This is a genomic window from Xanthomonas sp. D-109, assembly GCF_017746095.1.
In the GTDB taxonomy this organism is placed as follows: domain Bacteria; phylum Pseudomonadota; class Gammaproteobacteria; order Xanthomonadales; family Xanthomonadaceae; genus Xanthomonas_A; species Xanthomonas_A sacchari.
Genome location: NZ_JAGHWV010000001.1, coordinates 682,460 through 797,509, shown reverse-complemented (window position 1 = coordinate 797,509; position 115,050 = coordinate 682,460). Strand labels below are relative to the sequence as shown.

The window sequence follows — 115,050 nt, the reverse complement described above, 5'->3', positions numbered from 1 at the left end:
CTGGTGGCTGGTGAAGTCCGACATCCGCGAACCGCTGCTGTACGCGGCGATCCTGGCGGTGCTGCTGGGCTGGCGCGGCTGGCGGGCGCTCAGCGCGCGCCGAACCACAGCAGGCCGCTGAGCGCGGCGGCCAGCAACAAGGCGCTGAGCAACAGCCACGGCCAGCGCCGCGCGGTGGCCGGGCGTGGCGCCACCGCCGGGGTCAGCGCGAGCGCGGCCAGGGCGGGGTCGTCGCGCAGCGGCTCGGCGCCGACGACCTGCGGGACCTCCAGCACGAAGCGGTGCTGGGCATCGAACACTATCTGGTCGCCGGGCTGCAGCCAGCAGCTGCGCACCGCCACGCCGTTGACCTGGGTCTGCGCATCGCCGAAGCCGCGCAGCAGCACCCGCTCGCCGTGCCGTTCCAGGCGCGCGTGCTGCTCGGCGCAGGCCGGATCGTCGATGCGGATGTCGCACTCGCGCAGGCGGCCGACGCTGCGTACGCGGTCGACGGTGAAGCTGCGGCCATGGTGCGGGCCGCCGACGCCGCGCAGCACCAGGCGCGGATCGTCGTGCTCGGCCTCGCTGACCTCGGGCAGGCGCTGCAGCGGCTCGCACTTGCCCTGCACCACCATTTCGACGCCATCGGCGTAGACCGCGTCGCCGGCGCGCAGCAGCGCCATGCGCCGCACCGGGCGGCCGTTGACGTGGATGCCGCGGCTGCCGTTGGCGACCTGCAGCCACAGACCGCGCCGGTCCAGGCAGAACTGCGCCAGCAGCAATGCGCCCTGGGTGTCGTCGACCACGCTGACCTGGCCGGAGGCCAGCCGCACGATGCGATGCACGCCCGCGCGCAGGGGCCGGTCGGGATGTTGGCGGTTGCTGAAATGGACTAGCAGATCGTGCACGGCGGGCAGCCTAGCAGGTTGCCTGCGCGCGCAGAAGCGCGCGTGCTGGACAATGCACCGCGCATACGCACAATGCCTGATCGTTCACGCGGGCACCCGCCCGCACAGGAGCCAGCATGTCCAGCATCGACATCCGCCACGACCACGACAAGACCCCCGCGCAGGCGCGCAAGGCCATCGAAACCGCCGCCAAGAAACTGGCCGAGCGCTTCGACCTGGAATCGCACTGGGATGGCGATTCCTTGCTGTTCTCGCGCTCGGGCGTGGACGGGCGCATCGAACTGCTGCCCAAGCAGGTGCACGTGACTGCTGAACTGGGCTTCCTGCTGTCGGCGATGAAGGGCACCGTGGAAAGCGAGATTCGGCGGGTGCTGTCGGAAAAGCTGGGCTGATGCGTAATCGAGCCCCTCTCCCACCGGGAGAGGGGTTGGGGTGAGGGTGCGGTACCAAGCGCTGACGCAATCAGCTGCACGAGGCTGCGCTCGTACCCTCATCCGCCCCTTCGGGGCACCTTCTCCCGAAGGGAGAAGGAACAGCCAAAGCCCCTCTCCCACCGGGAGAGGGGTTGGGGTGAGGGTGCGGTACCAAGCGCTGACGCAATTAGCTGCACGAGGCTGCGCCCGTACCCTCATCCGCCCCTTCGGGGCACCTTCTCCCGAGGGGAGAAGGAACAGCGAAGCCCCTCTCCCCTCCGGAGAGGGGTTGGGATGAGGGTGCGGTACCAAGCGCTGACGCAATCAGCTGCACGAGGCTGCGCCCGTACCCTCATCCGCCCCTTCGGGGCACCTTCTCCCGAGGGGAGAAGGAACAGCCAAAGCCCCTCTCCCCTCGGGAGAGGGGTTGGGGTGAGGGTGCGGTACCAAGCGCTGAAGCAATCAACTGCACGAGGCTGCGCTCGTACCCTCATCCGCCCCTTCGGGGCACCTTCTCCCGAAGGGAGAAGGAACGGCTAAAGCCCCTCTCCCATCGGGAGAGGGGTTGGGGTGAGGGTGCGGTACCAAGCGCTGACGCAATCAGTTGTACGAGGCTACGCTCGTACCCTCATCCGCCCCTTCGGGGCACCTTTTCCCGAGGGGAGAAGGAAGAAGCCAAAGCCCCTCTCCCCTCGGGAGAGGGGTTTGGGTGAGGGTCCGGCCGCTCACTCACTCCAACGCAAACGGATCCGGATCGCCCGCGAACAATCGTTTCGACACGGCGCGCTCGGTGGTCTCGATATCGCCGATGAACCCCTCGGCGTCGCCCAACTTGGAAAACGCGTCGAAACCCCGCTCCAGGAATCCCTGCAGTTCCGACAGCCCCGCCGCCTTGGCCGGGCCGCGGGCGAAGCGCAGCAGCATGCGCACGCCCGGCGTATGCACCGCCTTGACCAGGCCCAGGCCGACGCGGGCGATCAGGTCGATCTGGCGCTGGCGCAGCCGGGGGAGCCCGGTCTGCCGATAGGCTTCGGCATACAACGCTTCGTCCAGGCGCTTGCGCCGCGGTGCCAGGGCCTGCAACGCCTCGGCCATGCGCAGATCCAGGGCATGCGTGAGCGCGCCCAGTTCGATGCCGTCGGCCACGGTGTCCAGCAGCGACGCCGGCATCAGCCGCTGCATCATCGGCAACACCTTGACGATATCGGCATCGCGGCGGCTGAAGTCGCGGTCGCCATAGACGTCGGTCAGGAAGAACATCGCCGCTGGACGCCGCTGCGGGTCCTCCAGGAAATGCTCGAAGCTGCGCTCCAGCCGCTCCGATTGCCAGCGCCGCAGTTCCTGCAGCCAGCGCAGTGCGTTGCGCGGTTCGCGCACGGGGTCGTGCAGCGCCTGGTGCCACGCCAGGCGGCGGCCGAGTCGTTCCAGGACGGGAGTGCTGCGCGCCATGGCCGCCGATGATGGTCGCAGCCCGGCACGACCGCAAGCGTCACGGCGCTCGGCTACACTCGCGCCACTGCCTCCTGCGGACCGCGCATGCTTTCCCTCCACAGCGCCTCGCCCCGTCCCCATTCCAACGGCCGCATCGGCCTGGCCATCGCCGGCGGCGGCCCGATCGGCGGCATGTACGGCCTCGGCGCGTTGCGCGCCCTGGACGAGGCGCTGGACGGACTGGACCTGACCCGCCTGGATTGCTACGTCGGGGTCAGCTCAGGCGCCTTCCTCACCGCCGGCCTGGCCAACCGGGTCAGCAGCGCCGAGATCTGCCGGATCTTCGTCACCGGCAACAGCGACGATGCGCACTTCCGCCCGGAAGACTTCCTGCGGCCCAACGTCTACGAATACCTGCGCCGCGCGGCGACCCTGCCGCGGTTGGCCTACGGCTGGTGGCACGACCTGCTCACCGAACCGCGCAAGACCCGCTGGTCCGACCTGATCACCCGCTTCGGCGGGCTGGTGCCGAGCGGCCTGTTCGACAATGCCGGGGTCGAGCGCTTCCTGCAGGACGTGTTCAGCCGTCGCGGCCGCAGCAACGATTTCCGCGAACTGGGCACCAACCTGTTCGTGGTCGCAGTGGACCTGGACAGTGGCCGCACGGTGCGCTTCGGCGAGCCGGGCATGGATCACGTGCCGATCTCGCTGGCGATCCAGGCCAGTGCGGCGCTGCCCGGGCTGTACCCGCCGGTGCAGATCGACGGCCACCATTACGTGGACGGCGCGCTGCGCCGCACCATGCACGCCTCCACCCTGCTGGAGCGCGGTATCGACCTGATGATCGGGATCAACCCGCTTGTGCCTTACGACGCCACCCACGCGCCGCGCCGCAATGGCCACATCGACCGCGCGCGGCTGCTCGCTGGCGGCCTGCCGGCGGTGCTGTCGCAGACCTTCCGCACCCTGCTGCAATCGCGCATGCAGGTGGGGCTGGAAAAGTACGCCCGGCAGTATCCGCAGGTGGATCAACTGGTGTTCGAACCCAATGCCGACAACGGCGAGTTGTTCTTCACCAATCTCTTCAGCTACGCCGCGCGCCACCGCGTGTGCCAGCTCGCCTACCGCAACACCCTGTCGGACCTGCGCCGCAACGCGCAGACGCTGGAGCCGCTGCTCGCCGCGCACGGCATCGCGCTGCGCCACGATATCCTCAACGACCGCAAGCGCACCTTCCTCGATGGCGTGGACGTGCAGCCGCGGCGCATGACCGAGACCACCGCGCGCCTGCGGCGTGCGCTGGACGACGTCGACCAGGTCATCGCCAACCGCCGCGCCAAGCGCCGCACGCGGCGTTCGCCCGAGGCGTAGCGGCAGCGCCGACCGACGTCGCCATCGCTCCCCGCGCACGTCGTGCGCGCGCTGGTGTGATTACTCTAGTCACAGTCCCGAGTCTCGAATCCCGCCACTCACCCGCCGAAGGAACCGCACCGTCATGGCCACTCTGAAGAAATCCGCGCGCAAGAAGCGCAGCACCGCCGCTGCCGACGACACCCTGCAGGCGCAGGCGGAGAAGCTGTCCAAGCGCCTGGGCGAATCGGCGCAGCAGGTCTGGCTGGCCGGGGTCGGCGCGTTCGGCCGTGCGCAGGCCGAGGGCGGAAAGCTGTTCGAGACCCTGGTGAAGGAAGGCCTGAGCCTGGAGCAGAGCACGCGCAAGCTGGCCGGCGGCGGCGTCGACGCGGTGCGCGATGCGGTGGAGAACCGGGTCGGCCAGGCCCGCGAGCGCGCCGCCGACACCTGGGACCGCCTGGAGAAGGTGTTCGAGGATCGCGTGCAGCGCGCCCTGCGCCGCCTGGAAGTGCCCAGCCGCGAGGACCTGGGTGCGCTGGTCGAGCGCGTGGACGCGCTCAACGGCGAACTGCGCCATCTGCGCGGCGGCCGTGCAACGCCGGCCGCGGGCAAGGCGCCGGCGGCGAAGAAGGCCGCCAGGAAGACCACGGCATCGCCCACCGGCGCCGCCAAGCGCGCAGCACCGGCGCGCCGGCCTGCCGGCCCGGTGGTCGCCAAGGTCGCGCCAGCCAAGCGCGCCGCCGCGCCCAAGCGCGCCAGCCGCAAGCGCGGCGAGGCCCCGACCCCGGCCGAGTAACGGAATTGTTGCAAAGCAACACGTTTTTCCAGACAATCGAAACGGACCCGCCAGTCCATCAGAAGACCGTTTGCTCCCCTCCCCTCTCGGCTTCGGACTGGCGGGTCTTTTCTGTCCGCCGTTCCCCGCTGTCGCCTTGCCGGCGCCGTGACACGCTGGCGATACACTGACTTCTTTCGGCGCGTGTGCGGGTGCGAGCATGTTTTCCTGGATAGCGGCAACGGTCTTGGCAGTCGCGGCATGGCTGGCGGCCAGTCTCTACCTGTGGCTGGTGCGGCGCCGCGAGAACGAGACCAGCGCCGGGCTGCATGCGCTGGCCGGCCTGCACTGGCGCGATTTCTCCTACATGGTGCGGCGCGCGATGCGCGAACAGCGCGACCTGCAGGACGCCACCGTCGACGAGCACACGAGCCAGGAACCGCAGAGCGACTTCGTGATGACCCGCGGCGACGCGCGCTGGCTGCTGTCGTGCAAGCACGGCCGCGCCTACCGGATCGGCTCGGCCGCGGTCAACGAACTGGGTGCGGCGGCGCGGCTGATGGGCGCGCAGGGCGGCATCCTGATCACCGAAGGCAAGGTGCAGCGCGACGGCATCGCCGCGGCCGAGAAGCAGGCGGTGGAAATCCTCGACGGCCGGCGCATCTGGCCGATGCTCAAGCCCTACCTGCCCAGCGAACTGGAAGACGGCGTGATCGGCGCCAGCCGCCGCCGCGCGCAACGCCACATCGCCATCGCCGGCCTGGCGTCGCTGGCCTTGGGCGTGGTGGTCGGCGTCGGTGCGCTGGCGTTGCAGCAACCCGCAGCGCCGCCGGCAGCCGTGGCCGCAACGGCGCCAGCGCCTACGCCCGTCGCCGCGGCCACCCCTACGCCGGCCGCAACCACGCCGACGAACGCGGCCGCCACCGCGCCCCCGCCGACGCTCGACGACGCCGGCGATCTGGCCGAGCCCGACCCCGCCACCGAGCAACGCCACCGCCAGGACCTCTCCAAGGCCCTGGCCGGCACCCCGGGCGTGATCCGCGGCATCTGGCAGACGCAGATGACCCTGGTGGTCGACCGCAGCGGCGATGACGCCCAGGTGTGGCCGCGCATCTGCAAGGAAGTGGAGCGCTACCCGTCCCTGCGCACCGTCCGCATCCAGCTCAACCCGCGTCCCGGCCATGAGGAACCGGTGCGGTGGCGGCAATGCAGGACGTTTTGAGCGGGGATTGGGGAATCGGGAATGGGGAATCGGTAGAGCTGGCTATCGGCACGCAGTGAACATGCACGCAGGCGGTCCGTGTCTGATGAGACAGGAGCGGCACTGCGTGCAGACAGCGCTTTTGCGATTCCCGATTCCCGATTCCCGATTCCCAGCGCTTACCAATGCACCCCCCGCATCAGCGCCGCAAACGCGATCTGCTCCTGACTGGGCTTGGTCTCGCGTAGCGCCTTGCGGTCGCCCTTGGCCGCGGCCGAGTCCGGGAACAGTTCGAAGGCGGTGTTCATCACCACTTCGTAGGCCTTCGGGGCCACGGCGTTGACCAGGGCGGCGAAGATGCCCAGGCGCGTGGCCACGCGGCTGGGGCGTTCGATGATGGCCTTGACCATCAGGTCGGCGGCCTCGTCCACGCTCAGCGTCGGCACGCTGTCGTACATCTTGGTCGGGGCGATCATCGGCGTCTTCACCAGCGGCATGTTGACCGTGGTGAAGCTGATGCCCTTGCCCGAGAGTTCGCCCTGCGCGCAGCGGCTCCAGGCGTCCAGCGCCGCCTTGGAGGCGACATAGGCGGAAAAGCGCGGCGAGTTGGCCAGCACGCCGATCGAGCTGACGTTGATGATGTGGCCCTTGCGCCGCGCGGTCATGCCCGGCAGCACGCCCATGATCAGGCGCAGGCTGCCGAAGTAGTTCAGTTGCATGGTCCGCTCGAAATCGTGGAAGCGGTCGTAGCTCAGTTCGATCGAGCGGCGGATCGAGCGGCCGGCGTTGTTGATCAGCACGTCGACATGGCCGTGCGCCTCCAGCACGGTCTTGAGCAGGCGGTCGCAGTCGGCCAGGTCGGACAGGTCGGCGGTGTAGGCGAAGACCTTGCCGCCCTTGGCGTTCATCGCATCGCGCGCGGCATGCAGTTCCTGCTCGCCGCGGGCCACGATGACGGTGATGGCGCCGGCCTCGGCGACGCGCTGCGCGGTGGCCAGGCCGATGCCCGAGGAGCCACCGGTGATCAGCACCACCTTGCCGCGGACCTTGCCCTTGAGCGAGCGGTCGACGAACAGGTCCGGGTCCAGGTGCCGTTCCCAGTGGTCCCACAGGCGCCAGGCGTAGTCCTCCAGCCGCGGCACGGCGATGCCGCTGCCCTTGAGCGCGCGCTCGGTCTCGCGGCTGTCGAAGCGCGTGGGATAGGTGATGAACTTCAGCACCTCGCGCGGGATGCGGAAGTCGCGCAGCAGCATGCCGGTGAAGCGGCGGATCGGCGGCAGGCTGCCGACCGCGGCGCGGATGCTCGAGGGCACGAACGCGAACATGCGCGCGTCCACCCGCAAGGTCATCTCCGGCGCGTGGCCGGCGCGGCAGAACACGTTGAGCACCTCGCCCACGCGCAGCGGCTCCGGATCGGTGAGGTGGAAGGTGTGGCCATCGAGCTTGGGCTTGTGCGCGATGTGGTCCATCGCGTCGGCGACGAAGTCCACCGGCACCAGGTTGATCCGCCCGCCCTCGATGCCCAGCATCGGCGCCCACGGCGGCAGCAGTTGGCGCAGCTTCTTGATCAGCGGGAAGAAGTAGTACGGGCCGTCGATCTTGTCGATGGCGCCGGTGCGCGAATCGCCGACCACCATCGCCGGTCGGTAGATGCGCCACTTGATCCGGGTCTCGGCGCGTACCAGCGCCTCGGCGTCGTGCTTGGTGCGCAGGTAGGGATCGTCCAGCCCCTCGGCTTCCTCGAACATGTCCTCGCGGAAGATGCCCGGGTACAGCCCGGCCACCGCGATCGAACTGGTGTGGTGGAAGATGCCGGCGCCGAGCTGCGCGGCCAGTTCCAGCGCGTTGCGGGTACCGTCGAGGTTGGCGATGCGCTGGTCCTCGGCCTTGGCGGTGAGGTCGTACAGCGCGGCCAGGTGGAAGAAATGCTTGACCTTGCCGTGCAGCGCCTTGCGCTGCGCCGCGGTCAACCCGCAGTACGCCGCGCCGACGTCGCCGTGCAACACCACCAGGCGCTTGGGATCCCAGCCCTGCTCGCGCACCAGCGCATCGAACTTGCGCTGCGACTCCTTGCGCAGCAGCACATGCACGACGCCCTTGCGCCGCATCAGCTTGGCCATCAGGTAACGGCCGATGAAACCGGTGGCGCCTGTCACGAAATACGTCATGCCGAACCATCCCTCGTTCCGCGGCCACGGCCCCTCGCCCGGCCCTGACGCTAACTTGCCAGAGTGCGGCAGGCAGGACAAACGCACGCTGGCGTATGGCGAACGTGCGGCATCGCAGCATCGCGCAGCACAGAGGCGACGGCGGGTGCCGCTAGCACCTGCGTTCGCCTCGGGCCATGTGGTCGTGGAGGAGCGCCGTCAACCGCGACCGCACGGACAAGCGCGTCGCGGCTCAAGCCGCTCCTACAGGATGCTTCCCGACGTCATTGCGCCGCCTTGCAGTCGCCGCGCGCGCCGGACTCAGCGCGCGCCGGGCGAGAAGCGCGCGACCAGGTCGTAGGTGTCGCCGAGGAACACCTGGCGCACGAAGGTCACCGCCTGCTCGCCGCGCCAGGTGCGGCGATCGATCAGTAGACACGCGGTGCCGGCCGGCACCTGCAGCCGCGCCGCCTGCGCGGTACTGGCGCCGACCGCGCTGATGCGGTGTTCGGCGCGGGTCCACGGCACGTGCTGCAGCAGCCAGCTGCCGGGCACGGTGACCGCGAAGTCCATCTGCAAGGCCTCCGGCACCGCCACCGGATTGATCACCCGCTCCTCCAGCGCGAACGGGCGGCCGTCGGCGTAGTGCAGGCATTGCAACGCCAGCAGGCTGCCGTCCGCGGCGACCTCGGCTTCCTGCGGTAACGCCGCGCGCGGCGCACGCTGCTGCCGCTCCAGCAGTTCGAAACGGTAGACATGACCGCGCGCAGCGACCTCGACCGGGATGTCCGGGATCTCCAGCGCGACCTGCTCCATGTGCGGATGCGGCCGCGCCACGAACGAGCCGGCGCGGCGCCGGCGCTCGATCATGCCGGCGTCGGCGAGCAGCGCCAGCACCTTGTTGACGGTCATGCGCGAGCAGCCGTACTGCGCCATCAGTTCGTGCTCGAACGGAATGCGATGGCCGGGCGGCCACTCGCCGCTGCGGATGCGTGCCTCGATGTCGCGGCGAATGCGATGGTTGAGCGGCAGCGTCGGTGCGGCGGGACTCACTGGCGCTCCGCGCTGCGGCGGCGACTGCGCAAGGCGACGCGAGGCGCGCGGCTCATGCGTCCAGCAACCGGGTCAACGCACGCGCATAGCGCGCGGCGACGGCTTCGCGCTGCAGGTGGCGGCCCTCGCGCACCAGTTCGCGGCCGTGGCGCCAGACCGAACGTACCGCGCTGCCGCGTGCGGCGAACAGCCAACTGTCCAGCCAGGCGTCGCCATGGCGTGCCTGCAAGGCTGGATGCGCGGCGTCCAGTTCGACCAGATCGGCCGGGGCGCCCACGCACAGGCCCTGTTCGACACCGAGCGCCTGCGCCGCGCCCTGCGCGGCGGACTCGAACAGGAAACGGCCGCTGGACAGCGCGGTGTCGCCGGTGAGCACGTTGCGTCCGCGCAGGCTCAGGCGCTGGCCGTACTCGAGCAGGCGCAGTTCCTCGGCCGCATCGATCAGCACGTTGGAATCGGAGCCCACGCCGAAACGGCCGCCGGCGCGCACGAACTCAGGCATCGGGAAGAGTCCGTCGCCGAGATTGGCCTCGGTGATCGGGCACAGCCCGACCACCGCGCCGCTGGCGGCGATGCCCTGCACTTCGGCGGCGTCGACATGGGTGGCGTGCACCAGGCACCAGCGCGCATCCACCGGCGCGTGCGCCAGCAGCCATTGCACCGGCCGCTGCCCGCTCCAGGCCAGGCAGGCATCGACCTCGCGGGTCTGCTCGGCGATATGGATGTGCACCGGGCCGTCGCACAGCGGCAGCAGCGCCGCCAGTTCGTCCGGAGTGACCGCGCGCAGGCTGTGCGGGGCCAGGCCCAGCACCGCGTCGTCCAGTCCCTGCAGCGCGCGGCGGCTGCCGTCCAGCAGCGCGGCGAAGCCGTCGATGTCGTGCAGCAGGCGCTGCTGCGCCGGATTCGGCGCAGCGCCGCCGAAGTCGGCATGCGCATAGAACACCGGCAGCAGGGTCAGGCCGATGCCGCTGGTCTGCGCCGCGGCGGCCAGGCGCTGCGCCATCTCGGCGCGGTCGGCATAGGGCCGGCCGTCGGCGGCGTGATGCACGTAATGGAACTCGCCGACCCGGGTGAAGCCGGCCTCAAGCATTTCCACATAGGCCTGCTCGGCGATGGCCTGCAGATCGTCCGGGCCCAGCCGCTGCAGGAAGCGGTACATCAGTTCGCGCCAGCTCCAGAAGCTGTCGCCGCTGCGCCCGCCGATCTCGGTGAGCCCGGCCATGCCGCGCTGGAAGGCGTGGCTGTGCAGGTTGCCCAGCCCGGGCACCACCATGTCCAGGCGGCGATCGCCCAGCGCCGCGGGTGCACCACTCTCGACCGCAACGATGCGGCCGCCGCGCACGCCGATGCGCACGTCGCGCGCCCAGCCCTGCGGCAGCAGCGCGTGCGCGCACCAGAATTCGCCCGATCCCCTGTTGCCGCCGGCCTGCTGCTGCGCCTGGGTCTGCACTGGACACCCTCCATCGACCACAATATTGTATATACAAAATAACCGACGAGCCTGCCCGTGACCATGCCCTGCGACACGCTCTGGCACAACGCGCACCTGATGACGCTCGACGCCGAGGACGGCGGATTGGGGCTGGTCCACGACGGCGTAGTGGCGTGCCGCGACGGCCGCATCGTCTATGCCGGCGCCGCCGCGCAGTTGCCCGGCCCGCTGTCGGCGCAACGCAGCATCGACTGCGGCGGGCGCTGGATCGGCCCCGGCCTGATCGACTGCCACACCCACCTGGTCTATGCCGGCAACCGCGCCGGCGAGTTCGAGCAGCGCCTGCTCGGCGCCAGCTACGCCGACATCGCCCGCGCCGGCGGCGGCATCGTCTCCACGGTGCGCGCCACCCGCGCTGCCGACGAGGACGCCCTGCTCGCCGCCAGCCTGCCGCGGCTGGACGCGCTGCTGGCCGAAGGCGTGACCACGGTGGAGATCAAGTCCGGCTACGGCCTGACGCTTGAGGACGAGCTGCGCCTGCTGCGCGTGGCCCGCCGCCTGGGCGAACTGCGCGCGGTGGCGGTGTCGCCGACCTTCCTCGGCGCGCACGCGGTGCCGCCCGGCGGCGAGGCGCAGGCCTACATCGACGAGGTCTGCGAGCGCATGATCCCGGCGGTCGCCGCGCAGGGCCTGGCCGAGGCAGTGGACGTGTTCTGCGAGCACCTGGCGTTCACCCCGGCGCAGACCGAGCAGGTATTCCAGGCCGCACAACGCCATGGCCTGGCGCTGAAGATCCACGCCGAACAGTTGTCCAACCAGGGCGGCGCGGCGCTGGCCGCGCGCTACGGCGCGCGCTCGGCCGACCATGTCGAATACCTGGATGACGCCGGCGTCGCCGCGATGGCCGCGGCCGGCACCGTCGCGGTGCTGCTGCCGGGCGCGTTCTATTTCACCCGCGACACCCAGCTGCCGCCGATCGCCGCGCTGCGCGCCGCCGGCGTGCCGCGCGCGCTGGCCACCGACTGCAACCCCGGCACCTCGCCGCTGACCAGCCCGCTGCTGGCGATGAACCTGGCGGCGACGCTGTTCCGGCTGACCGTGGCCGAATGCATCGCCGGCTTCACCCGCGAGGCGGCGCGCGCGCTCGGGCGCCACGACCAGGTGGGCCGGCTGCGCGCCGGGCTGGCCTGCGACCTGGCGATCTGGGACATCGCCGAACCGGCCGAATTGGTCTATCGCATGGGCTTCAACCCGCTGCATGCGCGTATCTGGAGAGGACAATGAGCGACGACGAGATCCTGCTGCGCCCCGGCGCGGTGAGCCTGGCGCAGTGGCGCGCCGTGTACCGCGGCGCCGGCGTGCGCCTGGACCCGGCCTGCGCCGAGGCGGTGCTGCGCAGCGCGCAGACCGTGGAGGCGATCGTCGCCACCGGTGCGCCGGTGTACGGCATCAACACCGGCTTCGGCAAGCTGGCCAGCGTGCGCATCGAGCGCGAGGACCTGCAAGCCCTGCAACGCAACATCGTGCTGTCGCACGCGGCCGGGGTCGGCGCGCCGATGCCGGTGCCGGTGGTGCGGCTGATGATGGCGCTGAAGCTGGCGAGCCTGGCCCAGGGCGCCTCCGGTGTGCGCCCGGAAACGCTGTCGATGCTGGAAGCGCTGTTGCAGCACGAGGTGATCCCGGTGGTGCCGTGCCAGGGCTCGGTCGGCGCCTCCGGCGACCTGGCGCCGCTGGCGCACCTGGCCACGGTGATGCTCGGCGTCGGCGAGGCCTTCGTCGGCGACGCGCGACTGCCGGCGGCGCAGGCGCTGGCCCAGGCCGGGCTGCAGCCGCTGACGCTGGGCGCCAAGGAGGGCCTGGCACTGCTCAACGGCACCCAGTACTCCACCGCTTATGCGTTGGCGGGGCTGTTCGAGATCGAGCGCGTGTTCCATGCCGCGCTGGTCGCCGGCGCGCTGTCCACCGAGGCCGCGAAAGGCTCGGACACGCCGTTCGATCCGCGCATCCACGCGCTGCGCGGCCAGCCCGGGCAGATCGCCACCGCCGCGGCGCTGCGTGAATTGATGCGCGACTCGGCGATCCGCGATTCGCACCGCGACAACGACGTGCGCGTGCAGGACCCGTACTGCCTGCGCTGCCAACCGCAGGTGATGGGCGCGGCGCTGGACGTGATGCGCCAGGCCGCCACCACCCTGGCCACCGAGGCCAACGGCGTGTCGGACAATCCGCTGGTGTTCAGCGACACCGGCGAAGCGCTGTCCGGCGGCAACTTCCACGCCGAGCCGGTCGCCTTCGCCGCCGACATGCTGGCGTTGGCGGTGTGCGAGATCGGCTCGATCAGCGAGCGCCGCGTCGCCATGCTGGTGGACCCGGCGCTGTCCGGATTGCCGGCGTTCCTGACGCCCAAGCCGGGCCTCAACTCCGGCTTCATGATCCCGCAGGTCACCGCCGCGGCGCTGGTGTCGGAGAACAAGCAGCGCGCGTATCCGGCCAGCGTCGATTCGATCCCGACCTCGGCCAACCAGGAAGACCATGTGTCGATGGCCGCGCACGGCGCGCGCCGCCTGCTGGCGATGGCCGAGAACGCGGCCAACGTGGTCGGCATCGAACTGCTGGCCGCCGCGCAGGGCTGCGACTTCCACGCGCCGCTGCGCTCCAGCGCCGCGCTGGAAGCGGCACGCGCGCTGCTGCGCGCCCGCGTGCCGGCGCTGCAGGACGATCGCTACTTCCACCCGGACATGCTGGCCGCGACCGCGCTGGTGCGCGATGGTGCGCTGGCTGCGGCGGTGGGAATGCACTTGCCCGAGGCCAGTGTCTGATCTGAAAAACCCTCGTAGGAGCGGCTGAAGCCGCTCCTACAGAACAAGCACGCGCGAGGCCGTATGACATCCCTGCCCGACTGGCTCACTGTGCACCGCGGCGATGCGCCGCTGATCCTCAGCTTCCCGCATACCGGCACCGAACTGCCGGAGGCGCTGGCCGACCGCTTCGTCTCGCCGTGGCTGGCGCAGCGCGATGCCGACTGGTGGGTGCACCTGCTGTACGACTTCGCCGAAACGCTCGGCGCGACCACGGTGCGCACCGCGATCTCGCGCTCGGTGATCGACGTCAACCGCGACCCGGCCGGGGTGTCGCTGTATCCCGGGCAGAACACCACCGGGTTGTGCCCGCTCACCACCTTCGACGCGCAGCCGCTGTACCGGTCCGGCGCCGAGCCCGACGCGGACGAGATCGACGCGCGCCGCACGCGCTGGTTCGCGCCCTACCACGCCGCACTGGACGCGGAGATCGCGCGCCTGCGCGCGCTGCACCCGGCCATCGTGGTGTATGACGCGCATTCGATCCGCTCGCGCATCCCGCACCTGTTCGACGGCGAGTTGCCGCAGTTCAACATCGGCAGCGCCGGTGCCTCCGGCGCGGTGGACAGCAGTTGCGCGGCAGCGCTGACCGATGCGGTCGAACGCGTCTGCGCCGGCAGCGGCTTCAGCCACATGCGCAACGGCCGCTTCAAGGGCGGCTGGAGCACCCGCCACCACGGCGCGCCGGCCGACGGCGTGCACGCGATCCAGATGGAACTGGCCTGCCGCGGCTACATACACGAGCCGGACACGGTCGCCCCCGGTAACTGGCCGTCACCCTGGCAACCCGACCACGCCGCGCCGCTGCGCGCGGTGCTGCAGCAGGTGCTGCAGGCCTGCCTCGATTTCGCCCGCCGCCCCGCCGCATCCGGCCGCGCCGCCGACTGACGCGCGCGCCGCGTTCCGCCTTCCGCGCATCCACCTGAGGATTCCCGCATGACCCGCCTCGACGCCACCCGCCGCATCCACGCCCCCACCGGCAGCACCCTCACCGCCAAGAGCTGGCTGACCGAAGCGCCGCTGCGCATGCTGATGAACAACCTGCACCCGGACGTGGCCGAGCGCCCGCAGGAACTGGTGGTGTACGGCGGCATCGGCCGCGCCGCGCGCGACTGGGAAAGCTTCGACGCCATCGTCGAGACGCTCAAGCGCCTGGACGACGACCAGACCCTGCTGGTGCAGTCGGGCAAGCCGGTCGGCGTGTTCCGCACCCATGCCGACGCGCCGCGGGTGCTGATCGCCAACTCCAACCTGGTACCGCGCTGGGCCAACTGGGACCACTTCAACGAGTTGGACAAGAAGGGCCTGGCCATGTACGGCCAGATGACCGCCGGCAGCTGGATCTACATCGGCGCCCAGGGCATCGTGCAGGGCACTTACGAGACCTTTGTGGAAATGGGCCGGCAGCACTACGGCGGCGATCTGTCCGGCAAGTGGCTGTTCACCGGCGGCCTCGGCGGCATGGGCGGCGCGCAGCCGCTGGCCGCGGTGATGGCCGGCGCCTCGTGCCTGGCGGTGGAGTGCCGCAAGAGCAGCATCGACATGCGCCTGCGCACCGGCTATCTCGATACCTGGACCGATAATCTGGACGAGGCGCTGCGCCTGATCGCCGAATCGTGCACGGCGAAGACGCCGCGCTCGGTCGGCCTGCTCGGCAACGTCGCCGACGTGCTCGCCGAACTGCTGGCGCGCGGGGTCAAGCCGGACCTGCTGACCGACCAGACCTCCGCGCACGACCCGGTCAACGGCTACCTGCCGCAGGGCTGGAGGGTCGAGCAGTGGGACGCCAAGCGCATCTCCGCACCGAAGGAGGTGGAACGGGCCGCGCGCGCCTCGATGGCCAACCACATCCGCGCCATGCTCGGCTTCCACGCGCTGGGCGTGCCGACCGTGGACTACGGCAACAACCTGCGGCAGATGGCGCTGGAGGAAGGCGTGGCCAATGCCTTCGATTTCCCGGGTTTCGTGCCGGCCTACATCCGCCCGCTGTTCTGCCGCGGCGTCGGCCCGTTCCGCTGGGCCGCGCTGAGCGGCGATCCGGAAGACATCGCCAGGACAGATGCCAAGGTCAAGGAACTGATTCCCGACAACCCGCACCTGCACCGCTGGCTGGACATGGCCGCCGAGAAGATCCAGTTCCAGGGCCTGCCGGCGCGGATCTGCTGGGTCGGCCTGGGCGATCGCGACCGGCTGGGGCTGGCGTTCAACGAGATGGTCGCCAACGGCGAACTGAAGGCGCCGGTGGTGATCGGCCGCGACCACCTGGACAGCGGCAGCGTCGCCTCGCCAAACCGCGAGACCGAGGCCATGGCCGACGGCTCGGACGCGGTCTCCGACTGGCCGCTGCTCAATGCCCTGCTCAATACCGCCAGCGGCGCCACCTGGGTCTCGCTGCATCACGGCGGCGGCGTCGGCATGGGCTTCTCGCAGCACGCCGGCATGGTCATCGTCTGCGACGGCACCGAGGCGGCGGCCAAGCGCATCGCCCGGGTGCTGTGGAACGATCCGGCCACCGGGGTGATGCGCCATGCCGACGCCGGCTATCCGATCGCCCTGGCCTGCGCGCGCGACAAGCACCTGGATCTGCCTGGCATCCTGCGCTAACGTCGCCGACGCGACGTCCGTCGCCTGGCGGCGGCGGGCGGCCCGCGAGGCACCAAACCGGAACTGCGTCACCGCTCGCACGATGCACCCTCAAGATCGGCCGACACACGCCGACAAGGGATGCATCGTTTCAAGGAGCCTGCATGGGCATCCTGATCTACCTCACTCCTGCCGTGGCGCTGTGGGCTGCCGTCGCCACCGCATTCGCGCATGGCTTGTTCCAGCGTCTGGGGCATGCCTATCGGCGCGACGCGACTGCGAAGGAGACGATCGCGCGGTATCAGGCCGCGCTGAGCCAACTGAAGGCGCAGGCGGCGGCCAGCGCACAGGAACTGGAGACGCTGCGCCAGGACCACGAACGCCTGCGCGCGACCTACGAGTACGAGTCGGCCCCGGCAGCGGCCGCGGCCGGCACCGCGGCGCCCGCGGCGACGCCGGCGCCGGCGCCGGCGAAACCGGCCGCGCTGCCGACCCCGGCCGCGCCGCCGTCGACCATCGCCCTGGCGCAGATCGACATCGCCGACGAGGTCGGCACCCTGCTTGCGCACGTCGCGCGGGTGGCACGCAGCATCCGCCGCTACAGCGCCTACAGCCGCGGCCACAACGGCCCGGAGCCGGCCAGCGCGCGCTACGACCTGCACTGGCTGTCCGACTGCCTGCACAACCTGGACCAGGTCGGCCACGCCCTGGCCCGCAACAACATGGAAACCCTCACCGCCGCCTGCACCGAACTGCTGACCATGTACGAGCAGTACCTGCGCGACGGTTCCGGCTACAACAGCCGCGACACCTTCCAGCGGCTGAGCACGCAGGTACCGCTGGCCGAAGTTACCGATGCGATCCGTTCCATCGCGGCCAAGGCCTCGCTGGCGCGGCAGGCGCAGGCCGCGCACGAGCAGGCCGCGCATGCGCACGAACGCATCGCCGACAGCCGCCAGGCCGACGCATTGTCGATGCTGTGACGGCGCCATCCGCGCCGGCCGACGGCCGCGCCCCGCGTTGACCCGGCCCCGCGCCCGTGCTGTGATGCCTGCCGGTCAGGGCGGAGCGGGATCATGGCAGACAGCAAGACGGCCTTCGAGAAAGCGGTCCAGGACATCAAGCAACGGGCCGAGCGCCCCGACAACGACACGCTGTTGCGGCTCTATGCGCTGTACAAGCAAGGCTCGGAGGGCGACGTCAGCGGCGCCAAGCCGGGCTTCTTCGACTTCGTCGGTACCGCCAAGTACGAGGCCTGGGCCAAGCTCAAGGGCATGCCGCAGGCGGACGCGCAGAAGAAGTACGTGGACCTGGTGAAGAAGCTGCTGGCCTGATGGCCCGCGACACCCGGCGTCGCATCCTCGAGACCGCCCTGGCGATGTTCAACGCGCAGGGCGAGCCGCACGTCACCACCAACCACATCGCCGACGAGCTGGAGATCAGCCCCGGCAACCTGTACTACCACTTCCGCAACAAGGACGACATCATCGAGCACCTGTTCGCGCGCTACGAGGAGCGCATGGACGCGGCGCTGGCGCTGCCGAGCGCGCGCCTGCCGGGGCTGGAGGACATCTGGCTGCAGTTGCACCTGGTGTTCGAGTGCATCTGGGACTACCGCTTCCTGTACCGCGACCTGGTCGAGATCCTCAGCCGCAGCCGGCGCCTGCGCCTGCGCTTCGCGCGCATCCTGCGCCGCGCCGACGCCAGCGTGCAGGCGGTGTTCGAGGGCCTGGCGCAGACCGGGGCGATGCGCGCCGGCGCCCAGGAAAGAAGCGGCGTGGCCACCAACGTGCTGGTGGTGGCCACGTTCTGGCTCAACTACGCGGCCGCGCGCGGCGAGAAGGACGAGCAAGTGGCGATCCGCCACGGCATCGTGCAGGTGATGCAATTGATCGCGCCGTTCCTGCGCGACGCCGAACGCGCGCACCTGGCCGCGCTGATAGACGCCTACCTGGATTGATGCATCCGGCCCTGCGCAGCGTCAGGCGCTCGCTCCGGTGGCGGTGTCGGCGACCGTGCCGTCGAGCACATAGACCTTGCACACCAGGCCCGGCGGCGTGCGGTAGGTGCGAAAGCCGATTGCCTCGTAGTACGCCTGCCCGAGCGCATTGTCGGCGGCGATGCTGGCGTCGATCCGGGTCAGCCCGGCGCTGCGCGCCACCGCACGGGTGGCCTGGAACAGCGCGCTGCCGACGCCACGGCGCGCCGCGCGCGGGTCGACATGGGTACCGATGATGCCCCAGCCCTCGGCGACGTCGTAGGCATTGCCGGGACGTGCGATGCGCAGGGACTGGAAACCGAGGACGCGCCCGTCGGACGCCTCGGCCAGCACGCACTGCAGGCGATCGGGATGCTGCAGATAGGTCGCGCGCACCGTCGCCGGATCGGTCGGTGCCTTGCGCAGGCCGGCGGCGAAGATCGCGTTCTGCACCGCGGCCATCGCCTCGGCGTCGTCGAGCGTCGCAGGCCGGATCTGCATGGTGTCGGCATCTTGGGGAACGGCACGCGAGTATGCCCGAACGCGGCCCAGCACCGTGGGTGTGGCGGCGCGCCGCGTCAGGCGTGCGCGCGGCGTTTGCCTGGCGCACGCTTGGCCGTGGCCTTCTTGACGTCGCGCTTGCTGGTGGCGGCCCGCTTGCGCGGCTGCGGACGCGCCTGCAAGCCCAGCTTGACCAGCACCGGCTGCAGGCGCACCTCGACCTCGGCGCTCAACGGCTGCACCTGGCCGCGCAGCGCCGCGGCGCCCTCGCGCACACTGCTCTCGGCCTCGTCGGCCAGTTGCGTGGCCAGCGCCTTGAGCGTCGCCGCGCCCTGCGCGGCATCGGCGGCGGCCGCCAGTGCGCGCTTGCGGGTCAGCGCGACCACACCCAGCCCGGCCAGCCACAGGTGCCGCGGGTTCAGCCGATCCGGCCGCAGCGCGGAAGTGGAACGCTTCTTGGTCGCCATCGCACGATCTCCAGAAGGGCCGGCAGTGGCCCCGATGCGCGCCATGCTGGCGCCGGTGGCTTGAGCAAACACACTATCCACGACCACCCTTGCCACGCGCCTGCGCCCGCGCCATGCTCGGCGCGGACGCCGTGGCCCGGCGCCGCACAGGGAGATCCGCATGGCAGCAAAATCGGGCGCGTGGGCGCCGTTTCCATACGACGCCAAGGCCTACGCCTACGCCGGCGATGCGCTGAAGAAGGCCTGGCCCAAGCTGCACGCCGGCGACAGGGAACCCTACCCGGATCCGGCACGCGCGCAGGCGCTGCTGGATGCCGCCGGCAAGGCCGGCAAGGGCCACGACGCGCAGACCCTCTCGGCCGCGTTGATCGAGGCCTGGCGGGCCTTCCACCACGGGCAGTTCCAGCAGGCCTACGAGGCCGGCAAGGCGCTGGGCGTGTTCGGCGCCTCGGTCGCGGTCAAGGCGATCGGCATCCATGCCGGCTATCTGGTCGACGACGAAAAAGAGCAGTTGCAGCGGCTGCAGCAGGCCGCGGCGCTGGCCGAGGCGGCGATCGCGGCGCTGCCGGACGAGGCCAACAGCCACTACCGCCACGCCTTCGCGCTGGGCCGCTACAGCCAGGGATTGAGCATCGTCAAGGCGCTCAAGCAGGGCATCGCCAGCAAGGTGCGCACGTCGCTGGAAGCGGCGCTGGAGCTGGAGCCCAAGCATGCCGAGGCGCACATGGCGCTGGCGCTGTACCACGCCGAGATCATCGGCAAGGTCGGCGCGATGATCGGCGGCCTCACCTACGGGGCCAAGGCCGCGACCGCCGAACAGCACATCCAGCAAGCGCTGAAACTAGTGCCGGATGCCCCGATCGCCCACGTCGAACACGCCAACGTGCTGCTGTTGCTGCATGGGGACAAACGCGAGGACGCTGCCGCTGCGGCCTTCGAGCAAGCCGCCAAGCTCAAGCCGCGCGATGCGATGGAAGCCCTGGACGCGGCGTTCGCGCGCGACCAGTTGGAGTAGGCGCCGGCGCGACCTGGGCGTATCTCGATCCTATTGCGTAGGAGAGGCTTCAGCCGCGACAGACCTTCCCGTGAACGCCTGTCGCGGCTGAAGCCGCTCCTACGACAAATCACACACACGTAACCGGACGCACCGCGACGGGCGTAATCGGCGGCAGGAGGGCAATCACGCCCTTCCCGCCTCCGCCACGCCCCGCCGCCGCGACGCCGCATCGCGACCTCGCAGCGGCAGCCCGCATCAGCCTGCCGGCGGCAGCGCATAGGCGATCACGTAGTCGCCGCGCTTGGTCTCCATGAAGTGATGGCCGGCGGCGACGATGACCAGGTACTCGCGGCCGCCGACCGCGTACACCATCGGCGTGGCCTGGCCGCCGGCCGGCAGCTTGGCCTGCCACAGGGTCTTGCCGCTGGCCAGGTCGATCGCGCGGATCATGTCGTCGGTGGCCGCGGCGATGAAGATCAGGCCGCTGGCGCTGACCACGGCGCCGCCGTTGTTGGGCGTGCCGATCTCGATCGGCAAGCCGGAGTGGATGCCGAACGGGCCGTTGCCGCGCGCACTGCCGAACGGACGGTCCCACAGGGTCTTGCCGCTGGCCAGGTCGATCGCACGGATGCCGCCGTACGGCGGCTGCTTGCACAGCAGCCCGGTGAACGGCAGGCGCCAGCCGGCGTTGACGTTGATCGCGTACGGCGTGCCGGCCTGCGGATCGCCGGCGCCCTCGGCGCCGCCGCTGTCGCCGCGCACCTGGTCGCGCGGCGCCCAGCCCATCTTGTCGGCCTTGGCCCGCGGCACCAGCAGGTTGTAGTTGGGCATGTCGTTGTAGTTGGCGACGATCACACCCCGCCGCGGATCCACCGCCACGCTGCCCCAGTCCGAGCCGCCGTTGTAGCCGGGGTACTCGATCGAATGGCGGTCGGCTTCCGGCGGCGTGTAGATGCCCTTGTAGCTGGCGCTGCGGAACTGGATGCGGCACACCAGTTGGTCGATCGGGGTCATGCCCCACATGTCGCGCTCGGTCAGGTCGCGCTTGCGCAGCGAGTGGTAGAGCGAGAACGGCTGGGTCTTGGCGCGGCGCTGCGGCTCCACGCCGCCGCCCGGCACCGCGCGTTCCTCGACCCCGACCAGCGGCTTGCCGGTGCGCCGGTCGAGCACGTACAGCTCGCCCTGCTTGCTCGGCAGCAGCACCGCCGGCACGGTCGTGCCGTCGTGCGGGAAATCCAGCAACGTCGGTTGCGACCCCAGGTCGTAGTCCCACACGTCGATGTGGGTGGTCTGGAAATTCCACACCGGCTTGCCGGTGGTGACGTCCAGCGCGACCAGCGAGGTCGCATAGCGGTCTTCCTGCGGGGTGCGCGAACTGCTCCAGTAGTCGGCCGAGGAATTGCCCATCGGCAGGTAGACGTAGCCGAGCTGTTCGTCGCCGGCCGCGCTGGTCCACATGTTGGGCGTACCACGGGTCCAGGTCTGCCCCGGCGGCGGCGCGCCGGCCCAGTCCGGATGGGTCATGTCCCAGGCCCAGCGCAGTGCGCCGGTCACCGCATCGAAGCCCTGGATCACGCCCGACGGTTCGTAGCGCTTCTGTCCATCCAGCACCTGGTGGCCGGTGACGACGACCCCGCGCACGATGGTCGGCGGCGAATTGATCGAGACATAGCCGGGCGGCGTGGAGCCCATGCCGACGGTGATATCGACCTGGCCGTGCTGGCCGAAGTCCTCGCAGGGCTTTCCGTCGGCCGCATCGACCGCGATCAGGCGTCCGTCCAAAGTGCCTTCGATGATGCGCTGGCGGCAGGCCGTCGACGCCGTGGCCTGGGCGTCGGGCACCGCGTAATAGCTGACGCCGCGGCAGGCGGCGGTATACGGGATCGCCTTGTCCGCCACCTTGGGATCGTAGCGCCAGCGTTCGCGGCCGCTGCGCGCGTCCAGCGCGATCATCTGGTTGCGTGCGCTGCACAGATACAGGCTGTCGCCGATCTTCAGCGGCGTGGTTTCCGCGCCCCAGCGCTTGTCCGGCAGGTCGCCGGTGCGGAAGGTCCAGGCGGTACGCAACTGCGCCACGTTGTCCGGAGCGATCTGCCGCAACGGCGTGTAGCGGCTGCCGGCGTTGTCGCGGCCGTAGGCGGCCCAGTCGGCATCGGCAGGCGCGTCGGCCGGCTGCGCGCCGGTGCGCGGCGTCGCCAGCGCCGCGGCCATGCCGGCTGCATGCGCCAGCGTGCCGTCGGCCTCGGTCACGCCGTACGGCAGGAACGCCAGCGCGAACGCGCCGACGAACACCAGCGCCAGCACCACCGCGAGCGAGCGCGACAGCGTGCGCGAGAACGGCCGGTCCAGCCGCGGCAGCAGCAACGCCAGCAGCAACGCCAGGAACACCATCAGGCCCATGCGCGGCACCCAGCGCCAATAGTCGGTACCCGATTCCCATGCCGCCCACAGCAGCGACAGCAGGAAGGTCGCGGCGAACCACAGTGCGCCGCTGCGCCGGCCGCGCCACAGCTGCACGCCGGAGATCGCCAGGCCGAGGCCGGCGACCAAGTAGTACCAGGAGCCGCCCAGCGCCAGCAGCCAGGCGCCGCCAATCGTCAGCACTGCGCCGATCAGCGCGCAGACACCGCCGAGCAACCGCAGCGGCCAGCCGCCACGACGCTCGGTTCGTTCGAATTCGTTCATTGCCATTCCTCGCAGGACACGGCCACGCGGAACATCCGCCGTGGCAGCGGCGCGTGCGCGCCGCCTCGCGTTTATCCCAGGCCGCGAGTGAACATCACGCGTTTCCAGGCGACACACAGTGACACGCAATCTTGCGGTCTTCGTGATCCGGCGCCGACCTGGGCATCACACGGCATGTGCAGTGGAGAGCAGCGATTGCCCGAGTACATGGCGGCAGGCGATGTGGCGCGGCGGCGGAATGCGCGACTGTCGTGGCACCGCCGCCGGCGTGCCCGCGCAGCAGGTCGCCCGCATCGTCAATGGTCATTCCGAAAACGACGACGCCGGCGCGAGGCCGGCGTCGTCGTTCGCTCAGGCGTGGATCACGCCTGCGGCGGTGCTGCCTCGCCAGCGCCTTCGGCGGCGCCCTCCTCGCCCGGCAACCCGTCTTCCTCGACCAGCGAGCCGTCCAGGCGTTCCACCGCCTGCAGCTTCTCGCCCTTGGACAGGCGGATCAGGGTCACGCCCTGGGTGTTGCGGCCGACGCGGGAGATCTCCGAGGCGCGGGTGCGCACCAGGGTGCCGCCGTCGGAGATCAGCAGCACTTCGTCGCGGGTGCTCAGCAGCACCGCACCGACCAGCTTGCCGTTGCGCTCGCTGGTCTGGATGCCGATGACGCCCTGGGTGCCGCGGCCCTTGCGCGGATATTCGCCCAGCGGGGTGCGCTTGCCGTAGCCGTTCTCGGTCGCGGTGAGGATGTAGGCATCGGCCTCGTCGCCGTTGCGCGCCTCGGCATCGGCCTCGGTGTCCGCCGCGGTGTCGACGTCGTCGGCGTCCTCGTCCTGGCCCACGGCCGGCTCGGCCACGATCAGGCTGACCACGTACTCGCTCTTGGCCAGGCGGATGCCGCGCACGCCACGGCTGCTGCGCCCGGTCGGCTTGACCCCGCCGCGGCTCTTGCGCCGCGCGCCGCGGGCGTCGTCGCCCTCCTCGCCCGCGGCCTCGTCGTCGGCCACGGCGCCGTCGTCGGCACCGGCCTCGTCGACGGCCACATCATCGGCCTCGTCGTCCTTGGGCCGCTCGGAGAAGCGCACGGTCTTGCCGTTGGAGGCGAACAGCAGCACGTCGCGCTCGCCGTCGGTGAGCGCCACGCCGACCAGCGCGTCGCCCTCGTCGAGGTTGATCGCGATCTTGCCGATCTTGCGCTGGAACGCGAACTCGCTCAGCGGGGTCTTCTTGACCATGCCGTTGCGGGTGGCGAAGAACACGTAGCGGCCTTCGGCGTACTCGCGCACCGGCAGCACCGCCTGCACGCGCTCGCCGTTCTCCAGCGGAATCCAGTTGACGATCGGGCGGCCGCGCGCATTCGGCCCGGCCTCCGGCAACTGGTGCACCGGCAGCCAGAACACCTTGCCGCTGCTGGTGAAGGTCAGCAGCGTGTCGTGGGTGTTGACCAGCCACAGCTGGTCGATGAAATCCTCTTCCTTGGTCGCCGCCGCGCTGCGGCCGCGGCCGCCACGCCTCTGCGCGCGGTAGGCGCTGACCGGCTGGCGCTTGGCGTAGCCGGCATGCGACAGGGTCACCACCACGTCTTCCGGCGCGATCAGGTCGAGGATGTCCAGGTCCTCTTCGCTGTGGCGGATCTCGGTGCGGCGCGCATCGCCGTATTCCTCGCGGATGTTGACCAGCTCCTCGCGGATCACCTGCAGCAGCACGTCCGGGTTTTCCAGGATGCGGATCAGCCCGGCGATCGCCTCCAGCAACTGCTTGTATTCCTCGGTCAGGCGCTCCTGCTCCAGGCCGGTCAGGCGGTGCAGGCGCATTTCCAGGATCTGCGTGGCCTGCACTTCGGTCAGCTGGTAGCCGCCGCCGACCAGGCCGACGCCGCTGGGCAGGTCTTCCGGGCGCGAGGCCTCGGCGCCGGCCGCATTGAGCAGCGCGCCGACCAGGCCCGGTTGCCAGGTCTTGGCCAGCATGCGCTCGCGCGCCTCGTTCGGGTTCGCCGAGGTCTTGATCAGCTCGATCATCTCGTCGATGTTGGCGAGCGCGACGGTCAGGCCTTCGAGAATGTGCGCGCGGGCGCGCGCCTTGCGCAGTTCGAAGATGGTGCGGCGGGTGACCACTTCGCGGCGGTGGCGGACGAACGCCTCCAGCATCTGCTTGAGGTTCATCAACTGCGGGCGGCCGTCGACCAGCGCCACCATGTTGATGCCGAACACCGACTCCATCTGGGTCTGCTGGTACAGGTTGTTCAGCACCACGTCGGCGGCTTCGCCGCGCTTGACCTCGATGTAGATGCGCATGCCGTCCTTGTCGGACTCGTCGCGCAGTTCGCTGATGCCCTCGAGCTTCTTTTCCTTGACCAGCTCGGCGATCTTCTCGATCAGCCGCGCCTTGTTGACCTGGTACGGGATCTCGGTGACCACGATCGCTTCGCGGCCGTTGTCCTGGATCTCGATCTCGGCCTTGGCGCGCATGCGCACGCGGCCGCGGCCGGTGCGGTAGCCGGCGACGATGCCGGTGGTGCCATTGACGATGCCCGCGGTCGGGAAATCCGGGCCCGGGATATGCTCCATCAGGCCGTCGACGTCGATCTGCGGGTTGTCGATCAGCGCCAGGCAGGCGTTGATCGACTCGGTCAGGTTGTGCGGCGGGATGTTGGTGGCCATGCCCACCGCGATGCCGGCCGAGCCGTTGACCAGCAGGCTCGGGAAGCGCGTCGGCATCACCGACGGTTCCTGTTCCTTCTCGTCGTAGTTGGGCTGGAAATCGACGGTTTCCTTGTCGATGTCGGCCATCATTTCGTGCGCGAGCCGCGACATGCGCGCCTCGGTGTAACGCATCGCCGCCGCGGAGTCGCCGTCGACCGAGCCGAAGTTGCCCTGCCCGTCCACCATCATGTAGCGCAGCGAGAACGGCTGCGCCATGCGCACCAGGGTGTCGTACACCGACTGGTCGCCGTGCGGGTGGTACTTACCGATGACGTCGCCGACGATACGCGCCGACTTGTAGTAGGGCTTGTTGCTGTGCGCGCCCAACTCGTTCATCGCGAACAACACGCGGCGATGCACCGGCTTGAGGCCGTCGCGCGCATCCGGGAGGGCACGCCCCACGATCACGCTCATGGCGTAATCGAGGTAGCTCTTGCGCATCTCGTCTTCCAGGTTGACCTGGATGATTTCCTTGGCGGATTCTGCCATTCGGGTTCCGTAAGTCTGGTGGCGGATCGACCACGACGCCGGTCCGCGACAGGCGGGCCCGCCGCGGCCGCACGCCTAGGGCGCACGGCGGTCGATCGAACCGCCGGATTCTATCATGACGGGCGCCCGATTGCCCGGTTTTGCCGGCGCGAACAAGCACTTGCGCGCCTTCGGCAGCGCCCGTCGGGCGCCGCCGCAGTGCCCCGGCTCAGCCGCCGAAGGCGGCGCGCATGCGCGGCAGGTCGGGATGCTCGATCACCCCGCGCTCGGTGACGATGGCGTCGATCAGGTCCGCCGGGGTCACGTCGAACACCGGATTCCAGGCGGCGATGCCGTCAGCCACGGTGCGGGTGCCGCCGACGCCGAACAGCTCGCCCGGATCGCGCTGCTCGATCTCGATCTGCGCGCCGTCGGCGGTGTCCATGTCTACCGTGGACGACGGCGCCACCACCATGAACCTGACGCCGTGGTGGCGTGCGGCGATCGCCAGCTGGTAGGTGCCGATCTTGTTGGCGGTGTCGCCATTGGCGCAGATGCGGTCGGCGCCGACGATCACCCATTGCACCGCGCCGGTCTTCATCAGGTGCGAGGCGGCCGAATCGGCGATCAGGGTGGCGTCGATGCCGTCCTGCTGCAGTTCCCACACGGTCAGCCGCGCGCCCTGCAGCCAGGGCCGGGTCTCGCCGGCGAACACCTTGGCGATGCGCTGCTGGGCGACGCCGGCGCGGATCACGCCCAGCGCGGTGCCGAAGCCGGCGGTGGCCAGCGAGCCGGTGTTGCAATGGGTCAGCACGCCGCTGCCGGGCGCGATCAGGCCGGCGCCGAGCGCGCCCATGTGCCGGTTGGCGGCCAAGTCCTCCTCGGCGATCGCCTGCGCCTCGCGCTCCAGCACCGAGCGCCAGTCGCTGCCGGCCGCGCCAAGGGCGGTGCGCATGCGCGCCAGCGCCCAGGCCAGGTTGACCGCGGTCGGCCGCGCGGCATTGAGCCGTTGCAGGGCCGGCTCCAGCTTCAGCAGCGCCTCGGCGCCGTCTTCGGCCTGCACCTCGCGCGCGGCAAGCACGGTGCCCCAGCCGGCGGCGATGCCGATCGCCGGCGCGCCGCGCACGGCCAGGGCATGGATCGCCGCGGCGACCTGGTCGCTGTCGCTGCAGCGCACGTGTTCCACCGCGAACGGCAGCTTGCGCTGGTCCAGCAGTTCCAGCGCGTCGCCGGTCCACAGGATCGGGCGGATATGGTCGTAGCGGGCGTAATCGATATCGAGGGCGGCGTTCATCGCCCTATTGTAAACGCCGGCGATTGCGGATTGAGGACGCCGCGCGGCGTCGCAGCGCCGCGCCAGCGCTCAGTTGACGCTGAACTCGGCGCGACAGCCCTTGTCGACCCAGATACCGTCACGGTCCCAGCCCCAGCTGTCGTTCTGCACGCAAGGCGCGCCGGACAACTGCCGGCGCAGTTGCACATGGTCCTGGACACTGACCCCGCAGCGGCGCCGCGCCTTGCCCTTGGATTCGCACAGCACCGGCCGCGGCCCGGCGGGAAACCCGGACCCGTCGGCGGCACCGATCTCGAACTCGCCGCGGCAGCCGCGCGCGACCCAGATTTCGTTGCGGCGCACGCCCCAGCTGCGCTCCTCGCGGCACGGCACCGACGACAGCTGCCGCATCAACCGCACCGGCGCCCCGCGCAGCATCACGGGACAGCTTTCCAGGCGCCCATCGGATTCGCAGCGCAGCACGCGGCGCATCGCGCTGCGCGGCGCCTCCACCGGATTGGGACGGAATTCGGCGCGACAGCCCAGGGTGACCCACACGCCGGTGGCGTCAGAACCCCACTCGCTGCCGCGGATGCAGTCGTTGTCGGAGAGTTGCCGCACCAGTTGCACGCCCTGGTCGGTGGACATCGGACAGTGCACCCAGGTCATGTCGCGCGACTCGCAGCGCACTACCGCGGCATCGTACGCATCGGCGTCCTGCGCCGGCGACGGCATCGGCCACACGCTTGCCGCCAACCCCAGCCAACACCAGCCACCGAGCCCGTACGCCCACTTCATGCTTGGCTCTGCCCCTATGCCTAGAACCTGAACAACGAAGACCTGCTGGCGCGCGGCGTGCGCATGCCGAGCCCGATCAAACCATCATCGGTGTGGACAACGCAACAAGACGCCGCGAAAACACGTGACGGCCGGTTCAGGCATGCGCGAAATCGTAGGCGAGCACGTCCCCGATCTGCGCGGTGCCGCGCATCGCCATCAGCAGCCGATCTACACCCACCGCCACGCCGGCGCAATCGGGCAGCGCCGGCAGCGCCTGCAGCAGGCGTTCGTCCAGCGGCGGCAGCACCGCGCCGCGCGCCTGGCGCAGCGCGTGGTCGCGCAGGAAACGCCGGCGCTGCTCGGCGGCATCGTTGAGCTCGTGGTAGCCGTTGGCCAGTTCGTAGCTGCCCAGGTACAGCTCGAAGCGCTCGGCCACCGGCGGGTCGCCGTCGCGCACGCGCGCCAGCGCGCACTGGCTGGCTGGCCAGTCGTGGACCACGGTGAGGCGGTCGACCGGGAACGCCGGCTGCAGGCGGTGGGTCATCAGCAGGTCCAACCAGTCGTCGCGACCAAGACCGTCGGCATCGATGCGGATCTCGCGCAAGGGCTGCTGCAGCGCTTGCAGCGGCGCGGCGAACGGATCCAGGCCCACGCCCTGCAGGAACAGCTCTCGGTAGCTGAGCACCTGCAGCGCGGCGCTGCGCCCGACCAGCGCCAGCGCCGTGCGCACCAGTTCCACGGTTTCCTCGATCAATTGCCGGTGATCCCAGCCGACCCGATACCACTCGAGCATGGTGAACTCGGGATTGTGGCGGCCGCCGGCCTCGCCGTTGCGGAACACCCGCCCCAGTTCGTAGCAATCGCCGATGCCCGCGGCGAGCAGCCGCTTCAGCGGGTACTCGGGCGAGGTGCGCAGCCAGCGCAGCGCCGGACCGGCGTCGACATGGCCGCTGAAGCGGGTCTGGAAGCTGTCGATGTTCGGCTCGGTGTTGCCGGCCGCAGACAGCATCGGCGTTTCCACTTCCAGCACGCCGCGCGCGGCGAAGAAGCCGCGGATGGCGGCATTGAGCCGGGCGCGCAATTGCAGGGCGGACAGCAGGTCCATCACTGCGCGATGTCGAGCCGGCGGCTCAGTTGGTCGCGCGCATCGTCGCGGTAGCCCAGGCCCAGGTACAGGCGCTTGGCGGCGGCGTTGTGGTGGTTGACCTCCATCCGCAGCACATCCACGCCCAGCGCGCGGGCGCGCGCCTCGACCAGTGCCACCGCGCGCCGTCCCCAGCCGCGGCCGCGCGCGGCCGGGCCCAGATACAGCTCGTCGAGCAGCAGATAGCGCCCGCCCAGTTCGACGCTGAAGCACGCGGTGACCAGCGCATAGCCGACCACCGCGTCGTCCGGCGCCAGCCACAGCAGCGCCTCGCCCAGTGCCGGCTGCGCCAGCAGCGCCTGCAGGCCGCGCGTCACCCGCTCGGCGTCGAACGCGATGCCGTCCTCGGCGTAGAACGCCTGCAGCATCGCCAGCAAGGTCGGCTGGTCGGCAACGCCGGCGGTGCGCCAGCGCAGTTCGTCCTGCACCGTGCCTAGCGCACTCATGCGCCCTGTTCCTGCGTTTGCAGGAACGCCAGCAGCTGCGCCTCGTCCCACACCGCCACGCCCAGCTCCTGCGCCTTGTCTAGCTTGGAACCGGCGGCCTCGCCGGCGACCACGAACGCGGTCTTCTTCGACACGCTGCCGGCCACCTTGGCGCCCAGCGCCTCCAGGCGTGCCTTGGCCTCGTCGCGGGTCAGCGCGGTCAGCGTGCCGGTCAGCACCGCGGTCTGCCCGTCCAGCGGGCCGGCGCGGCGCTGGGTCTGCGCCGGCGCGGCGTCGAGCAGTCGTTGCATGGCTGCCTCGGCCTCCAGCAAAGCCTGCTTCTGCGCCGGATCGGCCAGGTACGCGGCCAGGTTGGCGGCGCCGGCCGTGGACAGGCCGGCCCCGGTCCAGCCACTTTCGTTGGCGCGCAGCAACGCGTCCAACGTGCCGTAGGTGGCGGCCAGGCGCTGCGCGCTCTTGCCGCCGAGCTTGTCCACCGGCAGCGTGCCGAGCAGATGCGCCAGATCCAGGCGCTCGCGCAGTTCCGCCGGCGGCGCGCCCTCGTCGGAAAAGCGAATGCCGGCGGCGATCAGCGCATCGACCACCGCGGCGTTGCCGGGCTGCTCGAAGAACGTGGCGATCGCGCGCGCCACCTCGCCGCCGATGTCCGGCAAGGCCTGCAACAGCACCGCGGGGGTGCTGCGCACGAACGTCAGCGACCCCAGCCAGTAGGCAAGCGCCTTGGCCGTGGTCTCGCCCAGGTGCGGAATGCCCAGCGCGAACAGGAAGCGCGGCAGGGTCGTGGCGCGGCTGGCGTCGATGCCGGCGACCAGGTTCTCCGCCCACTTGGTCGCCAGCTTGCCGCCCAGGTCCACTGCCAGGTGCGCGCGCAGGAAGTCGGCGCGCCGCCACTGGGCGGCCTCGTCCTCCAACGCGTCGCGGCCGGCCGCATCCAGCGCCAGCGCGCCCTTGCTGTCCTCCAGCGCCTGCAGCAGGTCGGCGGCAGTGGCCGCGTCCAGCGCGGTCTTCATCCGCACCAGATCCTCCACGCTCAAGGCGTACAGGTCGGCCAGCGACTGCACGAAGCCGAACTCGACCAGGGCATCGGCCTGGCGCTCGCCCAGGCCTTCGATGTCCATGGCGCGGCGCGAGGCGAAGTGCCGCACGGCCTCCTTGCGCTGCGCCGCACAGGCCAGGCCGCCGCTGCAACGCCAGGCCACCGCGTCCTCTTCCTTGACCAGTTCCGAACCACACACCGGGCAGGTCGCCGGCATCGTCCACGGCGCGGTGCCCGGCGGACGCCGTTCCTCGATCACCCGCACCACTTCCGGGATCACGTCGCCGGCACGGCGCACGATCACGGTGTCGCCCTCGCGCACATCCAGCCGCGCGATCTGGTCGGCATTGTGCAAGGTGGCGTTGGTGACGGTGACCCCGGCGACCTGCACCGGCTCCAGCCGCGCCACAGGGGTGACCGCGCCGGTGCGGCCGATCTGCACCTCGATCGCGCGCAGCACGGTGGATTGCTCCTGCGCCGGGAACTTGTGCGCCAGCGCCCAGCGAGGCGCGCGCGAGACGAAGCCCATGGCCTGTTGCTGGTCGTAGTCGTCGAGCTTGTAGACCACGCCGTCGATGTCGTACGGCAAGGTGTCGCGGGCGGCGCCGATGCGGCGGAAATAGGCGATCAGGCCATCGAAGCCGGTGGCGGTATCCGCCTCCGGGGCGACGGGGAAGCCGTAGTCGCGCAGCAGTTGCAGGGTCTGCGAGTGGGTTTCGGGCAGTTCCAGGCCGCGCACCTCGCCCACCGAGTAGGCGAAGAACGCCAGCGGCCGGCGCCGGGTCACCGCCGGATCGAGCTGACGCAGCGAGCCGGCGGCGCCATTGCGCGGGTTGGCCAACAGCTTTTCGTTGCGCTCCAGCGCCTGCGCGTTCCACGCGGCGAAGGCGGCGCGCGGCATGTAGATCTCGCCGCGCACTTCCAGCACCGCCGGCGGCGGCGCGCCGAGGTCGCGCAGCTTCAGCGGCACCGAACGCACCTGGCGCAGGTTGGCGGTGACGTCCTCGCCGGTGCTGCCGTCGCCGCGGGTGGCGCCCTGCACGAACACGCCATCCTCGTAGCGCAGGCTGATCGCCAGGCCATCGAGCTTCGGCTCCACCGAGAACACCGGCGCGGCCAGCTCGAGTTCGCGCTCGATGCGGCGTTCGAAATCGGCGACCTCGGCGAAGCGCGTACGGTCGTCGGCGTCCTCGGGCACACCCGGGGTTTCGAAGGCATTGGCCAGCGAGAGCATCGGGATCGCGTGGCGCACTTCGGGAAAGCCGCCATCCGGGCGCGCACCGACCTTGCGTGTGGGCGAATCCGCGCTGGCCAACTCCGGGTGAGCGGCTTCCAGCGCCTCCAACTCGCGCATCAGCGCGTCGTACTCGGCATCGGGAATCGACGCATCGTCGAGCACGTAGTAGCGGTGGTTGGCGTCGTCGATGCGCTGGCGCAAGTCGGCGACACGCTGCTGGGGATCGGGGGTGACGGTCATGCGCAGCGAAAAGGCGGGTAACGGAGAGGGGGCGATAGTAGCTGGAAGGCGGGGATGGGGGAGTCGGCTTGACGGCCGGACGGCCGGGATTGGGGATTGGGGATTCGCAAGAGCCCGAGCTCGGACTTCTGGTGTCGGCGGCGGTCGGACCCTCATCCGCCCCTGCGGGGCACCTTCCCCCAAGAAGGGGGCCATGGTCCCGAGGGGAGAAGGGAGAAGCCAAAGCCACTCTCCCATCGGGAGAGGGGTTGGGGTGAGGGTCCGGAGCGCGAAGCGCCTCGCCGATCTGACATTGCGAGGCTACGCCCGTACCCTCATCCGCCCCTGCGGGGCACCTTCCCCCAAGAAGGGGGCCATGGTCCCGGCGGGAGAAGGGAAAGCCGAAAGCCCCTCTCCCATCGGGAGAGGGGTTGGGGTGAGGATACGGAGCGCGCAGCGCCTGCACCGATCTGGCAGTGCGTGGCTTCGCCCGTACCCTCATCCGCCCCTGCGGGGCACCTTCTCCCGAGGGGAGAAGGGAAACGCCGAAGCCCCTCTCCCGCCGGGAGAGGGGTTGGGGTGAGGGTACGGGGCGCGCAGCGCCATCGACGTCACCACCCGGCTTTTGCCAATCCCCAATCCCCAATCCCCAATCCCGGCCGCAAGCCCATCCCGAAATCCCAAATCCCGAATCCGGGCCCCTCACTCCCTTGCCGCGCCATTAACACCTCGTTAACGTGACCTCCCCCGCCCGCTCTGGAGAGCCACGTGTCGCTACCGGTCTCGCGCCGTTCCTTCCTGTCCCTGGCCACCTCCGGTCTGGCGCTCGGTGCCGTGGGCCTGGCCCCCGTTGCCGAGGCGGCGCGGCGCAAGGCAGCCGTCGCCGCAACCGCGACACCCGGCGTGGCGCCGGCCGCCGGCACGGTCTACCTCAACTTCAACGAATGCCCGCTGGGTCCGGCGCCCGCCGCGCTGGCAGCCGCACAGGCGATCCTGCCGCGCAGCGGGCGCTATCTGTTCGAGCTGTCGGACGAGCTGATCGCCGCTTTTGTCGGTCAGCAGCGCCTGCCGACCGACCACGTGGCGGTGTATCCCGGCTCCAGCGAGCCGCTCGCGCGCGCCGCGCGTGCCTTCACCTCGCCGCGCGCCGGCGTGGTGGTGGCCGATCCGACCTTCGAGGCGGTCGCCGACGTGGCCGCCGCGCACGGCGCGCCGGTGCGACGGGTGCCGCTGCGCGCCGACGGCGCGCACGACGTCAAGGCCATGGCCAGCGTCGATCCGAATGCCGGCCTGATCTACCTGTGCAATCCGAACAACCCGACCGGTTCGATCACCAAGCGCGCCGACATCGAATGGTTGCTGGCCAACAAGCCTGCCTCCAGCGTGCTGCTGGTCGACGAGGCCTACCTGCACTACAGCGAGGAGCCGTCGGTCATCGACCTGATCGGCCAGCGCCAGGACCTGCTGGTGCTGCGCACCTTCTCCAAGCTGTACGGCATGGCCGGGCTGCGCCTGGGCCTGGCGGTGGCCGCGCCGGGGCTGCAGACCAAGCTGGCCGCGTTCGGCGAGAATCCGGTGTCGGTGCCTGCGCTGGCCGCCGGCATCGCCAGCCTGCAGGACCTGCAACTGGTGCCGACCCGCCGCGCCGAGAACGCGCGCATTCGCGACGCCACCATGGCCTGGTTGCAGAGCAAGGGCTACAAATGCCTGCCGTCGCAGGCCAACTGCTTCATGGTCGACGTCAAGCGCGACGGCGCCGCGTTCGCCGCGGCGATGGCCAAGCAAGGCGTGATCGTCGGCCGCAGCTGGCCGATCTGGCCGAAGCTGGTCCGCGTGACCGTCGGCACCGAAGCGGAGATGCTGCGGTTTCGGGAGGCGTTTGGGAAGGCGCGCAAGTAGCTTGGGGGCCGGGAATCGGGAATGAGGAATCGGGAATCGTAAAAGCGGGTTATCGTGCGGCTGAGGCGTGGCTGGTTTTGCCCTGGCATTCCCGTGCCCGGTTCACGATTCGCCAGGTCTGGCGTAGCGCTCCAGGAGTGGTGAGTCGGTACTGGGTGCTATCAAGAGAAAAGCCAGCGGTCTCAGTGGCCTCGACGGCGGTCGTACCCTCATCCGCCCCTCCGGGGCACCTTCCCCCAAGAAGGGGGCCATGGTCCCGAGGGGAGAAGGGAAAAGCTCGCATCGCGGTCAGCACCAGGAAATCGCTTTTACGATTCCCCATTCCCGTTTCCCTATTCCCGGCACCACGCTACCAGCGCGGCGCCTTCGTCAACGGCGGTGCCTGATGCTGGCGGTCGTAGGCGCGCAGGTCGTCGCGGATGTGGGCGATGCGCTGGCGGCCCAGGGCGTTGCGGCTGTCGTCCAGGACCACGCCGTCGAGCAGTTCGCCCATGCGCTGTACGGTCGGCAGCATCTTCTCCCAGGCGTCGAGCGCGGTCATCGGCGCCGGCAACGTCAGGAAGAAGGCGATCGCCGGGGTCTCCATCTCGCGGATGTGCGCCATGTCGAAGCTGCCCGGCTTCATGATGCTGGCCATGCTGAAGATCGGGCCGCGCTCGGGATGCCCTTCCACCAAGCGATGGAACACGTTCATGTGGCCGAAGGTCAGGCCGGTCTTCTCCGCCGCCACCACGATGTCCTCGCCGCGCAGTACCTGCCCGGCGCGGGCGGCGACGTACAGCGAGACGATCTTGTCGAAATCCTGGCTCGGGCGCTTGCCGAGTTCGGCGCCGGGCGCCTCCGCGGCGGGCAGGCCCAGTTCGGGCTGGCGCGCGTCGCCGTCGACACCATCGGCGGCCAGCGCGTCATCGCCGACCGCCGGGGCGGCGTCGCCCAGCGAGGGTTCGCGGCGCGGCGCGGCCGGATCGGCCGGCTCCACGCGCCGGCCCTGGCTCGGTTTCTTGGGGCGGCCGAACAGGAAGATCGCCGCAATCAACAGCAAGCCGGCGGCGAGGATGCCGATGCGTAGCATTGCCATGTCGGACATTCAGGGGTTACTCCGGCAAGGGTGCACAGGGGGAAAATAGCTGCCTGATGCGCACGACGTCTGCCCGTACAGCGACAGCGCCTCGACGCGCATCACGCCCTTTAGCATGTCACGTCAGGCCGCGCCCGCCAAACGCGCGGCCTCCTCCAGGTCCACGCTGACCAGGCGGCTGACGCCCGGTTCGCGCATGGTGACGCCGCTGAGCTGGTGCGCCGCCTCCATCGTCGCCTTGTTGTGGCTGACGAACAGGAACTGCACCTTCTCGCTCATTTCCTTGACCATCGCCGCCAGGCGGCCGACGTTGGCCTCGTCCAGCGGCGCGTCGACCTCGTCGAGCAGGCAGAACGGCGCCGGGTTGAGCTGGAAGATCGCGAACACCAGCGCCACCGCGGTCATCGCCTTCTCGCCGCCGGACAGCAGCGAGATGCTGGACACGCGCTTGCCGGGGGGCCGCGCCATGATCGCCACGCCGGTGTCCAGCAGGTCCTCGCCGGTCAGTTCCAGGTAGGCGTGGCCGCCGCCGAACAGGCGCGGATACAGCGCCTGCACGCCGGAGTTGACCCGGTCGAAGGTGTCCTTGAAGCGACCACGGGTTTCGCGGTCGATCTTGCGGATGGCGTCTTCCAGGGTCTCTAGTGCGGTATTGAGGTCGACGTCCTGCGCTTCCAGGTATTCGGCGCGCTGCGCGGCCTCGCCGTACTCGCTGATCGCCGCCAGGTTGACCGGCTCCAGCCGGCGCATGCGCGCGTCGATCTGCTGCACCGCCTGCTCCCACTCGGCGGGGTCGGCATGTTCGGGCAGGCCGTTGATCACATCCTCGAGCGCGAAGCCGGCCTTGACCACCGCCGCCGACAGCTGCTCGGCGCTGAGCACCAGCGCCTGCTGGTCGAGCCGGCGCTGGGCGATGCGTTCGCGCTGCGCCAGCGCCTGCTCGTCGCGCTGCTGGCGGGTCTGTTCCAGACCGCGCAGTTCGTTGTCGATGCCATCCAGCAGCGTGCGCGCCTCGCCGAGCGCGCGGTCGGTGCGCACGCGCTCGCTGAGCGCGGCCTGGTGCTCGGCCTCCAGCGCCAGCACCGGCGAGTCGCCCTCGTTCAACTGCGCGCTGAGTTCGCCCAGGCGCGCGTCCAGCTGCCCGCGCTGGTTGCCCATGCGCTCCAGTGCCTGACTCAGCGAGGCGATCTGGGTGCGCTGCGACTCCAGGGTCAGGGCCAGCGCGTGCGAGGCTTCGCGCACCCGCCGCGCGGCGTCGCGGGCCAGGTCGCGCGCCTCGGTGAGCTGGCGACGCTCGCTTTCCAGCGCATGCCGCACCGATTCCAGGTCGCCCATGCTGGTGACCGCGTCCTCCAGCTTGGAGCGCGCCTCGCGCGCCTGCTCGCGGCTGCTGTCCAGGGTCTCCAGCAGTTGCGCGACCTCCAGCTCGATGCGCTCGATGCGGGTGCGCGCGGCGTCGACCTTGCCTTGCTGACTCTGCAACTGTCCGGCCAGTTCGGAGGCGCTGCGGTGCGCCTGGTACAGCTGGCGCTGCGCGTCCTCGCGCTGCTGCTCGCCGGCGAGCAACTGCGCGCGCATCTCGCCGAGGCGGTGTTCCAGGTCGGCCTCGCGCTCCTGCAGCGTCTCGATCTGGCCGCGCAGGCTCTGGATCTCGCGCTCGCGCAGCAGCGCGCCCTGCTTGGCCGCGCCGGAGCGCGACACGCGCAGCCAACCTTGGCCCAGGCGCGCGCCGTCGCGGGTGACGATGGAGTCGCCCTCGCCCAGCTGCGGCAGCAGCGCGCGCGCCGCACTCAAATCCTCGGCCGCGTGCAGCCGCGCCAACAGCCGGCGGATCGCGATCGGCCCCTGCACTTTGGCCGCCAGCGAGGTCGGCGCGAAGGTCTCGGCCGCCTCCTCGCCGCTGACCAGGGCGATGCGGCCTTCGCCGAGTTCGCCCAGCGCGTCGACCAGTTGTTCCGGCGCCTCCACCAGCACGCCTTCGATCAACTGCCCGAGCGCGCCTTCGACCGCGTTCTCCCAGCCGCTCTCGACGTTGAGCCGTTCGCCGACGCGCGCCGCCGAATCCAGCCCGCGCGCCTGCAGCCAGGCCACCGCCGCGCCCTGCTCCTGGCCGAGTGCGGCCTGCTGCAGGGTTTCCAGCGACGACAGCCGGCCGCGCGCGGCCTGCGCCTGCTTGCGCACGTCGGCCAGTTCGGCCTGCGCGCTGCGCTGCTGGTCCTGCAGCGCCGCCACCGCCTGCTTGCGCGCCTCGACCTGCTCGGTCAGGCCGTCCAGCGCGGCGCGCTGGGTCTCGTGCTGCAGTTCCAGTTGCGCGAACGCCTCGGCCAGCGCGTCCAGGTCCAGCCCGGCGCGCTCGGCCAGCAGCGCCTCGCGGCGGCGCTCGGCCTCCAGCGACTGCCGGTCCAGGTAATCGACGCGGGTGCGCTCCACTTCGCCGGCGCGCGAAGCTTCGGCGGTGTTGCGCTGATGCGATTCCCAGCGCTGCTGCCAGTCGGCCAGGCGCGCCTCGGCCTCGCGCAGCGCTTCCTGCTTGTATTCGTTGTCTTCCTGCAGCTGCTCCAGCTGCGGGCCGGCCACGTCCACCGATTCGCGCAACAGCGCCAGCTTGGCTTCGTCGGTGCCGATGTGCTGCCCAAGCTCGGCCAGCGCCAGTTGCGCCTCGTCGCGCGCCTTGTGCAGGCGCTGCGACAGGTCGCGCTGGTGCTGGATCTGCTGTTCGATCCGGGCCAGGGTGCTGCCGACCTTGTAGACCTCGGCCTGCGCGGTGCTCAGCGCCTCGGCGGCCTCCTCGCGGCGCACGCGGCCGGTCTCGATGCGCGCTTCGGCATCGCGCTGCTCGGCGATCAATTGCTGCAGGCGCGTCTCTTCCTGGCCCAGCGCCTCGCGCAGGCCCTGCAGGCGCCCGTCCAGGCCGCGGTATTCCAGCGCCTTCCACTGCGCGTCCTTGATCCGCCGTTCCTCCTGCAGCGCCTGGTACTGCTCGGCCTGGCGCGCCTGGCGCTTGAGGTGCTCGAGCTGCTTGCCGATCTCCTCGCGCAGGTCGCCCAGGCGCTCCAGGTTCTCGCGGGTGTGGCGGATGCGGGTCTCGGTCTCCTTGCGCCGCTCCTTGTACTTGGAGATGCCGGCGGCCTCCTCCAGGTACACGCGCAGGTCCTCCGGACGCGCCTCGATGATCTGGCTGATCATGCCCTGCTCGATGATCGAGTAGCTGCGCGGGCCCAGGCCGGTGCCCAGGAACAGGTCGGTGATGTCGCGGCGCCGGCACTTGGTGCCGTTGAGGTAGTAGCTGCTGCTGCCGTCGCGGCTGACCTGGCGCTTGACCGAGATCTCGTTGAACGAGGCGTACTCGCCGGCGATGGTGTGGTCGGTGTTGTCGAAGATCAGTTCCACCGTGGCCTGCGACACCGGCTTGCGCGCCGAGGAACCGGAGAAGATCACGTCCGTCAGCGAATCGCCGCGCAGTCGGCTGGCCGAGCTTTCGCCCATCACCCAGCGCACCGCGTCGATGATGTTCGACTTGCCGCAGCCGTTCGGACCGACGATGCCGGTCATGTTGGTCGGCAGGTGCAGCGTGGTCGGATCGACGAAGGACTTGAAACCGGACAGCTTGATCGTGGAAAGGCGCATGGGACAAAGGATTCCAGTGCCAGCGCGGTGGCCGCGGCACCTCTGGTGTTCCGGGAAGAATCCATGCGCAAGCCATTGATCGCCAAGGACAGCAGGCTTGCGGCACGGCAGTCGCCGACGAGTATAGCCGGCCACGCGGGAAAGCCGGCTGCAAGCCCCGCGGCGTGGCGTACCGCGCAGCGGCGGCGCGGTACGCCAGTAGGCTCAGTCCGGCAGCCGTTGCAAGGCCAGTTGCCGGACCCGCCCGCTGCTCATCCGCAGCCCCTGCGCATGCCCTTGCGCGTCGCGCAGCAGACGCAGGTTCCAGCCCTCGCCGCGGAAGGTGTCCAGGCCGGTCGGCTGCAGTTGCGTGCGTTGGCCACGCGGATCGACCCACAGCAGATGCCCATCCTCCACACGCAGGGCGATGTCCAGCGCCAGTTCGGCGCTGCGATAACGTCCGGCAGCAGCAGCCAACGCGGCCGCGTCCGGCTGCCAGGACGGCGCTGGCTGCAGGCGCGCCGGCCGGTTGCCGGGGCGCTCGACCTGCAGTGCCACGATGGCGCCGGCACGGTCGCGTTCGACCTGCAGGAGCCGGCCGTCGTCGGCACGCAGGCGATCCGGCGCCATCGGCGCGTAGCGGCGCTCGCCCAGGCGCAGCAGGCCGCTCTCGCGGCGCAGCTCGACGATGCCGTCGCTGGCGAGATTGCGGTAGCGCCCGGGCAGGTCGTCGGCCAGCGCCACGACCGGGGCAGTCGCGGCCGGCGACGCTGCGGCCGGCGGCATGAACAGTGCGGCGAGTTGCGGCCCCAGCGCTTCGGTATCGATCGATCCGGCGTTGCATAGCATGGCGATGGACAGGTGCAGCGACGGCAGCCTCCCCAACCACGCGTGATAGGCGGCGGTGGCGCCGGCGTGGCTGAGTGCGGCAACGCCATTCACCGGCTCCAGTTCCAGCCCGAGGCCGTACGCGACCGGTGTGCCGTCGACCAGCGCCCCGGGTTCGGCCATGCGCGCACGCCAGCCACCACCCACGTCCAGCGCCGCATTCCAGCGCTGCAGGTCGCCGACGGTGGTCAGCAGGCCGCCGGGGCCGATCACCTGTTCGAAGGGCATGTCCAGCCGCCATTGCCCTGCGTCGTCGTGCGCATAGGCCTGGGCACGGCCCGGGACCACGCTGCGGTAGTCGCTGCGCCAGCGCGTCCGGCGCATGCCCAGCGGCGCGAACAGCAACCGCTGCGACAGGGCCTGCAGGGAATCGCCGCCGGCGCGCTCGGCGACCCGCGCGGCCAGCAGGTAGTTGGAATTGCTGTACAGGTACTCGCTGCCGGGCGCGAAGTTCAATTCACGCTGCGCTGCCAGCAGCGCCAACACGTCGTCCATGGTGTAGGCGCGGGTACCGCGCGGCCAGCCGCTGAGCGCCACCAGGTCCGACCATTCGCGAATGCCGCTGGTGTGGTGCAGGAGCATCGAGACACGGATCGGCTGGTACAGCGGCGGCAGTTCCGGCAGCCAGCGGCGCACGCTGTCGTCCAGCGACAGCGCGCCGCGCTCGGCCAGTTGCGCCAGGAGCGCGCCGACCACCTGCTTGGACACCGAACCGGCCTCGAACACCGTGTCGAACGCGATCGGGCTGCGGGTCTCCAGATCGGCCAAGCCGTAGCGGCGCATCGCCAGCGGCACGCCAGCGCGGCGCACGTCGACCACGCAGCCGGGGCTGTCGGGGCGATCCACCGCGGCGAACAGCCGGTCCAGTGCGGCACTGGACGCGGCAGCGGACGGCGGCGACACGGCTGCCGCCAACAACAGGACAGGAACCAGCATGGGCGACCTCCGTCGCGATCAGGGAGGTCCCAGGCTGCCGTCCAGCGCCGCTGGCGGCGCCTCATCGGCCGTCGCTGCGGTCGCCTGGCGGCTTTTGAGACGCCAGGCCGAGGGCGACAGGCCGCCATGCGCGCGGAAGGCGCGGTTGAAGCTGGCCTTGGAGGCGAAGCCGTGGTCCAGGGCCAGGGCCAGCAACTCGCGGCGCTCCTGCGGATCGGCCAGCGCCCGCTGCACCGCGGCCACGCGCATCGCATTGATGGTGGCGTTGAAGTGGGCGCCGGCGTCGCGCAGCGCGCGCGACAGGCTGCGTTCGGACGTGCCCAGGCGCCGCGCCACCTCGCCCAGGGTCAGCCCTTCCTCGCGCCACCAGCCGGCGGCCTCGATCCGGGCGATCCAGCGCTCGGCGCGGACCGCGGCAGCGGCGCTCGCAGACACCGGATCCAATGCCGGCGCGGTCTCGGACAGCGCCTCGCCCTGCCCGCCGGACGCGTGCTCGGGCGGCGGCGCGGATGCCGCCTCCTGCGGTTTCGGCCCGGCGAAGCCGGCGTGCTTCCAGCCGAGCAGGCCGAGCAGATAGGCCAGCACGCAGGCGCCGAGCATCAGCGGGGTGCGCGCGGCGTAGCCGAGCCGCGTCACCGCCAGGCTCCAGGCCAGCAGCCCCAGTGCCGCCATCAGCAGCACCGCGAACAGCGCCAGCATCGCCCGCAACCAGTCCAGCCGCCAGGCGTCGCGGTCGGCGAAGTGCGCGTCCAGCCAGGCCTGATAACGCTGTTGCCGACGCCAGGCCAGGACCAGATACGGCAACGCCAGCACCAGGATCGCGGCCGTGCCCAGCGGCTCCACCCAGGCCAGGTGCGCACCGCTGTACCAGTTCCACTTCTGCGGCATCGGCAACAGGAAACAGATCGCCTGGTACAGCCACTGCAAGGCGGCCGGCAGCAGGTGCCAACGCCAGCGCGCCGGCAGCGGCCCGGTCATCGCGGTCACGTAGAGCCAAAGCAGCGGCGCCAGGCCGGCGGAGAGGTCCAGCGGCAAAAAGCTCAGGGCCGGATGGCGGTCGTAGGCTCCGGCGTAGCCGAGCAGGTAGATCGACAGGCGCGTAGCCACGATCAGCAACATGCCGGCCAGCAGCCGGTTGGCGAGGCGATTCTGCCGCTGCCAGCCCAGCAAGACCGCCAGCAGCAAGGCGTTGAGGGTTCCGAGCGCGAACAGGACGGTCATGCGCCGATCATCGCGCCGGCCCCGCAGCCCGGCAATGTGCCGCCACCACGCGGCGGTGCGCGCCACAAACGCAACGGGCGCCCGAAGGCGCCCGTGCGTCGTTTCCGATGGCGCCGGAGGGCGCGATCAGGCGTCGGCTTCGACCACGACCTTGACCGTGGTTTCCACGTCGGCGTGCAGGCGCACCAGCACCTCGTACTCGCCGATGTTGCGGAACGCGCCTTCGCCCAGCACCACTTCGCCCTTCTCCAGCGGCATGCCGGCGGCGGTGAAGGCCTCGGCGATGTCGCGCGGGCCGACCGAGCCGTACAGCTTGCCTTCGGTGGAGGCGTTGGCCTTGACGGTCACGCTGGCGCCTTCCAGCTTGGCGGCGCGGGCTTCGGCGTCGTCGTGGATCGACTTGGCCTTGGCTTCGTACTCGGCGCGCTTGGCTTCGAACTCGGCGATGTTGGCGGCGGTGGCCGGCACGGCCTTGCCCTGCGGCACCAGGTAGTTGCGGCCATAGCCCGGCTTGACGTCGACCTTGTCGCCGAGGCCGCCCAGGTTGGTCACTTTCTGCAGAAGAATCAGTTGCATGGTCTTGCTCCGTTATTCGTTAGCGTCGGCACGCGGCCGCCGCAACGGGTGCTGTCCGAATAGGAGAAGCCGGGATTGGGGATTGGGGCGTCGGGATTGCGCCCGATCGACACCGCACTTTTCTAATCGCCAGACTTCGGTGGAATGCCCGCACCGGAGGGTGCGGGCCGTATCGCTCCGGGAGGCCCGGAATTAAACGTCGTGGTTGTCCGTGTACGGGATCAGCGCCAGGAAACGCGCGCGCTTGACCGCCGTGGCCAGCTGACGCTGGTACTTGGACTTGGTGCCGGTCACGCGGCTCGGCACGATCTTGCCGTTCTCGGTGAGGTACTGGCGCAGGGTGTTGAGATCCTTGTAGTCGATCTCCTTGACGCCCTCGGCGGTGAACTTGCAGAACTTGCGACGACGGAAGAACTTGGACATGAGCGTGCTCCTTAGGCGGCTTCGGCGGCGTCGCCGTCGGTTTCGGTGGCGGCGGCGGGCGCATCGCCCTCTTCGTCGTCGCGACGACGGCGCTCACCGCGCTCGGGCTTGTCGGCCTTCTCGTCCTTGCTCTTCATGATCAGCGACTGCTCGGTGTCGGCGCCATCGCGCTTGATCACCAGGTGGCGCAGCACCGCGTCGTTGAAGCGGAAGCTCTCGACCAGCTCGCTCAGCACGGCCTGGTCCACTTCGATGTTCAGCATGACGTAGTGGGCCTTCACCAGGTTCTGGATCGGGTACGCCAGCTGGCGGCGGCCCCAGTCTTCCAGACGGTGGATGGTGCCCTTGCCGTTCTCGACCAGCGACTTGTAGCGCTCGATCATGGCCGGGACCTGCTCGCTCTGATCCGGGTGGACCAGGAACACGATTTCGTAATGACGACTCATGGTGTGTACCTTTCGGATGTGGCCTTGCGGCCGGACAGCCCCCCGCGGTGCGACGGCGGTGGGGCAAGGACTCCTGCCGGGAAGGCAGGAAGCCGCACATTATGACCGAGATGCCCGGTCACCGACAAGCCAACCGTCCCCGGTGCGGGACACGAACGCCATGGCAGTGCACGAAGTCAATCGAATCAACGACTTGGATCAGCTCATAACCACATGCAGGCGATGCTGACTGCCCTGCAGGCAGCGGAACAGTCACGCGACCGTCGGCAATACACCAGGGACACAGAGACTGCGGGGCGTCGCCGGCGCAGTAGAACAGCCCCTAGTAGCGCCATGCGCGGGTTTCTCCGCAGCCGTCGCAGACGCCGTGTTCCTGCGCGACGCCCAGCGCATAGGCGTTGGGGTGATGCAGAACTCAGGCAGTTGCATGCGACAACCGGGGCGCCCTGCCCCGCGTCCTCCACGAGGAGGCCACGCAGCCGCAGCGGCGACGCTCAGGGCGCGCCGGCGTGCGCGGCGTCGGTGGTGAAGCTCTCGCCGCAGCCGCACTCGGCGGTGGCGTTGGGATTGCGGAACACGAAGGTCTCGCCCAGGCCCTGCTTGGCGAAGTCGATCTCGGTGCCGTCCACCAGCGGCAGGCTGGTCGCATCGACGTAGATGCGCACGCCGTCCTGCTCGAACACCGCATCGTCCGCACGCGCCTCGCGCGCCAGGTCGGTGACGTGACCCCAACCCGAACAACCGGTGCGCTCGACGCCGAAGCGCAATCCCAGGGCGCCGGGCGTCTGCGCGACGAAGCGCTGCACGCGGGCGTGGGCGATGGGGGTGAGACGGATGGCCATGACGAACTCCGGCGACTGCGAACGGACATTATAGGAAGGACGGCGGCCGATCGCCGCATGCCTCGCAAGCGCCGCGCTCCAGCCAGTACACTTGCCCCTTCCATATCGAGTCGCTGCGGCGAGGATTCAAGTCATGACGGTGGTGAGCGTTGCACATGCGCTGGCCGGGAAGATCCCGGAAGGCGGCGAAGTCACGGTGCGGGGATGGGTGCGCACGCTGCGCGGATCTGCCGGACTGGCTTTCATCAACGTGACCGACGGCTCCTGCTTCGCCCCGATCCAGGTGGTGGCGACCGACGCGCTGCCCAACTTCGACGAGGTCAAGCGGCTCACCGGCAGCTGCTCGCTGATCGCCAAGGGCGTGCTGGTGAAGTCGCAGGGCAAGGGCCAGTCGTACGAGATCCAGGCCAGCGCGGTCGAGGTGGTGGGCTGGGTCGAGGACCCGCTGACCTACCCGATCCAGCCCAAGCCGATGTCGCCGGAGTTCCTGCGCGAGGTCGCGCACCTGCGCCCGCGCACCAACCTGTTCGGCGCGGTGACGCGTATCCGCAACTGCCTGGCGCAGGCGGTGCACCGCTATTTCCACCAGAACGGCTACAACTGGATCAGCACGCCGATCATCACCACCTCCGACGCCGAAGGCGCCGGGCAGATGTTCCGCGTCTCCACCCTGGACATGGCCAACCTGCCGCGCGACGCGCAGGGCCAGGTCGACTTCGGCCGCGACTTCTTCGGCAAGGAGACCTTCCTGACCGTGTCCGGCCAGCTCAACGTCGAGGCCTACTGCCTGGCGCTGAGCAAGGTCTACACCTTCGGCCCGACCTTCCGCGCCGAGAACAGCCACACTACCCGCCACCTGGCCGAGTTCTGGATGATCGAGCCGGAGATCGCCTTCGCCGACCTGGCCGAGGACGCGCGCGTGGCCGAGGACTTCCTCAAGTACCTGTTCCGCGCGGTGCTGGACGAGCGCGCCGACGACCTGGCGTTCATCGCCGAACGCGTCGACAAGACCGCGATCAGCAAGCTGGAGACCTTCATCAACTCGCCGTTCGAGCGCATCGAGTACGGCGATGCGATCGGCCTGCTGCAGAAGTCCGGGCAGAAGTTCGAGTTCCCGGTGGAATGGGGCCTGGACCTGCAGACCGAGCACGAGCGCTGGCTGACCGAGCAGCACGTCGGCCGTCCGGTGGTGGTGACCAACTACCCCGAGCACATCAAGGCCTTCTACATGCGCCTGAACGATGACGGCAAGACCGTCGCGGCGATGGACGTGCTGGCGCCGGGCATCGGCGAGATCATCGGCGGCAGCCAGCGCGAGGAGCGCCTGGACGTGCTCGACGCGCGCATGCTGCAGTTCGGCCTGGATCCGCAGCACTACGGCTGGTACCGCGATTTCCGCCGCTACGGCACGGTGCCGCACGCCGGCTTCGGCCTGGGCTTCGAGCGCCTGGTGGTCTACGTGTGCGGGCTGAGCAACATCCGCGACGCCATCCCCTACCCGCGCGCGCCGGGCAGCGCCGAGTTCTGAGGCGAGCCGGGGAGCGCACGCCATGATCCTGTTCTTCGCGCTGTGCTTCGTCGGCGTGGCGATCGCCGGCGCCAGCGCGTTCCTGATCTTCTGGCCGCTGACCCTGGTGCACATCCGCGACCGCCATCCGCCGCTGGTGGCGGCGTTCGGGCCGGGCGCCTTCCTCAAGCCGGTCGCGCTCGGCTGGCTGCTGGCGCGGCGCTACCGCCCGCTCGGCGACCGCGGGCTGTCCGGCCTGGCGACACCGGCCTGGCTGTCGCTGATGACCATCTTCTTCGGCCTGGGCATGGCCGCCCTGCTCTGGCTGCTTTCCCTGGTGATTCCATGACTTCAGATTCTCCCGCCCACGATCAGTGGTACCTGGCCAGCCTAGGCCGCCTGCTGGTGTGGGCGCGCCTGCGCGTGCGCGACGCCGGCACCGCCGAGGTGCTGGACAGCGACGGCAATACCCTCAGCTACGACAGCGAGGACACCGCCCGCGCGGCGCTGTTCGACGCCGAGTTCGTCGCCTTCGATGGCCTGGACGAGGACGATGCGCGGACGCGCGGCTTCTCGCTGGGCGAGGTGTCGCCGCCGCAGGCCGACGACGATGCCGGCCTGCGCGGGCGCATGACCCAGACCCTGGGCGCGCGCGCCTGATCCGGCGATGCACGTTCCGCCCGCCTTCGCCGAAAGCGACCTGGGCGCGCTCGATGCGCTGATCGCGGACAACCCGTTCGCCACCCTGGTCACCGTCGCCGATGGCCTGCCCTGCGCCACGCCGTTGCCGGTGCTGTACCGGCGCGACGGTGAACGCATCCTGGTCGAAGGCCATTGGTCGCGCGCCAACCCGCAGGCGCGGCACGCCGGGCCGGCCTTGCTGATCGTGCACGGCCCGCACGCCTACGTTTCGCCAAGCTGGTACCCGGACAAGGAAGCGATGGCGCGGGTGCCGACCTGGAACTACGCCACTGCGCACCTGCACGGGCAGTTGCACCCTAGCGACGACGAAGCGCTGCTGGCCGATGTGGTGGCGCGGCTGAGCGAACGCCATGAGCGCGCGCTGGGCAGCGAGTGGCGCTACGAGCCGGACAACGACGCGCACCGGCGCCAGTTGCGCGGCATCGTCGGTTTCCGTTTCCAGGTCGAGCGGGTCGAGCTGAAGTTCAAACTCAGCCAGAACCATCCGCCGGCGAACCAGGCTGCGGTGCGCGAGGCGCTGCAGGCCCAGGCGAACTCCGGTGCGCAAGCCGTCGCGGCGCTGATGCACGTGCGACGCCCGGACTGATCCCACGTCGCCACGCAGCGGCTGACGGGACCTCGCACCGTCGCCACCCGGCTGCGCCGCCGCGGCGTGCGCCGCCTCACCCGCAGCGGCTGGCCGGCCCCTGGCGGTCGTGCTCGGCACGACGCGCACTGGCCCTGCCGCCTTCCAGCGGCGACAGGCCTTCGCGGATCGCATAGCGCGTCAGTTGCGCGATGCTCTGCATGCCCAGCTTGAGCATGATGTGCTCGCGATGGGTGCCGATGGTCTTGACGCTGATGTGCAGGCGCGCGGCGATCTCCTTGGTCGACAGCCCCTCGGACAGCAACTGCACGATCTCGCGTTCGCGCGAGGTCAGCAGCGTGTAGGCCGAGACCGCGTCGCCGGGCGGACAGCGGTACTCGCTGACCAGCGACTGCGACAGCTGCGGGCTGATGTACAGCTGGTCGTTGCCGACCTGCTGGATCGCGCGCAGCAATTCGTGGAAGGTGCTGTTGCGCGCCAGGTAGCCCTTGGCGCCGGCATCGATGACCGCGCGCACGTTGGCCGCGGCGTCGGAGGCGGCAATGCAGATCGCCTTGCTGCGCGGGCTGCGCTGCAACAGCCGGCGGGTGGCCTCGATGCCGTTGAGGCCAGGCAGCATCACGTCCATCAGCACGACATCCGGCTGCCGTCGGGTCACCAGTTGCACGCACTCCAATCCGTCGACCGCGTGGCCGACCACCTCGATGCCCGACGTATTGTTCAACAGGGCGACCATGCCCTCCAGCACGATGCTGCGTTCGGCGGCAATCACGATACGTGTGTTCATTCTCTACCTGTGTTCGCAATGGATCTCCAACGCGCGACCGCGCGGTAACCCGCGTCCCATGCAGCGCGACGCGCCCCTTTTCTTCAACCGATGCGACAGCGCTGAACCCGCGCTTGCGTTGCGCCCCCAGCTTGTCACGCTGCGCGATGGCAGCCATCGGGTTCAGGCTGATATGGGCGAGCAGGACGGCTGAAATTGTGCGAATTACCGCATTCGTCCAGTTTCGTAGACAGAATCTCGTGCTAGCGCGCTCGGCCTGTGACGCAGACCGAAGTCCTGCGTCGCGATCGATGCTGAGGGCGCGCGCGGTGCGGACGCCACGCGACTGCCATCCGGGCACGTCCAACGCCCGGCTTCGCCGCGCGACACGAGGTCTGATGGAGCGGCGCGCGTCCCGTCCTGCGGGATCCGCCACGATGGAGCTTCCCGGCCACGCCAGTCGCAGCCGCACGCCGTTCCTGCGTGTGGGTCCGGTTCGCGAGGAGAGGCGCGCTTCAGTCGGACGACGCTGACGGCGGCGGCAGCCGTGCGGCTTCCACCTGCAGCATCGCGCGGGCGAACTCGGCGAGACGTTGCTGGATCGCTGCCGGCGGCGTGCCCGCCTCGATCGACTGTTGCAACGCCATCAGTTGCGCGGCCAGTTCGCCCTGCCAGCGCATGCGCTCGGTGTCGTTGCTGGCGCGCTGCACCTCGAGCGAGGCCTGCGCCTGCGCCGAGGTGTCGCCGCGCACCAGCGTTTCCATGGCATCGACCAGGCGTTGCAGCAGGCGGTACACCGCCGTGGCGGAAAAGCCGCCCAGCATCGCCAGGGTCGGCTTGCCGAAGCTGCGCATGCTGCCGGTCTCGAACAGGTCCGGCGGCAGCACTTCGACCAGGATCAGGCCGGCGATCAGGCCCAGGATCATGCGCGCGCCATAGGAGGCGTCGTACTTGGGGTCGTAGCTGGCGTCGGCGACGTAGCGGTGCACCTGGAACAGCGAGGAGAACGAGGCGCCCAGGCCGGCGCAGAACAGCAGGAACAAGGCGTTCCACAGCAGCACGCTGCCGGACGAATCCAGGAATCCCAGGCGCACGTTGTCCGCGCTGACCTTGCTGGACAACGCCGTGGCCACCACCAGGAACAGGAACATCAGGGAGGTGGCAGTGAGCGCGCGCACCAGCGGCAGCGGGCCGAGCAGGGTCGCCCAGTGCGGGCGGCGGCGCTCGGCATCGAGCAGGAACACCGCCTGCGGCGTCGCCGGGCGGATCAGTTGCGCCAGCCGCCGATGGGTCACCGCCAGTTCGTGCGCGCGCACCTCGATGTCGCTGTCGCCGGCCGCGCCTTCCGATGAACCGACGCTCACCAGCACCGACAGGCGTGCGATCAGTTCCGGCGGCACCGCCAAGCCGTGCTCGAGCGCATAGCGGGCCATCGCTTCGCACTCGGCGAGCAACTGCGGCAGGATGCCCGGCGGCGGCAGCCGCGGCACGCCACTGTGGGCCGCGGTCAGCCGGCGCCGCAACGCGCCGGCCAGCATCTTGATCCAGACGTTCATTGCGCCACTCCTGGACGGAAACGGCGGCCGGCGCCCATGCGCCACGGATTACCGGCTGGCGGACACGCGCTTCAGCGGCACGAGTTGTGGGGACTTCCCGGCCTTGCCCGCGATCTGGAGACTGACGCCCCCGTCCGGCGTTGCACGCAAGACCAGCCGGCCGTCGCTCAGTTCCGCGCAGTGCCCCTTGTCGTTCATGTCCAGCGAATACACCGCCGCATCCGCGCGCATGCCAACGTAGCGCGCCTGCACCTTGCAGCCCCAGGGCGTGCCGTAGTGCAGTTCCACCGTGCGACTGCCTGGCGCCTGCGGGCTGGGAGAGACCGTCACCTCCAGGGTCGGCTTTTCGAGGATCTTTCCGCCAGAGTCCAGCCCCTGCCATGTGCCCGTCAGCGGACTGGGCCGACCAGGATCGGTGTGCAGCACCACCAGCAGGGCCTTGCCGTCGACGAACAGCCGCAGGTCGTCGCCACTGCGCTGCACGCGCAGCGGCTTGCCCATCAACTTGTCGCAGTAGGCTCCCCCGTTGATCGAGTCCAGAACGAAGCCCCCAGCCCGCTGCGGCTTGACCAGCGCGTTGCAGTTCAGCGGCGAGCCGAAGGCGAGCCTGGCCTGGCCGCTGTCCTGGACCAGGCGCAGCGCGACCAGATTCTCCGCACCGGGCGGTTGTGCCTCCAGCGTCAGGGTGCCGCTCCACTGGCCAGCCGGCAGCGCCTCGGCGTTGGCCGCCGCGTCCGGCTTGGCCGCAGTGGCCGCCTGCGGCGCGGCGCCGGCAGCGGATGGCAAGGCCAGGCACAGCGCCAGCCAAAGCGGGAAATGTGCAACACCACGCGAACGGATACGCATGCGACTCTCCTCTGGAAATACGAAAGGGAAACGAACGGTGCGGTCAGTGCAGGCCGAGCCAGACCAGCGCCACCACGACCGCCGCCAGCAACAGGGCCGCAAGCAGCCACAGCCCCCGCCGTCGACGCCGGCGCAAGCGCTGCGCGCGGGCCAGCGAGCGCAGGTCGATGTGCAGCTCTCGGCACCATAGGTCGGTGTCGTGCCGCGACAGCAGGAAGCCGTGTCTACGCATGTGCCGTCTCCTGGTCTGGGTCGTGCGGGGTGGCCGGTTCGGACAGGTGCCACAGCTTCAGCTGCTGCCCGTCGAACAGCACCTCGCCGACCGGGGTATGGGTACCGCGGAACAGGATCTGCAGGCGGTGGCCGGGACGTCGCGGCCTTCGCGGCGACACCTGCAGCAGCAGGCGCGGCGCCTCGTCCGGCATCTCCACCACTTCCAGTTCCACATCGAAGGACAGGGCCAGTTCGCCGATCTGCGGCAGTTGCCACGCACGCAGTTCCCACAGCGGGATCTGCAATGCCGGCGGCTCGGCCTCCTCGGTCACCACCTGCACGGTCTCCGCCGCGCCGAAGCACGCGCGCAGTGCCCGCTCGTGGCGCGCCCGGCAGCGCCGCTGCGCATCCAGCAAGGCCGCCGACAGTCCCTGCAGCAGCAGGTCGAAGTCGCAACGCAGCCCGGCCATCAGTCGTCCTTCAGCCAGCCGGGCTTGCGCGGGAAGCCCACGTGGTAGCACAGCCACTGCATCACCACCTGGTGCTCGCCGATCTGCAGCACGGCGAAATTCTTCTCGGTGCCGATGATCGCGCCCTTGGGCGAATCGCTCAGACACCGGTTGAGCAGAGCCCGCGCCGCTTCGATCTGCTCGGGCGTTTGCATCTGCGTCGGGTTGTCGCTACCGACCACGACCCGCTTGACGAACTTGACTTCAGTGAGGTCGAACATGGTTGACGAGTCCCCCGACGAGATGGTTCAACGGATCGCTAGCGGATTACGGGGTGACCGCAACCGGCTTGCCGACCTTGCGCGGGGCGACCGCGGTCTGCAGGATGTCCAGCACCCGCGCCAGGCCTTCCGGCGGCCCCTTGTCCGCGGCATGCACCGAGACGTGGTACTTGGCCGAGTTGTCCGAGCTGCGCGTGTTCTCCTTGCTCGTGGCCACCGAGCCCTGGATGTGCACCTTGGCCTTGAACAGGCCGAAGCCGTATTCCACGTCCGCCGACATCGACGCCGAGGCATCGGTCTTGGACTTTTCGGAGAAGGACGACTTCACTTCCATGTCGAAGGTGACGTCCACGGTCTGGATGCTCAGGCTGGGCACGTTGACGATGGCCAGCAGCGGCACTTCCAGCTCGACCTCTTCCTCGGCGATGCCGCCGGCCTTGTCCGGGTCGTCGACCGGCCGCTTGAAGCGGAAGCTGGCGGTGCGGGTCGCGCCGGTGCCCTGCGGATCCTTGGGATCGGTCGGCGGCAGGAAGCCGATGACGCGGATGAAATCGGCGGTGGCGCGGGCCAGCTTGACCTGCGCGTCGCAGGCCGCATCGAGCGGTCCGCCGATCAGGTCGCCCATGGGCAGACCCTTGAATTGACTTGACATGTTGACGAGTTCGTCAGCCATTGCAGTGACTCCTTAGTTGGTGGGATTGGTTACATCGTCCGTGCCCGCGACGTCCGGCTTGTCGGCCATGACCGTCTTGAACACGCCCTGCGTCTGCGCCAGATGGTTGAGCAATCTGGCCGCTCCGTCAGTCGGTTCGGTGCCTTCCACGCGCAATACGACGTGGACGGCACTCTGGCGCTGGCTCCGCGCGCTGGCGCTGGTATCCACGCGCACGCTGGAACGGGTGGCGGTGCGCTTGGCCTGCCAGGCCGCCTGCGGGCCGGGCGGTTCCGGCGCGAAGAAGCCGTCGGCGGACTGCAGGCCGCCGAGGTCGCCGAGCTGCGCATCGAAGCTGATCTCCACGTCCTTGATCCGCAGCACGTTGGTCGAGACCAGCGGCAGCAGCGGCGCGCGGTAGTAGTCCTCGTCGCCCTCGGCCGCCTGCGGGTGCTGCGACGGCAGGCGGATGATCACGCTCTTGGGCCGGTGGAACTCGTCGAAGTAGTCGCCGAGGTTGGCCATCTGGTGCTGCTCGATGCGGTCCTGCGCCTCGATCACCGCGCCGGCCAGCGCTTCGATCAGGTCGTTCAATGCGGTCGGTCCAGCCATGGTCGCTCCGGGAGAAGGAAGGCCGCCGTCGGCGACGGCGGCGGATCGGCGGCGCGCGCCGGGCGCGCTCGCTCAGCTCAGGTCAGCTCAGGTCAGATCGGGAAAGGAGTCGGTGCGCGCCAGCCAGCCCTTGAGGAACTTGCCCAGCGGCGGCTTGGCCGCGACCAGGCGCTGGTAGTAGTCGCGCCGGCCCTGCTTGTAGCGTGCGTACAGATCGCGCTGGTCGGCGGCCTTCAGCGCCGCCAGGGTGGCCGGGCCGAACTTGCCGTCCTCCGGCAGCTTCAGCGCCGGCGTCTGCGCGTTGAGCACGCGCTGCAGCAGCTTGATGGCGTTGTTGCCGGCGTTGACCTGGAAGTCGAACAGGATGTTGGCAAGCGGCTGCAGCGCGATCTCGTCGCCATGCACCGCATTCCAGTAGCAGGTCTTGTAGATCACCCCGGCCTGCGCGTCGGTGAGCGCACGCAGATTGTCCAGGGTCGGCTCCAGTTGCAGCAGGCTCTTGGCGTACAGGCGAAACGTGGCCAGGGTGACGCCCTTGTTGGTGGCACCGCCCGGGTCCACCGGATCGTTGACGAAGCCGCCCTCATGCTTGAGCAGGGTCGGAAAGAATGCGTTGAAGTCGGCCATGGGATCCTCCGCTGATGCCCGGTGTGGGCGTGGAGGAAGTCTGCGCAGCGGCCCGCATCGGCGGGATCGGCAAAAGCCCGATCCGGCAGCGCCTGCGCACTGAGCCGCCGCGCGTATCCGCAAGCCGGGCATGCAGGCGCTGCATCGGCGCGGACCGCGCGCCGGCCGCGGGCTTCTGGGATAATGGCCGGCAATGAGCAAAATCGCCGAACTCCTGCGCAACAATCGCGCCTGGTCCGATCGCATCAGTCGCGAAGACCCGGATTTCTTCAGCCGCCTGTCCAAACAGCAGACGCCGGAGTACCTGTGGATCGGCTGCTCCGATTCGCGGGTGCCGGCGAACCAGATCATCGACATGGCACCGGGCGAGGTATTCGTCCACCGCAACATCGCCAACGTGGTCGTGCACACCGACCTCAACTGCCTGTCGGTGATCCAGTTCGCGGTCGAGGTGCTGAAGGTGCGGCACATCCTGGTCGTGGGCCACTACGGCTGCGGCGGCGTGCACGCGGGCCTGACCCGCGCGCGGCTGGGCCTGGTCGACAACTGGATCCGCCACGTCACCGACGTGGCCGAGAAGCACGAGCAGTGCCTGCAGCAGGCCGGCGACCTCAACGTGCAGCATGCGCGCCTGTGCGAGCTCAACGTGCTCGAGCAGGTGGTCAACGTCAGCCGGACCTCGATCGTGCTCGACGCCTGGGCGCGCGGCCAGGAACTGACCGTGCACGGTTGGGTCTACAGCCTGCGCGACGGCCGCGTGCACGACCTGGGCATGGAACTGGACCGCATCGAGGATCTGGTTCCGCGCTACGACGCCGCCCTGGCGCGGATCGGCCAGGACCGCGAGGACCGCTGAGCGGTCCGCCGCTCCGTCCCTTTCCGCAAGGAACCCCCATGCTCCCCGGCCCGCTCAACCTGCACGCCTGGATCGACGCCCACCGCCACCTGCTCAAGCCGCCGGTGGGCAACAAGTGCCTGTATGCCGGCGACTTCATCGTCATGGTGGTCGGTGGGCCGAACGCGCGCAGCGACTACCACTACGACGAAGGCCCGGAGTGGTTCTACCAACTCGAAGGCGAGATGGTGCTGAAGATCCAGGAAGACGGCGCGGTGCGCGAGATCCCGATCCGCGCCGGCGAGACCTTCCTGCTGCCGCCCAAGGTGCCGCACTCGCCGCAGCGCGGACCCGACTCGGTCGGCCTGGTGATCGAGCGGCGACGCCTGCCACACGAGCAGGACGGCCTGCTGTGGTTCTGCGAGCGCTGCAACCACCTGCTGCACGAAGCCTACTTCCCGCTGCAGGACATCGAGACCGACTTCCCGCCGGTGTTCGCGCGCTTCTATGCCTCCGAAGCGCTGCGCACCTGCGCCCGCTGCGGCCACGTGCATCCGCTGCCGGCGGCCGCCGCGCCGTGATCGCCTGGCGCCCGCGCCATTCGGGACCGCAATGCTGCGCAGCCTGATCGCGCTCAAGCCGCGCGACGTGCCGGTGCGCGTGGCCCTGCGCAACACCGCCGCGGTGGTCGCGCCGCTGGCGCTGGGCGTGGCCGCCGGCCATGCCGAGCTGGGCCTGGCGGTGTCCACAGGCGCGCTCAACACCATGTTCTCCGACCAGCCCGGCCCGTACCGGGCGCGGATGCAGCGCATGCTGATGGCGGCGCTGGCGGCGGGCGTCGCCGCGCTGCTCGGCATGCTGATCGGCGCGCATACCGTGGCGCTGGCGCTGAGCGCGCTGCTGCTCGGCCTCGGCGGCGGCCTGCTGGTGGCGTTGGGCCCGGTGGCGGCGCGGGTCGGGCTGACCAGCATGATCCTGCTGGTGGTCAGTGCCGACGTGCGCCTGCCGCCGCTGCAGAGCGTGGGCGTGGCCACGCTGATCTTCGCCGGCGGCGTGCTGCAGATGCTGATGGCGCTGGCGGCCTGGCCGCTGCAGCGCTACCGTCCGGAGCGCTTCGCGCTGGCCGACCTGATGCGGCAACTGGCCGGCATCGCCCGCCAGCGGCCGAGCGCGACCGCGGCGCCGCCGGCCACCGAGGCGGTGCTGGAGGCGATGGTGATGCTGCACGGCGAACACCGCTCGCGTGGGCGTGCGGTGCAGGCGTTCCGGGTCATCGCCGAATTGTGCGAACGCGCGCGGCTGGAACTGCTGACCCTGGCCGACCTGCACGGACGCCTGGAGCCGGCATCGCCGGCGCGGCTGCCGATCGAACGCGTGCTCGAGCGCAGCGCGGTGGTGCTGGACCAGCTCGCGCACGCACTGGACAGCGCCGAGGACCCAGACGCGGCCACTGCGTCGATGACCGGATTCGACGATCTGGTGGACGCGCTGGCGCAGGTGCAGGCGCAGGCCGAGGACACGCGCGAGCGACGCCTGCTGCGCATCGCGGTGGCGCGCGCACAGGGCCTGGGCGGCCAGCTGCGCGCGCTGGCACGCAACGGCCGCTGGGCCAGCAGCCGCGGCGAGATCCAGGCCGAACTGGCCGAAGCGCAGTTGCCGGCGGCACTGCGCCCGCTGGCGCCGCTGCAGACCTTGCGGGCCAACCTGAATCTGTCTTCGGTGGCGTTCCGCCACGCGCTGCGCTGCGGGGTGTGCCTGGCGCTGGCGGTGCTGTTCACGCGCTGGCAGGCGATCCCGCACGGCTACTGGATCCCGATGACCACGGCGATCGTGCTCAAGCCGGATTTCGGCGGCACCCTCAGCTTCGGCGCGCTGCGCGTGGCCGGCACCTTCGCCGGGCTGCTGCTGGCCACCGTGCTGGCCCACTTCGTGATGGACGGGGCGGTGGTGCGGCTGCTGTTGCTGACCGTGTTCTGCCTGGGGTTCCGCCTGCTGACCCAGGTCAACTACGGGCTCGGCGTGGCATCGCTGACCGGCATGCTGGTGCTGTTGCTGTCGTTCGAGGGCATGGCCCCGGGCGAGGCGATCGGCGAGCGCATCCAGGCCACCGTGCTCGGCAGCGCACTGGCGCTGGCCGCCTACGCGCTGTGGCCGACCTGGGAACGCAAGCACATCCGCGCGATCCTGGCGCAGTTGCTGCTCGCCTACCGCGACCATCTCGACGCGGTGCTGGAAGGCCGCCTGCAGGCGCTGCCGGAGACCCGCGCGGCCTCGCGCACCGCGCGCACCAACGCGCAGGCCTCGATCGAACGCCTGCGCGGCGAACCACGGCGCAAGCGCAACCTGCGCGAACTCACCCTGGCCGAGTCGGTGCTGGCCAACGGCAACCGGCTGATCCGCGCCTCGCTGGCGCTGGAGGCGGTGCTGCGCGATGCGCCGCCACCGCCACCGCTGCCGGAACTGCAGCACTTCCGGCAGCAGGCGCATGCCGCGCTGACAGAACTGGCCGAGGGCCTGCGCAGCGGCACGCCGCCGCCGCAGGCCAGCCTGCGCGCGGACGAGCGGCGCCTGGCCGAGGCGTTGGCCGCGCAGGCGCAGGACGGCAGCGACGGCGGCGCCCTGTCCGCACTGGGCGACACCAGCGACCGCGTCGCCGACAGCATCGGCACCCTCACCCACCTGGTCCGCAGTGCGCTGCTGCCGGCGACCGCCGCCAACAAGGAACAACCAGCGGCGACTGCGCACCGCAGCGGGTGAAAACCGACGCGGCCTGCGCGCTCGGCAAGGCCCGCGCCGCAGCGCCCGCCCACGCCGCCCGGCAGTCACCTCACATCGTCCCGCACGCTCTAGACTCTCGCCCTGCTTCCCGGAACCCAATGCCGATGAACGAGATCCTGTCCCGCCAGCACGCCATCGCTCTCGACGCCGCCGATCCGCTGCGCGCCCTGCGCCAGGAGTTCCTGTTCCCGCAGCACCAGGGCGCCGACCAGGCCTATTTCGTCGGCAACTCGCTGGGCCTGCAGCCGCGCGGCGCGCGCGCCGCGGTGCAGGAGGTGCTGGACAAGTGGTCGTCGCTGGCGGTGGAAGGCCATTTCAACGGCGATACGCAGTGGATGACCTACCACGAACTGCTGGCCGCGCCGCTGGCGCGGCTGGTCGGCGCGCATCCGCACGAAGTGGTGGCGATGAACACGCTGACGGTGAACCTGCACCTGCTGATGGTCAGCTTCTACCGGCCCACCCGCGAGCGCCCGGCGATCCTGATCGAGGCCGGCGCGTTCCCCTCCGACCAGCACGCGGTGGCCTCGCAGATCCGCTTCCACGGCTTCGACCCGGCCACCGACCTGATCGAAGTGCAGCCCGACGGCGCCGACGGCACCGTGTCGCTGGCGGCGATCGAGCGCGCCATCGCCGAACACGGCCCGCGCCTGGCGTTGGTGCTGTGGCCGGGCGTGCAGTACCGCACCGGCCAGGCTTTCGACTTGGCCGCGGTGGCGCGGCTGGCGCGTGCGGCCGGCGCCGCGGTCGGCTTCGATCTGGCCCACGCCATCGGCAACGTGCCGCTGCACCTGCACGATGCCGCCCCGGACTTCGCGGTGTGGTGCCACTACAAATACCTCAACGCCGGCCCCGGCGCGGTCGCCGGCGCCTTCGTGCACGCGCGTCATGGCCACGGCGACACCCCGCGCTTCGCCGGCTGGTGGGGCCACGACAAGCGCACCCGCTTCCGCATGGCGCCCGAGTTCGTCGCCGCGCCCGGCGCCGACGGCTGGCAGCTGAGCAATCCGCCGATCCTGAGCATGGCGCCGCTGCGCGCCTCGCTGGACCTGTTCGAGCGCGCCGGGCCGGATGCGCTGCGGCAGAAGTCGCAGCAACTCACCGGCTACCTGGAGACGCTGATTCGCGCCCGCCTGGCCGATACCCTGCAGATCATCACCCCGTCCGACCCGGCGCAACGCGGCTGCCAGCTGTCGCTGCGCGTGGCCGGCGGCCGCGAGCGCGGCCGCGCCCTGTTCGAGTACCTGCAATCGGTCGGCGTGCTCGGCGACTGGCGCGAGCCGGACGTGATCCGGATCAGCCCGGTGCCACTGTACAACCGCTACCGCGACGTCTACCGCTTCGTCGAGGAAGTGGAAACCTGGGCCGGCGTCTGAGCCGCCTTCTTCGCGCGGCCAGCGGCCGCGTCTTCCGGACACCGCATTGAACGCATCCCCGCGCAGCATCACCCTGATCGGCGCCGGCCTGGCCGGCTCCCTGCTCGCCATCTTGCTCTCGCGCCAGGGCTGGCAGGTCACCGTCTACGAGCGCCGCGGCGACCCGCGCGTGCACGACTACGAGCGCGGCCGCTCGATCAACCTGGCCCTGGCCGAACGCGGCCTGCACGTGCTGCGCCAGGCCGGCGCCGATGTCGCAGTGATGGCCAAGGCGGTGATGATGCGCGGGCGCATGGTGCATTTCGCCGACGGCCAGCAGCAGCTGCAGCGCTATGGCCGCGACGACAGCGAGGTGATCTGGTCGGTACACCGCAACGATCTCAACATCACCCTGCTGCAACTGGCCGAGCAGGCCGGCGCGCGCATCCATTTCTACCGGCGCCTGCACACGGTGGATTTCGACGCCGGCTATGCGCGTTTCATCGACGACCGCGACGACCAGCCGCACGACATCCGCTTCGACAGCATGATCGGCGCCGACGGCGCCGGCTCGGCGCTGCGCGCGGCGATGCAGCGCAAGGCACCGATGGCCGAGCACATCGAGTTCCTCGACCACTCGTACAAGGAACTGGAGATCCCGCCCGGCGCCGACGGCGGCTTCCGCATCGAACCCAACGCGCTGCACATCTGGCCGCGCGGGCACTACATGTGCATCGCCCTGCCCAATCACGAAGGCACCTTCACCGTCACCCTGTTCCTGCCCAACAAGGGCGAGCCCAGCTTCGCCACCGTGCGCAACGGCGAGGAGGCGCTGGCGCTGTTCGCGCGCGATTTCGCCGATGCGCTGCCGCTGATGCCGCAACTGGCCGAGCATTGGGAGCAGCACCCGCCGGGCCTGCTCGGCACGCTGCGCCTGGAGCGCTGGCACCTGGGCGGCCGCGCGGTGCTGCTGGGCGACGCCGCGCACGCGATGGTGCCGTTCCACGGGCAAGGCATGAACTGCGCGTTCGAGGATTGCGCCGCGCTGGCCGCGCACCTGCGCCGCGAGCCGGACCTGGCGCGCGCCTATGCCGCCTTCGAGGCCGAGCGCAAGCCCAATGCCGGCGCGATCCAGCAGATGGCGCTGGAGAACTACGTGGAAATGCGCGACCGCGTCGGCGATGCGGGCTTCCTGCTGCAGCGCGAACTCGGCCAGGCGCTGCAGGCGCGGCACCCCACCCGCTTCGTGCCGCACTACACCATGGTCACCTTCCTGCGCACGCCGTACGCGCAGGCGCTGGAACGCAGCGAGGTGCAGCGCGACATCCTGGTCCAGGCCACGCAGGGCCACAGCGATCTGTCGCGGATCGACTGGCACTGGCTGGAACGCATCGTGCACACGCGGCTGGAACCGCTGGAGGGGGCGCATTGAGCTGGCGTAGCCTATCCGGACACCCGGTCTTCCGTAGGAGCGGCTTCAGCCGCGACAGACAATCCCGGTCACGCCGTCGCGGCTGAAGCCGCTCCTACAAGCATTCCCACGCTCCTAGCCTCGCCTGCCTCGCACCATTCGATTCGTCATGCCCGACAGCTTCCTCTTCTACGACCTGGAAACCTTCGGCGCCGATCCGCGGCGCACGCGCATCGCGCAGTTCGCCGCGGTGCGCACCGATGCCGAGCTGAACGTGATCGAGGAGCCGATCAGTTTCTTCGTCAAGCCGGCCGACGATCTGCTGCCCTCGCCGGTGGCCACCCTGATCACCGGCATCGCCCCGCAGCAGGCCTTGCGCGAAGGCATCAGCGAAGCCGAGGCGTTCGCGCGCATCGCCGAGCAGATGGCGCGACCGCAGACCTGCACGCTAGGCTACAACTCGTTGCGCTTCGACGACGAATTCGTGCGCCACGGCCTGTTCCGCAACTTCTACGATCCCTACGAACGCGAGTGGCGCAACGGCAACTCGCGCTGGGACCTGCTGGACATGCTGCGGCTGATGCACGCGCTGCGCCCGGAGGGCATCGTCTGGCCGCAGCGCGAGGACGGCGCCACCTCGTTCAAGCTGGAGCAACTGGCGCTGGCCAACGGCGTGCGCGACGGCGATGCGCACGAGGCGCTGTCCGATGTGTACGCCACCATCGGCATGGCCCGGCACTTCCGCCGCAGCCAGCCGCGGCTGTGGGAGTACGCGCTGAAGCTGCGCGACAAGCGCTTCTGCGGCAACCTGCTCGATGCGGTGGCGATGCAGCCGGTGCTGCACGTGTCGATGCGCTATCCGGCCGCGCGCCTGTGCGCGGCGCCGGTGCTGCCGTTGGCGCGGCATCCGCGCATCGACAGCCGGGTGCTGGTGTTCGACCTGGAAGGCGACATCGAGCCATTGCTGCGCTATACGCCGGAACAGATCGCCGACCGCCTGTACACACCGCAAGCCGACCTGCCCGAGGGCGAACAGCGCATCCCGCTCAAGGAGGTGCATCTGAACAAGGCGCCGGCGCTGGTCGCCTGGGCGCACCTGCGCGAAGCGGATTTCGCCCGGCTGCGGCTGGACCCGGCACAACTGCTGGCCAAGGCGGCGCGCCTGCGCGAAGCCGGCCCGGCGCTGGCGGAGAAGGTGCGGCGGGTATTCGCCAGCGAGCGCGCCGCGGTACCGGCGGATGTCGATGCCTCGCTATACGACGGCTTCCTGGCCGACGGCGACAAGCGCACGATGGCCCAGGTCCGCGCCACCCCACCGGCGCAACTGGCCGCGCTGGAAGGCCAGTTCCGCGATCCGCGCCTGCCCGAGCTGCTGTTCCGCTACCGCGCGCGCAACTGGCCGCAGAGCCTGTCCATCGCAGAGCAGGCGCGCTGGGACGATTACCGGCGGCAGCGCCTGCAGCAGGACAGCGGCCTGTCCGAACTGAACTTCGACACCTTCTATGCGGAACTGGCCGGTTTACGCCTGGCTCACCCGCAGGATGCTACCAAGCAAGCCCTGCTCGACCAGTTGGCCGCCTGGGGCCACGACCTGCAACGCAGCCTATGACCAGCTATTTCAGCGACGCCAGCTTCAAGTTCCTGCGTGCCCTGGCGCGGCACAACGACAAGGCCTGGTTCAACGACAACCGGCACAAGTACGAAGAGCACGTGCGCCAGCCGTTCCTGCGCCTGATCACCGACCTGCAGCCGGACCTGGCCCAGGTCAGCGAGCACTTCCGCGCCGATCCGCGCGGCGTCGGCGGCTCGCTGTTCCGCATCCACCGCGACGCGCGCTTCTCGCACGACAAGTCGCCTTACAAGACTTGGCAGGGTGCGCGCCTGTTCCATGAGCGGCGCAAGCAGGTGCCGGCGCCGTCGTTCTACATCCACCTGCAGCCGGGCGAAAGCTTCGTCGGCGCCGGCCTGTGGCATCCCGAGCCGGACACCCAACGCAAGGTGCGCCAGTTCATCTTCGACAATCCCGGCAGTTGGAAGGCCGCTGCGCATGCGCCGGCGCTGCGCCGCCGCTTCGATTTCGAGGAAAGCGAGATGCTGGTGCGCCCGCCGCGCGGCTTCCCGGCCGACTTCGAGTGCATCGACGACCTCAAGCACAAGAACTGGGTGTTCTGGCGCCAGCTCGACGACGCCACCATGACCGGCTCGCGGCTGCGCACGCAGATCGCCGCCGACCTGCAGACGCTGGGCCCGTTCGTGGACTATCTGTGCGCGGCGCTGGACCTGGAGTTCTGAGACGACAGCGCTTCGCGTACGCGACGGGCGTCACGGGTCGCGTCGGTCGCGGCTGAAGCCGCTCCTACAAACACGAGAACCCGCTCCGACCCGAGGGCATCCCATGAAGAAATGGCTGGCATTGCTGTTCCTCGCCCTGCTTGCCCTCGGCGGCTACGTCGTCGCCGGGCCGTACCTGGCCATCCGCGGCATCGACCAGGCGCTGCGCGAGCGCGATGCCGCGGCATTGGAGCGCTACGTCGACTTCCCCACCCTGCGGGTCAATCTCAAGGCCCAGGTGGACGATGCGCTGGTGCGCCGCGCCGGACCCGACCTGCAGTCCAGCCTGTTCGGCGGCGCACTGCTGTCGCTGGCCGGCGGCCTCGGCGGCATGAGCGTGGATGCGCTGGTCACCCCGGCCGGCATCGGCGCGCTGATGCAGGGCGACGCGCTGTGGAAACGCGCCAGCGGCGACACCGTCGGCGGCGACACCTACGCCGCGCCGCGCCCGCCGCAACCGCTGCGCCAGGCCGAACACCGCTTCGAATCGACCACGCGCTTCGTCGCCACCGTGCACACCGCCGACGGCACCGCGGTGCCGTTCGTGTTCACCCGCGAGGGCCTGCGCTGGAAGCTCAGCAACATCCTGCTGCCGCTGTAGGCGATGGCAGCAACGCATGGCTGGGCTTGGATCACCTTTCCAACACCCCGTTTTGCATGGGATCGTCCTGTCTCGTAGGAGCGGCTTCAGCCGCGACGAGGCCATGCCTGGAAATCCATCGCGGCTGAAGCCGCTCCTACGCGGGAGCCCTGTCCTGATCGGAGGCTACGATCGAGGCGCCCATGTTTCCCCAGGCAGCATGCAGTCGGGACTGAAGTCCCTCCCACAGGGGGCATCTCCGGCTATCCAATGCCATCCGCCTTCCTGCCAGATGGGTCAACTGGTCGATGCACGCACGCGCGCCGCTCCTCCACTGCCACCTGCCCGGCCTCGACACGGAAAGATCGCTACAGCTGCAGGCAGATCAGCCCGGACACCTCAGGATCTCCTGCGCTACGCCACAGGTTTGGGGTGGCGAATGCGCACCCCGCGTCCGGGCATATCAGCGCGATCTCGAACGCCGGCGGCGCCTGCACCGAGCGGTGTGGTTCGCATTTAGCCACCGAGCGGAAGCAGGCGGTCGATGTAGCGCGGAATGCGCGACGTCGACTTTTCCGCGACGCGCAGCGTGCCGGCCTCGAGCCGGAACAGTTTGGTCTCGGTGGCCACCAGCACGCTGCCCTCGCCGTCGCTGGCGAAGGCCCGCGCCTGGTTGCCGAGGGCGACCGACGCCACTTCGTCGCCTGTCGCCAGGGACAGCGCGCGCACCCGCAGCGCGCCGAAGCTCACGCCCCATCCATCCGCGACCAGCACCTGCCCGGTCCGTTCATCCAGCCAGAGTCGATGGGCGGCCACGCCGGGCACGGTGGTCTGCCACAGAATCGTGGCAGCCTCGGGATGTGCACTCGCGTGCGCAGGCGGCGATGCAGCTGAATCGTGTTGCGGACGCATCGATGTGCGGACTCTTCCATCAAACGAGCGGGAATTCCCGCAAATCGCAACTGAGCGCAACGTGTTTGCCAGCAATGGCGTGCAACGTCCGGCAGGCGCCGTGTGCGAACGATGCACGCGCAACCCAATGACCGGATACCGCCAGACCCCGCCTAGCGCGGCGCGCCCGACCCCGACCTGCCCGCCAGCGCCTGCTGCACGCGCCGGAACGGCGTGCGCAGTTGCCAGCGTGCCGACCACGGCAGGCGTGCCAGGGCCGCGTGCGCGTCCAGCGCCGGCAGCGCACTGCTCCAGGCGAACACCACATGGTTGTCCATCTGCGGCTCGTCCAGGCGCAGCACGCGGCCGCCGAACAGCGCACGCAGATGCGTCAGATGGCGGCGGGTGTCGGTGTCGTACAGGTTCACCGCCAGTACCCCACCCGGTGCCAGCGCCGCGTGGCAGTCCTCGTAGAAACCGCGGCTGAGCAGCGCGGCCGGGATGCCGTCGGCGTCGTAGGCGTCGAGCAGCAGCAGGTCGTAGCGATCGCGCCGTTGCCGCAGCAACCGCGCGCCGTCGCCGTGCACGGCCTCGAAGCGCGCGTCGTCGTCCGGAATGCGGAACGCCGCGCGCAGGGCCAGCACGTCGGCGTCGGCCTCGATCGCCTCGATCCGCGCCTGCGGCAGGTGCCGGTAGCAGAACTTGGCCTGCGAACCGCCACCGAGGCCGACGATGCCGATCCGCCGCGGGTCCGGGCGCAGCAGCAGCGCGCCGAGCATGCTGCGGGTGTAGCCGACCTGCAGCACGTCCGGCCACCAGGTGTACATGCGGCTCTGGGTCACCTCGCCCTTGAACTGCAGGCTGGTGTAGCGCCAGCCGTGGCGCACGTAGGGCCGTCCGGGACGCAGGTCGGTGGGCGCGTCCGCTCCCTGCCGCAGCAGGCGGCGCAGCGCGGCCCAGCGGCCGCCGCCGGGCGCCGCGCTCACGGCTTGGCGATGTCGTTGGCGACCCCGTGCGGCACATGCCCGGCGGCGACGCGCTCACGGGCGGCGCTGTCGATGTTGTGCTGCGAATCGTCGAAGAAGATGTCCGCGCCGAAGGCCTGCAGGAACGGGCCCTTGTGGCGGCCGCCGAGGAACAGCGCCTCGTCCAGGCGCACGCCCCACTCGCGCAGGGTGCGGATCACCCGCTCGTGCGCCGGCGCCGAGCGCGCGGTGACCAGCGCGGTACGGATCGGCGACGCTTCGCCGGCCGGGAACGCGGACTGCAGCGCGTGCAGCGCCGACAGGAAATTGCGGAACGGCCCGCCGGTCAGCGGCTCGCGCGCGTTCTCGCGCTCGTAGCGGCCGAACGCCTCCACGCCCTGCTCGCGCGAGAAGCGCTCGCCCTCGTCGCCGAAGATCACCGCATCGCCGTCGAAGGCGATGCGCAACTGGGTGGACAGACGATCGGCATCGATCGCACCGGCCGCCGCGGCCGCTTCCTGCGCATGCTCGCCGGGCGGCTTGGGCAGGATGGTCGCCGCGGCGATGCCGTGGCTGAGCGCGCGCCGCACCGACTCCGGATTGGCCGAGAGGAACAGGTCGGTGCCGAACGGCTTGACGTAGGGCCAGGTGGCCTCGCCGGAGGTGAAGGTGGCACGCACGATGCCCAGGCCGTAGTGCTGGATCGAGTTGAAGATGCGCAGCCCGGTGTCGGCGGAATTGCGCGAGAGCAGGATCACCTCCACCGGCGGCGTCTCCGGCGGCGTGCCCTGGTTCAGCGCCAACAGCTTGCGCACCACCGGAAACGCCACCCCGGGCGCCAGCACATCGTCCTCGCGCTCGCGCTGATACGCGCTGTACGCCTCCACCCCCTCCCGCTCGAACAGGGCATGGCCCTCTTCCAGATCGAACAGGGCGCGCGAGGTGACCGCGACGGTGAGCAGACGGGGGGAGTTGTCGGACATTTTTGGGCTGGGAGTGGGGAATCGGGAATGGGGAATGGGTAAAAGCGGTTTACAGGCGTGGAATTTATCCAGAGAAAGGGAATTGCCAGGAAACCGCTCTTGCGATTCCCCATTCCCGATTCCCCACTCCCAGCCCTACACCATAAATTGCTCGCTCAAGATCCGCTCCTCCAGGTTGTGCTCCGGATCGAACAGCAGGGTGACCAGGCGGTCGCGGGATTCGCGGATGGTGACTTCGACCACGTCGCGGGTCTCGTGCGAGTCGGCGGTGACGCTGACCGGGCGCTTGTACGGGTCCAGCACGCGGAAGCGCACTTCGATGTCGGCCTTGAGGATCGCGCCGCGCCAGCGCCGCGGCCGGTACGGGGCGATCGGGGTCAGCGCCAGGGTGTGCGAGCCCAGCGGCAGGATCGGTCCGTGCGCGGAGGAGTTGTAGGCGGTGCTGCCGGCCGGGGTGGACACCAGCACACCGTCGCAGATCAGTTCGTCGACGCGGGTCTGGCCGTTGAGGTCGATGCTCACGTGCGCGGCCTGGCGGGTCTGCCGCAGCAGCGAGACCTCGTTGTAGGCCAGCGAGCCGGTGGTGGCGCCGGATTCGGTCTGCGCCAGCATTTCCAGCGGCCGCAGCTTGGCCGGTTCGGCCAGCGCCAGGCGCGCGACCAGGTCGTCGTCGCGGAACTGGTTCATCAGGAAACCGACCGTGCCCAGCTTCATGCCGAACACCGGCTTGCCCAGGCTGCCGTGGCGATGCAGGGTCTGCAGCATGAAGCCGTCGCCGCCCAGCGCGCACAGCACGTCGGCGTCGGCCGGCTCGCAATCGCCGTAGCGTGTCACCAATTGTTCGCGCGCGTGCTGCGCCTCCGGCGCGACGCTGGCGAGGAAACAGATGCGGGGCGAGGACGGCAGGACGGAAGCATTCATGGCCCCGATCATACCCGCGGCGCCATGACTGGCGCGTGCCGGCGCACCGGCGACACATATTCGCGCTCGCAGCGATGGCGCTGTCTGCGCTCGCCGCGGATGGCGCGTGCGCCTGCGCTGCGCTTGCGATCGGCCCCTGCCCAGCACGCTTCCGCAGTGCCGGCGATTGCCGTCCGGGCCTGCGACCGGGCCTTGTCGCGCGGTCCGGCCTATCTGCCGGACAGGTAATCGTCGCGCGCGGTGCGTGCGGCCTGCTCCTGCATCGCCTGGCGCACCGGCGCCGGCACCAGCGGGGTCAGATGCGCCCGCACCTGCTGCGCCAGTTCCAACGACCTGATCTCGCCCATGCCCTCCTGCCTGCGCGCATCGGCCAGGCACAGCCAGTACCAGGCGCGCGCCTCGTCCCTGCACGCCTCCGGACCGCAGGCCTGGATCCAGGCGAGTTCGGGCTCCCAGCCAGCGCCCGCGCACCAGCCGGGACGGCTCCATTCGGCCAGCAGCGCGGCATGGTCCGGCGTGGCGCCCATGCCCAGAAAACGACGGCGGCCGTACTCGCGCAAGGCCACGCTGCAACCACAGATGTCCAGCCAGGTGCGGGCATGGACCGCGCGCTTCAGTGCGGCCAGCGCCGCGGCCTGCTCGTCATTGGCGTCCAGTTGCAGAAACAGCGCATAGGCCGCATCGCCGACGGATGCCCTGGACAGGGCGCGCAAGCGCCTCAGGTCGCCCTGCCGCGCCTGCTGCAGTGCCTGTTGCAGCCGCACCTCCAGCGGGGGGTGCCGTGCCTGGATGACGATCCACAACAGGATCAGCGCGGGGATGGCCAGTAACCACATGATGCGTCTCGAAAGAAGGCGCTGCAGGCGCATGCGCGCCGCATGGCACGGATGGGATCGGCTAGCTTTACAGAATCGCCCTGCGGTGCGCAGCACGGTCGACAGCAGCAGCGGGATGTTGCCGAACTGGCAATCGACGCGAGCAACAGTGCAATGCGGCGTGCCCGCCAACGGCGCGTCGCCGCAAATGCAGGCGACCGCCCAGGCGGTACCACGCAGTGACGCGGTACCGCTGTGGGCCAGGTCCGCGAGCGCGGACCTGGCCATCGACACACGACCTCAGACGCCGTGCGCCGCCAACTGGCCCAACCGCTGCACCGCCACCGACACGGTCGGGTAGTCCAGGGTCTTCTGCGCGGCCAGTTCCTGCAGCATGCTCAGGGTGAAGCGCAGGCTGCTGTCGTCGCGCTGCAGCCAGTGCTGCACCTTGGCCTCGGCGCTGCCGCCCGGCAGGCTCAGCGCCTGACCAGCCAGCGCGCTGTGGTGCTTGGCCAGTTCGTCGCGCAGCACGCCGCGGGCCACCGCATGCCAGCGGCCGTTGACCTCGAGCGCGTCGATCTGCTCGAACAGCCACGGCAACTGCAGCGCCTCGCCCAGGCGGAAGTGCACCTTGGAGACTTCCACCGGCTTGAGCTTGCGGGTGCGCGCCATTTCAATGATGTCGAACGCCGGCTCCAGGAAGCGCAGTTCCGACAGCTGCTGCGCCAGTGCCGGCGGCAGGCCCTTGTCCTGCCACTCCTGCACCAGGGCCTCGTAGCGCGGACGCTGCGAATCGGGCAGCACGCCGGAGGCGACGCGGATGTCGTTGAACGGCTCGTAGTAGCGCTCCACCGCCGCGGTGATGCCCGGCATCGGACCCGGACGGAACAGCAGCCAGCGCACGAAGGCGCGCTGCAGCGTCCAGATCACCTCCAGCGCGTCGATCTGCACCGACTCGGGCACCTTGCCGTCCAGCGCGTCGATCTGCGTCCACAGCGCGCGCGCATCCAGCGTCTCGCGGCTGATGGTGTAGGCCTTGGCGACCTCGGCGATGCTGCGGCCGGTGTCTTCCTGCATGCGCATCAGGAAGGTGGCGCCCATGCGGTTGATGGTGGTGTTGGTCACCGCGGTGGCGATGATCTCGCGCTTGAGGCGGTGCCGCTCCATCGCGTCGGCGTACTTCTTCTGCAACGGCTGCGGGAAGTAGCGCTGCAGTTCCTTGGACAGGTACGGGTCCTCGGGGATGTCCGATTCCAGCAGTTGCTGGAACGCCACCAGCTTGGAGTAGGACAGCAGCACCGCCAGTTCCGGCCGGGTCAGCCCCTGGCCGCGCGCCTTGCGCGCGGAGATCTCCGCGTCCGAGGGCAGGTATTCGATCTGCCGGTCGAGCAGGCCCTGCGCTTCCAGGGTGCGGATGAAGTGCTGCTTGGAACCCAGGCGCTTGACGCTCATCCGCTCCATCAGGCTCAGCGCCTGGTTCTGGCGGATGTTGTCCCACAGCACCAGTTCGGCGACCTCGTCGGTCATCGACGCCAGCAGCTTGTTGCGCGCCTCCAGGGTCAGCTTCTTGGCCTGCACCACGTCGTTGAGCAGGATCTTGATGTTGACCTCGTGGTCGGAGGTGTCCACGCCGGCCGAGTTGTCGATGAAGTCGGTGTTGAGCAGCACGCCGACCTGCGCGGCCTCGATGCGGCCGAGCTGGGTCAGGCCGAGGTTGCCGCCCTCGCCCACGATCTTGCAGCGCAACTCGCCGCCGTTGACGCGCAGACCGTTGTTGGCGCGGTCGCCGACGTCGCCGTGGGTTTCGCTGGCGGCCTTGACGTAGGTGCCGATGCCGCCATTCCAGAACAGGTCCACCGGCGCCTTGAGGATGGCGTTCATCAGGTCGTTCGGCGAGAGCTGCCTGACGCCCGGCTCCAGGCCCAGCGCCTCGCGCACCGGCGCGCTGATCTCGATCGACTTGAGCGTGCGCGGATAGATGCCGCCGCCGGCGCTGATCAGCTTGGCGTCGTAGTCGGCCCAGCTGGAGCGCGGCAGCTTGAACAGGCGCTCGCGCTCGGCGAAGGACGCCGCCGCATCCGGGTTCGGGTCCAGGAAGATGTGGCGGTGGTCGAACGCGGCCAGCAGGCGGATATGGCGCGACAACAGCATGCCGTTGCCGAACACGTCGCCGGACATGTCGCCGATGCCCACGCAGGTGAAGTCCTCGTTCTGGCAGTCGCGGCCCAGCGCGCGGAAGTGGCGCTTGACCGACTCCCAGGCGCCGCGCGCGGTGATGCCCATGCCCTTGTGGTCGTAGCCGACCGAGCCGCCGGAGGCGAACGCGTCGCCCAGCCAGAAGCCGTGGTCCAGCGCCAGGCCGTTGGCGATGTCGGAGAAGGTGGCCGTGCCCTTGTCGGCGGCGACCACCAGGTACGGGTCGTCCTGGTCGTGGCGCACCACCTGCGGCGGCGGCACGATCTTGCCGCCGACGATGTTGTCGGTGATGTCCAGCAGGCCCTGGATGAACAGCTTGTAGCAGGCGATGCCCTCGGCCAGCACCGCGTCGCGATCGCCGCCGACCGGCGGGCGCTTGCAGAAGAAGCCGCCCTTGGCGCCGACCGGCACGATCACCGTGTTCTTGACCATCTGCGCCTTGACCAGGCCCAGCACCTCGGTACGGAAGTCCTCGCGCCGGTCGGACCAGCGCAGGCCGCCGCGCGCCACCGCGCCGAAGCGCAGGTGCACGCCTTCCACGCGCGGGCCGTACACGAAGATCTCGCGGTACGGACGCGGCTTGGGCAGGTCCGGCACCTTGGCCGAATCCAGCTTGAAGCTGATGCAGTGGCCTAGCCCACCGTCGGCGCTGCGCTGGTAGTGGCTGGTGCGCAGGGTCGCCTCGATCACGCCCTTGAAGCTGCGCAGGATGCGGTCCTCGTCCAGGCTCGCCACCTGGTCGAACAGCTTCAGCAGTGCGGACGAGACCGCCTCCAGCTGCGCCTCGCGATTGCCGCTGCGCGCGTCGATCACCGGCTGCAGCGCCTTCAGCGCGGCTTCGTCGCCGTTGGCCAGCAGGCGCAGCTGCGCCGCCAGCGCGGCCTGGCCCTCGGCGATCTGCGCCTTGCTCTCGCTGCCGGTGGCCGGGTCGAAGCGTGCCTCGAACAGCTCCACCAGCAGCCGCGCCAGCAGCGGATAGCGGTTGCAGGTTTCTTCCACGTAGGCCTGCGAGAACGGCACGCCGGTCTGCAGCAGGTACTTGCAGTAGCCGCGCAGCACCGCGACCTGGCGCCAGCTCAGGCTGGCGCCGACGATCAGGCGGTTGAAGCCGTCGTTCTCGGCGTCGCCGCGCCAGATCCGCACGAAGGCCTCGCACAGCGGCGCGTCGGCGGCTTCCACGTCGATGCTGCCGGCCAGCGGCTCGACCTCGAAGTCCTGGATCGACAGCGGCGTGCCGTCCACCACCAGCCGGTACGGGCGTTCGGAGATCACCCGCAGGCCCAGGTTCTCCATCATCGGCAGCACGTCCGACAGCGGCAGGTCGTCGTGCTGGCGGTACAGCTTCAGGCGCAGGCTGTCGGCACCGTCGCGGCGCAGCGCCTGCAGGCTCAGGTGCAGGTCTTCCGGACCGCGCAGCGCGGCCAGGCGCTCGACGTCGCGCGCGGCGATCTGCGCGGTCGATTCTTCGATGTAGCCGGCCGGCAGCGCGCGGCCGTAGCCGGCGGCCAGGCGCAGGCCGTCGCGCTCGCCGCGGCTGGCTACCAGCGCCTCGCGCAGGTCGTCGTGCCAGTTGCGCAGCAGGTGCGCCAGGCGCGATTCCAGTTCGGTGGTGTCGAACTCCAGCGCCTCGCCGGGCTTGGGCCGCACGATCATGTGCAGCTGCGCCAGCGGCGATTCGCCCAGCACCACGTTGGAATCGATGTACTCGCCGTGCAGCGCGTCCTTCAGCAGCGCCTCGATGCGCAGGCGCACGTCGGTGTTGAAGCGCTCGCGCGGGATGTACACCAGCGCGGAAATGAAGCGGCCATACTTGTCACGGCGCAGGAACAGGCGGCTGCGCACCCGCTCCTGCAGGCCGAGGATGCCCATCGCGGTGCGGTACAGCTCTTCCTCGTTGGACTGGAACAGTTCCTCGCGCGGCAGCGTCTCCAGGATGTGGCGCAGCGCCTTGCCGCTGTGGCTGCTCGGGGTCAGCTCGGACTTGCGCATGACCGAGTCGAAGCGCTCGCGCACCAGCGGGATCTCCCACGGACGGCGGTTGTAGGCGCTGGAAGTGAACAGGCCGAGGAAGCGCTGCTCGGCGACGATGCGGCCCTTGGCGTCGAACTCCAGCACGCCGATGTAGTCCATGTAGCCGCTGCGGTGCACCCGCGAGCGCGCGTTGGTCTTGGTCAGGATCAGCGCTTCCTTGGTGCCGGACTCGCTGAGGCCGTGCGCGGCCAGCGTGCGCACCGGCCGCGCCGGCGACTTGTCCTGCCCGCGCAGCAGGCCCAGGCCGCTGTCTTCCAGCGGCGCCAGCACGTCTTCGCCGCCCTGCTTCTCCACGCGGTATTCGCGGTAGCCGAAGAAGGTGAAATGGTCGGCCGCGGCCCAGCGCAGGAATTCCTGCGCCTCGCGCCGGCCCTTGTCGTCCACCGGCAGGCGCCGCGTGGTCAGGTCGTCGGCCAGCGCCAGCATCTTCTCGCGCATGCTGCTCCAGTCGCGCACGATGTTGCGCACCTCGCCGAGGATGCGCCGGATCGCCGCTTCCACCTGCGCCATGTCCTCCGGCGGCTGGCGGTCGATCTCCAGCGCCATCAGCGATTCCGGCTTGCCCTCGCCCACGCTTTCCAGCGTGCCGCCCTTGTCGCGCTGCATGCGCAGCACCGGGTGGCCGAGTACGTGCACGCCGATGCCCAGTTCCGCCAGCGCCATGCTCACCGAGTCGACCAGGAACGGCATGTCGTCGTTGACGATCTGCAGCACCGTGTGCGACGACTCCCAGCCGTCGTCCTTCAGGTTCGGATTGAACACCCGCACGTTGACCGTGCCCGGCTTGCGCTTGCGCGCGAATTCCAGCATCGACGCGGCCAGCGCCGCCCACTCCTGCGCACTGTGGTGCGGGAACTCGTCCTCCTCCATGCGCTTGTAGAACTCTTCGGCGAACGTCTGCGCCTCGTCCTGGCGGCCGGCCGGATAGCGCTTGCGCAGCGCCGCGAACACCGGGGTCAGGCTGAAACCGCTGGCGGCCGGCGCCGCGTCGATCACCTTGGCCGTGGCCGGGACGGTCGCGGCCAGCTTGGGCGGCGTCGCGGCCTTGCGCGGGGCGGCGGGCTTGACCGCAGGCTTGGCGGCCGCCTTGGTCTTGGCGGGCGCCTTGGCCGGCTTGGTGGCGGACGGGGTCGCGGAGGTGCGGGTGGCGGCCGAGGATTTGGAACGGGAAGCGGCGTGTTTGGGTTTCATGACGGAGAGCAGCAGCGATGCTCGATGGGAAAGCGCGAATTGTACCGGTGCGTCGTTCAACTACCTTGCTGCATCGCAAACCGATGCCGCGCCGCAGCCGACGCGCCAGATCGCGCAAAGTGTCTACAACATGCTCGTCACGCGGCGGTCACCATGCTGGTCGGACTGGGCTGTTGTCAGCAAGAACGCCCCTGTGTCAAGGCTGTTCTAATTCTAAACTGGACGGTATAGTCCACAATCGATGAACACCCCCCTCGCCTCTGCCGCACAGCGCCAGGCGCGCGACCAGCGCGTGTACGCCGCCGTGCGCGAACTGCTGGCCGAGGAAGGCATGGGCTTGAGCATGGAGGCGGTGGCCGCACGCGCCGGCTGCTCCAAGCAGACCCTGTACAGCCGCTACCGCAGCAAGCAGGGCCTGCTGCGGCGAGCGATGCAGGATCACCTGGACCTGGCCACCGCGCACCTGGAGCCGGTGCAGGACGACCTGCGCGGCAGCCTGCTGCGCTTCGCCTGCGAATACCTGGAGCAGCTGTCGGAACCGCGGGTGCTGCAGAGTTGCCAGCTGATCGCCGCCGAGTCGCGGCACTTCCCCGACGAAGCGCGCGCCATGTTCCGCGACAGCGCCGGTGCGCTGATGCAGCGCCTGGGCGAGTGCCTGCGCGGCGCCATGGCCCGCGGCCAGCTCCGGCATGACGATCCGCACTTCATGGCCGAACTGCTGTTGAGCATGATCGTCGGCATGGATTTCGAGCGTCAGCGCTTCCACAGCGCGCATCGCGGCGACGCCGCCGCGCAGCGCGCCTGGGCCAATTTCGCCGTGGACGGCTTTTTGCGCGCGTTCGCCGCCGCCCCTTCCCTTCCTTCTACAAAACCAGACCGGAGTACCACCCGATGACCTCCCCGTTGCGTTCTCTCGCCCTGGCCTGCGCCGTCGTGGTGGTGTTGGCGTCCTGCAAGAAACAGGATCAGCAGCAGGCCATGCCGCCGCCGGAAGTGGGCGTGCTGCAGGCGCAGCCGCAGACCGTGCCGTTGCAGCGCGACCTGGTCGGCCGCCTGTCCGCGTTCCGCAGCGCCGATGTGCGCGCCCGTGTCCCCGGCGTGCTGGAAAAGCGCCTGTACACCGAAGGCACCGACGTCAAGGAAGGCCAGCCGCTGTTCCAGATCGACCCGGCGCCGCTGCGGGCGACCCTGGCCTCGGCGCAGGGCCAGCTGGCCGCGGCCGAAGCCACCTACGCCAACGCCAAGGCCGCCGCGGCCCGCGCGCGCAGCCTGGCGCCGCAGGCCTACGTGTCCAAGTCCGACCTGGACAACGCCGAAGCCACCGAGCGCAGCTCCGCCGCCTCGGTGCAGCAGGCCCGTGCGGCGGTCGAAACCGCGCGCATCAACCTCGGCTACGCCACCGTCACCGCGCCGATCGCCGGCCGCGCCGGCAAGCAGCAGGTCACCGAGGGCGCGCTGGTCGGCCAGGGCGACAGCACCCTGCTGACCACGATCGACCAGTTGGATCCGCTGTATGTCAACTTCTCGATGAGCGCCGACGAACTGGCGCAGCTGCGCCAGGCGCAGACCGAGGGCAACGTCGCCCTCAACGCCGAGGACAAGTCCACCGTGCAGATCAAGCTCGGCGACGGCAGCACCTATGCGCATGCCGGCACCCTGGACTTCTCCGGCGCCGCGGTCGACCCGAGCACCGGCTCGGTGACGCTGCGCGCGCTGCTGCCCAATCCGGACCGGGTGCTGCTGCCCGGCGCCTTCGTCAGCTTCTCGGCCAACCTGGGCCAGCGCAAGGACGTGTACCTGATCCCGCAGGCGGCGGTGCTGCGCGACGCCAAGGGCCCCTACGCCATGGTCGTGGGCAAGGACGGCAAGGTGGTACGCAAGGACCTGACCACGGCCGGCCAGCAGGGCGACAAGTGGATCGTCAGCGGCGGCCTGCAGAGCGGCGACCAGGTCGTGGTCAGCGGCCTGCCCAAGGTCAAGGAAGGTGCACCGGCCGTGGCCAAGCCGTGGGATCCGAACGCCGCCGCCCAGGGCCAGGGCCCGGGTGCCGGCGCGGCGCCCGGCCAGGGCGCGCAAGGCGCCGCGGCGCCAGCCAAGGGCGCCGCCCCGGCGCAGGGCGCAGCGCACGGCGACACGCCGGACGCCGCCTCGCATTCCGACCAGCCGAAGCAGTAACGGACTCCCCCCATGCCTAAGTTCTTCATCGAACACCCGGTCTTCGCCTGGGTGGTGGCGATCCTGATCTCGCTCAGCGGCGTGATCGCCATCCTCAATCTCGGCGTCGAGTCGTATCCCTCGATCGCCCCGCCCCAGGTCACCGTCACCGCCACCTATCCCGGCGCCAGCGCCAGTACCACCGAACGCTCGGTCACCCAGGTGATCGAGCAGCAGCTGACCGGCATCGACCACCTGCTGTACTTCAGTTCGTCGTCGTCCTCCAGCGGCACCGCCACCATCACCCTGACCTTCGAGACCGGCACCGATCCGGACATCGCCCAGGTACAGGTGCAGAACAAGGTGTCGCTGGCCACCCCGCGCCTGCCCTCGGAAGTGACCGCGCAGGGCGTGGTGGTGGCCAAGGCCAACGCCGGCTTCCTCAGCGTGATCGCGCTGCGTTCGGACAACCCGTCGATCGACCGCGACGCGCTCAACGACATCGTCGGTTCGCGCGTGCTGGAGCAGATCTCGCGCGTGCCCGGCGTCGGCAGCACCCAGCAGTTCGGTGCCGAGTACGCCATGGACATCTGGCTGAACCCGGAGAAGCTGCAGGGTTACCACATGTCCGCCAACGACGTGTACACCGCGATCCGCGCGCAGAACGTGCAGTTCGCGGCCGGTTCGCTGGGGTCGGATCCGGCGCCGCAGGGCCAGTCGTTCACCGCCACGGTCAGCGCCGAGGGCCGCTTCACCTCACCCGAGCAGTTCGAGAACATCATCCTGCGCGCCGACGGCAACGGCACCGTGGTGCGGCTGAAGGACGTGGCCCGGGTCGCGTTCGGCCCGACCAACTTCGGCTTCGACACCCAGTACAACGGCAAGCCCACCGGCGCCTTCGCCATCCAGCTGCTGCCGGGTGCCAACGCGCTGAACGTGTCGGCCGCGGTCAAGGCCAAGATGGACGAGCTGCAGCCCAGCTTCCCGCAGGGCGTCACCTGGTTCACGCCGTACGAGAGCACCACCTTCGTCAAGATCTCGATCGAGGAAGTGGTCAAGACCCTGGTCGAGGCGATCGCGCTGGTGTTCCTGGTGATGCTGGTGTTCCTGCAGAACTTCCGCGCCACCATCATCCCGACCCTGGTCATCCCGGTGGCGCTGCTCGGCACCTTCCTGGGCATGTGGGCGATCGGCTTCACCATCAACCAGTTGACCCTGTTCGCGATGGTGCTGGCGATCGGCATCGTGGTCGACGACGCGATCGTGGTGATCGAGAACGTCGAACGCATCATGTCCGAGGAGCACCTGGCGCCGAAGGCGGCCACGCACAAGGCGATGACCCAGATCACCGGCGCGGTGGTGGCGATCACCGTGGTGCTGGCGGCGGTGTTCATCCCCTCGGCGATGCAGCCGGGCGCGGCCGGCGCGATCTACAAGCAGTTCGCGATCACCATCGCCATGTCGATGGCGTTCTCGGCGTTCCTGGCGCTGAGCTTCACCCCGGCGCTGTGCGCGGCGTTCCTCAAGCCCACCCACAACGACAACCCGAACTGGGTCTACCGCACCTTCAACAAGTACTACGACAAGCTGTCGCATCGCTACGTCGGCGCGGTCGGCAGCACCATTCGCCGCGCGCCGCGCTGGATGGCGGTGTTCGCCCTGCTGGTGGTGCTGTGCGGCTTCCTGTTCACGCGCATGCCGGGCAGCTTCCTGCCGGAAGAGGACCAGGGCTTCGCGCTGGCGATCGTGCAGTTGCCGCCGGGTGCGACCAAGACCCGCACCAACGAAGTGTTCGCGCAGATGCGCGGCGTGCTGCAGCAGCAGAAGTCGGTCGAAGGCATGCTGCAGGTGGCCGGCTTCAGCTTCCTGGGCCGCGGCGAGAACGTGGGTATGGGCTTCATCCGGCTCAAGCCCTGGGACGAGCGCGACATCACCGCCGGCGACCTGATCCAGCAGTTGAACGGGATGTTCTACGGGATCAAGGACGCGCAGATCTTCGTGGTCAACCTGCCCACGGTGAACGGCCTGGGCCAGTTCGGCGGCTTCGACATGTGGCTGCAGGACCGTAGCGGCCAGGGCGAGGAAGCCCTGCTGCAGGCGCGCAACATCGTGCTCGGCAAGGCCGCGCAGCGCCAGAACGCGCTGGCCGGCGTGCGTCCGAACGGCCTGGAGAACTCGCCGCAGCTGCAATTGAAGGTGGACCGCGTGCAGGCGCAGTCGATGGGCCTGTCGGTGAGCGACATCTACCAGTCGATCCAGCTGATGCTGGCGCCGGTGTACGTCAACGACTTCTTCTACGAAGGCCGCATCAAGCGCGTCAACATGCAGGCCGACGCGCCGTTCCGCACCGGTCCGGAGTCGCTGCGCAACTTCTACGTGCCCAGCAGTACGTCCACCGACAGCAGCGGCCTGCCGCAGATGATCCCGCTGAGCACGGTGGTGAGTTCGGACTGGATCTACAGCTCGCCGTCGCTGAGCCGCTACAACGGCTACTCGGCGGTCAACATCGTCGGCAACCCGGCGCCGGGCGGCAGCTCCGGCCAGGCGATGAGCGCGATGGAGGACATCGTCAACAACGACCTGCCGCCGGGCTTCGGTTTCGACTGGAGCGGCATGTCGTACCAGGAAATCATCGCCGGCAACACCGCGACGCTGCTGCTGGTGCTGTCGATCGTGGTGGTGTTCCTGTGCCTGGCGGCGCTGTACGAGAGCTGGTCGATCCCGGTGTCGGTGCTGCTGGTGGTGCCGATCGGCGTGCTCGGCGCGGTGGCGTTCTCGCTGCTGCGCGGCCTGCCCAACGACATCTACTTCAAGATCGGCCTGATCACGGTGATCGGCCTGGCCGCCAAGAACGCGATCCTGATCGTCGAGTTCGCGGTGGAGCAGCGGGCGATGGGCAAGACCCTGCGCGAGGCCGCGGCCGAGGCGGCGCACCTGCGCTTCCGCCCGATCCTGATGACTTCCTTCGCGTTCATCCTCGGCGTGCTGCCGATGGCGATCTCCACCGGCGCCGGCGCCAACGCCCGCCACGCCATCGGTACCGGCGTGATCGGCGGCATGCTGTTCGCCACCGTGCTGGGCGTGCTGTTCATCCCGCTGTTCTTCGTGATGGTGCGGCGCATGCTCGGCGACAAGCTGGACGAGCCGTCGAAGGAGTTCACGCAGCTGCAGGAAGCCGGACTGGCGCGGCATCAGCCGGATCGCTGAGGGGCGGGGATTGGGGATTCGAGAATGGGGATTCGTGAATCCTCCTCTCGGACTTGATCCTTCCGCCTTGTAGAGGCAAACAAAAAGCGGCCGCAAGGCCGCTTTTTGTTGTGCGGGAACCAGGTCGGGAAGCGCGACCCGATACCCCATGCAGGCTGAGCGCTCCTTGAAGGCTGAGCGCTCCTTATGGGAGGGACTTCAGTCCCGACGCAGTGCAGCCCGAACGCCGCTCATCCCTTTTCCGCGAAAAGAAAAAGCGGCCTTGCGGCCGCTTCTCCTGATGCCTCGACCGATTCGGGAACCGGCTAATCCCGAATCCCGAATCCCGGCCTCACCGCAGCCCGGTCTCGTTGCGCGCGATCACCAGGCGCTGGATCTCGCTGGTGCCTTCGTAGATCTCGGTGATCTTGGCATCGCGGAAATAGCGCTCCAGCGGCATCTCCTTGGAATAGCCCATGCCGCCGTGGATCTGCACCGCCTGGTGGGTGATCCACATCGCCGCCTCGGAGGCGGTCAGCTTGGCCACCGAGGCCTCGGTGGTGAAGCGCTGGCCCTGCCCCTTCAACCAGGCCGCGCGCAGGGTCAGCAGCAGCGCCGCGTCCAGCTTGCACTTCATGTCGGCGATCTTGGCCTGGGTCATCTGGAACGCGCCGATCGGCGAACCGAACGCCTTGCGCTCCTTCACGTACTCCAGGGTCGCCTCGTAGGCGGCGCGGGCCAGGCCAATCGCCTGCGAGGCGATGCCGATGCGGCCGGCGTCGAGCACGCTCATCGCGATCTTGAAGCCCTCGCCCGGCGTGCCCAGCACCTCGTCGGCGCTGGCCACGTAGTCCTGGAACTCGATCTCGCAGGTGGCCGAGGCACGGATGCCCAGCTTGGGCTCGGTCTTGCCGCGGTGGAAGCCCGGCTTGTCGGTGTCGACGACGAAGGCGGTGATGCCGCGCGCGCCCTTGTCCGGCTCGCTCATCGCGAACAGCACGATGTACTTGGCGACCGGGCCGGAGGTGATCCAGCTCTTCTTGCCGTTGATGACGAAGCTGCCGTCGTCCTGGCGCACCGCCCGGCACCGCATCGCGGTGGCGTCGGAGCCGGACTGCGGCTCGGTCAGCGCGAAGGCGCCGATCTCGCGGCCCTCGGCGATGGCGCGTACGTACTTCTGCTTCTGTTCCTCGTTGCCGTTCTTGAGGATGCCGGCGCAGAACAGCGAGTTGTTGACCGACACGATGGTCGAATGGGCGGCATCGCCGGCGGCGATCTCGACCATCGCCAGCACATAGGCGATCGGGTCCATGCCGGCACCGCCGTATTCCTCCGGCACCTCGATGCCCATCAGCCCGTTCTCGCCCAGCAGGCGGATGTTCTCCAGCGGGAATTCGCCGGTGCGGTCGTGGTGCTCGGCGCTGGGGGCGATCCGCTCTTGGGCGATGCGCCGCGCCACGTCCTGGATCATCAATTGCTCTTCGGTAAAGCTGAAATCCACGTCGAACCCCTCCCGGGCTTGTTGGTGCGGCCATTGTAGCCGTGCCGACCATACGCTGGCGTGTGCAACTTGACCGGAACCGCCGCCCGGACCAAAATATCTCTATATCGCGATAGGAAGATATTTATGGATCTGGAGGACTGGTCGTCCCGGCTGAAGGTCTTCGCCGACGCCACCCGCGTGCGCCTGCTGGCGCTGCTGGAGCAGGAGGAGCTGACCGTGGCCGAGCTGTCGGCCATCACCCGCCTGGCGCAGCCGCGGGTCTCGACCCACCTGGCCAAGCTCAAGGAGGCCGGGCTGGTGCGCGACCGCCGCGCCGGCGTGTCGGCCTATTATCGCTTCGACGAGACCCTGCTGGACCCGGCCCAGCGTGCGCTGTGGCTGGCGCTGAGTACCGGCAGCGACGACCCGCTGCTGCGCCAGGACGCCGAACGCGTGGCCGCGGTGCTGGCCAACCGCGCCGCCGACCAGAACTGGGCCGACTCGGTGGCCGGCGACATGGAACGCCACTATTCGCCCGGCCGCACCTGGGAAGCGCTGGCGCGCACCGCCCTGCCGCTGCTGGAAACCGGCGACGTGCTCGATATCGCCTCCGGCGACGGCGTGCTCGCCGAACTGGTGGCGCCGCACGCGCGCCGCTACGTCTGCATCGACACCAGCGCGCGGGTGGTGGCCGCGGCCAGCGAGCGCCTGCGCCGGCTCGGCAACGTGGAAGTGCGCGAGGGCGACATGCACGCCCTGCCCTTCGCCGACGCCAGCTTCGACCTGGTGGTGATGATGCACGCCCTGACCTACGCCACCAAGCCGGCGCAGGCGGTGTGCGAATCGGCGCGGGTGCTGCGCCCGGGCGGGCGCCTGCTGCTGTGCAGCCTGGCGCGCCACGAACACAAGGCCGCGGTGCAGGCCTACGGCCACGTCAACCTCGGCTTTTCGGCCAAGGAACTGCGCAAGTTCGTCGGCAAGGCCGGCCTCGAGGTCTCCAGCCTGGAAACCGTGACCCGCGAGAAGCGCCCGCCGCACTTCGAAGTGATTTCCTTGATTGCGGGGAAGCCGGGAATCGGGAATGGAGACTCGGGAATCGAAAAAGCAAACGCCAAGGCCAAAGCAGCCGTAGGAGATGTCGCATGAGCGCCGTCGCTCCTCCCCCATTCCCCATTCCTCAGTCCCCACTCCCGGCCTCCCAATGGCTCCACCCCCAGCGCGCTGAAGCGCTGCTGCAGGCCCTCTCCGAGCGGATCCTGATCATCGATGGCGCGATGGGCACGATGATCCAGCGCCATGGGCTGCAGGAGGCCGACTATCGCGGCGAGCGCTTCGCCGAGGGCTACGACGCGCAGGCCGGGCACGTGCACGGCCCCGGCTGCGACCACGCGCCGCAGGGCCACGACCTGAAGGGCAACAACGACCTGCTGCTGCTGACCCGGCCGGAGGTGATCGCCGAGATCCACCGCGCCTACCTCGACGCCGGCGCCGACCTGCTCGAGACCAATACCTTCAACGCCACCGCGATCAGCCAGGCCGACTACCACCTGGAACACCTGGTGTACGAACTCAACAAGGCCGGCGCGCAGGTCGCCCGCGCCTGCTGCGACGCGGTGGAGGCACTGACGCCGGACAAGCCGCGGTTCGTGATCGGCGTGCTCGGCCCGACCAGCCGCACCGCCTCGATCAGCCCGGACGTCAACGACCCCGGCTTCCGCAACACCAGCTTCGACGAACTGCGCGCCACCTACCGCGAAGCGATCGACGGCCTGATCGACGGCGGCGCCGACACGCTGATGGTGGAGACCATCTTCGACACGCTCAACGCCAAGGCCGCGCTGTACGCGATCGAGGAAGTGTTCGACGCGCGCGGCGGGCGCCTGCCGGTGATGATCTCCGGCACCATCACCGACGCCTCCGGCCGCACCCTGTCAGGGCAGACCGCCGAAGCGTTCTACGCCTCGGTCGCGCACGGGCGGCCGCTGTCGGTGGGGCTGAACTGCGCGCTCGGTGCCAAGGACCTGCGGCCGCACGTGGAGACCCTGGCACGGATCGCCGACGGCTACGTCAGCGCGCACCCCAATGCCGGCCTGCCCAACGCCTTCGGCGAATACGACGAGACGCCGGAGGAAATGGCGGCGACGCTGCGCGAGTTCGCCGAGTCCGGGCTGCTGAACCTGGTCGGCGGCTGCTGCGGCACCACCCCGGCGCACATCCGCGCCATCGCCGAGGCGGTGCGCGGGCTGCCGCCGCGCGTGCCGCAGGCGGCGCAGGCGCAGGCCGCCTGATGAACGCCGCGCGCACCCTCGCCGTCGCCACCCGCGTGCGCGCCTGCACCTCCCTGTTTCCGGAACGCTGATCATGTCCTCCGCCCGCCACACCCGCCTGTCCGGCCTGGAGCCGCTGCTGCTGACCCCGGACCTGCTGTTCGTCAACGTCGGCGAGCGCACCAACGTCACCGGCAGCGCGCAGTTCCGCAAGCTGATCAAGGAAGAGCGCTACGAGGAAGCGGTGGAGGTGGCGCGCCAGCAGGTCGCCAACGGCGCGCAGATCCTCGACGTCAACATGGACGAGGGCCTGATCGACTCGGAGAAGGCGATGGTGCGCTTTCTCAACCTGATCATGTCCGAGCCGGACATCGCGCGCATCCCGATCATGGTCGACTCCTCCAAGTGGAGCGTGATCGAGGCCGGGCTGAAGTGCCTGCAGGGCAAGAGCGTGGTCAATTCGATCTCGCTCAAGGAAGGCGAGGCGCAGTTCGTCGAGCACGCGCGCAAGGTGCTGCGCTACGGCGCCGCGGCGGTGGTGATGGCCTTCGACGAGGTCGGCCAGGCCGACACCTGCGCGCGCAAGGTGGAGATCTGCACCCGCGCCTACCGCATCCTCACCGAGCAGGTCGGGTTCCCGCCGGAAGACATCATCTTCGATCCGAACATCTTCGCCGTGGCCACCGGCATCGAGGAGCACGACAACTACGCGGTCGACTTCATCGAAGCGACCCGCGAGATCAAGCGTACTCTGCCGCATTGCCACATCTCCGGCGGCGTCTCCAACGTGTCGTTCTCGTTCCGCGGCAACGAGACCGTGCGCCAGGCGATCCACTCGGTGTTCCTGTACCACGCCATCGCCGCGGGCATGGACATGGGCATCGTCAACGCCGGCGGCATGCCGATCTACGACGAACTGGATGCGGAGCTGCGCGAACGCGTGGAGGACGTGATCCTCAACCGCCGCCGCGACGCCACCGAGCGCCTGCTGGAGATCGCCGAGCGTTACAAGAAGGCGGGGAATCGGGATGCGGGAACCGGGAATCGGGAAAAGCTGGCGTGGCGCGAAAAGACGGTGCGCGAGCGGTTGAGCCATGCGCTGGTGCATGGCATCGACGAGTTCGTCGAGGTCGATACCGAAGAGGCACGGCAACAGTCGACGCGGCCGCTGGACGTGATCGAAGGTCCGCTGATGGACGGCATGAACGTGGTCGGCGATCTGTTCGGCGCCGGCAAGATGTTCCTGCCGCAGGTGGTGAAGTCGGCGCGGGTGATGAAGAAGGCAGTCGCCTACCTGCTGCCCTACATCGAGGCGGAAAAGCTGCGCAGCGGCGACACCGGCAAGTCCAACGGCAAGATCATCATGGCCACGGTCAAGGGCGACGTGCACGACATCGGCAAGAACATCGTCGGCGTGGTCCTGGCCTGCAACAACTTCGACGTGATCGACCTGGGGGTGATGGTGCCCACCCAGACCATCCTCGACCGCGCCCGCGCCGAGAACGCCGACATCATCGGCCTGTCCGGGCTGATCACCCCGTCGCTGGAAGAGATGACCCACGTCGCCCGCGAGATGCAGCGGCAGGGTTTCTCGATGCCTCTGCTGATCGGCGGCGCCACCACCTCGCGCGCGCACACCGCGCTGAAGATCGACCCGCACTATGCGGCGCCGACGGTCTGGGTGAAGGACGCCTCGCGCGCGGTCGGCGTGGCGCAATCGCTGATCTCGCGCGACCTGCGCGCGGCCTTCGTCGCCGCCAACGACGCCGACTACGCCGAGATCCGCCAGCGCCACAAGAACCGCGGCGACGCCAAGCGCCTAGTGTCGCTCGCGCACGCGCGCGGCCAGCGCTTCGACGGTGGCTGGGACGCCTACACCCCGCCCGCGCCGAGGCAGCCCGGCCTGCACGTGTTCGACGACTACCCGTTGGACGACCTGGTTCCGCTGATCGACTGGACCCCGTTCTTCCAGGCCTGGGAACTGGCCGGCAAGTTCCCGGCAATCCTCACCGACGAGATCGTCGGCCAGCAGGCCAGCGAGCTGTACCAGGACGCGCGGGCGATGCTGCAGCGGATCGTCGAAGAGAAATGGCTGACCGCCAAGGCCGTGTTCGGGCTATGGCCGGCGCAGTCGGTGGGCGATGACGTTGTGGTCCTGACGGACCGGGAATCGGGAGACGGGAATGGGGACTCGTCGAGCGGGACTGCGCCGCTCGACCATTCCCGATTCTCCATTCCCCATTCCCTGCATTTCCTGCGCCAACAGGTCGACAAACCCGCCGAGCGCCCGGACTTCTGCCTGACCGACTTCATCGCCCCGCGCGACAGCGGCAAGCAGGACTGGATCGGTGCGTTCGCGGTCACCGCCGGCATCGGCATCGAGCCGCACGTGGCGCGCTTCGAGGCGGCGCACGACGACTACAACGCGATCCTGCTCAAGGCCCTGGCCGATCGCCTGGCCGAGGCGCTGGCCGAGCGCCTGCACCAGCGCGTGCGCACCGAGTTCTGGGGCTATGTCGACGACGAAGCGCTGGACAACGAGGCGCTGATCGCCGAGCGCTACCGCGGCATCCGTCCCGCACCCGGATATCCGGCCTGCCCCGACCACAGCGAGAAGCAGACCCTGTTCGCGCTGCTCGACGCCGAACGCAACGCCGGCATGTCGCTGACCGAGAGCTTCGCGATGCTGCCGACCGCGGCGGTGTCCGGTTACTACTTCAGCCACCCGCAGAGCCAGTACTTCGTGGTCGGCCGGCTGGGCAAGGACCAGCTCGCCGACTACGCCCGGCGCAAGGGCGTCTCGCTGCAACAGGCCGAGCGCTGGCTGGCATCGAACCTGGATTACGATCCGGAGTGAACCGGGACCCGCCGCCGGTACGCGCACCATCGCCTGCATCGCCACTCCCCAACCGCCTTCGCGCCCATCGCCGATGCCCATCTCCATCGCATCCCCGCTGAAGATCGTGGTCACCGGCAGTGCCGGCCGGATCGGCCGCGCGATCCACATCCGGCTCTCCCGCGAACACCGCGTCAGCGGCCTCGACCGCACGCCCTGCTCCACCGCCGACTGGGTCGGCGACCTCGACGATGCCGCGCTGCTGGCGCAGGCGCTGCAGGGCGCCGACGCGGTGATCCACACCGCCGCGCTGCATGCGCCGCACGTCGCGCACGTGCCGGCGGCGCGGTTCCGCCAGGTCAACGTCGACGGCACCCGCCACGTGCTGGATGCCGCCGCGGCGGCCGGCGTGCGTCGCATCGTGTTCACCAGCACCACCGCGCTGTACGGCAGCGCCGCCACGCCCGAGGGCACCGCGGGCTGGGTCGACGAGACGCTGGCGCCGCAGCCGCAGACCATCTACCACCGCACCAAGCTGGAGGCCGAGGCGCTGCTGCGCGAGGCCGCCGACCAGGGCGGGCCGAGCGTACGCATCCTGCGCATGTCGCGCTGCTTCCCGGAGCCGGTGAACGTGATGGCCGCGTTCCGCCTGCATCGCGGCATCGACGCGCGCGACGTGGCCGAGGCCCATGCCGCGGCATTGCGGCATGCCGGGCCGGCGAGCGCGACGTTCGTGATTTCCGGCGCCACGCCGTTCCAGCGCGAGGATTGCGCCGAACTGCACAGCGCGGCACCGGCGGTCCTGCACCGCCGCGCACCGGAGTTGGTGGACGCATTCAAGCAACGCGGCTGGACGCTCCCGGAGCGGATCGACCGCGTCTACTCGGCACAGCACGCGATGCAGGCGCTGGATTGGCGACCGCGCTACGGCTTCGAGGAAGTACTGGCGCAGTACGACCAGCACGTCCCGGAGGTGCTGCCGCCCGGCGATGGCGCGGCCGCGCGCGAGTAGGCATGCGGCGATAGGAACCAGAATCTCGCGCACTCCAGCACCACGAGACGCTTCGCGCCGACCCTCACCCCAACCCCTCTCCCGACTGGAGAGGGGCTTCGGGCTCAGCGCAGCAACACCGAAATGCCGAGGCCGCCCTGCCAGTCCGGGGTCTGCGACGACAGGCCGCGCAGCACCGACACATCCAGTTGCACGCGCTTGGCGAACAACCAGGTGACGCCGCTGCCGAGCGCACGCATGTCGTCCTCGCCGCCGCCGATGCCGGCCTCGACGTAGGCGCTCAGGGTGTCTCCGGCGTAGAAGGTATAGCTCGGCGACACGCTCCAGCCGGAGCCGTCCTCGCTGTCGCTGACATTGCCGTACAGCGCCAGGCTGCGGCCTTCGGGCAGGTCCCAGCCGGCGCTCACGCCCAGGTCGTAGCGGTGGCCGGCGTCGCCGTACGGCGCGCGCCCGACCGGCAGGCTGGCGCTGCCGAGCAGCGCCCAGGTGAAGCCGTCGCTGGCGCTCGGCAGCGCCTGCTTGATGCCGACGCTGCCGTCGCCGCCGCTGTGCCCGCGCCGATCCTGCCCGCCGCCGCGCACGCGCTGCCAGACCTGGCTGTCGATCGCCAGCTGCAATTCGGTGCTCGTGCTCAGGCCGAACCGCAGGCGGCTGTTGGCGACGTACTCGGTGCTGCGCACGTCGCCGTCGCGGTCGTAGCTGCCGTCGAAGAACGCCTGCTCCCAGGCCACCTGGCCGCGCTGCAGGGTGGTCGAGGCGAAGCCGATGCCGGGCCGGTCGAACGCGGGCGCGTCCTCGGCGCAGGCGACACCGGCGGCACCGGCATGGACGGCCAGCAGCAGCGCCCCGCGCAGCAGCGCATCGCCTCGGCGGCGCAACCGCGGCCGCCGACAGGCAACGGATGGCGGGACGACTGGCGATAGCCGCGGCGCGACGAAACGTGGAACGGGCATGCGCGAACTCCTTGCGACGCGGGAGGCGCAGGGCTGCGCCTCAGGGCACCGGCGGCGAGTTTGCCTGAATCGCAGCGAAATGGGACGTGAAGCCCGGCAGCAGCACGCGGTTGCCGTAGCCGCTGAGGTGGTCGGCGTCGAAGAACAACGGACGCCCGTCGCGGCGTCCGCTGCACTGCTGCGCGTCGCACAGCAGCGGCAGCGGATCCCACACTGAGGCATGCGGCAGTTGCGCGGCGATGCGCTGCAGGCTCTGCAGCACCGGCGCGCGATAGCGCTCCATGGTCGCGCGCGGGATCGGGATGCCGTGCGCGCAGATCGGATTGCCGCGGTTGAACCAGTCCGAGCAGCGGTACGGCGGCGCGCGCAGCACCGGCTTGGGCGCCTCGAAGACGATGCGCACGCCGCGCTGCGTCAGCGGCTGCAACAGCACCACCGCGGCCGTTTCGCCGGCGCTGCGCGCGGCCTGCGCGGCGGCGCCCTCCTGCTCGGCCATCACCGTCGTCTCGTCGAACAGGCGATCCTGGTCCGCCAGCCGCAGCACCCGCAACGCGGGCAGGAACAGCACGTCGCCGCTGCGCGCGTGCGCGGCGACGTCGGCCAGGGTGCTGCGTTCGTAGGCCTGGCAACCGGGATTGCCGGCCTGCCAGGCCTGCAGGCCGACGATCGGGCAACCGCCGACGCCGTACAGGCGCACCGGCACCCCGCTCTGCAGCGCGAAGCGTCGCAGCAGTTCGTTATAGGCCAGCGCATGCGAGTCGCCGGCGACGAACAGTTGGCCGCCATCGCGGTTGTGCAGCGTGCAGGCACCTCGCTCGAACAGCTTGGCGCTGCCCACCTGCACCGGCACCTGGCGGGTCTGCAGCGTGCACTGCGGGAACTCCCGGCGCAGGCCCTTGGCATACGCATACCAATCCAGCGGATGCCGGCTGACCGTGCTCAGCCCGTAGTAACGCTGGGTGTCCTGCAGCAGCGCGTGCGTGCCGGCGGCGAGCAGCACCAGCCCCACTCCGGCGACGATGGTCCGCGCCGGCGTGCGTGCGCGGCCGATCCGGCCATGCCGCCACGGCAGCTCCACCCAGCGGTACGAGGCCAGCGCCAGCAGCGCCACCAGCAGCAGCGCCGCGGCCCTGGTCGAGGCCGATTCCAGGCCGACGGTCCAACGCAGCAGCACGAACACCGGCCAGTGCCACAGATACAGCGAGTAGGACACGCGGCCGATCGCCACCGGCACGCGATGGGCCAGCGCGCGGCGGGTCCAGCCGGCCGGGGCACCGTGCAGCAACGCCAGCAGGCCGAGCGTGCCCAGCACCGGCCACAGCCCATCCGGCCACGGCGAGTGGCCGGGACGCGCACGCCACAGGCCGACCGCGACCGCGCCCAGCGCCACCGCCAGCAGCGGCGAGCGCCAGTTCCAGGCGCCCGGCGGCGGCGCCTGCGTGCCGGCGTCGAAGCGTCCGCGCAATGCCAGCACCTGGTACAGCAGCACGCCGCTGCCGAGTTGCCAGAAGCGTGCGGTGGTCAGGTAGAACGCCGCCGCGGCATCGCCGGCATCGCGACTGCGCAGCCAGGCGAACGCCAGCGAGGCAGCCGAGGCCAGCGCCACCAGCAGCGTCGACCACAGCCGGCCGCGGCCGCCGCGGTTCCAGGCCAGGAACAGCAGCGGGAACAGCAGATAGAACTGCTCCTCCACGCCCAGCGACCAGGTGTGCGTGTACGGATTGAATTCGGCCTTGGGCGAGAAGTAGTCGTTGCCGGTCGCGGCCAGCACCCAGTTGCTGAGGCCGACGAAGGCCATGCGCCCGGTCTTGGCGCTGGTCTCGCTGAGCCAGGACTCGGGAATGAACAGGCCGCTGGCCAACGCCGTGAGCAGCAGGCACACCACCAGGGCCGGCGCGATGCGGCGCATGCGCCGCGCGTAGAACTGCGCGAACACGCCCAGCTGTCCGGCCGCCGGCAGGCGCTGCAGCGAGGCGCTGACCACGAAGCCGGAGATCACGAAGAACATGTCCACGCCGGCGAACCCGCCCGGCAGCCATGCCGGATCGAGGTGATAGGCGATCACCGCCAGTACCGCGATCGCGCGCAGCCCGTCCACGTATGGCAGGTAGCCGCCCGCGTGCGGCGGCGTGCGCAGACGCCCGGCGTCCTGCGTGCCCGTCCCTGGCAGCGCCACGCTTACCAGACCAGATCGTCGGGGATCTGGTACTTCGGGTCGGCGTAGGGGTCTTCCTCGGCAGGCGCGTTCGGGTCGACCCGCAGCGCCACCGCCGCCGGGAAGATCGCTTCGGCCTGGTCGAGCAGCGCCGCGGTCACCAGCAAGTAGCGGCCGTTCTGCTGCAGCACGCCCAGTTCGCCGGCGTTGAGCGCCTTGAGCTGGTCGGCGGTGACGTAGATGCGCTTGATCTTGCCGCCATAGGGGAAATGGCGGGCGATGTCGGCCTCGGCGTGGTTCAGCGCCTGGCCCTTGAGCAGTTCGTCGAGCCTGGCCCGCGCCTCACGGCGCAGGCGCGCTTCTTCCTGTTTCTGCCGCTCCGCCTCGATGCGCTCGTCCTTCTCGCGCTGGGCGCGGATCGCGTAGGCCTTGGCCAGGTCGATGTCCTCGCGGCTGCGCTGCGGCCGCGCCGCTTGGCCGCCCGCACCCTGCGGCTTACCGTGACCCTGGCCGTGCGGACGGCCACGCCCGCCGCCGGGCTTGCCGGCATTGGGTGCGCCGACGGGCGCGCGCTCGCCGCGCGCCCCGGCCGGTGCCGGGCGCTGGCCCGGCCGTCCCTGCGGCCGCGGCGCGGCAGGCGGGGCCTTGCGTTCGGGTTTCGGCGCAGGCTTGAAGCCCAGGCCCAGCAATTGCTCGCGGAGGGTATCGCTCATCGGGACGGCATCGGTCGGTTCGGGGGATCAGTAATGCGGCGGCGGCGGTTCGTCGGCCGGGTCGGCGTAGAGCGTGCTGCGCACCTTGCCCAGATCCTCGAGCAGGTGACGCAGCAACTCGGCGTTGCGCTGGCTTTCGATCCGCGCTTCGGCCAGGGCATCGCTCATTTCCGCCAGCGCCTGCTCCTGGAAGGAGAGGCGCGTTTCCAGCTCGATCAGGCGGTTCTCCAGCAACCGGTCCTGGGTGGAAAAATCATGCTGCATGGATCGAACGTCCGCGGCCGATGCCGTAGTACGCCAGGCCGAAGCTCTCGATTTCCTGCGGATCGTAGAGATTGCGGCCATCGAACACCACCGCATCGCCGATCAGCTCCTTCATGCGGGTGAAGTCCGGGCTGCGGAACTGCTTCCATTCGGTGACCACGGCCAGCGCATCGGCGCCTTCCAGCGCGTCGAAGGCATCCTCGCAGAAGTGCAGATCGTCGCGCTCGCCGAAGATGCGCTTGGCCTCGTCGGTCGCCTCCGGATCGTAGGCGCGGACCGTTGCGCCCGCTTCCCACAGTTGCGCGAGCAGGCGGCGGCTGGAGGCGGCACGCATGTCGTCGGTGTTGGGCTTGAACGCCAGGCCCCACACCGCGAAGGTCTTGCCCTTCAGCGACTGCGCCGCGCCGTAGTGGCGCTGGATCAGTTCGTACAGATGGCCCTTCTGCGCCTCGTTGACCGCTTCCACCGCATCCAGCAGCCTGGGCGCGTGACCGTACTGCTGCGCGGTGCGCGCCAGGGCCTGCACGTCCTTGGGGAAACACGAGCCGCCGTAGCCTGCGCCCGGATAGATGAAGTGCCAGCCGATACGCGGATCCGAGCCGATGCCCTGGCGCACCTTCTCCACGTCGGCGCCGACGCGCTCGGCGATGTTGGCGATCTCGTTCATGAAACTGATCTTGGTCGCCAGCATCGCGTTGGCCGCGTACTTGGTCAGTTCGGCCGAGCGCACGTCCATCTCCACGATGCGGTCGTGGTTGCGGTTGAACGGCGCGTACAGGCGGCGCAGGCGCGCGGCCGAGCCGGGCTTGCTGCTGCCGATGACGATGCGGTCCGGCCGCATGCAGTCGGCGACCGCATCGCCTTCCTTGAGGAACTCCGGATTGGAGACCACGTCGAAGTCGATCGCCTCGCCGCGTGCGTCCAGCTCGGCGGCGATCGCCGCACGCACCTTGTCGGCGGTGCCCACCGGCACCGTGGACTTGTTGACCACGATGGTCGGCCCCTGGATGTGCTGGCCGATGGTGCGGGCCACCGCCAGGACGTACTGCAGATCTGCGCTACCGTCCTCGTCCGGCGGCGTGCCGACGGCGATGAACACGATATCCCCATGCGCGATGGCGCTGGCCGCATCGGTGGTGAAGAACAGCCTCCGTGCGGCGTGGTTGGCCTTGACCATCGGCGAGAGGCCAGGCTCGTAAATCGGGACCACGCCCTTGTTGAGCCCATCCACTTTGGCCTGGTCGATGTCTACGCACACCACATGGTGGCCGACTTCGGCCAGACAGGTTCCGGTGACGAGCCCGACATAGCCGGTGCCGAATATCGCTACGCGCATGTAATCTCCTTTCGGTTATTGAAGGATGTTCAAAAGTTCCACGTCGAAGGTCAACATCGCATCCGGGCCGATCGGGCCGCCCGGCGTTCCCTGCGGGCCGTAGCCCAGGTTGGACGGAATCCAGAAGCGGTACTTGGACCCCACCGGCATCAGCGCCACGCCCTCGCTCCAGCCCGGCACGACCTGGTTGAGCGCGAACTCGGCCGGCTGGCCGTTCTTGTACGAGCTGTCGAAGACGGTGCCGTCGAGCAGCTTGCCTTCGTAGTTCACCCGCACCTTGCTGGTGGAGGTGGGCCGCGGGCCGCTGCCTTCGCGCAGCACCATGTACTGCAGGCCGGACGGGGTGGTGATCACGCCCTTCTGGTTCTTGTTCTGCGCCAGGAAGGCATTGCCTTCCTGCTTGTTCTTGGTCGCTACCGCGGCCTGCTTGGACGCACCGAAGGCCTGCAGCGTGGCCATCGCCTGCTCCTGGGTCATCGCGGTCTGGCCCTTGGCGAACACCGTGCGCACCGCGCCCATCAGCGTCGGCAGGTCGATGTCGTTCTGGATCCGCGCCAGCGACGGACCGACCGCGCGGTCGCCCAGCATCAGGCCCACGTTCTCCTTGGACACCGGCGGCGGCTGCGTGCCCGGCGCCATGCCCGGCACCGGTTGGCCGTTGCGCACGGCCAGCTGCGTGCGCAGCGCGGTATCGGTGGCCTGGGTCTGCTCATCGGACAGCAGCGGCTTGCCCTGCTTGAAGGCGTTCTCGATCGCGCGCTGCATCGCGTCCACGTCGATGTCCTGGGCGATGGGCTCGAACGAGCGCGCCACATCCATGCCGATCGCGTAGCTGACCTTCTGCTTTTCCGTGCTCAGCGTCGTCGCCGTGCTGCCGGCCGCCGGCGCCTGCGCGGACGCATGACCGGCGACCATCGCCATCCCCACCACCAGCGACGCCACGGCGCCGCGCATTCCCATCTTCATTCGCTACTTTCCCTGGAAGTGAACTGTGTACTGGATGCGCCGGGGTGGCGCGGAGGCCGGCATTGTCGCACGCGCGGCCGAGATGTTGACCCGCTTTCAGTGCGACGCCGGCTGCGCTTTCAGTTCGCGTTCGATGGCACTGCGCAAGGCCGGATCGTCGGGCGTGACCTTGCTCGGAAATTGCGCGACCACATGCCCGTCGCGCGCGATCAGATACTTGTGGAAATTCCAGCCCGGCGCCACGCCGGTGGCCTGGGTCAGTTGCTTGTACAGCGGCGTCGCGTCGTCGCCGATCACATGCACCTTCTCGAACATCGGGAACTTCACCCCGTAGGTGAGCGTGCAGAATTCCTGGATCTGCTTCTCCGATCCCGGCTCCTGGCCCTTGAAGTCGTTGGACGGGAAGCCGAGCACGCTGAAGCCCTGCGCCGCGTACTGCTGCTGCAGTTTCTCCAGGCCGTCGTACTGCGGGGTGTAGCCGCACTTGCTGGCGGTATTGACCACCAGCAGCACCTTGCCGCCGTAGGTCTTGTTCAGGTTCACCTTGTCCTTGCCGGCCAGCGGACGGTAGTCCCGGTCCAGCAAGGAGCCCGCCCAGGCACTGCCGACGGTGCCGGCAGCGGCCAGGATCGCGAGGAAAAACAGACGCTTGGAAAATTTCATGGGGCACCGTCGAAAAGAAAAGGGGAGTGACGCACGACCAGGTCGAAAGTTGGGCCTGCAGCGTGTTGACATGCCGTGTAACGGTGTTATAGTTAAATACAACACCACTCACCCAGAGCAGGTCCCACGATGAACCTCAAACGCCTCCAGCGCAGTCTTCCGGCCCTGGTCATCGTCGGCACCCTGCTCTGCGCGAGCTGGATCGGCGCCCAACGCCACCAGGGACGGCCGCTGGATTATGGCGCCAGCACGCCGCACGACGACAGCGCCGCCGGCGCCGCACCTTCCAACGTCCCGACGGTGCGGCGTCTGCGGGCCTCGCTGTCCGTGCCTTATTTCTCCTTCGCGCGCACCCTGCGCCCACGGAGCTGACCATGAGCGATATCCAATGGAGCGACGGCGCTCCGATCTACCGCCAGCTGAAGGACCGGGTCATCGCGATGATGCTCGACGGCATCCTCAAGCCCGGCGACGCCCTGCCCTCGGTGCGCCAGGTGGCCGCCGAATACCAGCTCAACCCGATCACCGTCTCGCGCGCCTACCAGGAACTGGCCGACGAGGCCCTGGTCGAGAAGCGCCGCGGGCTGGGCATGTTCATGACCGAGGAAGCGGCGCAGAAGCTGCGCGGCAGCGAACGCGATCGCTTCCTCAACGAAGAGTGGCCCCTGGTGCTGGAACGCATCCAGCGCCTGGGCCTGACATTGGAAGACTTGTTGCCACCGGGGAAAACGCCATGACTGCCGCTGTCGCCGCATCCGAATCCGTCGTCTACGCGCAGGGGTTGCGCAAGACCTACAACCACAAGCCGGCCCTGGCCGATGCGTCCTTCACCATCGCGCCCGGCCGCATCGTCGGCCTGATCGGCCCCAACGGCGCCGGCAAGACCACCGCATTGAAGGCGGTGCTGGGCCTGACCGCCGTGGAAGGCGAACTGCGCGTGCTGGGGATGGACCCGCGCAAGCAGCGCGACGCGCTGATGAACGAGGTGTGCTTCATCGCCGACGTGGCGGTGCTGCCGCGCTGGATGCGGGTGAGCGAGGCGATCGACTTCGTCGCCGGCGTGCATCCGCGCTTCGATCGCGCCAAGTGCGAGCGCTTCCTGGCCAACACCAAGCTCTCGCCCAAGCTGCGGGTGCGCGAGATGTCCAAGGGCATGATCGTGCAGTTGCACCTGGCGCTGGTGATGGCGATCGACGCGCGCCTGCTGGTGCTGGACGAGCCGACCCTGGGCCTGGACATCCTGTACCGCAAGGAGTTCTACCAGCGCCTGCTGGAAGACTACTTCGACGAGCAGAAGACCATCGTCATCACCACCCACCAGGTGGAGGAGATCGAGCACATCCTCACCGACGTGCTGTTCATCCGCGACGGTCGCATCGTGCTCAGCGCCGACATGGAGCACATGGCCACCCGCTACACCGAACTGCTGGTGCCGGCCGAGCGCATCGAGGCGGCGCGCGCCTTGCAGCCGATCGACGAACGCGGCCTGCCGTTCGGCAAGTCGGTGTTCCTGTACGACGGCGTGCCGCAGGCGCAACTGGCCGCACTCGGCGAAACCCGCACTCCCGGCCTGGCCGACCTGTTCGTCGCCATCATGAAGGGCACCTACGCATGAACGCTCCCGCCAAGACAATCTCTCCCGTGTCCACCTTCACGTGGCTGCTCAAGCGCGAATTCTGGGAACACCGCGGCGGCTTCCTGTGGGCGCCGGTCATCACCGGCGGCATCGTCGCCACGCTGTACACGGTGCTGTCGATCATCGGCAGCATCGCCGGCCGCAACCATGGCGGCAGCTCGCGCCTGAACGACGTCCAGTGGGATGGCCAGGCCCAGAACGCCCACCAGATCATCGGCGCGGTCGGCGACGGCACCATGCTCGCCGGCGTGGTCCTGGCCTGCATCGTGGTCGGCTTCGTGGTGTTCTTCTATGCGCTGGGCGCGCTGTACGACGACCGCCGCGACCGCAGCGTGCTGTTCTGGAAGTCGCTGCCGCTGTCGGACACCAGCACCGTGCTGTCCAAGGCCGCCTGGGCGCTGTTGCTGGCGCCGCTGCTGGCGATCGGCGTCGGCCTGCTGATCGGCCTGGCGCTGTGGGTGGTCACCGCCCTGACCCTGTCGGTCAACGGCATCCCGCAGAGCACCGCGGTGTTCACCGAATCGCACCCGCTGCGCATCATCGGCATGGTCCTGGCCGCGCTGCCGGTGCAGGTGCTGTGGTCGCTGCCGGCGATCGGCTGGCTGATGCTGTGCTCGGCCTGGGCGCGCAGCAAGCCGTTCCTGTGGGCGGTGCTGATCCCGATCCTGGGCTGCGTGACCGCCAGCATGATGGGCATCCTGCCGATGCTCAACGTCAACCACAACCTGATCTGGTACACCGTGGTCTATCGCGGCCTGCTCAGCGTGCTGCCGGGCAGCTGGGGTCCGGTGCTGAACGAACAGGTGGCCGAAACCCACATCAGCGGTCCGCAGGACCTGGTCAACGCGATCCATCTCGGCGACACCTGGGTGCTGTTCCGCGATCCCGACCTGTGGATCGGCGCCGCGGTCGGCGTGGCCTTCATCGTCGCCGCGATCTACGTGCGCCGCTGGCGCGACGAAGCCTGATCGCAACGCCGTCTCTCTTCCCATTTCCGCAAGGAGTTTTCCGATGTACAAGACCCTCGCCGTGTGTGCCCTGCTGTCGCTGCCGGCCATCGCCATGGCCGACGACTGCAAGTATTCCGAACCGCGCGAACTGAAGCTGGACCTGGCCGGCGTCAAGTCGGTGCTGCTGGACGTGCAGCAGAACGACCTCAAGCTCACCGGCGCCAGCGGCGGCGACTCCACCCTGCGCGGCCGCGCCTGCGCCTCCGACGCGGACATGCTCAAGGAGTTGACCCTGCGCCAGCGCCACGACGGCGACACCCTGGTGGTGACGCTGAAGCACGAGGGCAAGATCCACGGCATCAGCGTCGGCAACCGCTACGCCTATCTCAACGTCGCCGGCAGCATCCCGGCCAACCTGCCGGTGCAGCTGCAACTGGGCTCGGGCGATGCCGAGATCAGCGGCGTGGCCTCGCTCGACGCCAAGATCGGCTCCGGCGACCTGCATGCGCAGAACATCCGCGGTGCGGTCAGCGCCACGGTCGGCTCCGGCGACATCGAACTGCGCAATGTCGGCAGCGTGGCCCTGCCGACGCTGGGCTCGGGCGACGTCAAGGCCGACCAGGTCGGCGGCGACGTCAAGGTCGGCACGGTCGGCTCCGGCGACCTCACGGTGCACGGGGTGCGCGGCGGCGTGCAGGTCGACAGCGTCGGCTCCGGCGACGTGCAACTGCGCGATGTCAGCGGCAGCGTCGCGGTGCAGACCGTGGGTTCCGGCGACCTGGATGTCGGCACCGTCGGCGGCAACCTGAGCGTGCAGAAGGTCGGCAGCGGCGACGTCACCCACCACGGCGTGCGCGGCAGCATCAACCTGCCCAAGCCGCGCTGATCCGACGCGCCACCTTCTCCCATCCGCACGAGGACACGCCCATGCAATTCCGTTCCCTGTCCCTGGCCGGTGTCGCCCTGGCCGTGCTGTTCTCGCTCAGCGCCTGCCAGCGCTCCGGCTCCTCGAACGACCGCGTCGTGGTCGACCACGGCGGCGCGCAAAGCCTGACCTTCCTCAACGGCGACCTCACCCTGAAGGCCAATGGCCAGCCGCCGGCCACCATCACCCGCGACGGCAAGCTGCTGATCGACGGCAAGCCGGTCGCCCTGGACGCCGAGCAGCAGCGCCTGCTGCTGGCCTACCGCGGCCAGGTCGAAGCGGTGGGCAAGCAAGGCGTTGAGGTCGGCAAGGCCGGTGCGGCGCTGGGCGTGAAAGCGGCCGGCGATGCGATCAACGGCGTGCTCAGCGGCGACACCGACCATATCGGCGAGCGGGTCGAGGCGCAGGCCGACAAGATCAAGCAGGCCGCGCTGAAGATCTGCGACCAGGTCGCCGCGCTGCGCGCCGCGCAGGATGCGCTGATGGAGAAGGTGCCGGCGTTCCGCCCCTACTCCACCCTCGACGACAGCGACGTCAGCGACTGCAAGCACTCGGCCGCATAATCGGCGGCAGCCACGCTGCCGCGACCATCGTCCACGAGCGTCCGTTGAGTCCGCGCTCCACCCGGCAGTCGTGCAAACGTCTGCCGGGCGGGTCGCGGTTTCAGCGGGCGTAGCGTTTCGCGCCGGCCACACAGACCATCGCGACCAGGGTCACCGCCAGCATCGTCCAGCTCACCGTTTCGTGCAGCAGCAGCGCGGCCAGGCCCAAGCCGATGAAGGGCTGGAACAACTGCAGTTGCCCGACCGCCGCGATCCCGCCTTGCGCCAGACCGCGGTACCAGAACACGAAGCCGATCAACATGCTGAACAGCGAGACATAGCCCAGGCCGAGCCATGCCGGCATGCGCACAGTGCCGAACGACGCGGGCTGCGTCAGCAAGGCCAGGGACACCATCAGCGGCAGCGACAGCACCAGTGACCAACAGATGACCTGCCATCCGCCCAGCGTGCGTGACAGGCGCGCGCCCTCCGCATAGCCCAGCCCACACAGCACGACCGCGGCCAGCATCAGCAGATCGCCCTGCCACGAGGCGTCGATCCCGCCGATCGCCGCATAGCCGGCGACGCTGCAGGCACCGGCCAGCGAGAACACCCAGAACGGTGGACGCGGGCGTTCGCCGGCGCGCAACACGGCGAAGACGGCGGTGCACAACGGCAGCAGGCCCACGAACACGATGGAATGCGCCGAGGTGACGTGCTGCAGCGCCAGTGCGGTCAGCAGCGGAAATCCGGCCACGACCCCCAGCGCCGTCATCGCCAAGGCGGGGAGCTCGGCGCGGCGCGGACGCGGTTGCCGAAACCCGAGCAGGAGCGCCAGCCCCAGCGCGGCGGCAATGCTGGCGCGGGCACAGGTCAGGAACACGGGGGAAAAATCGGCGACCGCGACGCGCGTTGCGGGCAACGACCCCGCAAAAATCATCACGCCGATACATCCATTGATCCAGCCACCGGTGGTTTTTTCCATGCGCTTCTCCGTCTGCATCGCCGTTGCAGTAGACGCCTCGCGGGACCGATCCGGCCAGATACGATCCAATACGGTTTCGCAGTACTGTTACGGCTCAAGACCCAGTACAGCTGACGAAAGTGGACAGACCCGCAGCACCCGGCACGCGCATCGATGCGGTGATGGCCGACATCCGCGCCCGCATCGCCAACCGCACCAGCCTGCCGGGAGCGCGCCTGCCCTCCGTGCGCGCGCAGGCGCGCGCGCTGCGGGTGTCGGTGTCGACGGTGGTGGAAGCCTACGAGCGGCTGGCGGCCGAGGGCGCGATCGCGGCGCGCCCAGGGTCGGGCTTCTATGTGGCCGGGTCGGTGGCCCCACTGGCGCTGGCGCAACTCGGCCCGAAGCTCGACCGGCAGATCGATCCGCTGTGGGTGTCGCGGCAGTCGCTGGAAGCGGATGCGCGCGTGCTCAAGCCCGGCTGCGGCTGGCTGCCACCCGAATGGCTGTACGGCGCGGGCATGCGTCGCGCACTGCGCACGCTGGCGCGCGCCGACACGCAGGAACTGACCGAGTACGCCACGCCCCTGGGCCACCCCGGCTTGCGCCAGTTCCTGTCGCGACGGCTGGCGGGCAATGGCGTGCAGGCGCCGCCCGAACAGATCCTGCTCGCCGAATCGGGCACGCATGCGATCGACCTGATCGGCCGTTTCCTGCTCTCGCCCGGCGACACGGTGCTGGTCGACGACCCGTGCTACTTCAATTTCCATGCCTTGCTCAAGGCGCATCGCGTGCAGGTCGTGGGCGTGCCCTATACGCCGAACGGACCGGACGTGGCGCACTTCGAAGCGGCGCTGCGGGCGTATGCGCCGCGGCTGTACATCACCAATTCGGGGATCCACAACCCCACCGGCGCGATCCTGTCCGCGACGACGGCGCACCGGCTGCTGCTCCTGGCCGAGGGCTCGGACCTGGTGATCGTCGAGGACGACATCTTCGCCGACTTCGAGACCAGCCCCGCCCCGCGGCTGGCGGCCTTCGACGGCCTGGCGCGGGTCATCCAGATCGGCAGCTTTTCCAAGACGGTGTCGGCGTCGCTGCGTTGCGGCTACATCGCCGCACGTGGCGACTGGATCGAAAGCCTCGCCGACCTGAAGATCGCCACCAGCTTCGGCGGCGGCCGGCTGGCGGCCGAGGCCGTGCTGATCGCCCTGACCGACAGCGGCTACCGCCGGCATCTGGAGACCTTGCGGCGGCGCCTGGCGGAGCAGATGGCCAGGACGGTAGAGCGGCTCCAGGGTCTCGGCATCCGACCCTGGCTGATTCCGCGGGCCGGCCTGTTCCTTTGGTGCAGGCTGCCCGCGGGCATGGAGGCCGCAGCGATCGCGCACGCCTGCCTGCAGGAAGGCGTGGTGCTGGCGCCGGGCAATGCGTTCAGCCAGTCGCTGAGCGCGGGCGATTTCCTGCGCTTCAACGTCGCGCAATGCACCGACGAGCGGATGTTCAGCGTGCTCGCGCGCGCCATGCAGTCCGCTTCGAACTCACGCAGATGATGCGCGGCCCGCGCGCCTCGGCACGACCGCAGCCGCCGCACGTTCTAGAATGCCCGCACTCCCCCACTGCATCGCCTCCATGAAGAAGACGCTGTTCGCCTGGTTCTCGCTGCTGTCGCTGTGCCTGCTGCTCGCCGCCTGCGGCGGACGCGGCGGCGAGACCGCCTCCTCGCGCGCCGAGCGCAGCAAGCCGCGCGTGGCGGTGGACAGCATGAACGTGATGCTGCGTCGCGCCCCGGCCGCCAACGCCACCATCGGCCCCGATGGCAGCCTGCGCATCGACGACATCGAACTGCCGCTGCCACCCGCGCAGCGCACCGAACTGCAGCAGTTGTTCATGCACCTGCAGATGCAGCGCCAGCGCACCCTGGAGATCGCGGCGCCGGACCCGAACATGCGCTCGGTGGGCTTCGCGCCGACCCCGGAAATCACCGAAGCGCAGGCGGCGGTGTTGCGCGACATTCCGTCGCTGCAGCCGTACCGCGACAGCTTCGACAACCTGCAGGCCGAGCGCCGCTGAGGCGTGCCGGCACAAGAGCGCCTCCAGTAATGATGGAGGCATTTCTGTAGGAGCGGCTTCAGCCGCGATGCGCCTTCACGGTAAAGCCCATCGCGGCTGAAGCCGCTCCTACACAGGGGCTTGCGACGCAGCGCCTGGGCGCGATGTGGAAGGAACGTCAGTCCCGACGGCGGCCAGGTTCAACCGCCAGCATGCGCTCCGTCACGGCTCAGCCACCGCCGCCCGCGCCGGCGTGGATGCCGCCTTCGGTCAATGCAGCCGGATCCAGCAGCCGGCGCAGTTCGTCCTCTCCCAGGCCGCTGTCTTCCTTCGCCACCTCCAGCACCGGCCGGTTCTCCTTGTAGGCGCGCTTGGCGATCGCCGCGGCCTTCTCGTAGCCGATGATCGGGTTCAACGCGGTGACCAGGATCGGGTTGCGGTCCAGCGCCTCGCGCACCCGCTCCTCGCGCACCTTGAGCCCGGCGATCGCCGAATCGGCCAGCAGCACCGACACGTTGCCCAGCAACTGGATCGACTCCAGCAAATTGGCGGCGATCAGCGGCAGGGTCACGTTCAACTGGAAGTTGCCGGTCTGCCCGGCCACGGTGATCGCGGTGTGGTGGCCGATGACCTGCGCGCAGGCCATCACCGTGGCCTCGGGAATCACCGGATTGACCTTGCCCGGCATGATCGAGCTGCCCGGCTGCAATGCCGGCAATTCGATCTCGCCGAGGCCGGCCAGCGGCCCGGCATTCATCCAGCGCAGGTCGTTGGCGATCTTGATCAGCGCCACCGCCAGCGCATTGAGTTGGCCGGACAGTTCCACCGCATCGTCCTGCGCGGCCAGGCCCTCGAACTTGTTCTCGGCGCTCTCGAAAGTGTGGTCGGTCAGTGCCGACAGCGCCTTGGCGACCTTGCCGCCGAAGCGCGGATCGGCGTTGATGCCGGTGCCGATCGCAGTGCCGCCCAGCGGCAGCCGGCGCAGGCGCTTGAGGCTGTCGTCGATACGCGCCTGCGCCGATACCAGTTGCGCCGACCAGGCGCCGAACTCCTGGCCGAAGGTCAGCGGCATCGCGTCCATCAGGTGGGTGCGCCCGGTCTTGACCACGCCCTGCAACTGCTTGGCGCGCTTGTCGATGGTCTTGCGCAGGTGCTTCAGCGCGGGCAGCAGGTGCTCGCGCGCAGCGAGCAGCGCGGCGACGCGGATCGCGGTCGGCACCACGTCGTTGGAACTCTGGCCGAGGTTGACGTGGTCGTTGGGATGCACCGTCGGCAGCGCCTTGCTGCCGTGCTTGCCCTCGCCCTTGGCGCTGCGGTTGGCCAGCGTGGCGATGACCTCGTTGGCGTTCATGTTCGACGAGGTGCCCGAACCGGTCTGGTAGATGTCGATCGGGAAGTGCGCGTCGTGGCGGCCGTCGGCCACCTCCAACGCCGCGGCCTGGATCGCCTTGGCGACGGCCTTCGGCAGTAGGTCCAGGTCGGCGTTGACCCCGGCCGCGGCGGCCTTGATCAGGCCCAGCGCACGGATGAAGCCGCGCGGCATCGGGCGCCCGGACACCGGAAAGTTCTGCACCGCACGCTGGGTCTGCGCACCCCACAAGGCCTCTGCAGGCACCTGCAGTTCGCCCATGCTGTCGTGTTCGACCCTGAATGTGTCACTCATCGCGCAATCTCCGCATCTGCAAAAGGGAATCCATCGGCGCCGTCGTCGGACGTCCGGGGAGGCAGGCTGGCGGGAATTGCGGCTGGCGCACGCATTATCCGCGGCGCAGCGCCCGGCGTCAGCAGTGTGCGCCGGCGGATGTTAGGAATGTCTGGAGGCGTGCCAGGCGCGCGCGGTGATCGGCGGATGCAGGCAGTCGACGCGATGCCTGTCGACGGTGCGCAGTGGCCGGCCGAAGCCCCGGCAAGACGCCACGGCACGCGCGGCGGCCATGGCGACCGCCGCGGCAGGACCGGCGGCATTGCGCCGCCGGCCAGGACCCTTACTGCTGGCGATTGCTCTGGAACACCAGGTCGTTGTAGCTCTTCATCAGGCGTGCCGGCGAGCCTTCCGGCGCGACGATCGGGTTGTCCAGCGAGCGCTGCTCGAACGCGCTGTACGGAACCTTGTCCGCTATCCGCTTGATCCGTGCCTTGGATTCCTTGCGGAAGTTCTCGGCGGCGGTCTCGAAACCGCTCCAGTCGGACTTGCCCGGCTCCTGGTTGGCCACCTTGGCGTGCGCCTCGTCGGACAGGCGGTTGAAGTCGGCCACCAGCGCGGTGGCCTTGGCGGTGTCGAAGTCGTCGTCCTGCATCAGCCCGACGATGTCCTTGGCCTCGAGCATCATCGACATCCGATAGAAATCGCGGGTACGGCCCTCGGCCTTCTCCATCGCCTTCAACTGCTCGCGCTGCGCGGCGTCGTTCTGCGCCTCCAGTTCGTGGCTGAAGGCGTCGCTGGCCTCGTGGAATTCGGACAGCGCGGCCATCAGCGGCGCATGCAGTTGCTTGCCCTTGGCGAACTGATCGTCCTGGTAGTCCTCGCGGTCGTAGTAGTCGCGGGCCTGGTTGGCCAGCGGCTGCAGCGTCTTCAACGCGGCCAGATAGCGCTTGGCCGCCGCATCCAGCGCCGGCAACGCCGGCTTGGCCGCGATCGCCTCGGTCATCGGCGCGTCGCACTGCTTCATGGCGTACTCGTCGATCGGGGCGGGCCCGTACACGCTGGTTTCCTTGCCGGTGGGGCCGGCCTTGGGATCGGCCATCCAGCGCACGTACTGCTGCGCACCTTCGTGGATGCGCCCATCGACCTTGTTGAAGCATTCGATGTAGGCGTTGAGCTTGCGGGTCAGCGCCTGGTCCGCTTCGTCGGCGGCGGCGTCTGCGGGAGCATGGCTGGCATCGGCGTCGGTCGGCGTGGCCGAGGGCTTGCCGCTACAGGCGGTGAGGAAAACGGACACAGCGGCGGCCAGCGCCGCAAGACGCAAAGAAGATGTCATGGGGGAACGTTGATGTTGAAAACGGTTACAGAAAGTTTAGCAAACGAAAAGATCGTCGCGGCGTGATGGCTGGAGGGCCGGGATGATCAGCCATTCGGCTGCTGAAAGGCCGGGGAGTCGGGATTGGGATTCGCAACAGCGGTTGCGTGTCCTTCCACGGTATTTGTTGGCGACGCTTTGCCTGTGACGGAGTGCGCGAGACGGCGCGCGTCGGCGGCAGCCACGCAGCGCATCGGCTAGACTGCGACGACGTATTACCGACGGAACTCTCACGCCGCCATGGGCGACGATTCAGACTGTAGATGCCGGCGCATGCTGCGCCGGGCCACCCTCCCCGCCATTTCCATCCTGCCTGCCTGGCGCTCTGACGCCCCAGCGACGCGCGCCGGGGAACGCACATGATCGGCAACCTGCTGCTGTTGGCGCTGGCGATGCTGCTGGTGCTGCTCAACGGCTTCTTCGTCGCCGCCGAGTTCGCCCTGGTCAAGCTGCGCCACACCCAGGCCGTGGGCCTGGCCGAACACCACGGCTGGCGCGGCCGCCTGCTGCTCAACGTGCACGGCCACCTCGACGCCTACCTGTCGGCCTGCCAGCTCGGCATCACCCTGTCCTCGCTGGGCCTGGGCTGGGTCGGCGAACCGGCCTTCGCGCACCTGCTGCAGCCGTTGTTCGACCTGCTGGGGCTGAGCGAAGAGGCCGCGCGCCTGAGCGCCTTCGTCATCGCCTTCAGCGTCATCTCGTTCCTGCACATCGTGCTCGGCGAACTCGCGCCCAAGTCGATGGCGATCCGCCGCCCGGAGCGCATGTCGCTGTGGACCGCGGCGCCGCTGTACCTGTTCTACTGGGCGATGTATCCGGCGATCTGGCTGCTCAACACCAGCGCCAACGGCTTGCTGAAGGCCGTGGGCTGGGGCGAGGTCGAGCATGCCTCGCACCGCTACTCGCGCGAGGAACTGAAGCTGATCGTCGGCCGCCAGCACCCCGCCGGCGGTGCGCCCGACCACGAACTGACCCTGATGAGCCACGCGTTGGAGCTGCCGGAACTGGTGGCGGGCGACCTGATGCGCGCACGCGACCACCTGCGCGCGCTGCGCGAGGGCATGCCGCTGGAGGCGGTGATGGCCGAGTTCGCCGACAGCCGCTACAGCCGCTATCCGTGGTTCGATCGCGACGGCGAGCAGGTGCTGGGCATCCTGCACATGAAGGACCTGCTGGTGGAGATCGCCCGCGGCCGCCCCAGCGCCGACCTGCGCCCGCTGCTGCGCCCGGCCAACCTGATCGCCCTGGAGACGCCGGTGCCGCTGGTGCTGGAGCGTTTCCGCACCGGCGCCACGCACATGGCGCTGTGCGTGGACGAGCACGGCCGCATCCTCGGCTATTTCACCCTGGAAGACCTGCTGGAAGTGGTGGTCGGCGACATCGAGGACGAGCACCCGCACGTGGTCAAGGACGCGCCGACCCGCGGCGCCGACGGCAGCGTGCTGGTGGCCGGCTCGACCTCGATCTTCCGCCTCGAACGCCTGCTCGGCCGCGACCTGCGCGCGCCGGAGCACCTCAACTCGGTCGGCGGGCTGATCGTGCACCAGTTGCAGCGCCTGCCCGAGGAAGGCGAGCGGCTGGAGATCGACGGGCACCTGTTCACGGTCAAGCGCATGGCCGGTCACCGCATCCAGGCGGTGACCGTGCGGCTGGCACAGGCCGCCGAGGCCGCGCCGACGTAGAATGGCGCCCCCGCCGACACCACCCCACGCCCCCGCCATGTCCGATTCCGCCCTGCTCGCCCTGTCCCCGCTCGATGGCCGCTACGCCGGCAAGGTCGACGCCCTGCGGCCGATCTTCTCCGAATACGGCCTGATCAAGGCGCGGGTGAAGGTGGAGATCGAATGGCTGCTGGCGCTGGGCGCCGAGCCGGGCATCGGCGAGCTGGCCGCGTTCTCGCCGGCGGCGGCGCAGCGCCTGCGCGCCCTGGCCGAGGGCTTCGGCGTGGAGCACGCGGCGCGGGTCAAGCAGATCGAGCGCACCACCAACCACGACGTCAAGGCGGTGGAGTACTTCATCAAGGAGCAGCTCAAGGACGATGCCGAACTCGGCCCGGCCCTGGAGTTCGTGCATTTCGCCTGCACCAGCGAGGACATCAACAATCTCAGCTACGGGCTGATGCTGGAGCAGGCCCGGCGCGAGGTGCTGCTGCCGACCCTGGACGCGGTGATCGCGACGCTGCGCGCCCTGGCCCATGCGCAGGCCGCACAGCCGATGCTCTCGCGCACCCACGGCCAGACCGCCTCGCCGACCACCCTGGGCAAGGAGATCGCCAACGTCGTCGCGCGCCTCGAGCGCCAGCGCCGGCAGATCGCCGCGGTCGAGCTGACCGGCAAGATCAACGGCGCGGTCGGCAACTACAACGCCCACGTCGCCAGCTACCCCGACGTCGACTGGCCGGGCTTCGCGCAGCGCTTCGTGGAAAGCCTGGGCCTGGTGTTCAACCCCTACACCACCCAGATCGAGCCGCACGACAACGTCGCCGAACTGGGCGACGCCACCCGCCGCGCCAACACCGTGCTGGTCGACCTGGCGCGCGACATCTGGGGCTACATTTCGCTGGGCTACTTCAAGCAGAAGCTCAAGGAAGGCGAAGTCGGCTCCTCGACCATGCCGCACAAGGTCAACCCGATCGACTTCGAGAACGCCGAAGGCAACTTCGGCATCGCCAACGCCCTGTTCGAGCACTTCTCGGCCAAGCTGCCGATCAGCCGCTGGCAGCGCGACCTCACCGACTCCACCGTGCTGCGCGCGCTCGGTACCGCCTTCGGCCACACCCAGGTGGCGCTGGACTCGCTGGCCAAGGGCCTGGGCAAGCTGACCGTGAACCCCGAGCGCCTGGACGCCGACCTGGACGCGGCCTGGGAAGTGCTGGCCGAAGCCGTGCAGACGGTGATGCGCCGCCACGGCCTGCCCAACCCCTACGAGCAGCTCAAGGCGCTGACCCGCGGCCAGGGCATCACCGCCGACTCGATGCGCGCCTTCGTCGAGACCCTGGACCTGCCCGAGGACGCCAAGCAGCGCCTGCGCGAGCTGACACCGGGCGGCTACGTCGGCCTGGCCGAGCGGCTGGCGCGCAGCATCTGAGCTAGTCCCGTCCATCCTGGGTTAATCGGCCAGGGGCATGCTGGTGGCTCACAGCAGAGCCCCGCGATGAAACGCACCCCGTTGTTTGTGTTGCCGCTGCTGGCCCTGGCCGGCTGCGCGCAGGCGCCACGCCCGCCGGCCGGCGATGGCGCGCACACCGCCGCCCCGCGCACCGTGGTCATGCAGGCCGCGCCGCCGATCGCGGCGGCGCCGTCGGCCGGCGACATTGCCGATGGCGACGAGCGCGACGCCGAGACGCAGATCCGCATGGCCGCCTCGGCCAGCGGCGACATCGATTGCGACGGCCGCGACCTGAACATCGTCGGCCGCGACGCCACCCTGGTGCTGCACGGGCACTGCGCCACCGTCAGCCTGTTCGGCCGCAACGGCAACCTGCAGATCGAACGGGCCGACACCCTGCGCGTGCTCGGCGACAACGCGCAGGTGACGGTGCGCGGCGACGCCGGCCAGGTCGCGCTGTTCGGCCGCCACGGCCGCCTGCAGATGGCGCGCATCGCCACGCTGGAGGTGTCGGGCGACCAGAACCAGTTGCAGGCCAGCGCGATCGGCGCCATCGCCCTGCAGGGCAACGACAACGCCATCGTCCAGCGCAGCGGCACGGCCCAGGTCGACGACAGCGGCCGCGACAACCGTATCCTCGACCAGTAACGCCCAGCGCCTCGCCCGCTGCGACGCGGCCGCCACGCGCCGCGGACGTCCGAACCGCCGGCGGCGCGCCCGCTGCATGCCCACACGCGCCAGAACCCGATCGCCGGATCGCCACCGCCTTGGCCGAAGGCGATCCGCCAAGCCCACCGCGATGGCCCCACGGGCCAAACCGGCGGACAATGGCCGGGTCCGGCCGGCGCCGCCGCGCGCCCGCCCTTTCCTTCCGCGTTGCAAGGACCCCACCGCACATGGCTGCCCGCAAGACCGCCGCTCCCGCTTTCGAACTCCACGCCCGCCCCGGGCAACCGCTGGGCATGCCCGCCGCGACCTTCCTGCGCGACTACTGGCACAAGCGCCCGCTGCTGATCCGCAACGCCTTCCCCAACTTCGTTTCGCCGATCGAGCCCGGCGACCTGGCCGGCCTGGCCTGCGAAGAGGCGGCGCTGTCGCGGCTGGTCGAGCACGACCGCGCCAACGACCGCTGGCGGGTGCGCAGCGGCCCGTTCCAGGAGCACGAGTTCCCCGGCATGCCCGACCACGACTGGACCCTGCTGGTGCAGGACGTGGACAAGTGGGACCCGGACATCCGCGCCCTGCTCGAGCAGTTCCGCTTCCTGCCGCGCTGGCGGGTGGACGACGTGATGGTCAGCTTCGCCGCGCGCGGCGGCTCGGTCGGCGCGCACGTGGACCATTACGACGTGTTCCTGCTGCAGGCCCACGGCCACCGCCGCTGGCAGATCGACGCCAGCGCCGCGCTGGGCCGCCCGGCGCCGCCGACCGACTTCCGCGACGACGTGGAACTGAAGCTGCTGCGCCAGTTCGAGCCGACCCACGACTGGGTGCTGGGACCGGGCGACATGCTGTACCTGCCGCCGCTGGTGCCGCACCACGGCGTCGCCGAAGACGCCTGCCTGACCTTCTCGGTGGGCATGCGTGCGCCGTCCTCGGCCGAGCTGATCGCCGATTACCTGGACACGCTGATCGACGGCGCCGACGAGGCATTGCGCTACCACGACGAAGACCTGCAGGCGCCGGCCGATCCCTACGAGATCGATGCGGCGGCGATGGGCCGGGTGGTCGAGGCGCTGAACGCGCTGCGCATGAACGACCCGGACACGCTGGGCGCCTGGTTCGGCCGCTTCATCACCACCTACCGCGCCGCCGGCGAGATCCTGCCGCCGGCCGGGCTGCCGCCGGCGGCGGAGATCGCTGCGGCGCTGGAACAGGGCCTGGTCCTGCAGCGGCATCCCTGGGCGCGGCCGGCGTGGCGGCGCGCCAGCCGCGGCGCCATGCTGTTCTGCAGCGGCCTGGAGTTCGCGCTGCCGGTCAATGACGCCAAGCGCCTGGCCGCGGCCGAACACATCGACGGCAGCGACTACACGGCGCTGTCGGCAGCCGGCAGGCAGACCCTGCTGGAACTGATCGAAGGCGGCTTCTACCAGCCGCTGGAGGCCGAGGACGGCACCGACGAGGACGCCGACGCGGCCTGATCCGACCATGCCCGGCCCCGGTTTCCGCATCGCTGCGCTGGATCCCGTCCACGACGGCGCCGAACTGCGCGCGCTGCGTGCCGCGGCCGGCACCGTCGCGGACCCGGCCGACCCCACACGTGGAGCGCAGGACGCGCTGGGCGAGCACCTGGTCGCGCGCAGCGACGACGGCCAGATGGTCGGTGCGGCGCGGCTCGGCGCAGACCGGCGGATCGCCGCGCTGAGCGTGTTGCCGGACTGGCGTGGGCGCGGGGTCGGCAGCGCGCTGCTGCGCGGCCTGATCGCGCAGGCGCAGCAGCGGGGCTGGCCGCAGCTGGAGCTGCATGCGCCCGCCGCGACACTGGCATTCCATGCCCGCCACGGCTTCCTGCCGCCGCCGGGCGGCGTGGCCGCCTCCGCGGAGACCGTGCCGCTGCGCCGCCGCTTCGACGGCGCGGTGGCGGTGGAGGACGCGGCGATGGCGATCGCCGCCAGCATCGCGGTGCTGGCGCAGGCCCGGCGGCAGGTGCTGATCCACAGCCGCACGCTGGATCCCGGCCTGCTCGACGATGCCCGCGTGGTGGAACAGCTGCGGCGCTTCGCGGTCGCCGCGCATGCCAAGCAGGTGCGTGTGTTGCTGCACGACGCGGCCGCGCCGCAGCGCGGGGGCGCCCCCTTGCTGGCGCTGGCACAGCGCTTGCCCAGCGTGTTCCAGTTCCGCGAAGTCAGCGATCCGGTGGACCGCAGCGACGCCACCGCCTACCTGGTCGACGACGGCGGCGGCTACTACTTCCGTGGACTCGGTCACCGTTACGACGGCGAGACCGACCTGCTCGGTGGCGGCCGCGCACGCCAGTTGCGCGCCACCTTCGACCGGGTCTGGGAGCGCGCCCGGCCCTGCAGCGAACTGCGCGCACTGGGCTGGTGAGGCCGCCGCGACCACGCCGCCGCAACTGCCACGGATGAACCGGGATCGGCCTTGACCACGCCGAATGCACACCCCGGCTGGTTCATGGGGGTATAATTTTTGCGCTTGATTACGCCCGCGCGGCCCTCGCGTCCGCCGGTTCCTGCCGCAAGCCACCCCAAACAAAGCGACCGCACCCCACCATCGTGGACAATCTACTCAAGCAGTTTGCGCAGTCATCGCAACTCGCCGGCGGCAATGCCGCCTATATCGAAGACCTGTACGAACAGTATCTGGTCTCTCCCGACAGCATCGATCCCAAGTGGAAAACCTACTTCGACGGCTTCCAGGGCCGCGATGCCGGTGACGTTCCCCACTCTGCGGTCATCGCCCACATCGCCAGCGCCGCGCGCCAGGCCGCCAACAGCGGCACCGGCCCGAGCGGCGACGAGCGCGAGCGCCATGTCGGCCGCCTGATCACCGCCTACCGTTCGCGCGGCCACCTCGGCGCGCGCCTGGATCCGCTGGGCCTGACCCCGCCGGTGAACCCGCCGGACCTGGGCCTGCCGTTCCACAGCCTGTCGGAAAGCGATCTGGGCAGCGAGTTCAGCACCGGCGGCCTCGGCGGCCAGCCGCGGATGAAACTGCGCGACCTGCTGGCGCGGCTGAAGGCGACCTACACCGGGTCGGTCGGCAGCGAGTTCATGCACATCTCCGAGTTCGAACAGCGCCAGTGGATCTACCAGCGCCTGGAGAACGCGGGCGGCAACATCGCCGGCGACGCCGCCAGCCGCCGCCGCACCCTGGAGCGGATCACCGCCGCCGAGGGCCTGGAGCGCTACCTGCACACCAAGTACGTCGGCCAGAAGCGCTTCTCGCTGGAAGGCGGCGACTCGCTGATCCCGATGATGGACGTGCTGGTGCAGCGCGCCGGCAACGACGCGGTCAAGGACATCGTGGTCGGCATGGCCCACCGCGGCCGCCTCAACGTGCTGGTCAACACCCTGGGCAAGAACCCGCGCAAGCTGTTCGACGAGTTCGAAGGCAAGTTCGAGCACGCCCACGACGACCGCGCCCACACCGGCGACGTGAAGTACCACATGGGCTTCTCCGCCGACGTGGCGGTGGCCGACGGCAAGTCGGTGCACCTGGCGCTGGCGTTCAACCCCTCGCACCTGGAAATCGTCGACCCCGTGGTGGTCGGCAGCGTGCGTTCGCGCCAGGAGCGCTACGGCGACGCCGCGCGCAAGTCGGTGCTGCCGGTGATCATCCACGGCGACGCCGCGTTCGCCGGCCAGGGCGTGGTCATGGAGCTGTTCCAGATGTCGCAGGCGCGCGGCTTCGCGGTCGGCGGCACCGTGCACATCGTGGTCAACAACCAGATCGGCTTCACCACCAGCGCCCGCGACGACGCCCGTTCCACGCTGTACTGCACCGACGTGGCCAAGATGATCGGCGCGCCTGTGTTCCATGTGAACGGCGACGATCCGGACGCGGTGGCGTTCGTGGCCAACCTGGCCTACGACTTCCGCCAGCAGTTCAACAAGGACGTGGTCATCGACCTGGTCTGCTACCGCCGCTGGGGCCACAACGAGGCCGACGAGCCGGCGGCCACCCAGCCGGTGATGTACCAGACCATCCGCAAGCACAAGACCACCCGCGAGCTGTACGCCGCCCAGCTGGAAAGCGAAGGCGTGCTGCAGGCCGGCGAGGCGCAGGCACTGGTCGACGGCTACCGCAACAAGCTCGACTCGGGCGAGTACACCACCGAGCTGGCGACCCGCAAGCCCGACGAATTCGCCATCGACTGGTCCAAGTACCTGTCGGGCAAGCTCTCGGACAAGGTCGACACCACGGTCAAGCGCAAGACCCTGGACCAGCTGGCCAAGATCATCACCACCATCCCGGGCGGCGTCGAGCTGCACCCGCGCGTGGCCAAGATCTACGAGGACCGCGTGAAGATGGCCGCCGGCGAACTGCCGGGCGACTGGGGCTTCGCCGAGAACCTGGCCTACGCCACCCTGCTGGGCGAAGGCCACAAGCTGCGCCTGGTCGGCCAGGACGCGGGCCGCGGCACGTTCTTCCACCGCCACGCGATCCTGCACGACCAGAAGACCGACAGCTACTACCTGCCGCTGCGGCAGTTGGTGGAGAACCCGGAAGACGCCACCGTGATCGACTCGCTGCTCAGCGAGGAGGCGGTGATGGGCTTCGAGTACGGCTACTCCACCACCGATCCCAACGCGCTGTGCATCTGGGAAGCGCAGTTCGGCGACTTCGCCAACGGCGCGCAGGTGGTGATCGACCAGTTCATCGCCGCCGGCGAAGCCAAGTGGGGCCGCATCTCCGGCCTGTCGCTGTTCCTGCCGCACGGCTACGAAGGCCAGGGCCCGGAGCACAGTTCCGCACGCCTGGAGCGCTTCCTGCAGCTGTGCGCGCTGGAGAACATGCTGGTCTGCGTGCCGACCACTCCGGCTCAGGCGTTCCACATGATCCGCCGGCAGATGCGCATGTCCACGCGCAAGCCGCTGGTGGTGATGACGCCCAAGTCGCTACTGCGCCACAAGCTGGCGGTGTCGACGCTGGAGGAACTGGCCGATGGCGAGTTCCAGCACCTGATCCCGGACGCCAAGGCCGACCCGAAGAAGGTCAAGCGCGTGGTCGCGTGCTCGGGCAAGGTCTACTACGACCTGCTCGAGGACCAGACCAAGCGCGGCCAGGACGACGTCGCCATCCTGCGCGTGGAGCAGCTGTATCCGTTCCCGCGCGAGCTGCTGTCGGCCGAACTGAAGCGCTACGGCAATGCCACCGACCTGGTCTGGTGCCAGGAAGAGCCGCAGAACCAGGGCGCCTGGTACCAGATCAAGCACCACCTGCAGGCCTGCCTGGCCGACGGACAGAGCCTGCACTACGCCGGCCGCGCCCGCTCGCCGTCTCCCGCCGCCGGCCACTTCGCCGAGCACGTGGAAGAGCAACTGAAGCTGGTCGCCGATGCGCTGTTGAATCCGTTCAACGACCAAGTCGCTGAATAAACACCCTTTCACACTTCAAAAAAGACACCACTAGGACGCCCCCTGCAATGGCCACCGAAGTCAAAGTTCCGGTACTGCCCGAATCCGTATCCGATGCCACCATCGCCAGCTGGCACAAGAAGGCCGGCGAGGCGGTCAAGCGCGACGAGAACCTGGTGGACCTGGAGACCGACAAGGTCGTGCTGGAAGTGCCCTCGCCCGTCGATGGCGTGCTGAAGGAGATCAAGTTCGAGACCGGCGCCACCGTGACCAGCTCGCAGATCCTGGCGATCATCGAGGAAGGCGCGACCGCCGCTGCGGCGCCGGCCGAGGCCAAGGTCGCCGAGGCCCCGAAGGCCGAAGCGCCCAAGGCCGCCGCCGCGGAAGCGCCGAAGGCCGCCAAGGCCGACGCACCGAAGGCCGCCGGTGATGTGTCCAGCCTGCCGCCGGGCGCGCGCTTCAGCGCCATCACCGAAGGCGTGGATCCGTCGCAGGTCGAAGGCACCGGCCGCCGCGGCGCTGTGACCAAGGAAGACATCCTCAACTACGCCAAGAACGGCGGCGCCGGCAAGGCCAGCGGTGCGCGTCCGGAAGAGCGCGTGCCGATGACCCGCGTGCGCAAGCGCATCGCCGAGCGTCTGATGCAGTCGAAGAACTCGACCGCGATGCTGACCACCTTCAACGAGGTCAACCTGGCCAAGGTCTCGGCGGCGCGCAAGGAACTGCAGGACGAGTTCCAGAAGGCCCACGGCATCAAGCTCGGCTTCATGAGCTTCTTCGTCAAGGCCGCGGCCAACGCGCTGCAGCGTTTCCCGCTGGTCAACGCCTCGATCGACGGCGACGACATCATCTATCACGGCTACAGCGACATCTCCATCGCCGTGTCCACCGACAAGGGCCTGGTCACGCCGGTGCTGCGCAACGTCGAGCGGCAGTCCTTCGCCGACATCGAGCAGGGCATCGCCGACTACGCCAAGAAGGCACGCGACGGCAAGCTGAGCCTGGAAGAACTGCAGGGCGGCACCTTCACCGTGACCAACGGCGGCACCTTCGGCTCGCTGCTGTCGACCCCGATCATCAACCCGCCGCAGAGCGCGATCCTGGGCATGCACGCGATCAAGGAGCGTCCGATCGCCGAGAACGGCCAGGTCGTGATCGCGCCGATGATGTACCTGGCGCTGTCCTACGACCACCGCATCATCGACGGCAAGGACTCGGTGCAGTTCCTGGTCGACATCAAGAACCAGCTGGAAAACCCGGGCCGGATGCTGTTCGGTCTGTAAGAGCCGGGAATCGGGAATGGAGAGTGGGGAATGGGACAAGCGCCCATTTTCCTGCCCTGTTCCCGCCTGGACCTGGATGGGAGGCGGCAGGCGCCTGCGCTTTTGCGATTCCCCATTCCCTATTCCCCATTCCCGTGTGAGCGAATGAAATGAGCGAACAATACGACGTCGTCGTCATCGGTGCCGGTCCCGCCGGCTATCACGCGGCCATCCGCGCCGCCCAGCTGGGCCTGAAGACCGCGTGCATCGACGCGGCGCTGGGCAAGGACGGCAAGCCGGCGCTGGGCGGCACCTGCCTGCGCGTGGGCTGCATCCCGTCCAAGGCGTTGCTGGATTCCTCGCGCCAGTTCTGGAACATGGGCCACCTGTTCGGCGAGCACGGCATCAGCTTCAAGGACGCCAAGATCGACGTCGCGGCGATGGTCGGGCGCAAGGACAAGATCGTCAAGCAGTTCACCGGCGGCATCGCCATGCTGTTCAAGGCGAACAAGATCACGCCGTACTACGGCTTCGGCGAACTGCAGCCGGGCAACGTGGTCAAGGTGAAGCAGCACGACGGCAGCGAAGTCGAGCTGAAGGGCACCAACGTGATCCTGGCCGCGGGCTCGGATTCGATCGAGCTGCCGTTCGCCAAGTTCGACGGCGAGACCATCGTCGACAACGTCGGCGCGCTGGATTTCACCGAAGTGCCCAAGCGCCTGGCGGTGATCGGCGCCGGCGTGATCGGCCTGGAACTGGGCAGCGTGTGGAAGCGCCTGGGCGCCGAGGTCACCATCCTCGAGGCGCTGCCGGACTTCCTGGCCCTGGCCGATGCCGAAGTGGCCAAGACCGCGCTGAAGGAATTCAAGAAGCAGGGCCTGGACATCAAGCTCGGCGCCAAGGTCTCCAAGACCGAAGTCACCGGCAAGGGCAAGAAGCAGGAAGTGGTCGTCACCTATAGCGACGGCGAAGGCGAGAAGACCCTCAACGTGGACAAGCTGCTGGTGGCCGTCGGCCGTCGCGCCGCCACCAAGGGCCTGCTGGCCGATGGCACCGGCGTCAAGGTCAACGAGCGCGGCCAGATCGAGGTCGATGCGCACTGCCACACCGGCGTCGACGGCGTGTGGGCGATCGGCGACTGCGTGCGCGGGCCGATGCTGGCGCACAAGGGCTTCGAGGAAGGCATCGCGGTTGCCGAACTGATCGCCGGCCTGCCCGGCCACGTCAACTTCGACACCATCCCGTGGGTCATCTACACCGAGCCGGAAATCGCCTGGGTCGGCAAGACCGAGCAGCAGCTCAAGGCCGAAGGCGTGCCGTACAAGGCCGGCAGCTTCCCGTTCGCGGCGATCGGCCGTGCAGTGGCGATGGGCGAGCCGGCGGGCTTCGTCAAGGTCATCGCCCATGCCGAGACCGACCGCGTGCTGGGCATGCACCTCGTCGGCGTCGGCGTCTCCGAACTGGTCCACGAAGGCGTGCTGACCATGGAGTTCAACGGCTCGGCCGACGACCTGGCGCGCATCTGCCACGCCCACCCCACCCTGTCCGAAGCGATCCACGACGCGGCCATGGCGGTGAGCAAGCGGGCGATTCATAAGGCCAATTGAGGCCGGGAAACGGGAATGGAGAATCGGGAATGGGCAAAGCGCATTCCGGGCACTCCATTCCCATCGCATAGCGCCGGACCCAGGTCCGGCGTTATGCGTTTCGGCTTTTGATTTTCCCATTCCCTAATCTCGATTCCCCATTCCCGATGAAAAGCATCTGCGTCTACTGCGGCTCCAACGCCGGCAACAAGCCGGCCTACGTCGAGCGCGCAACCGAATTGGGCACCCGCATCGCCGAGCAGGGGCTGCGCCTGGTCTATGGCGGCGGCAATGTCGGTCTGATGGGCACCGTGGCCAATGCGGTGCTCGCCGCCGGCGGCGAGGTCACCGGCGTGATTCCCAAGCAACTGGCCGACTGGGAAGTGGCGCACCGCGGCCTCACCGAACTGGAGATCGTCGGTTCGATGCACGAGCGCAAGTCGCGCATGTTCGATCTGTCCGATGCCTTCGTCGCCCTGCCCGGCGGCTTCGGCACCATGGAGGAAATCTTCGAGATGCTGACCTGGCGCCAGCTCGGCATCGGCAACAAGCCCTGCGCCTTCCTCGACGTGGAAGGGTTCTACGCGCCGCTGATCGGCATGATCGATCGCATGGTCGAAGAGCGCTTCCTGCACCCGGACCAGCGCGCCGACCTGTGGTACGGCAGCGACATCGACACGATGCTGGGCTGGATGCGGGAGTACACGCCGGCGCAGGCTTCTAAGTGGATCGACGAGAAGCGACGCAACGCGTTGCGCTGAGACTCCGAGAGCAGCAACGTCATGACGCATGGCGACGCGTCATCCATCTCAGCGCCCGATTGTTCCCGCGGCGCGGATCGACGAAAAGCGGCGCAGCGCGTTGCGCCAAGGGAATCGGATCCACTGCAAGCGCTTGGGGCGTGGCAGCCCGTTAGGTCACCGACGTGTCCTGTAGGAGCGG

General features: G+C 69.5%; 99 protein-coding genes (1 of these 99 running past the window's edge). 51 read left to right on the top strand and 48 right to left on the bottom strand.

Translation table 11 applies throughout. The features are described from left to right. Positions 1-121, top strand: partial view of a protein-methionine-sulfoxide reductase heme-binding subunit MsrQ gene (gene msrQ, locus J7357_RS03370; RefSeq protein WP_209244832.1) — the 3' end only. The gene continues 509 nt to the left of window position 1, outside the view; 121 of the gene's 630 nt are visible here — the last part of the coding sequence; its start codon lies off the left edge, out of view; its stop codon occupies positions 119-121. On the opposite strand, the gene J7357_RS03365 is transcribed toward msrQ, so the two are convergent. Beyond that, complete coding sequence (locus J7357_RS03365) at positions 90-887, bottom strand: FHA domain-containing protein (protein WP_209244831.1); 798 nt, start codon at positions 885-887, stop codon at positions 90-92. The genes msrQ and J7357_RS03365 overlap by 32 nt on opposite strands. Positions 888-1,003: 116 nt before the next feature. Here J7357_RS03365 and J7357_RS03360 point away from each other — a divergent pair, with 116 nt between their 5' ends. After that, positions 1,004-1,279 (top strand): polyhydroxyalkanoic acid system family protein, encoded by a 276-nt coding sequence (locus tag J7357_RS03360; protein ID WP_010342562.1) that lies wholly within the window; start codon positions 1,004-1,006, stop codon positions 1,277-1,279. Between the two features lie 750 nt (positions 1,280-2,029). Here the strand turns inward: J7357_RS03360 and J7357_RS03355 are convergent. Continuing rightward, positions 2,030-2,749 carry a hypothetical protein gene (locus J7357_RS03355; protein WP_209244830.1) on the bottom strand — a complete coding sequence of 240 codons (720 nt, stop codon included), beginning with the start codon at positions 2,747-2,749 and terminating at the stop codon, positions 2,030-2,032. Between the two features lie 87 nt (positions 2,750-2,836). Here J7357_RS03355 and J7357_RS03350 point away from each other — a divergent pair, with 87 nt between their 5' ends. From J7357_RS03350 to J7357_RS03340, 3 genes are all read left to right on the top strand, one after another. Next, complete coding sequence (locus tag J7357_RS03350) at positions 2,837-4,102, top strand: patatin-like phospholipase family protein (RefSeq protein ID WP_209244829.1); 1,266 nt, start codon at positions 2,837-2,839, stop codon at positions 4,100-4,102. 124 nt (positions 4,103-4,226) lie between these two features. Then, complete coding sequence (locus J7357_RS03345; RefSeq protein ID WP_209244828.1) at positions 4,227-4,877, top strand: phasin family protein; 651 nt, start codon at positions 4,227-4,229, stop codon at positions 4,875-4,877. A 199-nt stretch (positions 4,878-5,076) separates the two neighbouring features. After that, positions 5,077-6,078, top strand: coding sequence for a restriction endonuclease (locus J7357_RS03340; RefSeq protein ID WP_209244827.1), 1,002 nt, complete (start codon positions 5,077-5,079; stop codon positions 6,076-6,078). A gap of 158 nt (positions 6,079-6,236) precedes the next feature. On the opposite strand, the gene J7357_RS03335 is transcribed toward J7357_RS03340, so the two are convergent. The 3 genes from J7357_RS03335 to J7357_RS03325 form a co-directional block, all read right to left on the bottom strand. Further along, positions 6,237-8,225 carry an SDR family oxidoreductase gene (locus J7357_RS03335; protein WP_209244826.1) on the bottom strand — a complete coding sequence of 663 codons (1,989 nt, stop codon included), beginning with the start codon at positions 8,223-8,225 and terminating at the stop codon, positions 6,237-6,239. Positions 8,226-8,525: 300 nt separating this feature from the next. Beyond that, positions 8,526-9,257: a histidine utilization repressor gene (hutC, locus tag J7357_RS03330; RefSeq protein ID WP_209244825.1), complete on the bottom strand. Its 732-nt coding sequence runs from the start codon at positions 9,255-9,257 to the stop codon at positions 8,526-8,528. A gap of 52 nt (positions 9,258-9,309) precedes the next feature. Next, positions 9,310-10,707, bottom strand: a complete 1,398-nt coding sequence (locus J7357_RS03325) for a formimidoylglutamate deiminase (protein ID WP_209244824.1) — start codon at positions 10,705-10,707, stop codon at positions 9,310-9,312. A gap of 63 nt (positions 10,708-10,770) precedes the next feature. Between J7357_RS03325 and hutI the strand changes: the two genes are divergently transcribed. From hutI to J7357_RS03290, 7 genes are all read left to right on the top strand, one after another. Beyond that, the gene (gene hutI, locus J7357_RS03320) at positions 10,771-11,973 is read left to right on the top strand and encodes an imidazolonepropionase (protein ID WP_209244903.1); all 1,203 of its coding nucleotides are present in this window, start codon (positions 10,771-10,773) and stop codon (positions 11,971-11,973) included. Continuing rightward, positions 11,970-13,508, top strand: coding sequence for a histidine ammonia-lyase (gene hutH, locus J7357_RS03315; protein WP_209244823.1), 1,539 nt, complete (start codon positions 11,970-11,972; stop codon positions 13,506-13,508). The genes hutI and hutH overlap by 4 nt, the downstream gene beginning before the upstream one ends. 63 nt (positions 13,509-13,571) lie before the next feature. Beyond that, on the top strand, positions 13,572-14,435 hold the full coding sequence (hutG, locus tag J7357_RS03310; RefSeq protein WP_209244822.1) for an N-formylglutamate deformylase: 864 nt from the start codon (positions 13,572-13,574) through the stop codon (positions 14,433-14,435). 48 nt (positions 14,436-14,483) lie between these two features. After that, entirely contained in the window at positions 14,484-16,151 is a 1,668-nt protein-coding gene (hutU, locus tag J7357_RS03305; RefSeq protein WP_209244821.1) for a urocanate hydratase, read from the top strand. 143 nt (positions 16,152-16,294) lie between these two features. Continuing rightward, positions 16,295-17,113: a hypothetical protein gene (locus tag J7357_RS03300; protein ID WP_209244820.1), complete on the top strand. Its 819-nt coding sequence runs from the start codon at positions 16,295-16,297 to the stop codon at positions 17,111-17,113. Between the two features lie 93 nt (positions 17,114-17,206). After that, on the top strand, positions 17,207-17,464 hold the full coding sequence (locus J7357_RS03295; protein WP_019800860.1) for an acyl-CoA-binding protein: 258 nt from the start codon (positions 17,207-17,209) through the stop codon (positions 17,462-17,464). Continuing rightward, complete coding sequence (locus tag J7357_RS03290) at positions 17,464-18,090, top strand: TetR/AcrR family transcriptional regulator (RefSeq protein ID WP_209244819.1); 627 nt, start codon at positions 17,464-17,466, stop codon at positions 18,088-18,090. Before J7357_RS03295 ends, J7357_RS03290 begins: the two co-directional genes overlap by 1 nt. A gap of 21 nt (positions 18,091-18,111) precedes the next feature. Here J7357_RS03290 and J7357_RS03285 read toward each other — a convergent pair whose 3' ends face one another. Then, entirely contained in the window at positions 18,112-18,609 is a 498-nt protein-coding gene (locus tag J7357_RS03285; protein ID WP_244667195.1) for a GNAT family N-acetyltransferase, read from the bottom strand. Between the two features lie 77 nt (positions 18,610-18,686). Continuing rightward, complete coding sequence (locus J7357_RS03280; RefSeq protein ID WP_209244818.1) at positions 18,687-19,076, bottom strand: hypothetical protein; 390 nt, start codon at positions 19,074-19,076, stop codon at positions 18,687-18,689. A gap of 160 nt (positions 19,077-19,236) precedes the next feature. On the opposite strand from J7357_RS03280, the gene J7357_RS03275 reads away from it, so the two are divergent. Continuing rightward, positions 19,237-20,091, top strand: a complete 855-nt coding sequence (locus J7357_RS03275) for a hypothetical protein (protein WP_209244817.1) — start codon at positions 19,237-19,239, stop codon at positions 20,089-20,091. A gap of 237 nt (positions 20,092-20,328) precedes the next feature. On the opposite strand, the gene J7357_RS03270 is transcribed toward J7357_RS03275, so the two are convergent. From J7357_RS03270 to ligA, 7 genes are all read right to left on the bottom strand, one after another. Then, positions 20,329-22,758 carry a membrane-bound PQQ-dependent dehydrogenase, glucose/quinate/shikimate family gene (locus J7357_RS03270; protein WP_209244816.1) on the bottom strand — a complete coding sequence of 810 codons (2,430 nt, stop codon included), beginning with the start codon at positions 22,756-22,758 and terminating at the stop codon, positions 20,329-20,331. A gap of 362 nt (positions 22,759-23,120) precedes the next feature. After that, positions 23,121-25,937: a DNA gyrase subunit A gene (gyrA, locus tag J7357_RS03265; protein WP_209244815.1), complete on the bottom strand. Its 2,817-nt coding sequence runs from the start codon at positions 25,935-25,937 to the stop codon at positions 23,121-23,123. A 208-nt stretch (positions 25,938-26,145) separates the two neighbouring features. Further along, positions 26,146-27,210 carry an S-methyl-5-thioribose-1-phosphate isomerase gene (gene mtnA / locus J7357_RS03260; RefSeq protein ID WP_209244814.1) on the bottom strand — a complete coding sequence of 355 codons (1,065 nt, stop codon included), beginning with the start codon at positions 27,208-27,210 and terminating at the stop codon, positions 26,146-26,148. A 69-nt stretch (positions 27,211-27,279) separates the two neighbouring features. Then, positions 27,280-27,924, bottom strand: a complete 645-nt coding sequence (locus J7357_RS03255) for a DUF3011 domain-containing protein (protein WP_019801324.1) — start codon at positions 27,922-27,924, stop codon at positions 27,280-27,282. A gap of 199 nt (positions 27,925-28,123) precedes the next feature. After that, positions 28,124-29,074 (bottom strand): EF-P lysine aminoacylase EpmA, encoded by a 951-nt coding sequence (epmA, locus tag J7357_RS03250; protein ID WP_209244813.1) that lies wholly within the window; start codon positions 29,072-29,074, stop codon positions 28,124-28,126. Further along, positions 29,074-29,559 (bottom strand): GNAT family N-acetyltransferase, encoded by a 486-nt coding sequence (locus tag J7357_RS03245; protein ID WP_209244812.1) that lies wholly within the window; start codon positions 29,557-29,559, stop codon positions 29,074-29,076. The genes epmA and J7357_RS03245 overlap by 1 nt, the downstream gene beginning before the upstream one ends. Continuing rightward, positions 29,556-32,072 carry an NAD-dependent DNA ligase LigA gene (ligA, locus tag J7357_RS03240; RefSeq protein WP_209244811.1) on the bottom strand — a complete coding sequence of 839 codons (2,517 nt, stop codon included), beginning with the start codon at positions 32,070-32,072 and terminating at the stop codon, positions 29,556-29,558. The genes J7357_RS03245 and ligA overlap by 4 nt, the downstream gene beginning before the upstream one ends. Positions 32,073-32,819: 747 nt before the next feature. Here ligA and J7357_RS03235 point away from each other — a divergent pair. Next, a complete protein-coding gene (locus J7357_RS03235) occupies positions 32,820-33,950 on the top strand; it encodes a pyridoxal phosphate-dependent aminotransferase (RefSeq protein WP_209244810.1) in 1,131 nt (376 codons plus the stop codon). 349 nt (positions 33,951-34,299) lie between these two features. Here the strand turns inward: J7357_RS03235 and zipA are convergent, their stop codons facing one another. The 8 genes from zipA to J7357_RS03195 form a co-directional block, all read right to left on the bottom strand. Then, the gene (zipA, locus tag J7357_RS03230) at positions 34,300-35,037 is read right to left on the bottom strand and encodes a cell division protein ZipA (RefSeq protein ID WP_010342533.1); all 738 of its coding nucleotides are present in this window, start codon (positions 35,035-35,037) and stop codon (positions 34,300-34,302) included. Positions 35,038-35,151: 114 nt separating this feature from the next. Further along, the gene (gene smc, locus J7357_RS03225) at positions 35,152-38,655 is read right to left on the bottom strand and encodes a chromosome segregation protein SMC (protein ID WP_209244809.1); all 3,504 of its coding nucleotides are present in this window, start codon (positions 38,653-38,655) and stop codon (positions 35,152-35,154) included. Positions 38,656-38,859: 204 nt separating this feature from the next. Beyond that, positions 38,860-40,458, bottom strand: coding sequence for a serine hydrolase domain-containing protein (locus J7357_RS03220; protein WP_209244808.1), 1,599 nt, complete (start codon positions 40,456-40,458; stop codon positions 38,860-38,862). 18 nt (positions 40,459-40,476) lie between these two features. Next, positions 40,477-41,679: an AraC family transcriptional regulator gene (locus J7357_RS03215; RefSeq protein ID WP_209244807.1), complete on the bottom strand. Its 1,203-nt coding sequence runs from the start codon at positions 41,677-41,679 to the stop codon at positions 40,477-40,479. 126 nt (positions 41,680-41,805) lie between these two features. Next, complete coding sequence (gene rplI, locus J7357_RS03210; RefSeq protein WP_010342531.1) at positions 41,806-42,255, bottom strand: 50S ribosomal protein L9; 450 nt, start codon at positions 42,253-42,255, stop codon at positions 41,806-41,808. A 192-nt stretch (positions 42,256-42,447) separates the two neighbouring features. Continuing rightward, the gene (gene rpsR / locus J7357_RS03205) at positions 42,448-42,678 is read right to left on the bottom strand and encodes a 30S ribosomal protein S18 (protein WP_002804494.1); all 231 of its coding nucleotides are present in this window, start codon (positions 42,676-42,678) and stop codon (positions 42,448-42,450) included. Positions 42,679-42,689: 11 nt separating this feature from the next. Beyond that, entirely contained in the window at positions 42,690-43,124 is a 435-nt protein-coding gene (gene rpsF / locus J7357_RS03200) for a 30S ribosomal protein S6 (protein WP_010342529.1), read from the bottom strand. Positions 43,125-43,618: 494 nt separating this feature from the next. Continuing rightward, positions 43,619-43,966: an iron-sulfur cluster assembly accessory protein gene (locus J7357_RS03195; RefSeq protein ID WP_209244806.1), complete on the bottom strand. Its 348-nt coding sequence runs from the start codon at positions 43,964-43,966 to the stop codon at positions 43,619-43,621. A gap of 133 nt (positions 43,967-44,099) precedes the next feature. Between J7357_RS03195 and asnS the strand changes: the two genes are divergently transcribed. The 4 genes from asnS to J7357_RS03175 are packed head-to-tail and all read left to right on the top strand — an operon-like array spanning position 44,100 to position 46,761. Further along, a complete protein-coding gene (gene asnS / locus J7357_RS03190) occupies positions 44,100-45,494 on the top strand; it encodes an asparagine--tRNA ligase (protein WP_019800122.1) in 1,395 nt (464 codons plus the stop codon). Between the two features lie 22 nt (positions 45,495-45,516). Next, positions 45,517-45,822 carry a hypothetical protein gene (locus J7357_RS03185; RefSeq protein ID WP_017907180.1) on the top strand — a complete coding sequence of 102 codons (306 nt, stop codon included), beginning with the start codon at positions 45,517-45,519 and terminating at the stop codon, positions 45,820-45,822. Then, positions 45,819-46,133, top strand: coding sequence for a hypothetical protein (locus tag J7357_RS03180; protein WP_209244805.1), 315 nt, complete (start codon positions 45,819-45,821; stop codon positions 46,131-46,133). Before J7357_RS03185 ends, J7357_RS03180 begins: the two co-directional genes overlap by 4 nt. Before the next feature lie 7 nt (positions 46,134-46,140). Continuing rightward, entirely contained in the window at positions 46,141-46,761 is a 621-nt protein-coding gene (locus tag J7357_RS03175; RefSeq protein WP_209244804.1) for an FMN-binding negative transcriptional regulator, read from the top strand. 76 nt (positions 46,762-46,837) lie between these two features. On the opposite strand, the gene J7357_RS03170 is transcribed toward J7357_RS03175, so the two are convergent. Next, positions 46,838-47,548, bottom strand: a complete 711-nt coding sequence (locus J7357_RS03170; protein WP_019800574.1) for a response regulator transcription factor — start codon at positions 47,546-47,548, stop codon at positions 46,838-46,840. On the opposite strand from J7357_RS03170, the gene J7357_RS03165 reads away from it, so the two are divergent. Next, positions 47,541-47,741 (top strand): hypothetical protein, encoded by a 201-nt coding sequence (locus J7357_RS03165; protein WP_209244803.1) that lies wholly within the window; start codon positions 47,541-47,543, stop codon positions 47,739-47,741. The two genes, J7357_RS03170 and J7357_RS03165, sit on opposite strands and share 8 nt — an antisense overlap. A gap of 301 nt (positions 47,742-48,042) precedes the next feature. Here the strand turns inward: J7357_RS03165 and J7357_RS03160 are convergent, their stop codons facing one another. The 8 genes from J7357_RS03160 to J7357_RS03125 all read right to left on the bottom strand — a co-directional run bounded on the left by J7357_RS03160 (position 48,043) and on the right by J7357_RS03125 (position 52,763). Then, a complete protein-coding gene (locus J7357_RS03160; protein WP_343237385.1) occupies positions 48,043-48,960 on the bottom strand; it encodes a hypothetical protein in 918 nt (305 codons plus the stop codon). Positions 48,961-49,131: 171 nt separating this feature from the next. After that, positions 49,132-49,929: a hypothetical protein gene (locus J7357_RS03155; protein ID WP_209244801.1), complete on the bottom strand. Its 798-nt coding sequence runs from the start codon at positions 49,927-49,929 to the stop codon at positions 49,132-49,134. A gap of 43 nt (positions 49,930-49,972) precedes the next feature. Then, positions 49,973-50,161 (bottom strand): hypothetical protein, encoded by a 189-nt coding sequence (locus tag J7357_RS03150; protein ID WP_209244800.1) that lies wholly within the window; start codon positions 50,159-50,161, stop codon positions 49,973-49,975. Beyond that, on the bottom strand, positions 50,154-50,612 hold the full coding sequence (locus J7357_RS03145) for a hypothetical protein (protein WP_209244799.1): 459 nt from the start codon (positions 50,610-50,612) through the stop codon (positions 50,154-50,156). Before J7357_RS03145 ends, J7357_RS03150 begins: the two co-directional genes overlap by 8 nt. Further along, positions 50,612-50,872, bottom strand: coding sequence for a hypothetical protein (locus J7357_RS03140; RefSeq protein ID WP_019800580.1), 261 nt, complete (start codon positions 50,870-50,872; stop codon positions 50,612-50,614). The genes J7357_RS03145 and J7357_RS03140 overlap by 1 nt, the downstream gene beginning before the upstream one ends. 46 nt (positions 50,873-50,918) lie before the next feature. Beyond that, positions 50,919-51,545: a DUF2589 domain-containing protein gene (locus tag J7357_RS03135; RefSeq protein ID WP_209244798.1), complete on the bottom strand. Its 627-nt coding sequence runs from the start codon at positions 51,543-51,545 to the stop codon at positions 50,919-50,921. Between the two features lie 12 nt (positions 51,546-51,557). After that, a complete protein-coding gene (locus J7357_RS03130) occupies positions 51,558-52,136 on the bottom strand; it encodes a DUF2589 domain-containing protein (protein ID WP_209230850.1) in 579 nt (192 codons plus the stop codon). A gap of 87 nt (positions 52,137-52,223) precedes the next feature. Then, on the bottom strand, positions 52,224-52,763 hold the full coding sequence (locus J7357_RS03125) for a glycosyl hydrolase 108 family protein (protein ID WP_209244797.1): 540 nt from the start codon (positions 52,761-52,763) through the stop codon (positions 52,224-52,226). Positions 52,764-52,956: 193 nt separating this feature from the next. Between J7357_RS03125 and can the strand changes: the two genes are divergently transcribed. The 8 genes from can to J7357_RS03085 all read left to right on the top strand — a co-directional run bounded on the left by can (position 52,957) and on the right by J7357_RS03085 (position 62,074). Beyond that, positions 52,957-53,619: a carbonate dehydratase gene (can, locus tag J7357_RS03120; protein WP_010342513.1), complete on the top strand. Its 663-nt coding sequence runs from the start codon at positions 52,957-52,959 to the stop codon at positions 53,617-53,619. A 38-nt stretch (positions 53,620-53,657) separates the two neighbouring features. Beyond that, positions 53,658-54,179: a 3-hydroxyanthranilate 3,4-dioxygenase gene (locus tag J7357_RS03115; protein ID WP_010342512.1), complete on the top strand. Its 522-nt coding sequence runs from the start codon at positions 53,658-53,660 to the stop codon at positions 54,177-54,179. A gap of 31 nt (positions 54,180-54,210) precedes the next feature. Next, entirely contained in the window at positions 54,211-56,355 is a 2,145-nt protein-coding gene (locus tag J7357_RS03110; RefSeq protein ID WP_209244796.1) for an FUSC family protein, read from the top strand. A gap of 125 nt (positions 56,356-56,480) precedes the next feature. Then, entirely contained in the window at positions 56,481-57,752 is a 1,272-nt protein-coding gene (gene kynU / locus J7357_RS03105) for a kynureninase (RefSeq protein WP_209244795.1), read from the top strand. Positions 57,753-57,798: 46 nt separating this feature from the next. Continuing rightward, positions 57,799-59,163 carry an NAD(P)/FAD-dependent oxidoreductase gene (locus tag J7357_RS03100; protein ID WP_209244794.1) on the top strand — a complete coding sequence of 455 codons (1,365 nt, stop codon included), beginning with the start codon at positions 57,799-57,801 and terminating at the stop codon, positions 59,161-59,163. A 148-nt stretch (positions 59,164-59,311) separates the two neighbouring features. Then, positions 59,312-60,751 carry an exodeoxyribonuclease I gene (sbcB, locus tag J7357_RS03095; RefSeq protein ID WP_209244793.1) on the top strand — a complete coding sequence of 480 codons (1,440 nt, stop codon included), beginning with the start codon at positions 59,312-59,314 and terminating at the stop codon, positions 60,749-60,751. Next, positions 60,748-61,434 (top strand): DUF2461 domain-containing protein, encoded by a 687-nt coding sequence (locus J7357_RS03090; RefSeq protein ID WP_209244792.1) that lies wholly within the window; start codon positions 60,748-60,750, stop codon positions 61,432-61,434. Before sbcB ends, J7357_RS03090 begins: the two co-directional genes overlap by 4 nt. Positions 61,435-61,537: 103 nt before the next feature. Next, a complete protein-coding gene (locus J7357_RS03085; RefSeq protein WP_209244791.1) occupies positions 61,538-62,074 on the top strand; it encodes a DUF2939 domain-containing protein in 537 nt (178 codons plus the stop codon). A gap of 495 nt (positions 62,075-62,569) precedes the next feature. Here the strand turns inward: J7357_RS03085 and J7357_RS03080 are convergent, their stop codons facing one another. The 6 genes from J7357_RS03080 to J7357_RS03055 all read right to left on the bottom strand — a co-directional run bounded on the left by J7357_RS03080 (position 62,570) and on the right by J7357_RS03055 (position 72,046). Then, positions 62,570-62,965 carry a hypothetical protein gene (locus tag J7357_RS03080; RefSeq protein ID WP_209244790.1) on the bottom strand — a complete coding sequence of 132 codons (396 nt, stop codon included), beginning with the start codon at positions 62,963-62,965 and terminating at the stop codon, positions 62,570-62,572. A gap of 152 nt (positions 62,966-63,117) precedes the next feature. Further along, positions 63,118-63,930, bottom strand: a complete 813-nt coding sequence (locus J7357_RS03075; RefSeq protein ID WP_209244789.1) for a fused MFS/spermidine synthase — start codon at positions 63,928-63,930, stop codon at positions 63,118-63,120. Further along, the gene (locus tag J7357_RS03070; protein WP_017907609.1) at positions 63,927-64,892 is read right to left on the bottom strand and encodes a 5'-nucleotidase; all 966 of its coding nucleotides are present in this window, start codon (positions 64,890-64,892) and stop codon (positions 63,927-63,929) included. Before J7357_RS03070 ends, J7357_RS03075 begins: the two co-directional genes overlap by 4 nt. Before the next feature lie 135 nt (positions 64,893-65,027). Further along, positions 65,028-65,798 (bottom strand): NAD kinase, encoded by a 771-nt coding sequence (locus J7357_RS03065; RefSeq protein ID WP_029562019.1) that lies wholly within the window; start codon positions 65,796-65,798, stop codon positions 65,028-65,030. Positions 65,799-66,022: 224 nt separating this feature from the next. Next, positions 66,023-66,916 (bottom strand): hypothetical protein, encoded by an 894-nt coding sequence (locus J7357_RS03060; protein ID WP_244667194.1) that lies wholly within the window; start codon positions 66,914-66,916, stop codon positions 66,023-66,025. A 12-nt stretch (positions 66,917-66,928) separates the two neighbouring features. Beyond that, positions 66,929-72,046 (bottom strand): NAD-glutamate dehydrogenase domain-containing protein, encoded by a 5,118-nt coding sequence (locus J7357_RS03055; RefSeq protein ID WP_209244788.1) that lies wholly within the window; start codon positions 72,044-72,046, stop codon positions 66,929-66,931. A gap of 241 nt (positions 72,047-72,287) precedes the next feature. Here J7357_RS03055 and J7357_RS03050 point away from each other — a divergent pair, with 241 nt between their 5' ends. Genes J7357_RS03050 through J7357_RS03040 form a run of 3 tightly spaced genes read left to right on the top strand, consistent with a single transcriptional unit; the run spans position 72,288 to position 77,407 of the window. Beyond that, positions 72,288-72,941 carry a TetR/AcrR family transcriptional regulator gene (locus J7357_RS03050; RefSeq protein ID WP_209244787.1) on the top strand — a complete coding sequence of 218 codons (654 nt, stop codon included), beginning with the start codon at positions 72,288-72,290 and terminating at the stop codon, positions 72,939-72,941. Continuing rightward, positions 72,938-74,221 carry an efflux RND transporter periplasmic adaptor subunit gene (locus tag J7357_RS03045; protein WP_209244786.1) on the top strand — a complete coding sequence of 428 codons (1,284 nt, stop codon included), beginning with the start codon at positions 72,938-72,940 and terminating at the stop codon, positions 74,219-74,221. The genes J7357_RS03050 and J7357_RS03045 overlap by 4 nt, the downstream gene beginning before the upstream one ends. 12 nt (positions 74,222-74,233) lie before the next feature. Next, positions 74,234-77,407 carry an efflux RND transporter permease subunit gene (locus J7357_RS03040; protein ID WP_209244785.1) on the top strand — a complete coding sequence of 1,058 codons (3,174 nt, stop codon included), beginning with the start codon at positions 74,234-74,236 and terminating at the stop codon, positions 77,405-77,407. Between the two features lie 331 nt (positions 77,408-77,738). On the opposite strand, the gene J7357_RS03035 is transcribed toward J7357_RS03040, so the two are convergent. Further along, positions 77,739-78,887, bottom strand: a complete 1,149-nt coding sequence (locus J7357_RS03035) for an acyl-CoA dehydrogenase family protein (RefSeq protein ID WP_209244784.1) — start codon at positions 78,885-78,887, stop codon at positions 77,739-77,741. Positions 78,888-79,013: 126 nt separating this feature from the next. Between J7357_RS03035 and J7357_RS03030 the strand changes: the two genes are divergently transcribed. From J7357_RS03030 to J7357_RS03015, 4 genes are all read left to right on the top strand, one after another. Continuing rightward, on the top strand, positions 79,014-80,015 hold the full coding sequence (locus J7357_RS03030) for a metalloregulator ArsR/SmtB family transcription factor (protein WP_209244783.1): 1,002 nt from the start codon (positions 79,014-79,016) through the stop codon (positions 80,013-80,015). After that, positions 80,012-81,157, top strand: a complete 1,146-nt coding sequence (locus J7357_RS03025; protein WP_209244782.1) for a homocysteine S-methyltransferase family protein — start codon at positions 80,012-80,014, stop codon at positions 81,155-81,157. The genes J7357_RS03030 and J7357_RS03025 overlap by 4 nt, the downstream gene beginning before the upstream one ends. A gap of 73 nt (positions 81,158-81,230) precedes the next feature. Continuing rightward, the gene (gene metH / locus J7357_RS03020; RefSeq protein WP_209244781.1) at positions 81,231-83,993 is read left to right on the top strand and encodes a methionine synthase; all 2,763 of its coding nucleotides are present in this window, start codon (positions 81,231-81,233) and stop codon (positions 83,991-83,993) included. A 73-nt stretch (positions 83,994-84,066) separates the two neighbouring features. Then, a complete protein-coding gene (locus J7357_RS03015) occupies positions 84,067-84,984 on the top strand; it encodes an NAD(P)-dependent oxidoreductase (protein WP_244667193.1) in 918 nt (305 codons plus the stop codon). 104 nt (positions 84,985-85,088) lie between these two features. Here J7357_RS03015 and J7357_RS03010 read toward each other — a convergent pair whose 3' ends face one another. The 7 genes from J7357_RS03010 to J7357_RS02980 form a co-directional block, all read right to left on the bottom strand. Then, positions 85,089-85,862: a transporter gene (locus tag J7357_RS03010; protein ID WP_209244780.1), complete on the bottom strand. Its 774-nt coding sequence runs from the start codon at positions 85,860-85,862 to the stop codon at positions 85,089-85,091. A gap of 115 nt (positions 85,863-85,977) precedes the next feature. Continuing rightward, positions 85,978-88,113, bottom strand: coding sequence for an acyltransferase family protein (locus J7357_RS03005; protein ID WP_209244779.1), 2,136 nt, complete (start codon positions 88,111-88,113; stop codon positions 85,978-85,980). A 2-nt stretch (positions 88,114-88,115) separates the two neighbouring features. Further along, positions 88,116-88,805 carry a DUF2058 family protein gene (locus tag J7357_RS03000; protein ID WP_209244778.1) on the bottom strand — a complete coding sequence of 230 codons (690 nt, stop codon included), beginning with the start codon at positions 88,803-88,805 and terminating at the stop codon, positions 88,116-88,118. Positions 88,806-88,832: 27 nt separating this feature from the next. Next, positions 88,833-89,069 (bottom strand): SlyX family protein, encoded by a 237-nt coding sequence (locus tag J7357_RS02995; RefSeq protein WP_010344225.1) that lies wholly within the window; start codon positions 89,067-89,069, stop codon positions 88,833-88,835. After that, on the bottom strand, positions 89,059-90,405 hold the full coding sequence (locus tag J7357_RS02990) for a UDP-glucose/GDP-mannose dehydrogenase family protein (protein WP_209244777.1): 1,347 nt from the start codon (positions 90,403-90,405) through the stop codon (positions 89,059-89,061). Before J7357_RS02990 ends, J7357_RS02995 begins: the two co-directional genes overlap by 11 nt. 15 nt (positions 90,406-90,420) lie before the next feature. Beyond that, positions 90,421-91,371, bottom strand: a complete 951-nt coding sequence (locus J7357_RS02985; protein WP_209244776.1) for an FKBP-type peptidyl-prolyl cis-trans isomerase — start codon at positions 91,369-91,371, stop codon at positions 90,421-90,423. 96 nt (positions 91,372-91,467) lie between these two features. Next, a complete protein-coding gene (locus J7357_RS02980) occupies positions 91,468-92,034 on the bottom strand; it encodes a glutathione peroxidase (protein WP_244667192.1) in 567 nt (188 codons plus the stop codon). Between the two features lie 129 nt (positions 92,035-92,163). On the opposite strand from J7357_RS02980, the gene J7357_RS02975 reads away from it, so the two are divergent. From J7357_RS02975 to J7357_RS02950, 6 genes are read left to right on the top strand one after another with little or no spacing between them, the layout of a single operon-like run. Continuing rightward, a complete protein-coding gene (locus J7357_RS02975; protein ID WP_209244775.1) occupies positions 92,164-92,406 on the top strand; it encodes a hypothetical protein in 243 nt (80 codons plus the stop codon). 2 nt (positions 92,407-92,408) lie between these two features. Further along, positions 92,409-92,771, top strand: a complete 363-nt coding sequence (locus J7357_RS02970; RefSeq protein WP_010344230.1) for a GntR family transcriptional regulator — start codon at positions 92,409-92,411, stop codon at positions 92,769-92,771. Next, positions 92,768-93,649, top strand: coding sequence for an ABC transporter ATP-binding protein (locus tag J7357_RS02965; RefSeq protein WP_209031284.1), 882 nt, complete (start codon positions 92,768-92,770; stop codon positions 93,647-93,649). Before J7357_RS02970 ends, J7357_RS02965 begins: the two co-directional genes overlap by 4 nt. Further along, the gene (locus J7357_RS02960) at positions 93,646-94,638 is read left to right on the top strand and encodes an ABC transporter permease (protein WP_209244774.1); all 993 of its coding nucleotides are present in this window, start codon (positions 93,646-93,648) and stop codon (positions 94,636-94,638) included. The genes J7357_RS02965 and J7357_RS02960 overlap by 4 nt, the downstream gene beginning before the upstream one ends. Positions 94,639-94,681: 43 nt before the next feature. Further along, positions 94,682-95,506, top strand: coding sequence for a DUF2807 domain-containing protein (locus J7357_RS02955; protein WP_019799768.1), 825 nt, complete (start codon positions 94,682-94,684; stop codon positions 95,504-95,506). A 41-nt stretch (positions 95,507-95,547) separates the two neighbouring features. Continuing rightward, the gene (locus J7357_RS02950; RefSeq protein ID WP_209244773.1) at positions 95,548-96,108 is read left to right on the top strand and encodes a DUF2884 family protein; all 561 of its coding nucleotides are present in this window, start codon (positions 95,548-95,550) and stop codon (positions 96,106-96,108) included. Between the two features lie 100 nt (positions 96,109-96,208). On the opposite strand, the gene J7357_RS02945 is transcribed toward J7357_RS02950, so the two are convergent. Continuing rightward, positions 96,209-97,072, bottom strand: coding sequence for a DMT family transporter (locus tag J7357_RS02945; protein WP_209244772.1), 864 nt, complete (start codon positions 97,070-97,072; stop codon positions 96,209-96,211). A 161-nt stretch (positions 97,073-97,233) separates the two neighbouring features. Here J7357_RS02945 and J7357_RS02940 point away from each other — a divergent pair, with 161 nt between their 5' ends. Next, a complete protein-coding gene (locus tag J7357_RS02940) occupies positions 97,234-98,601 on the top strand; it encodes a PLP-dependent aminotransferase family protein (protein WP_209244898.1) in 1,368 nt (455 codons plus the stop codon). Positions 98,602-98,680: 79 nt separating this feature from the next. Next, a complete protein-coding gene (locus J7357_RS02935; protein WP_209244771.1) occupies positions 98,681-99,121 on the top strand; it encodes a hypothetical protein in 441 nt (146 codons plus the stop codon). A gap of 208 nt (positions 99,122-99,329) precedes the next feature. Here J7357_RS02935 and J7357_RS02930 read toward each other — a convergent pair whose 3' ends face one another. Further along, positions 99,330-100,763, bottom strand: coding sequence for a class II fumarate hydratase (locus tag J7357_RS02930; protein ID WP_209244770.1), 1,434 nt, complete (start codon positions 100,761-100,763; stop codon positions 99,330-99,332). 322 nt (positions 100,764-101,085) lie between these two features. Next, the gene (locus J7357_RS02925) at positions 101,086-102,078 is read right to left on the bottom strand and encodes a YiiG family protein (RefSeq protein WP_209244769.1); all 993 of its coding nucleotides are present in this window, start codon (positions 102,076-102,078) and stop codon (positions 101,086-101,088) included. A gap of 398 nt (positions 102,079-102,476) precedes the next feature. Here J7357_RS02925 and J7357_RS02920 point away from each other — a divergent pair, with 398 nt between their 5' ends. From J7357_RS02920 to J7357_RS02880, 9 genes are all read left to right on the top strand, one after another. Continuing rightward, the gene (locus J7357_RS02920; RefSeq protein WP_209244768.1) at positions 102,477-103,799 is read left to right on the top strand and encodes a hemolysin family protein; all 1,323 of its coding nucleotides are present in this window, start codon (positions 102,477-102,479) and stop codon (positions 103,797-103,799) included. 37 nt (positions 103,800-103,836) lie between these two features. After that, positions 103,837-105,204 carry an adenylosuccinate lyase gene (gene purB / locus J7357_RS02915; protein ID WP_209244767.1) on the top strand — a complete coding sequence of 456 codons (1,368 nt, stop codon included), beginning with the start codon at positions 103,837-103,839 and terminating at the stop codon, positions 105,202-105,204. A 66-nt stretch (positions 105,205-105,270) separates the two neighbouring features. Beyond that, entirely contained in the window at positions 105,271-105,873 is a 603-nt protein-coding gene (locus J7357_RS02910; RefSeq protein ID WP_209244766.1) for a DUF3060 domain-containing protein, read from the top strand. 248 nt (positions 105,874-106,121) lie between these two features. Then, positions 106,122-107,363 carry a cupin domain-containing protein gene (locus J7357_RS02905; protein WP_209244765.1) on the top strand — a complete coding sequence of 414 codons (1,242 nt, stop codon included), beginning with the start codon at positions 106,122-106,124 and terminating at the stop codon, positions 107,361-107,363. Between the two features lie 7 nt (positions 107,364-107,370). Beyond that, positions 107,371-108,270, top strand: coding sequence for a GNAT family N-acetyltransferase (locus tag J7357_RS02900; RefSeq protein ID WP_209244764.1), 900 nt, complete (start codon positions 107,371-107,373; stop codon positions 108,268-108,270). 185 nt (positions 108,271-108,455) lie between these two features. After that, entirely contained in the window at positions 108,456-111,281 is a 2,826-nt protein-coding gene (locus J7357_RS02895; protein WP_209244763.1) for a 2-oxoglutarate dehydrogenase E1 component, read from the top strand. Positions 111,282-111,328: 47 nt separating this feature from the next. Then, positions 111,329-112,543 carry a dihydrolipoyllysine-residue succinyltransferase gene (sucB, locus tag J7357_RS02890; RefSeq protein WP_017909176.1) on the top strand — a complete coding sequence of 405 codons (1,215 nt, stop codon included), beginning with the start codon at positions 111,329-111,331 and terminating at the stop codon, positions 112,541-112,543. 149 nt (positions 112,544-112,692) lie between these two features. After that, complete coding sequence (gene lpdA, locus J7357_RS02885) at positions 112,693-114,129, top strand: dihydrolipoyl dehydrogenase (protein WP_209244762.1); 1,437 nt, start codon at positions 112,693-112,695, stop codon at positions 114,127-114,129. 146 nt (positions 114,130-114,275) lie between these two features. Then, the gene (locus J7357_RS02880) at positions 114,276-114,869 is read left to right on the top strand and encodes a TIGR00730 family Rossman fold protein (RefSeq protein WP_017909178.1); all 594 of its coding nucleotides are present in this window, start codon (positions 114,276-114,278) and stop codon (positions 114,867-114,869) included. Positions 114,870-115,050 lie beyond the last annotated feature (181 nt).

Coding starts and splice junctions, on each gene's coding strand:
- J7357_RS03360 (WP_010342562.1), top strand. CDS start 1,004: ATGTCCAGCATCGACATCCGCCACGACCACGACAAGACCCCCGCGCAG.
- J7357_RS03355 (WP_209244830.1), bottom strand. CDS start 2,749: ATGGCGCGCAGCACTCCCGTCCTGGAACGACTCGGCCGCCGCCTGGCG.
- J7357_RS03350 (WP_209244829.1), top strand. CDS start 2,837: ATGCTTTCCCTCCACAGCGCCTCGCCCCGTCCCCATTCCAACGGCCGC.
- J7357_RS03345 (WP_209244828.1), top strand. CDS start 4,227: ATGGCCACTCTGAAGAAATCCGCGCGCAAGAAGCGCAGCACCGCCGCT.
- J7357_RS03340 (WP_209244827.1), top strand. CDS start 5,077: ATGTTTTCCTGGATAGCGGCAACGGTCTTGGCAGTCGCGGCATGGCTG.
- J7357_RS03335 (WP_209244826.1), bottom strand. CDS start 8,225: ATGACGTATTTCGTGACAGGCGCCACCGGTTTCATCGGCCGTTACCTG.
- hutI (WP_209244903.1), top strand. CDS start 10,771: ATGCCCTGCGACACGCTCTGGCACAACGCGCACCTGATGACGCTCGAC.
- hutH (WP_209244823.1), top strand. CDS start 11,970: ATGAGCGACGACGAGATCCTGCTGCGCCCCGGCGCGGTGAGCCTGGCG.
- hutG (WP_209244822.1), top strand. CDS start 13,572: ATGACATCCCTGCCCGACTGGCTCACTGTGCACCGCGGCGATGCGCCG.
- hutU (WP_209244821.1), top strand. CDS start 14,484: ATGACCCGCCTCGACGCCACCCGCCGCATCCACGCCCCCACCGGCAGC.
- J7357_RS03300 (WP_209244820.1), top strand. CDS start 16,295: ATGGGCATCCTGATCTACCTCACTCCTGCCGTGGCGCTGTGGGCTGCC.
- J7357_RS03295 (WP_019800860.1), top strand. CDS start 17,207: ATGGCAGACAGCAAGACGGCCTTCGAGAAAGCGGTCCAGGACATCAAG.
- J7357_RS03290 (WP_209244819.1), top strand. CDS start 17,464: ATGGCCCGCGACACCCGGCGTCGCATCCTCGAGACCGCCCTGGCGATG.
- J7357_RS03285 (WP_244667195.1), bottom strand. CDS start 18,609: ATGCAGATCCGGCCTGCGACGCTCGACGACGCCGAGGCGATGGCCGCG.
- J7357_RS03280 (WP_209244818.1), bottom strand. CDS start 19,076: ATGGCGACCAAGAAGCGTTCCACTTCCGCGCTGCGGCCGGATCGGCTG.
- J7357_RS03275 (WP_209244817.1), top strand. CDS start 19,237: ATGGCAGCAAAATCGGGCGCGTGGGCGCCGTTTCCATACGACGCCAAG.
- J7357_RS03270 (WP_209244816.1), bottom strand. CDS start 22,758: ATGAACGAATTCGAACGAACCGAGCGTCGTGGCGGCTGGCCGCTGCGG.
- gyrA (WP_209244815.1), bottom strand. CDS start 25,937: ATGGCAGAATCCGCCAAGGAAATCATCCAGGTCAACCTGGAAGACGAG.
- mtnA (WP_209244814.1), bottom strand. CDS start 27,210: ATGAACGCCGCCCTCGATATCGATTACGCCCGCTACGACCATATCCGC.
- J7357_RS03255 (WP_019801324.1), bottom strand. CDS start 27,924: ATGCCGTCGCCGGCGCAGGACGCCGATGCGTACGATGCCGCGGTAGTG.
- epmA (WP_209244813.1), bottom strand. CDS start 29,074: ATGGACCTGCTGTCCGCCCTGCAATTGCGCGCCCGGCTCAATGCCGCC.
- J7357_RS03245 (WP_209244812.1), bottom strand. CDS start 29,559: ATGAGTGCGCTAGGCACGGTGCAGGACGAACTGCGCTGGCGCACCGCC.
- ligA (WP_209244811.1), bottom strand. CDS start 32,072: ATGACCGTCACCCCCGATCCCCAGCAGCGTGTCGCCGACTTGCGCCAG.
- zipA (WP_010342533.1), bottom strand. CDS start 35,037: ATGTCCGACATGGCAATGCTACGCATCGGCATCCTCGCCGCCGGCTTG.
- smc (WP_209244809.1), bottom strand. CDS start 38,655: ATGCGCCTTTCCACGATCAAGCTGTCCGGTTTCAAGTCCTTCGTCGAT.
- J7357_RS03220 (WP_209244808.1), bottom strand. CDS start 40,458: ATGCTGGTTCCTGTCCTGTTGTTGGCGGCAGCCGTGTCGCCGCCGTCC.
- J7357_RS03215 (WP_209244807.1), bottom strand. CDS start 41,679: ATGACCGTCCTGTTCGCGCTCGGAACCCTCAACGCCTTGCTGCTGGCG.
- rplI (WP_010342531.1), bottom strand. CDS start 42,255: ATGCAACTGATTCTTCTGCAGAAAGTGACCAACCTGGGCGGCCTCGGC.
- rpsR (WP_002804494.1), bottom strand. CDS start 42,678: ATGTCCAAGTTCTTCCGTCGTCGCAAGTTCTGCAAGTTCACCGCCGAG.
- rpsF (WP_010342529.1), bottom strand. CDS start 43,124: ATGAGTCGTCATTACGAAATCGTGTTCCTGGTCCACCCGGATCAGAGC.
- J7357_RS03195 (WP_209244806.1), bottom strand. CDS start 43,966: ATGGCCATCCGTCTCACCCCCATCGCCCACGCCCGCGTGCAGCGCTTC.
- asnS (WP_019800122.1), top strand. CDS start 44,100: ATGACGGTGGTGAGCGTTGCACATGCGCTGGCCGGGAAGATCCCGGAA.
- J7357_RS03185 (WP_017907180.1), top strand. CDS start 45,517: ATGATCCTGTTCTTCGCGCTGTGCTTCGTCGGCGTGGCGATCGCCGGC.
- J7357_RS03180 (WP_209244805.1), top strand. CDS start 45,819: ATGACTTCAGATTCTCCCGCCCACGATCAGTGGTACCTGGCCAGCCTA.
- J7357_RS03175 (WP_209244804.1), top strand. CDS start 46,141: ATGCACGTTCCGCCCGCCTTCGCCGAAAGCGACCTGGGCGCGCTCGAT.
- J7357_RS03170 (WP_019800574.1), bottom strand. CDS start 47,548: ATGAACACACGTATCGTGATTGCCGCCGAACGCAGCATCGTGCTGGAG.
- J7357_RS03160 (WP_343237385.1), bottom strand. CDS start 48,960: ATGGCCCGCTATGCGCTCGAGCACGGCTTGGCGGTGCCGCCGGAACTG.
- J7357_RS03155 (WP_209244801.1), bottom strand. CDS start 49,929: ATGCGTATCCGTTCGCGTGGTGTTGCACATTTCCCGCTTTGGCTGGCG.
- J7357_RS03150 (WP_209244800.1), bottom strand. CDS start 50,161: ATGCGTAGACACGGCTTCCTGCTGTCGCGGCACGACACCGACCTATGG.
- J7357_RS03145 (WP_209244799.1), bottom strand. CDS start 50,612: ATGGCCGGGCTGCGTTGCGACTTCGACCTGCTGCTGCAGGGACTGTCG.
- J7357_RS03140 (WP_019800580.1), bottom strand. CDS start 50,872: ATGTTCGACCTCACTGAAGTCAAGTTCGTCAAGCGGGTCGTGGTCGGT.
- J7357_RS03135 (WP_209244798.1), bottom strand. CDS start 51,545: ATGGCTGACGAACTCGTCAACATGTCAAGTCAATTCAAGGGTCTGCCC.
- J7357_RS03130 (WP_209230850.1), bottom strand. CDS start 52,136: ATGGCTGGACCGACCGCATTGAACGACCTGATCGAAGCGCTGGCCGGC.
- J7357_RS03125 (WP_209244797.1), bottom strand. CDS start 52,763: ATGGCCGACTTCAACGCATTCTTTCCGACCCTGCTCAAGCATGAGGGC.
- can (WP_010342513.1), top strand. CDS start 52,957: ATGAGCAAAATCGCCGAACTCCTGCGCAACAATCGCGCCTGGTCCGAT.
- J7357_RS03115 (WP_010342512.1), top strand. CDS start 53,658: ATGCTCCCCGGCCCGCTCAACCTGCACGCCTGGATCGACGCCCACCGC.
- J7357_RS03110 (WP_209244796.1), top strand. CDS start 54,211: ATGCTGCGCAGCCTGATCGCGCTCAAGCCGCGCGACGTGCCGGTGCGC.
- kynU (WP_209244795.1), top strand. CDS start 56,481: ATGAACGAGATCCTGTCCCGCCAGCACGCCATCGCTCTCGACGCCGCC.
- sbcB (WP_209244793.1), top strand. CDS start 59,312: ATGCCCGACAGCTTCCTCTTCTACGACCTGGAAACCTTCGGCGCCGAT.
- J7357_RS03090 (WP_209244792.1), top strand. CDS start 60,748: ATGACCAGCTATTTCAGCGACGCCAGCTTCAAGTTCCTGCGTGCCCTG.
- J7357_RS03085 (WP_209244791.1), top strand. CDS start 61,538: ATGAAGAAATGGCTGGCATTGCTGTTCCTCGCCCTGCTTGCCCTCGGC.
- J7357_RS03080 (WP_209244790.1), bottom strand. CDS start 62,965: ATGCGTCCGCAACACGATTCAGCTGCATCGCCGCCTGCGCACGCGAGT.
- J7357_RS03070 (WP_017907609.1), bottom strand. CDS start 64,892: ATGTCCGACAACTCCCCCCGTCTGCTCACCGTCGCGGTCACCTCGCGC.
- J7357_RS03060 (WP_244667194.1), bottom strand. CDS start 66,916: ATGGCCAGGTCCGCGCTCGCGGACCTGGCCCACAGCGGTACCGCGTCA.
- J7357_RS03055 (WP_209244788.1), bottom strand. CDS start 72,046: ATGAAACCCAAACACGCCGCTTCCCGTTCCAAATCCTCGGCCGCCACC.
- J7357_RS03050 (WP_209244787.1), top strand. CDS start 72,288: ATGAACACCCCCCTCGCCTCTGCCGCACAGCGCCAGGCGCGCGACCAG.
- J7357_RS03045 (WP_209244786.1), top strand. CDS start 72,938: ATGACCTCCCCGTTGCGTTCTCTCGCCCTGGCCTGCGCCGTCGTGGTG.
- J7357_RS03040 (WP_209244785.1), top strand. CDS start 74,234: ATGCCTAAGTTCTTCATCGAACACCCGGTCTTCGCCTGGGTGGTGGCG.
- J7357_RS03030 (WP_209244783.1), top strand. CDS start 79,014: ATGGATCTGGAGGACTGGTCGTCCCGGCTGAAGGTCTTCGCCGACGCC.
- J7357_RS03025 (WP_209244782.1), top strand. CDS start 80,012: ATGAGCGCCGTCGCTCCTCCCCCATTCCCCATTCCTCAGTCCCCACTC.
- metH (WP_209244781.1), top strand. CDS start 81,231: ATGTCCTCCGCCCGCCACACCCGCCTGTCCGGCCTGGAGCCGCTGCTG.
- J7357_RS03015 (WP_244667193.1), top strand. CDS start 84,067: ATGCCCATCTCCATCGCATCCCCGCTGAAGATCGTGGTCACCGGCAGT.
- J7357_RS03000 (WP_209244778.1), bottom strand. CDS start 88,805: ATGAGCGATACCCTCCGCGAGCAATTGCTGGGCCTGGGCTTCAAGCCT.
- J7357_RS02995 (WP_010344225.1), bottom strand. CDS start 89,069: ATGCAGCATGATTTTTCCACCCAGGACCGGTTGCTGGAGAACCGCCTG.
- J7357_RS02990 (WP_209244777.1), bottom strand. CDS start 90,405: ATGCGCGTAGCGATATTCGGCACCGGCTATGTCGGGCTCGTCACCGGA.
- J7357_RS02985 (WP_209244776.1), bottom strand. CDS start 91,371: ATGAAGATGGGAATGCGCGGCGCCGTGGCGTCGCTGGTGGTGGGGATG.
- J7357_RS02980 (WP_244667192.1), bottom strand. CDS start 92,034: ATGAAATTTTCCAAGCGTCTGTTTTTCCTCGCGATCCTGGCCGCTGCC.
- J7357_RS02975 (WP_209244775.1), top strand. CDS start 92,164: ATGAACCTCAAACGCCTCCAGCGCAGTCTTCCGGCCCTGGTCATCGTC.
- J7357_RS02970 (WP_010344230.1), top strand. CDS start 92,409: ATGAGCGATATCCAATGGAGCGACGGCGCTCCGATCTACCGCCAGCTG.
- J7357_RS02965 (WP_209031284.1), top strand. CDS start 92,768: ATGACTGCCGCTGTCGCCGCATCCGAATCCGTCGTCTACGCGCAGGGG.
- J7357_RS02960 (WP_209244774.1), top strand. CDS start 93,646: ATGAACGCTCCCGCCAAGACAATCTCTCCCGTGTCCACCTTCACGTGG.
- J7357_RS02955 (WP_019799768.1), top strand. CDS start 94,682: ATGTACAAGACCCTCGCCGTGTGTGCCCTGCTGTCGCTGCCGGCCATC.
- J7357_RS02950 (WP_209244773.1), top strand. CDS start 95,548: ATGCAATTCCGTTCCCTGTCCCTGGCCGGTGTCGCCCTGGCCGTGCTG.
- J7357_RS02945 (WP_209244772.1), bottom strand. CDS start 97,072: ATGGAAAAAACCACCGGTGGCTGGATCAATGGATGTATCGGCGTGATG.
- J7357_RS02940 (WP_209244898.1), top strand. CDS start 97,234: ATGGCCGACATCCGCGCCCGCATCGCCAACCGCACCAGCCTGCCGGGA.
- J7357_RS02935 (WP_209244771.1), top strand. CDS start 98,681: ATGAAGAAGACGCTGTTCGCCTGGTTCTCGCTGCTGTCGCTGTGCCTG.
- J7357_RS02930 (WP_209244770.1), bottom strand. CDS start 100,763: ATGAGTGACACATTCAGGGTCGAACACGACAGCATGGGCGAACTGCAG.
- J7357_RS02925 (WP_209244769.1), bottom strand. CDS start 102,078: ATGACATCTTCTTTGCGTCTTGCGGCGCTGGCCGCCGCTGTGTCCGTT.
- J7357_RS02920 (WP_209244768.1), top strand. CDS start 102,477: ATGATCGGCAACCTGCTGCTGTTGGCGCTGGCGATGCTGCTGGTGCTG.
- purB (WP_209244767.1), top strand. CDS start 103,837: ATGTCCGATTCCGCCCTGCTCGCCCTGTCCCCGCTCGATGGCCGCTAC.
- J7357_RS02910 (WP_209244766.1), top strand. CDS start 105,271: ATGAAACGCACCCCGTTGTTTGTGTTGCCGCTGCTGGCCCTGGCCGGC.
- J7357_RS02905 (WP_209244765.1), top strand. CDS start 106,122: ATGGCTGCCCGCAAGACCGCCGCTCCCGCTTTCGAACTCCACGCCCGC.
- J7357_RS02900 (WP_209244764.1), top strand. CDS start 107,371: ATGCCCGGCCCCGGTTTCCGCATCGCTGCGCTGGATCCCGTCCACGAC.
- sucB (WP_017909176.1), top strand. CDS start 111,329: ATGGCCACCGAAGTCAAAGTTCCGGTACTGCCCGAATCCGTATCCGAT.
- lpdA (WP_209244762.1), top strand. CDS start 112,693: ATGAGCGAACAATACGACGTCGTCGTCATCGGTGCCGGTCCCGCCGGC.
- J7357_RS02880 (WP_017909178.1), top strand. CDS start 114,276: ATGAAAAGCATCTGCGTCTACTGCGGCTCCAACGCCGGCAACAAGCCG.